Source organism: Streptosporangium sp. DT93, from assembly GCF_049844535.1.
Taxonomy (GTDB): Bacteria; Actinomycetota; Actinomycetes; order Streptosporangiales; family Streptosporangiaceae; genus Streptosporangium.
Window position 1 is genome coordinate 58,409 of sequence record NZ_JBNCLF010000012.1, and the last position, 114,698, is coordinate 173,106.

General features: G+C 72.9%; 101 protein-coding genes, 2 pseudogenes and 1 riboswitch (1 of these 104 cut by a window edge). Of the genes and pseudogenes, 64 read left to right on the top strand and 39 right to left on the bottom strand.

Features of this window, described 5'->3' with window-relative positions:
- Nucleotides 1–97: 97 nt before the first annotated feature.
- A complete protein-coding gene (locus ACLQ2R_RS24355; RefSeq protein WP_425962834.1) occupies nt 98–2,506 on the bottom strand; it encodes a VIT domain-containing protein in 2,409 nt (802 codons plus the stop codon).
- Complete coding sequence (locus tag ACLQ2R_RS24360; RefSeq protein ID WP_425962836.1) at nt 2,503–3,384, bottom strand: MerR family transcriptional regulator; 882 nt, start codon at nt 3,382–3,384, stop codon at nt 2,503–2,505. Before ACLQ2R_RS24360 ends, ACLQ2R_RS24355 begins: the two co-directional genes overlap by 4 nt.
- Before the next feature lie 112 nt (nt 3,385–3,496).
- On the opposite strand from ACLQ2R_RS24360, the gene ACLQ2R_RS24365 reads away from it, so the two are divergent.
- Both ACLQ2R_RS24365 and ACLQ2R_RS24370 read left to right on the top strand, forming a co-directional pair.
- Complete coding sequence (locus ACLQ2R_RS24365; protein ID WP_425962838.1) at nt 3,497–3,964, top strand: Dps family protein; 468 nt, start codon at nt 3,497–3,499, stop codon at nt 3,962–3,964.
- A gap of 738 nt (nt 3,965–4,702) precedes the next feature.
- On the top strand, nt 4,703–5,476 hold the full coding sequence (locus tag ACLQ2R_RS24370) for a GntR family transcriptional regulator (protein WP_425962839.1): 774 nt from the start codon (nt 4,703–4,705) through the stop codon (nt 5,474–5,476).
- 230 nt (nt 5,477–5,706) lie between these two features.
- Here the strand turns inward: ACLQ2R_RS24370 and ACLQ2R_RS24375 are convergent, their stop codons facing one another.
- Nucleotides 5,707–6,096 carry a YybH family protein gene (locus tag ACLQ2R_RS24375; protein ID WP_425962840.1) on the bottom strand — a complete coding sequence of 130 codons (390 nt, stop codon included), beginning with the start codon at nt 6,094–6,096 and terminating at the stop codon, nt 5,707–5,709.
- A 65-nt stretch (nt 6,097–6,161) separates the two neighbouring features.
- On the opposite strand from ACLQ2R_RS24375, the gene ACLQ2R_RS24380 reads away from it, so the two are divergent.
- Complete coding sequence (locus ACLQ2R_RS24380; RefSeq protein ID WP_425962842.1) at nt 6,162–6,695, top strand: winged helix-turn-helix transcriptional regulator; 534 nt, start codon at nt 6,162–6,164, stop codon at nt 6,693–6,695.
- 91 nt (nt 6,696–6,786) lie between these two features.
- Here the strand turns inward: ACLQ2R_RS24380 and ACLQ2R_RS24385 are convergent, their stop codons facing one another.
- Nucleotides 6,787–10,032, bottom strand: a complete 3,246-nt coding sequence (locus ACLQ2R_RS24385; protein WP_425962843.1) for a P-loop NTPase fold protein — start codon at nt 10,030–10,032, stop codon at nt 6,787–6,789.
- 196 nt (nt 10,033–10,228) lie between these two features.
- Here ACLQ2R_RS24385 and ACLQ2R_RS24390 point away from each other — a divergent pair, with 196 nt between their 5' ends.
- Entirely contained in the window at nt 10,229–11,431 is a 1,203-nt protein-coding gene (locus tag ACLQ2R_RS24390; protein ID WP_425962844.1) for an alkaline phosphatase PhoX, read from the top strand.
- A 115-nt stretch (nt 11,432–11,546) separates the two neighbouring features.
- Here the strand turns inward: ACLQ2R_RS24390 and ACLQ2R_RS24395 are convergent, their stop codons facing one another.
- From ACLQ2R_RS24395 to ACLQ2R_RS24410, 4 genes are all read right to left on the bottom strand, one after another.
- The gene (locus ACLQ2R_RS24395; RefSeq protein ID WP_425962845.1) at nt 11,547–12,092 is read right to left on the bottom strand and encodes a helix-turn-helix domain-containing protein; all 546 of its coding nucleotides are present in this window, start codon (nt 12,090–12,092) and stop codon (nt 11,547–11,549) included.
- Nucleotides 12,093–12,305: 213 nt separating this feature from the next.
- Nucleotides 12,306–13,136: a helix-turn-helix domain-containing protein gene (locus ACLQ2R_RS24400; protein ID WP_425962846.1), complete on the bottom strand. Its 831-nt coding sequence runs from the start codon at nt 13,134–13,136 to the stop codon at nt 12,306–12,308.
- A gap of 314 nt (nt 13,137–13,450) precedes the next feature.
- Complete coding sequence (locus ACLQ2R_RS24405) at nt 13,451–14,533, bottom strand: LLM class flavin-dependent oxidoreductase (RefSeq protein WP_425962847.1); 1,083 nt, start codon at nt 14,531–14,533, stop codon at nt 13,451–13,453.
- A 196-nt stretch (nt 14,534–14,729) separates the two neighbouring features.
- On the bottom strand, nt 14,730–15,632 hold the full coding sequence (locus ACLQ2R_RS24410) for a bifunctional helix-turn-helix transcriptional regulator/GNAT family N-acetyltransferase (protein WP_425962848.1): 903 nt from the start codon (nt 15,630–15,632) through the stop codon (nt 14,730–14,732).
- A gap of 157 nt (nt 15,633–15,789) precedes the next feature.
- On the opposite strand from ACLQ2R_RS24410, the gene ACLQ2R_RS24415 reads away from it, so the two are divergent.
- From ACLQ2R_RS24415 to ACLQ2R_RS24455, 9 genes and pseudogenes are all read left to right on the top strand, one after another.
- A complete protein-coding gene (locus ACLQ2R_RS24415) occupies nt 15,790–16,743 on the top strand; it encodes a lactonase family protein (RefSeq protein ID WP_425962850.1) in 954 nt (317 codons plus the stop codon).
- A gap of 340 nt (nt 16,744–17,083) precedes the next feature.
- Nucleotides 17,084–18,109 (top strand): 6-phosphofructokinase, encoded by a 1,026-nt coding sequence (locus ACLQ2R_RS24420; RefSeq protein ID WP_425962851.1) that lies wholly within the window; start codon nt 17,084–17,086, stop codon nt 18,107–18,109.
- 117 nt (nt 18,110–18,226) lie between these two features.
- A complete protein-coding gene (macS, locus tag ACLQ2R_RS24425; RefSeq protein WP_425962852.1) occupies nt 18,227–19,333 on the top strand; it encodes a MacS family sensor histidine kinase in 1,107 nt (368 codons plus the stop codon).
- Nucleotides 19,334–19,494: 161 nt separating this feature from the next.
- A complete protein-coding gene (locus ACLQ2R_RS24430; protein ID WP_386233171.1) occupies nt 19,495–20,124 on the top strand; it encodes a response regulator in 630 nt (209 codons plus the stop codon).
- 263 nt (nt 20,125–20,387) lie between these two features.
- Complete coding sequence (thiI, locus tag ACLQ2R_RS24435) at nt 20,388–21,590, top strand: tRNA uracil 4-sulfurtransferase ThiI (protein WP_425962853.1); 1,203 nt, start codon at nt 20,388–20,390, stop codon at nt 21,588–21,590.
- Between the two features lie 138 nt (nt 21,591–21,728).
- Nucleotides 21,729–22,346 carry a molybdopterin-dependent oxidoreductase gene (locus ACLQ2R_RS24440; RefSeq protein ID WP_425962854.1) on the top strand — a complete coding sequence of 206 codons (618 nt, stop codon included), beginning with the start codon at nt 21,729–21,731 and terminating at the stop codon, nt 22,344–22,346.
- Nucleotides 22,347–22,394: 48 nt separating this feature from the next.
- Nucleotides 22,395–23,606: a sensor histidine kinase gene (locus tag ACLQ2R_RS24445; RefSeq protein ID WP_425962855.1), complete on the top strand. Its 1,212-nt coding sequence runs from the start codon at nt 22,395–22,397 to the stop codon at nt 23,604–23,606.
- Between the two features lie 50 nt (nt 23,607–23,656).
- Nucleotides 23,657–24,385, top strand: a pseudogene (locus ACLQ2R_RS24450) (LytR/AlgR family response regulator transcription factor); the annotation flags it as partial.
- A 534-nt stretch (nt 24,386–24,919) separates the two neighbouring features.
- Complete coding sequence (locus ACLQ2R_RS24455; protein ID WP_425962856.1) at nt 24,920–25,246, top strand: DMT family transporter; 327 nt, start codon at nt 24,920–24,922, stop codon at nt 25,244–25,246.
- Nucleotides 25,247–26,343: 1,097 nt separating this feature from the next.
- Here ACLQ2R_RS24455 and ACLQ2R_RS24460 read toward each other — a convergent pair.
- Nucleotides 26,344–27,177: pseudogene (locus ACLQ2R_RS24460) on the bottom strand (deoxyribonuclease IV); the annotation flags it as partial.
- A gap of 241 nt (nt 27,178–27,418) precedes the next feature.
- On the bottom strand, nt 27,419–29,074 hold the full coding sequence (locus ACLQ2R_RS24465; protein WP_425962857.1) for a PucR family transcriptional regulator: 1,656 nt from the start codon (nt 29,072–29,074) through the stop codon (nt 27,419–27,421).
- Nucleotides 29,075–29,206: 132 nt separating this feature from the next.
- On the opposite strand from ACLQ2R_RS24465, the gene ACLQ2R_RS24470 reads away from it, so the two are divergent.
- The 11 genes from ACLQ2R_RS24470 (at nt 29,207) to alc (ending at nt 40,911) form a co-directional block, all read left to right on the top strand.
- On the top strand, nt 29,207–30,034 hold the full coding sequence (locus tag ACLQ2R_RS24470) for a 2-oxo-4-hydroxy-4-carboxy-5-ureidoimidazoline decarboxylase (protein ID WP_425962858.1): 828 nt from the start codon (nt 29,207–29,209) through the stop codon (nt 30,032–30,034).
- A gap of 118 nt (nt 30,035–30,152) precedes the next feature.
- The gene (uraH, locus tag ACLQ2R_RS24475) at nt 30,153–30,464 is read left to right on the top strand and encodes a hydroxyisourate hydrolase (protein WP_425962859.1); all 312 of its coding nucleotides are present in this window, start codon (nt 30,153–30,155) and stop codon (nt 30,462–30,464) included.
- 1 nt (nt 30,465) lies between these two features.
- Nucleotides 30,466–31,386: a factor-independent urate hydroxylase gene (gene pucL, locus ACLQ2R_RS24480; RefSeq protein ID WP_425962860.1), complete on the top strand. Its 921-nt coding sequence runs from the start codon at nt 30,466–30,468 to the stop codon at nt 31,384–31,386.
- Nucleotides 31,387–31,391: 5 nt separating this feature from the next.
- Nucleotides 31,392–32,267: an FAD binding domain-containing protein gene (locus tag ACLQ2R_RS24485; RefSeq protein ID WP_425962862.1), complete on the top strand. Its 876-nt coding sequence runs from the start codon at nt 31,392–31,394 to the stop codon at nt 32,265–32,267.
- The gene (locus tag ACLQ2R_RS24490) at nt 32,267–32,764 is read left to right on the top strand and encodes a (2Fe-2S)-binding protein (protein ID WP_425962864.1); all 498 of its coding nucleotides are present in this window, start codon (nt 32,267–32,269) and stop codon (nt 32,762–32,764) included. Before ACLQ2R_RS24485 ends, ACLQ2R_RS24490 begins: the two co-directional genes overlap by 1 nt.
- Nucleotides 32,761–34,146, top strand: a complete 1,386-nt coding sequence (locus ACLQ2R_RS24495) for an 8-oxoguanine deaminase (RefSeq protein ID WP_425962865.1) — start codon at nt 32,761–32,763, stop codon at nt 34,144–34,146. Before ACLQ2R_RS24490 ends, ACLQ2R_RS24495 begins: the two co-directional genes overlap by 4 nt.
- Nucleotides 34,147–34,286: 140 nt before the next feature.
- A complete protein-coding gene (gene pucD / locus ACLQ2R_RS24500; RefSeq protein ID WP_425962866.1) occupies nt 34,287–36,605 on the top strand; it encodes a xanthine dehydrogenase subunit D in 2,319 nt (772 codons plus the stop codon).
- Nucleotides 36,606–36,790: 185 nt separating this feature from the next.
- Nucleotides 36,791–38,155, top strand: coding sequence for a glycerate kinase (locus ACLQ2R_RS24505; RefSeq protein ID WP_425962867.1), 1,365 nt, complete (start codon nt 36,791–36,793; stop codon nt 38,153–38,155).
- Nucleotides 38,152–38,289: a hypothetical protein gene (locus ACLQ2R_RS24510; protein ID WP_425962869.1), complete on the top strand. Its 138-nt coding sequence runs from the start codon at nt 38,152–38,154 to the stop codon at nt 38,287–38,289. The genes ACLQ2R_RS24505 and ACLQ2R_RS24510 overlap by 4 nt, the downstream gene beginning before the upstream one ends.
- A complete protein-coding gene (gene allB, locus ACLQ2R_RS24515; RefSeq protein ID WP_425962870.1) occupies nt 38,286–39,716 on the top strand; it encodes an allantoinase AllB in 1,431 nt (476 codons plus the stop codon). Before ACLQ2R_RS24510 ends, allB begins: the two co-directional genes overlap by 4 nt.
- Before the next feature lie 241 nt (nt 39,717–39,957).
- Nucleotides 39,958–40,911, top strand: a complete 954-nt coding sequence (gene alc, locus ACLQ2R_RS24520; protein WP_425962871.1) for an allantoicase — start codon at nt 39,958–39,960, stop codon at nt 40,909–40,911.
- Between the two features lie 5 nt (nt 40,912–40,916).
- Here the strand turns inward: alc and pknB are convergent, their stop codons facing one another.
- The 4 genes from pknB to thiO form a co-directional block, all read right to left on the bottom strand.
- The gene (gene pknB / locus ACLQ2R_RS24525; RefSeq protein ID WP_425962872.1) at nt 40,917–42,869 is read right to left on the bottom strand and encodes a Stk1 family PASTA domain-containing Ser/Thr kinase; all 1,953 of its coding nucleotides are present in this window, start codon (nt 42,867–42,869) and stop codon (nt 40,917–40,919) included.
- 75 nt (nt 42,870–42,944) lie between these two features.
- Nucleotides 42,945–43,712, bottom strand: a complete 768-nt coding sequence (locus tag ACLQ2R_RS24530) for a thiazole synthase (protein WP_425962873.1) — start codon at nt 43,710–43,712, stop codon at nt 42,945–42,947.
- Between the two features lie 2 nt (nt 43,713–43,714).
- Nucleotides 43,715–43,915 carry a sulfur carrier protein ThiS gene (thiS, locus tag ACLQ2R_RS24535; RefSeq protein ID WP_425963044.1) on the bottom strand — a complete coding sequence of 67 codons (201 nt, stop codon included), beginning with the start codon at nt 43,913–43,915 and terminating at the stop codon, nt 43,715–43,717.
- A gap of 8 nt (nt 43,916–43,923) precedes the next feature.
- The gene (gene thiO / locus ACLQ2R_RS24540; RefSeq protein WP_425962875.1) at nt 43,924–45,123 is read right to left on the bottom strand and encodes a glycine oxidase ThiO; all 1,200 of its coding nucleotides are present in this window, start codon (nt 45,121–45,123) and stop codon (nt 43,924–43,926) included.
- Nucleotides 45,124–45,470: 347 nt separating this feature from the next.
- On the opposite strand from thiO, the gene ACLQ2R_RS24545 reads away from it, so the two are divergent.
- Genes ACLQ2R_RS24545 through thiE form a run of 3 tightly spaced genes read left to right on the top strand, consistent with a single transcriptional unit; the run spans nt 45,471 to nt 47,681 of the window.
- Nucleotides 45,471–46,637: an NAD(P)/FAD-dependent oxidoreductase gene (locus ACLQ2R_RS24545; RefSeq protein ID WP_425963045.1), complete on the top strand. Its 1,167-nt coding sequence runs from the start codon at nt 45,471–45,473 to the stop codon at nt 46,635–46,637.
- 50 nt (nt 46,638–46,687) lie between these two features.
- Complete coding sequence (locus ACLQ2R_RS24550; protein ID WP_344896565.1) at nt 46,688–47,062, top strand: Rv2175c family DNA-binding protein; 375 nt, start codon at nt 46,688–46,690, stop codon at nt 47,060–47,062.
- A complete protein-coding gene (gene thiE, locus ACLQ2R_RS24555; RefSeq protein WP_425962876.1) occupies nt 47,040–47,681 on the top strand; it encodes a thiamine phosphate synthase in 642 nt (213 codons plus the stop codon). The genes ACLQ2R_RS24550 and thiE overlap by 23 nt, the downstream gene beginning before the upstream one ends.
- A 214-nt stretch (nt 47,682–47,895) precedes the next feature.
- On the opposite strand, the gene ACLQ2R_RS24560 is transcribed toward thiE, so the two are convergent.
- Nucleotides 47,896–48,963, bottom strand: a complete 1,068-nt coding sequence (locus ACLQ2R_RS24560; RefSeq protein WP_425962877.1) for a polyprenyl synthetase family protein — start codon at nt 48,961–48,963, stop codon at nt 47,896–47,898.
- Nucleotides 48,964–49,359: 396 nt separating this feature from the next.
- Between ACLQ2R_RS24560 and metF the strand changes: the two genes are divergently transcribed.
- A complete protein-coding gene (metF, locus tag ACLQ2R_RS24565) occupies nt 49,360–50,292 on the top strand; it encodes a methylenetetrahydrofolate reductase [NAD(P)H] (protein ID WP_425962878.1) in 933 nt (310 codons plus the stop codon).
- A 167-nt stretch (nt 50,293–50,459) separates the two neighbouring features.
- On the opposite strand, the gene ACLQ2R_RS24570 is transcribed toward metF, so the two are convergent.
- Complete coding sequence (locus ACLQ2R_RS24570) at nt 50,460–51,008, bottom strand: GNAT family N-acetyltransferase (RefSeq protein ID WP_425962880.1); 549 nt, start codon at nt 51,006–51,008, stop codon at nt 50,460–50,462.
- Nucleotides 51,009–51,081: 73 nt separating this feature from the next.
- On the bottom strand, nt 51,082–51,558 hold the full coding sequence (locus ACLQ2R_RS24575; RefSeq protein WP_425962881.1) for a YbaK/EbsC family protein: 477 nt from the start codon (nt 51,556–51,558) through the stop codon (nt 51,082–51,084).
- Nucleotides 51,559–51,677: 119 nt separating this feature from the next.
- Here ACLQ2R_RS24575 and ACLQ2R_RS24580 point away from each other — a divergent pair, with 119 nt between their 5' ends.
- Together ACLQ2R_RS24580 and ACLQ2R_RS24585 are read left to right on the top strand one after the other, a co-directional pair.
- Entirely contained in the window at nt 51,678–52,589 is a 912-nt protein-coding gene (locus tag ACLQ2R_RS24580) for a L,D-transpeptidase family protein (protein WP_425962882.1), read from the top strand.
- Between the two features lie 379 nt (nt 52,590–52,968).
- Nucleotides 52,969–53,415 (top strand): SAV_6107 family HEPN domain-containing protein, encoded by a 447-nt coding sequence (locus tag ACLQ2R_RS24585; protein ID WP_425962883.1) that lies wholly within the window; start codon nt 52,969–52,971, stop codon nt 53,413–53,415.
- A 34-nt stretch (nt 53,416–53,449) separates the two neighbouring features.
- On the opposite strand, the gene ACLQ2R_RS24590 is transcribed toward ACLQ2R_RS24585, so the two are convergent.
- The 5 genes from ACLQ2R_RS24590 to ACLQ2R_RS24610 form a co-directional block, all read right to left on the bottom strand.
- Complete coding sequence (locus tag ACLQ2R_RS24590) at nt 53,450–54,646, bottom strand: PP2C family protein-serine/threonine phosphatase (protein WP_425962884.1); 1,197 nt, start codon at nt 54,644–54,646, stop codon at nt 53,450–53,452.
- Between the two features lie 225 nt (nt 54,647–54,871).
- Nucleotides 54,872–55,366 carry a transcriptional regulator gene (locus tag ACLQ2R_RS24595; protein WP_425962885.1) on the bottom strand — a complete coding sequence of 165 codons (495 nt, stop codon included), beginning with the start codon at nt 55,364–55,366 and terminating at the stop codon, nt 54,872–54,874.
- A gap of 271 nt (nt 55,367–55,637) precedes the next feature.
- Complete coding sequence (locus tag ACLQ2R_RS24600) at nt 55,638–56,597, bottom strand: universal stress protein (protein ID WP_425962886.1); 960 nt, start codon at nt 56,595–56,597, stop codon at nt 55,638–55,640.
- A complete protein-coding gene (locus ACLQ2R_RS24605; RefSeq protein WP_425962888.1) occupies nt 56,594–58,018 on the bottom strand; it encodes an amino acid permease in 1,425 nt (474 codons plus the stop codon). Before ACLQ2R_RS24605 ends, ACLQ2R_RS24600 begins: the two co-directional genes overlap by 4 nt.
- 142 nt (nt 58,019–58,160) lie before the next feature.
- Nucleotides 58,161–59,405, bottom strand: a complete 1,245-nt coding sequence (locus ACLQ2R_RS24610) for an arginine deiminase (RefSeq protein ID WP_425962889.1) — start codon at nt 59,403–59,405, stop codon at nt 58,161–58,163.
- A gap of 282 nt (nt 59,406–59,687) precedes the next feature.
- Here ACLQ2R_RS24610 and pyrR point away from each other — a divergent pair, with 282 nt between their 5' ends.
- The 14 genes from pyrR to metK all read left to right on the top strand — a co-directional run bounded on the left by pyrR (nt 59,688) and on the right by metK (nt 74,661).
- Nucleotides 59,688–60,257 carry a bifunctional pyr operon transcriptional regulator/uracil phosphoribosyltransferase PyrR gene (pyrR, locus tag ACLQ2R_RS24615; RefSeq protein ID WP_425962891.1) on the top strand — a complete coding sequence of 190 codons (570 nt, stop codon included), beginning with the start codon at nt 59,688–59,690 and terminating at the stop codon, nt 60,255–60,257.
- Nucleotides 60,254–61,195, top strand: a complete 942-nt coding sequence (locus ACLQ2R_RS24620; protein WP_425962893.1) for an aspartate carbamoyltransferase catalytic subunit — start codon at nt 60,254–60,256, stop codon at nt 61,193–61,195. Before pyrR ends, ACLQ2R_RS24620 begins: the two co-directional genes overlap by 4 nt.
- A complete protein-coding gene (locus tag ACLQ2R_RS24625; RefSeq protein ID WP_425962895.1) occupies nt 61,182–62,519 on the top strand; it encodes a dihydroorotase in 1,338 nt (445 codons plus the stop codon). The genes ACLQ2R_RS24620 and ACLQ2R_RS24625 overlap by 14 nt, the downstream gene beginning before the upstream one ends.
- Nucleotides 62,520–62,679: 160 nt before the next feature.
- Nucleotides 62,680–63,846, top strand: coding sequence for a glutamine-hydrolyzing carbamoyl-phosphate synthase small subunit (carA, locus tag ACLQ2R_RS24630; RefSeq protein ID WP_425962897.1), 1,167 nt, complete (start codon nt 62,680–62,682; stop codon nt 63,844–63,846).
- Nucleotides 63,839–67,135 (top strand): carbamoyl-phosphate synthase large subunit, encoded by a 3,297-nt coding sequence (gene carB, locus ACLQ2R_RS24635; protein WP_425962898.1) that lies wholly within the window; start codon nt 63,839–63,841, stop codon nt 67,133–67,135. The genes carA and carB overlap by 8 nt, the downstream gene beginning before the upstream one ends.
- A gap of 52 nt (nt 67,136–67,187) precedes the next feature.
- On the top strand, nt 67,188–68,063 hold the full coding sequence (locus ACLQ2R_RS24640) for a dihydroorotate dehydrogenase electron transfer subunit (protein ID WP_425962900.1): 876 nt from the start codon (nt 67,188–67,190) through the stop codon (nt 68,061–68,063).
- Nucleotides 68,053–69,027 carry a dihydroorotate dehydrogenase gene (locus tag ACLQ2R_RS24645; protein WP_425962901.1) on the top strand — a complete coding sequence of 325 codons (975 nt, stop codon included), beginning with the start codon at nt 68,053–68,055 and terminating at the stop codon, nt 69,025–69,027. Before ACLQ2R_RS24640 ends, ACLQ2R_RS24645 begins: the two co-directional genes overlap by 11 nt.
- Nucleotides 69,024–69,737 (top strand): orotidine-5'-phosphate decarboxylase, encoded by a 714-nt coding sequence (pyrF, locus tag ACLQ2R_RS24650; RefSeq protein ID WP_425962902.1) that lies wholly within the window; start codon nt 69,024–69,026, stop codon nt 69,735–69,737. Before ACLQ2R_RS24645 ends, pyrF begins: the two co-directional genes overlap by 4 nt.
- Nucleotides 69,738–69,979: 242 nt before the next feature.
- The gene (gene mihF / locus ACLQ2R_RS24655; protein WP_344896626.1) at nt 69,980–70,303 is read left to right on the top strand and encodes an integration host factor, actinobacterial type; all 324 of its coding nucleotides are present in this window, start codon (nt 69,980–69,982) and stop codon (nt 70,301–70,303) included.
- A gap of 173 nt (nt 70,304–70,476) precedes the next feature.
- Entirely contained in the window at nt 70,477–71,067 is a 591-nt protein-coding gene (gene gmk, locus ACLQ2R_RS24660; protein WP_425963046.1) for a guanylate kinase, read from the top strand.
- 11 nt (nt 71,068–71,078) lie between these two features.
- Nucleotides 71,079–71,342, top strand: coding sequence for a DNA-directed RNA polymerase subunit omega (gene rpoZ / locus ACLQ2R_RS24665; RefSeq protein WP_344896629.1), 264 nt, complete (start codon nt 71,079–71,081; stop codon nt 71,340–71,342).
- Nucleotides 71,343–71,482: 140 nt separating this feature from the next.
- Entirely contained in the window at nt 71,483–72,691 is a 1,209-nt protein-coding gene (gene coaBC / locus ACLQ2R_RS24670) for a bifunctional phosphopantothenoylcysteine decarboxylase/phosphopantothenate--cysteine ligase CoaBC (RefSeq protein WP_425963047.1), read from the top strand.
- Nucleotides 72,692–72,780: 89 nt separating this feature from the next.
- Nucleotides 72,781–73,149 carry a hypothetical protein gene (locus ACLQ2R_RS24675; RefSeq protein ID WP_425962903.1) on the top strand — a complete coding sequence of 123 codons (369 nt, stop codon included), beginning with the start codon at nt 72,781–72,783 and terminating at the stop codon, nt 73,147–73,149.
- 324 nt (nt 73,150–73,473) lie between these two features.
- Nucleotides 73,474–74,661, top strand: a complete 1,188-nt coding sequence (metK, locus tag ACLQ2R_RS24680; protein WP_425962905.1) for a methionine adenosyltransferase — start codon at nt 73,474–73,476, stop codon at nt 74,659–74,661.
- A 172-nt stretch (nt 74,662–74,833) separates the two neighbouring features.
- On the opposite strand, the gene ACLQ2R_RS24685 is transcribed toward metK, so the two are convergent.
- Genes ACLQ2R_RS24685 through ACLQ2R_RS24695 form a run of 3 tightly spaced genes read right to left on the bottom strand, consistent with a single transcriptional unit; the run spans nt 74,834 to nt 77,593 of the window.
- Nucleotides 74,834–76,321, bottom strand: coding sequence for an FAD-dependent oxidoreductase (locus ACLQ2R_RS24685; RefSeq protein WP_425962907.1), 1,488 nt, complete (start codon nt 76,319–76,321; stop codon nt 74,834–74,836).
- Nucleotide 76,322: 1 nt separating this feature from the next.
- Complete coding sequence (locus tag ACLQ2R_RS24690) at nt 76,323–77,072, bottom strand: PadR family transcriptional regulator (protein WP_425962909.1); 750 nt, start codon at nt 77,070–77,072, stop codon at nt 76,323–76,325.
- A gap of 56 nt (nt 77,073–77,128) precedes the next feature.
- Nucleotides 77,129–77,593, bottom strand: coding sequence for an ATP-binding protein (locus tag ACLQ2R_RS24695; protein ID WP_425962910.1), 465 nt, complete (start codon nt 77,591–77,593; stop codon nt 77,129–77,131).
- 226 nt (nt 77,594–77,819) lie between these two features.
- Here ACLQ2R_RS24695 and ACLQ2R_RS24700 point away from each other — a divergent pair, with 226 nt between their 5' ends.
- Both ACLQ2R_RS24700 and ACLQ2R_RS24705 read left to right on the top strand, forming a co-directional pair.
- A complete protein-coding gene (locus tag ACLQ2R_RS24700) occupies nt 77,820–79,385 on the top strand; it encodes a hypothetical protein (protein ID WP_425962912.1) in 1,566 nt (521 codons plus the stop codon).
- 123 nt (nt 79,386–79,508) lie between these two features.
- On the top strand, nt 79,509–79,931 hold the full coding sequence (locus ACLQ2R_RS24705) for a hypothetical protein (RefSeq protein WP_425962914.1): 423 nt from the start codon (nt 79,509–79,511) through the stop codon (nt 79,929–79,931).
- An 8-nt stretch (nt 79,932–79,939) separates the two neighbouring features.
- On the opposite strand, the gene ACLQ2R_RS24710 is transcribed toward ACLQ2R_RS24705, so the two are convergent.
- The 6 genes from ACLQ2R_RS24710 to ACLQ2R_RS24735 form a co-directional block, all read right to left on the bottom strand.
- Nucleotides 79,940–81,940, bottom strand: coding sequence for a hypothetical protein (locus tag ACLQ2R_RS24710; protein ID WP_425962916.1), 2,001 nt, complete (start codon nt 81,938–81,940; stop codon nt 79,940–79,942).
- A gap of 237 nt (nt 81,941–82,177) precedes the next feature.
- The gene (locus ACLQ2R_RS24715; protein WP_425962917.1) at nt 82,178–82,735 is read right to left on the bottom strand and encodes a dihydrofolate reductase family protein; all 558 of its coding nucleotides are present in this window, start codon (nt 82,733–82,735) and stop codon (nt 82,178–82,180) included.
- Nucleotides 82,732–83,385, bottom strand: coding sequence for a TetR/AcrR family transcriptional regulator (locus tag ACLQ2R_RS24720; protein ID WP_425962918.1), 654 nt, complete (start codon nt 83,383–83,385; stop codon nt 82,732–82,734). Before ACLQ2R_RS24720 ends, ACLQ2R_RS24715 begins: the two co-directional genes overlap by 4 nt.
- A 188-nt stretch (nt 83,386–83,573) precedes the next feature.
- Nucleotides 83,574–84,527 (bottom strand): ABC transporter permease subunit, encoded by a 954-nt coding sequence (locus ACLQ2R_RS24725; protein WP_425962919.1) that lies wholly within the window; start codon nt 84,525–84,527, stop codon nt 83,574–83,576.
- The gene (locus ACLQ2R_RS24730) at nt 84,524–85,396 is read right to left on the bottom strand and encodes an ABC transporter ATP-binding protein (protein WP_425962920.1); all 873 of its coding nucleotides are present in this window, start codon (nt 85,394–85,396) and stop codon (nt 84,524–84,526) included. Before ACLQ2R_RS24730 ends, ACLQ2R_RS24725 begins: the two co-directional genes overlap by 4 nt.
- Complete coding sequence (locus tag ACLQ2R_RS24735; protein ID WP_425962921.1) at nt 85,393–85,785, bottom strand: GntR family transcriptional regulator; 393 nt, start codon at nt 85,783–85,785, stop codon at nt 85,393–85,395. The genes ACLQ2R_RS24730 and ACLQ2R_RS24735 overlap by 4 nt, the downstream gene beginning before the upstream one ends.
- Before the next feature lie 240 nt (nt 85,786–86,025).
- Between ACLQ2R_RS24735 and ACLQ2R_RS24740 the strand changes: the two genes are divergently transcribed.
- The 7 genes from ACLQ2R_RS24740 to rpe all read left to right on the top strand — a co-directional run bounded on the left by ACLQ2R_RS24740 (nt 86,026) and on the right by rpe (nt 95,773).
- Nucleotides 86,026–88,341: a primosomal protein N' gene (locus ACLQ2R_RS24740; RefSeq protein ID WP_425962922.1), complete on the top strand. Its 2,316-nt coding sequence runs from the start codon at nt 86,026–86,028 to the stop codon at nt 88,339–88,341.
- A 64-nt stretch (nt 88,342–88,405) separates the two neighbouring features.
- On the top strand, nt 88,406–90,046 hold the full coding sequence (locus ACLQ2R_RS24745; protein ID WP_425962923.1) for a hypothetical protein: 1,641 nt from the start codon (nt 88,406–88,408) through the stop codon (nt 90,044–90,046).
- Between the two features lie 40 nt (nt 90,047–90,086).
- Nucleotides 90,087–91,463 (top strand): hypothetical protein, encoded by a 1,377-nt coding sequence (locus ACLQ2R_RS24750; RefSeq protein WP_425962924.1) that lies wholly within the window; start codon nt 90,087–90,089, stop codon nt 91,461–91,463.
- A 202-nt stretch (nt 91,464–91,665) separates the two neighbouring features.
- The gene (gene def / locus ACLQ2R_RS24755) at nt 91,666–92,214 is read left to right on the top strand and encodes a peptide deformylase (protein ID WP_425962925.1); all 549 of its coding nucleotides are present in this window, start codon (nt 91,666–91,668) and stop codon (nt 92,212–92,214) included.
- A 5-nt stretch (nt 92,215–92,219) separates the two neighbouring features.
- A complete protein-coding gene (gene fmt, locus ACLQ2R_RS24760; RefSeq protein ID WP_425962926.1) occupies nt 92,220–93,149 on the top strand; it encodes a methionyl-tRNA formyltransferase in 930 nt (309 codons plus the stop codon).
- Between the two features lie 5 nt (nt 93,150–93,154).
- Complete coding sequence (locus ACLQ2R_RS24765; protein ID WP_425962928.1) at nt 93,155–94,930, top strand: RsmB/NOP family class I SAM-dependent RNA methyltransferase; 1,776 nt, start codon at nt 93,155–93,157, stop codon at nt 94,928–94,930.
- A 186-nt stretch (nt 94,931–95,116) separates the two neighbouring features.
- The gene (gene rpe, locus ACLQ2R_RS24770) at nt 95,117–95,773 is read left to right on the top strand and encodes a ribulose-phosphate 3-epimerase (protein ID WP_425962929.1); all 657 of its coding nucleotides are present in this window, start codon (nt 95,117–95,119) and stop codon (nt 95,771–95,773) included.
- 88 nt (nt 95,774–95,861) lie between these two features.
- On the opposite strand, the gene ACLQ2R_RS24775 is transcribed toward rpe, so the two are convergent.
- The 5 genes from ACLQ2R_RS24775 to ACLQ2R_RS24795 all read right to left on the bottom strand — a co-directional run bounded on the left by ACLQ2R_RS24775 (nt 95,862) and on the right by ACLQ2R_RS24795 (nt 101,844).
- The gene (locus ACLQ2R_RS24775; RefSeq protein ID WP_425963048.1) at nt 95,862–96,911 is read right to left on the bottom strand and encodes an ABC transporter ATP-binding protein; all 1,050 of its coding nucleotides are present in this window, start codon (nt 96,909–96,911) and stop codon (nt 95,862–95,864) included.
- A gap of 5 nt (nt 96,912–96,916) precedes the next feature.
- Nucleotides 96,917–97,918 carry an ABC transporter ATP-binding protein gene (locus tag ACLQ2R_RS24780; protein ID WP_425962930.1) on the bottom strand — a complete coding sequence of 334 codons (1,002 nt, stop codon included), beginning with the start codon at nt 97,916–97,918 and terminating at the stop codon, nt 96,917–96,919.
- A 14-nt stretch (nt 97,919–97,932) separates the two neighbouring features.
- Nucleotides 97,933–98,913, bottom strand: coding sequence for an ABC transporter permease (locus ACLQ2R_RS24785; RefSeq protein WP_425962931.1), 981 nt, complete (start codon nt 98,911–98,913; stop codon nt 97,933–97,935).
- A gap of 127 nt (nt 98,914–99,040) precedes the next feature.
- Complete coding sequence (locus ACLQ2R_RS24790; RefSeq protein WP_425962932.1) at nt 99,041–100,825, bottom strand: ABC transporter substrate-binding protein; 1,785 nt, start codon at nt 100,823–100,825, stop codon at nt 99,041–99,043.
- A gap of 17 nt (nt 100,826–100,842) precedes the next feature.
- Nucleotides 100,843–101,844, bottom strand: coding sequence for an ABC transporter permease (locus tag ACLQ2R_RS24795; protein WP_425962933.1), 1,002 nt, complete (start codon nt 101,842–101,844; stop codon nt 100,843–100,845).
- 349 nt (nt 101,845–102,193) lie between these two features.
- Between ACLQ2R_RS24795 and ACLQ2R_RS24800 the strand changes: the two genes are divergently transcribed.
- From ACLQ2R_RS24800 to ACLQ2R_RS24825, 6 genes are all read left to right on the top strand, one after another.
- Nucleotides 102,194–103,009, top strand: a complete 816-nt coding sequence (locus ACLQ2R_RS24800; protein WP_425962935.1) for an oxygenase MpaB family protein — start codon at nt 102,194–102,196, stop codon at nt 103,007–103,009.
- A 138-nt stretch (nt 103,010–103,147) separates the two neighbouring features.
- A riboswitch (FMN riboswitch) is annotated at nt 103,148–103,278 on the top strand.
- A 283-nt stretch (nt 103,279–103,561) separates the two neighbouring features.
- Nucleotides 103,562–104,182: a riboflavin synthase gene (locus ACLQ2R_RS24805; RefSeq protein ID WP_425962937.1), complete on the top strand. Its 621-nt coding sequence runs from the start codon at nt 103,562–103,564 to the stop codon at nt 104,180–104,182.
- A complete protein-coding gene (gene pnuC / locus ACLQ2R_RS24810; RefSeq protein ID WP_425962939.1) occupies nt 104,179–104,841 on the top strand; it encodes a nicotinamide riboside transporter PnuC in 663 nt (220 codons plus the stop codon). The genes ACLQ2R_RS24805 and pnuC overlap by 4 nt, the downstream gene beginning before the upstream one ends.
- Nucleotides 104,838–106,052 (top strand): bifunctional 3,4-dihydroxy-2-butanone-4-phosphate synthase/GTP cyclohydrolase II, encoded by a 1,215-nt coding sequence (locus tag ACLQ2R_RS24815; protein WP_425962940.1) that lies wholly within the window; start codon nt 104,838–104,840, stop codon nt 106,050–106,052. The genes pnuC and ACLQ2R_RS24815 overlap by 4 nt, the downstream gene beginning before the upstream one ends.
- Nucleotides 106,049–106,543, top strand: a complete 495-nt coding sequence (ribH, locus tag ACLQ2R_RS24820; RefSeq protein ID WP_425962942.1) for a 6,7-dimethyl-8-ribityllumazine synthase — start codon at nt 106,049–106,051, stop codon at nt 106,541–106,543. Before ACLQ2R_RS24815 ends, ribH begins: the two co-directional genes overlap by 4 nt.
- Nucleotides 106,544–106,842: 299 nt before the next feature.
- A complete protein-coding gene (locus ACLQ2R_RS24825) occupies nt 106,843–107,301 on the top strand; it encodes a PH domain-containing protein (RefSeq protein WP_425962943.1) in 459 nt (152 codons plus the stop codon).
- Between the two features lie 11 nt (nt 107,302–107,312).
- On the opposite strand, the gene ACLQ2R_RS24830 is transcribed toward ACLQ2R_RS24825, so the two are convergent.
- A complete protein-coding gene (locus ACLQ2R_RS24830; protein ID WP_425962944.1) occupies nt 107,313–107,981 on the bottom strand; it encodes a potassium channel family protein in 669 nt (222 codons plus the stop codon).
- On the bottom strand, nt 107,974–109,314 hold the full coding sequence (locus ACLQ2R_RS24835) for a TrkH family potassium uptake protein (RefSeq protein ID WP_425962945.1): 1,341 nt from the start codon (nt 109,312–109,314) through the stop codon (nt 107,974–107,976). Before ACLQ2R_RS24835 ends, ACLQ2R_RS24830 begins: the two co-directional genes overlap by 8 nt.
- Before the next feature lie 328 nt (nt 109,315–109,642).
- Between ACLQ2R_RS24835 and ACLQ2R_RS24840 the strand changes: the two genes are divergently transcribed.
- The 4 genes from ACLQ2R_RS24840 (at nt 109,643) to ACLQ2R_RS24855 (ending at nt 113,390) form a co-directional block, all read left to right on the top strand.
- Nucleotides 109,643–110,509 (top strand): AAA family ATPase, encoded by an 867-nt coding sequence (locus ACLQ2R_RS24840; protein ID WP_425962946.1) that lies wholly within the window; start codon nt 109,643–109,645, stop codon nt 110,507–110,509.
- On the top strand, nt 110,493–111,623 hold the full coding sequence (locus tag ACLQ2R_RS24845; RefSeq protein WP_425962947.1) for a vWA domain-containing protein: 1,131 nt from the start codon (nt 110,493–110,495) through the stop codon (nt 111,621–111,623). The genes ACLQ2R_RS24840 and ACLQ2R_RS24845 overlap by 17 nt, the downstream gene beginning before the upstream one ends.
- Complete coding sequence (locus ACLQ2R_RS24850) at nt 111,616–112,722, top strand: XdhC family protein (protein ID WP_425962948.1); 1,107 nt, start codon at nt 111,616–111,618, stop codon at nt 112,720–112,722. Before ACLQ2R_RS24845 ends, ACLQ2R_RS24850 begins: the two co-directional genes overlap by 8 nt.
- A gap of 68 nt (nt 112,723–112,790) precedes the next feature.
- Nucleotides 112,791–113,390 (top strand): nucleotidyltransferase family protein, encoded by a 600-nt coding sequence (locus tag ACLQ2R_RS24855; protein ID WP_425962949.1) that lies wholly within the window; start codon nt 112,791–112,793, stop codon nt 113,388–113,390.
- 5 nt (nt 113,391–113,395) lie between these two features.
- Here the strand turns inward: ACLQ2R_RS24855 and ACLQ2R_RS24860 are convergent, their stop codons facing one another.
- Nucleotides 113,396–114,289, bottom strand: a complete 894-nt coding sequence (locus ACLQ2R_RS24860) for an endonuclease/exonuclease/phosphatase family protein (protein WP_425962950.1) — start codon at nt 114,287–114,289, stop codon at nt 113,396–113,398.
- A gap of 260 nt (nt 114,290–114,549) precedes the next feature.
- Between ACLQ2R_RS24860 and ACLQ2R_RS24865 the strand changes: the two genes are divergently transcribed.
- Nucleotides 114,550–114,698: the start of an LLM class F420-dependent oxidoreductase gene (locus ACLQ2R_RS24865; RefSeq protein WP_425962951.1), read on the top strand. Its footprint extends 892 nt past the window's final position; the window shows 149 of its 1,041 coding nt (coding positions 1–149); the start codon lies at nt 114,550–114,552; the stop codon falls past the right edge of the window.

Genomic DNA, 114,698 nt, shown 5'->3' on the forward strand with positions numbered 1-114,698 from the left:
CCCCCCCCCCCCCCCCCCCCCCCCCCCGGGCCCCCCCCCCCCGGGGGGGCCCCCCCCCCCCCCCCCGCGCCCCCCCCCCCCCCCCGGGGGAGGAGGGTCAGCGCTTCCAGAACGGCCGGCGCCTGGCCGGTCCGGCCAGTGCCTCCAAACCCTCCACCGCCCGGCGCCAGAGGGTGTCCAGGTCCCCGCCCGCCCGCAGGTCCTCGGCCAGGGCGGTCAGCTCCGGGTGGCCGCCGAGGTAGACGGCCAGGGCCGCGAGCCGGCTGCCCAGGTCCTCCAGGACGCGCAGCCGCTCGGCCTCCGGCAGGGACTCCGCGGCGCGCAGCAGCTTCAGCTCCTGCGCGAGCTGCTCGCGCGGCGGCTCCTGGACCGCGCCCCCGCGCGGGGCGGCCGGCTTCGGGGCGGAGCGGGGCAGTATCCGGGCGCGGTCGTCGAAACCACCCGCGGCCGCCTCCTGCGACAGGCCGGCGACGGGCATGCTCGCCCCGAACGCCGGCGGGGCGCCGGGAGCGGCCATTCCGGGCGGGCCCATCGGAGGCGGCGGGGCGGGGGCCGGGGCCGCGCCCGCGCCCGCGTAGGACGCCGAGGTCATCGACATCGGCGCCATCGGCGCCGCCGCGACCGGGCTCGCCCAGCCGCGCGGCAGCTCCACCGGCTGGATCACCCGGTGCCCGGGACCGCCCTCGGCGACCACCTGGCTGTCGACCGCGACGAAGGCGGTGAACCGGCAGAGCACCCCGTACCGGAGCGAGGTCTCGACGATCTCGGTCTCCAGCGATCGGTCACCGGCCGCGTACCGGTCCTCCAGCGAGCGCAGCCGCGCCCGCGCCCAGATCGACCGCATCGCCGGGTTGTCCACCGTCGTCGCGCCGACCCGGCGCTCCCACGGCCGGCCCGCGGCGTCCAGGCCCCTCACGGTGAGCGCTCCGCCCGCCGCGCCGTGGTAGCGGCCGAACACGGTGAGCGGGACACCCGGGTAGATCGAGCCGATGTGGCTGACGCTCTCGGCGACCAGGTCGAGCCCGTCGGCCTCCAGGGAGAGGTCGGTGACCAGGGGGGAGCCGATCCGCCGGTGGATGTGCTCCATCGCCTCGTCCAGCCGGTCCTCGGACTCGACCAGCTCGCACCGGCCGCCCCCCAGCCCGGCCAGCCTGCCCAGGAAACCGGCGTTGACCGCCTGGTCGATGCCGACCGTGTGCACCCGTACCCCGGTGAGCCGCGCGCCGATCCGCTCCAGGATCTGGTCCTCGTTGCCGACCTGCCCGTCGGTGACGAGCACCAGCACCCGGTCCCCGGCCGAGTCGCCGAGCAGCGTGACGGCCCGCTCCAGCGGGGTCAGCATCTCGGTGCCGCCGCGCGCCTCCAGCCGGGCCAGGTGTTCCACGGCCCGGTAGCGGTTGCGGTCGGAGGCCGCCGACAGGCCCTTGCCGAGCCCGTCGGGGTACTCCACCTCGGTGTCGAAGGACAGCACCGCGAACCGGTCGCGCGAGGTGAGCGTGTCGACGATACGGGCGGCGGCGCGCCGGGCGGCCACCATCTTCCAGCCGGTCATGCTGCCCGAGCGGTCGAGGACCAGCACCACGTCCCTGCTCCTGGGGGCCTCGGCGCCGTCCGCCCCGGCTCCGGGGACGACGGTCAGCGTGAACGTGCCCTCCCGCCCGCCGCCCTTCCGCCCGCCGCTCGACGCGGCGTCAGGGGTGGCGTCGGGGGCCAGTGCCAGGGAGGTGGAGGTGTCGAAGGCCAGCCTCAGGATGAAGTCGCGGTCCAGCCGCTCGCCCGGCTGGAGGCGGACCGTGCTCCCCTCCTCCCGGACCACGTGCAGGCTGGAGCGCAGCTCGCGCAGCTCCAGGCCCGCCGGGTCGACGGAGACCGCCAGCGAGAGCCGCACCGGGTTGGGGAAGCCGGGCAGCAGCACCGGCGGGGTGATCCGGGAGGCGTCGGGGACCGCGTCGGTGTCCGGCGCCCATCCCTCCCCGGCCGACTCGCCGTCCAGCGGCGTGCCGGGAACGTAGCGGGGGGCCACGACCAGCGGGAACCGGAAGGTCGCCGCGCCGTCCTCGTACGGGAGCGGCTGGTCCAGCGTCAGGTGCACGGTGACCCGCTCGCCCGGCACGATGTTGCCGACCCTCATGGTGAAGACGTCCGGCCGGTCCTCCTCGGCGATCGCGGCCCGCTTTCCCTGGGAGATCGCCTGGTCGTAGTCGGCCCTGGCCTGGCCGCGCTCCTTGAGCACACCCTCGATGACCCGGCCGTCGGCCTCCATCCGGAACGCGGTCACGGCGGCCCGGTCGGGCAGCGGGAAGACGTAGGTCGCCTCCAGGGCCACGTCGTGCGGGTTGCGGAAGCCCTGGACGACCTCGACCCCGGCCGTCAGGCCGGACACGGCGGCGGTCACGTCCACGCTCTCCAGCGGCAGGTTGCCGCGTTCGGTGCTCAGCGCCCCCAGGCCGGCGTCGGGGACGGGCGGGCACTCCTCCGGTCGCAGCGTGGTGATGGAAACGGTCATGGGTGCAGTCCTTCCGGAGGTGTGAGGCCGCGTTCGCGCAGGAGCGACAGGAGCTCCCGGGAGGCGGCGGCGATCTCGGCGAGTTCGTCGGGCGACGGGGCGTGACCGCCGTCGTGGCCGCCGTCGAGCAGCAGCGTCACGCCGTCCGCCAGCCGCACACCGTGTACGGCCACGTTCACGGCTACGGCCTTCGGGGCGGGCGGAGCGAAACCGCCGGGGCGGGCGGGTGGGCGGGCGGTGACGTCCGGTCCGCCCGGTTCATCCGGTCGATTCGAGCCGTTCGGTTCGGTGATCCGTCCGGCCTGTCCGGCCTGTCCGGCCCGACCGGAGGTGGCGGCGGGCGCGGGGGGAGCCGGTCGCATGACCGGGTCGGGAGCAGGGTGGGGAGCCGGGTGGGGGGCGGCCTGTGCCGGGGCGCCGGTCCAGAAGCGCGGGCGCGGCGCCGCGGGGGAGGGGGCCTCGGCCACGGGTTGCCGCCGTCCCGGTGCCGGTCCATGCCCTGATCCCGGTGCCTGTTCGGGCCTGTGCTCCGGCCTGTGCTCCGGCCTGTGGTCCGGCTGGTGGTCCGGTCGCTGCCCGGGAAGGCGGGCGATCGACTCCAGGGTCCGGTCGGTGGCACCGGCCAGCTCGGCCTGGATCTCGGCGATGGTCCGCCCCTCCGCCTGACGTCGCTTGACGGCGACGAGCTGGAGCAGGTGGCGCCTGCCGTACACGGCGACGCGTCCCCGGCGGGCCGAGGGCGGGTCGAGGAGGCCGATCGTGGAGTACCACCGGATCACGCGCTCGTTGGGCACGTCCCTGCCCCGCCCGCCCTGCCGGGCGGCGGGGGCCAGCGCCGCCGACGCCTGCTCGGCCAGTTCACCGATGGTCCATTCCATACGGCGATAGTGACACTGCAATCGTGACAGTGTCAACATAAGAAACCGAATAGATGGGTACGGACATTCCGTACGAAACCGGAGATTAAGGCGAAAACAGGGGGGACGCTCTATGTCCGCGATCACCAGCCCGCTCAATCCGGAAGACAAGAAGGTCATCGCCACCGCGCTCCAGGGTGCGCTCGTCGACCTGCTCGACCTGTCGCTGCTGACCAAGCAGGCCCACTGGAACGTGATCGGTCACAACTTCCGCTCCCTGCACCTGCAGCTCGACAAGATCGTCTCGGCTGCCAGGAAGCACGCGGACACCGTCGCCGAGCGAGCGGTGGCCATGGGGTGCAACCCCGACGGCCGGGGCTCCACGCTCGCGAAGAGCACCGAGGTGCCGCAGCTGGAGCCGGGCTACCTCAACGACGGCAAGGTCGTCGCCGCGATGACGGACATCCTCGGCTCCATCACCCGCAGGATGCGCGAACGCGTCATGGCCACCGAGAAGGCCGACCCGATGACCCAGGACGTGCTCATCGAGATCACCCAGGACCTGGAGAAGTACCACTGGATGATCGAGGCCCAGCGCTAGCCCGTCCTTCAGGGCGCCCCGCTCGTCACGAGCCGGGGCGCCTTCCATGTCACCGGCGACCCCGAGAGACCGGACGGTCTCGAAGGCTTCGAGAGGTCCCGGGACGACGGGAAGGCCGCCTGTCGTGCCTCCGGCTCTACGGGACGGGCCTTCTCGTGTCGTCGTTCCCGAGCCAGACGAGATCCGAGTGAAACCGCCGTGCGGCACTGTGTGCGCTCGTCCACCGGCCGAATCCGTGGCCGTCCACCCCGACGGTCGCCGCCGTCCCGCCCGGCAATGTCAGCCCGTAGGCCACCACCTTCGCGACGGGTCCTTCGCCGTCCTCGGCATCCCGGACCAGTGCGAACAGGTGGGGGGGCTTCCCGGCCGGGGGCCTGCCTCTTCGCGGGCACGTTCCAGGTTCGTTCCGGTTTCGAGGGCTTTGTCGTGCCCCGTACCGGGACAGGCGGACGATCGGCCGGGGTCGGGAGAATGTTCCACGGCTGGTTCTCTCTTTCTGACGCCTGTGGATGTCCGGGGACGCCCCGGCAGGTCGTTGTTGACCCGTTCGGTTCCATCGCGTGGAGGGGGGCGCGAGTTCGCGGGTCCGTTTCGTCCATGTCCAGGGGGTCGCCCGGGGTTTTCTCATCGTGAAGCGAACCGCGTGCCTGTTCTTCGGCTCGCGGCAGCTCTATAGTGTTCTAGAGCACCTTTGACGTCAACCGCTGATTCGGAACGCACGAGAACAGGGGTTTCACGATGGCCGACAACCCGCGGGCGATGGCTCCGTACAGGCGGATCGCCGCACAGATCAGGGCCGGGATCGACAGCGGGGCGATCCGGCCCGGTGACCGCATCCCGTCGGTGCGAGAGATCATGCGCGACGAGGGGGTGTCCACCGCCACGGCCACCCGGGTCGCGGCCGTGCTGAGGGCCGAGGGCTACGCGGAGTCTGTTCCGGGGATCGGAACCCTGGCCTGCCTGCCGAAGAAGATCACGGCAGGTTCCGACCGCCTGCGGATGCTGAGGGTGAACGGGAACGGCTACCGCGAGGGCGAGCGGGTCGAGATCCTGGACGCGTCGCTCGTTCCGGCATCCGAGGAGGTCGCGGACGCGCTGGAGGTCGAGGAGGGGGCGTCCGTCGTCCGGCGGCGTCGTGCCTACTACGACGACGGAGGGCTGGTGACGCTGTCCACGTCCTGGCTCTCGGGCGAGCTGGGCCGGGCGGTGCCGGAGCTGCTGATCGCGGAACCGCTCCCGAGAATGACCTTCGGGCTGATCGAGGACAGGACCGGCCGGCGTGCCGTCAGACGGCGCGACACCGTCGCGATCAGGCCGGTTCCCGGGGACGCCGGGGACCTCGGGGATTTCGGGGACATCGCCTCCGTGCTCGGCGTGGAGAGCGGCACACCGGCGCTCACCATGACCAACCTCTACTGGGACCAGCACGGCGACGTGACCGAGTACGCCGTGGACTTCCTCGGCCCCGGCCGAGAACTCTCGGCAGACCACGGCCTGGAACAGTCCTCGTAGGAGGTGTGCAGGGGTGTCCTCAGGCGGAAGGAGAGCGCCGAGATCCTCGCGTGAGCGTACGACTCCGCGCGGAGCATCCCGCTCCTCCTGGTGTATCGGCGCTCACGATCCAGGACGGCGGCCCGCCGCCCGCCGCCCCGGGCAGGTGTTCCTCGTCACCGTCGGAATCGTTCGCGGCCGGTGAGAACGGTCCCAGCAGTGACGAGGGGTGTGCGGCTGCCGGTCAGGACTCAGCCAGTCGCCTGTCGTACGCCGGAGATGTTGTCGATGGCGTACCGCCAGTGCCCGTCCCGGCCGCGCCGGGCGACGTCGGTGGCGGTGCCGTCGAGGTGCACGGGCGTGCCGTCGGGGCCGGTGCCGTCGATGACCCAGTCGACGATCAGCAGGGCGAGGTCGCCGGTGCTGTAGACCTGCCGGGGGCTCACCGTGATCGGGAGGCCGAGGGCCATGAAGGCGGCGTTGGCGTCGTACGCCTCCCGGCCGGTCAGGGGTGAGCCCGGTTCGGCGACGAACACCGCCCCGTCCTCGTAGATCTCCGCCAGCGCATCGGGGTCGCCGCTGTTGAAACGCTCGGCGAACACGGCCGGGACGTCCTCGGGGGTCTCTGCGAGCCGTCGCATCACGCACGTCCTTCCGGAAGGGAGGTAGGAATCGGGGGAACGCGGAAACGCTAGGAGGCGCCTTCGTGACTCACCAAACGGTCGGCCACCCGGTTCCGGCGCCGAAGCCGGCCTCGATCCCGACTCCGGCCCTGGTCCCGGCCCCGGTCCCGGCTTCGGTCTCGATCCCGGCTTCGGCGCCGGTCTCGATGCCCGTCCGGGGTGCGGCTCCGGTCCCGGCCCGGCCCGGGCTGCCCGACGATCCGCGCGCGGACGTCGCCGAGCCCACCCCGTCCTGCCCGGTGGAGATCACCCTCGCGGTCCTGCACGGCCGCTGGACGACGCTGGTCGTCCGGGAGTTCCTGCGGGGCGACCACACGTTCACCGAGCTGCGCCGGGCTCTTCCGGGGCTGTCGGACAAGGTGCTGTCCGACCGGCTGGCCCATCTGACCGGGGCCGGTGTGCTCGACCGTCACCGGATGCCGGGGTGGCCGCCCCGGGTGCGCTACACCCTCACCGAGCGGGGCCGCCGCCTCGGCCCTGTCCTGCAGGCGCTGTGGGACTGGGGCGAGCCGTCCCCGCCGCCCTCGCCGCCCTCGCCGCCCTCGCCGTCCGGATGACCCGGCCTGACGCCCGTTCGGACGAATCGACGCAAAGGCCCGATCCGGACGGCCCGGCCGGACGAGTCGGCAGCACGATCCACTCAGAAGGTCAGAGCAGGTAGCGGGCCAGGTCGGCGATGGGGTGGGGGCGGGAGAGCAGGTCTCGCAGGGAGTCCAGGCGGGGGGCACCGGAGGCTCCGGAGGTGCCGGGGTCGGAGGGGGTCAGGCCGGTCTCGCGCAGGGCACGGCGCCAGCTCTCGGCGTCGCCCGCCGCGCCCTCCAGCAGTCGCAGTACGCTCACCCCCTCCGACTCCCTGACCAGCAGCGACAGCAGGTGCGGCCACTGCACGGCCAGCGCCGCGAGCTTGGCGACCTCGCCGTCCGAGGCCGGGGCCGCCCCGGCGAGGGCGCGGCGGTAGGTCAGGAACGAGTAGAAGCGGAAGACGTTGACGTACCGCTTGATCTCGCGCGGGTTGAAGAACGTCAGCGCCGGCAGGACGAACTCGATGGCCCGGTAGGCGTTCTCGTCGCTGTAGAGGTCGTCGTAGACGCGGTCGGCGGCCTCGCGGGTCGCCGCGCACAGGCCGCCGACCGCGTCGGAACACTCGATGCCCAGCGCGTCCTGCGCCAGCCGGGCGGCCTCGTCGATGGTGACGGTGGTCGGGCGCAGCGCCCAGATGGCGTCCTGCAACCTGCTCACCTGTACGGGGTCCGGCGGGTCGGTCGCCCACGCGCCGGAGGAGGGCGGCACGTCCGCCGAGGTCCGTGGCCCGGGCTCGTTCGCCGGTGTGCGCGCTCCCCGCGTCTCCGCGGAGGTCCGCGCCCCCGGCACGTTCGCCCGCGTCCCCGGTGCCCACACCGGTGCCCGCAGCCCCGGCACGGCCGCTCCCCGCGGTGCGCCGGCGCCGGGCGAGCCCGGTCCGGCCACGCCGCGCGGGAAGGGCCGTGCGGGAGACAGGGGACCGCGTGAACGCGGTCCGGCCGGATCCGGTGGCGGGTCGAGCCGTTCCAGGGCGGCTGGGGGACCCGCCGGACGCGGTCCGGCCGGATTCGGTGTGACCTCGGGAACGCCCAGCAGGGCCCGTACGAAGGCGGGCAGCCGGTCGGCGTCGTCCAGCAGCGGCACGCTCAGCGGCAGCTGCACGATCTTCTCCAGGAACCGCCAGCCCAGGCCGGACCTGCCGGTGCCGGGCAGCGTCCCGGCCAGTTCGGGGTAGGCGGCCTCGATGTGCGCGACGACCACCTCCGGCTCCATGGCCAGCACGAACACGCAGTTGGGGAACTCCCCGGCGAGGAAGAGGTTGATCGCCTCGATGACCTGCGCCACCGTCCCCGGCGAGCAGCGGTCCAGGTCGTCGACGAAGACCGTCAGCGGGCGCTCGGAGGTGGCGACCAGGTCCAGGACCTGCCGCATGTCGGTCTGGACCAGGTGCAGGAAGCCGGTCCTGGACCGGTAGCCGGGGACGGTCACGGCCTCGCCGGTGGCCGAGTCGGCCAGGCCGCCGGAGCCGAGCAGGTCGGGCTGGGTCACCAGGCCGCGGAAGGCGTTGTCCGCGGCCTCGCCGAAGAACCTCGCCAGCCGCAGCGCGCCCACCCCCACCACGACGGCCGACCCGGTCGCGCCCACGGCGGCCGCGACGTTGCCCAGCAGGGTGCCGAAGGCGGGCAGCAGGGCGGTGGCGGCCAGCAGCGCGCCGGTGACGACGAGGGTCGCCACCAGCCCCAGGGCCACCGGCGCCAGGCGGGTCATCGCCAGCCGGTAGGCGCGCCTGCGGACCGCCTCCCGGTCGATCCTGGACAGGTTCAGCTCCAGCCAGAACCGCTCCCGCTCGGCGCGGGGCAGCCGCCGGGTGACCTGGCTGATGATCTCGTGGGCCAGCCCGGCCCAGACCTGCTCGCCGCTCTGGTACATCCACGGGTTGAACCAGACCGTGGGCCGCCAGTCCGCCGGCCGCAGCGGGAGCGGGTCCGGCTCGGCCTGCCCGGCGTTCTCCCGGCCCCGGCGGCCCGCCCTGGCCAGCACCTCGGCGTTGGTCGGCGCCCGCTCCGCGCGGGAGCCCGGCAGGTGGATCGGGACGGCGGCGTCCCCGGCCGCCCCCGGGTCGAGGAGGTCCTGGATCATCCGCATCAGGGAGGTCTTGCCGGTGCCCCACGGCCCCTTCAGGCCGATGGTCAGCGGGGGCCGGGTCTCGGGGTGGCGGACGAACGCGGCGATGGCCTCGGCGTAGACCCGGTGCCCGAGCTGGTCCTCGGTGGTCCACCGGTCGGCGGTGAGCCTGGCCCGGGGCCGTACGGTCCGCAGCCCGGCGCGGCGCCGGCGCAGCAGCGCCGAGGTCTGCGCTCGCTCGGCCGCCGACAGTCGCGCGTGGCCGAAGGCCCGCACGTCCGGGTGGGCGAACGTGGTCGTCTCGCCCAGCAGGCCCCACTGCCGCAGCTCGCCGGCGTCGCCGAGGATCTCGTCGATCGGCTCGTCCTCGTCGAGCAGGGCCGCCCTGCGCAGCAGCTCCCTGGCGGGCTCGCTCAGGTGCAGCTCGTAGACGCGCCGCACGATCTCCGTACCGGCGGTGGGCGGTACGGGCTCGCCGAGCCGGGCCAGGGCGACGGCGAAGGCGGCGTCCGGCTCGGCCGAGACGTCCCGCACCGGGGTCAGCGGGACGCCGGCGACGGCCCCGTAGGCGATCAGGATGGGGGTGCGGGCGGCCGAGACGGCCGCGTAGCGGGCGAGCGCGTAGGCGTGCAGGTCCCCGACGCTGACCGTGCCGTCCCCGTCGAGGTCGGCGGCCCGGGTGGCCAGGCCCTCGGCGATGACGTCGGTCAGCGTCCGCGCCGGGCCCGGCACCGCCTCGTCCAGCCGCAGCGTCAGGGTCAGCGCCGCCGCGGCGACCTTCGGCTCCCCGGCCACGGCGAGCTGCCGGACCGGGCCGGCGGACCCGCCCAGGGCGCTCCAGCCGAAGTCCACGATCAGCAGCACGGCGGCGGCGAGCGACGCGCCGACCTGCCGCCCGAACGAGCCGATCATCGCCCCGAGCTGCCCCGAGGTCCAGCCGCCGTCGGCGGGCAGCCGCACGACGAGCAGGTCGCCCTCGCGCGCCGAGCGCAGCAGCTCCCACACGCGCTCGCCGTCCGCGTCGGCCCCCTCGCTGTCGCCGGAGTCGACGGCGAACCCCTCGGCGCGCAGTGCGCTCACCAGCCGCAGGTCCGGCCGGGCCGGGGGCGGGACGGGCGTCCGGGTCGCGGGCGGGGAGGGGACGGTGAGGGGGGCCGGGGGGGAGTCGAGGAAGACCAGCGCGCGGCGGGTCTGCACCCGGGGCGCGGTCTCGGAAACCAGGTTCGCGAACGTGAGTCCCTCGGTCAACGGTCCTCCCCGGTCTGATGACGCTTGATCTCCACTGTGAACGCGAGAAACGGGGCGGATGGCGATCTTGGCGATAGGTCGACCTGTTTTGACGGATGTTTGCCCGATGGGTGACGCAAAGTTTGCGCCCGTGGTGTCGGCGTTCATGTGGGTCCGGTCGGCTTGCGGCGTACCGTGAGGACGACGAGGAGGGGCCATGCTTCGCCGGACGTTGATGCGCAGCGGGGGTCTGGTGACCGGCGCGGCCCTGGCCGGTTCGCTCTGGCAGGGCGCCGCGGGCGCCGCGGGCGCACTGACCGTGGGGGGCACGGCGCGGCCCGCGGGGCCGTACGGGCCGCTGCGCGCGCCGGACGCGGCCGGGCTCGCGCTGCCCGAGGGGTTCACCGCGAGGGTCGTCGCACGCAGCGGCAGGCGGATCGGCGGGACGCGCTGGCACCCGGCGCCGGACGGCGGCGCGTGCTTCCCGGACGGCGACGGCTGGATCTACGTGTCCAACTCCGAGGTCCCGCTGGTCGGCGGGGCGTCGGCCGTCAGGTTCGGGCCCGGGGGAGCCGTCGTCGGCGCCTACCGCGTCCTGTCGGGCACCGACCTCAACTGCGCCGGTGGCGCCACCCCCTGGAACTCCTGGTTGTCGTGCGAGGAGACCCGCCGGGGGCGGGTCTTCGAGTGCGACCCCTACGGCGCGCGGGCCGCGATGCCGCGCCTGGCCATGGGCCGGTTCCGGCACGAGGCCGCGGCCTGCGACCCGGAGCGGGGCGTGGTCTACCTGACCGAGGACGAGCCGGACGGCTGCTTCTACCGGTTCCGGCCGCTGCACTGGGGCGACCTGACCTCCGGCCGGCTGGAGGTGCTCTGCGCCGGGCGCGGCACCGGCCGGGGAGCTCAAGGGGCTCGGTGGGACGCGGGGCGGCGGGGTGGCCGGCGGGTGCTCTGGCGTCCGGTGCCCGACCCGGGGGCGGAACCGGTGGCCACCCGCCACCAGGTCGAGGGGGCGCGGCGCTTCTCCGGGGGAGAGGGGTGCCACTACGCCGAGGGGGTGTGCTTCTTCACCACCAAGGGCGACGACCGCGTGTGGGCCTACGACGCCGAGGAGGAGACCCTGCGCGTCGTCTACGACGCCGGCGCCCCGCTGAGCGGTGTCGACAACATCACCGGCACCCCCTCGGGCGACCTGTACGTCGCCGAGGACGGCGGCGACATGGAGATCAACGTGATCACCCCCGACCGGGTCGTGGCCCCGGTCGTACGGATCGAGGGACACCCGAGATCGGAGATCACCGGCCCCGCCTTCTCCCCGGCCGGCGACCGCCTGTACTTCTCCTCCCAGCGCGGACCCCGGGGTGACGCCGACGGCACCGGCGGCGTCACCTACGAGGTATCCGGTCCCTTCCGCCGCTGACCCGTGCGCCCGTCCCGGGCGGGCGGCGTCTCACCTGCGAGGTATCCGGTCCCTTCCGCCGCTGACCCGTGCGCCCGTCCCGGGCCGGCGGCGTCTCGTCGCCGGACCTACGCCGTCAGGCCTCCGACGGCGGACAGGGGGCGTACCGGTGCCGGTACTCCCGGGGGCTGAGCCCGTAGGCGGCGCGGAAGGCGCGGGTGAAGTGCGCGGCGGCGCCGAAGCCCCACCGGGCCGCGATGGCGTGGATCGGCCGGTCGCGGTTGCCGGGGTCGGCCAGGTCGTCCCTGCACCGCTCCAGCCGCCGGCGGTGGATGAGCTGCGACACGGTGACGCTCTCGTCCTGGAAGAGCCGGTACAGGGAGCGGTCGGAGATGTTGTGCGCTCTGGCGATCATGGCCGGGGAGAGCCGCGGGTCGTCCAGGTGCCGTTCGACGAAGACGTGGATCCTCGCCAGCAGCTGGTGCGGGTGAGCGGCCGGGGCCGCGTGGGCTTCCGGCGGGGAGGCGTGGACGGCGGGGCGTGCGGGATCGTTCGCCCCGCTTCGCGTGTCCGCCGGCGCTCCGGTCCCCCGGACCGGCCGCCTCCCGCGGGGTAGGTGGGAGAACCAGGACCAGAACCGCTCCGTCGCGAGCCGATCCTCCGTGCGTACCACTGTGTTCACTGACCTCTGCCTCCCGTCAGGAGGTCGCCGGTGACACCGGGCGACCGTTCCTGTGCTGGTCATCTGTTCTTCTGTGAGCGAGAACCGCCCGGGAAGGGGCGCGAAGCCTGCCGGCGCGTTCTCGGTCGTACGCTAGCCAGCCCGGCGCGGGCAGGACGCGCCGGCGGCGTCCCACATTCGTCCCGCATCCGTCCCGCACGCCCTGACCTGCGGTCACAGCCTGCCCGCTTCGGTGACGCACGGGCCCGGGGCGCGCTGGATCCAGTCCCCCTGGGTGACCCAGCCGTGGATCGTCTGCATCATCTCGTTCCGCACGGCGGGCGGCTCGGCGGCGTAGAAGACCTCCTCCGGCAGGTACGTCTTGGGGATGTGCCGGCGGTTGGCGCCCGGCCGGTCGGCGATCCGCACCGGCGCCGGGTCCCCGTCGGTCACCACGTAGCGCCACGGGCAGTACCGCCTCGTCTGCCGCTCCTCACCGGAGCCGCTCCACAGGTAGCCCCCTCCGGCCAGCCCGGCGACGCCGAGCAGCGTCACCAGGATCGGTACGACCCGCCGTCGACGGGGGTTCGCCCTGCGCCGTCCCGCCGCGCCGTCGGGGCCACCCGGTTCCACCGGCTTCCCCGCGCCCTCGGGGGCCTCGGGGGCCTCGGGGGTTTTCCCGCCTTCCGGGTGTCCCGGCTCCCGAGCGCTCCCCGGGTCCTCCCGGCCCCTGGGCTCCACGGTCTCCTGCTCGGCGGCCTCCGGAGGTCCTCCCGACGCCTTCGGATCGGCCGCCTCCTCCCGCGCCGAGGGGTAGTAGCGCTGCAGCCGCGCCCGCCGGGCGGCCTCCCACGGCTCACGCAGCTCGTCCGCGTCGCGACCGGCGGCCCGGCACAGTGCCTCGACCACCGACCAGGGAGGGCAGGCGGCCCCCGAGAAGTAGCGCGACAGCGAGGAGTCGCTCGCCGCGGTGACCCGTTCGAGCTCCTTCAGGCTCTTTCCGGTGAGGGCGCGAAGTTCCCGCAGGTGATGGGCGAGGGCGGCTCTGGCCGGTGCAACAGTCATGGTGCCTTCCGTACGGATCAGCGTGCGCGTTCGTCGACTGCCGCTCATTCTTCCCGGCGAAGGCCGCGGCCGAGAGCCCGGCCGAGCGGGTGGGATCGCCCTCAGGCGCCCCCCGTTCTCCGCCGCCCTGGTTCCGCCGGCGCCGGGGAACGGCAAAGGCGACCGCGACTTCACCTCGTCGCGATCGCCTTTGCCGTCGATGCCCCGCGTGATGTGCGAAACGGCTCAGCGGGAGCGCCCGCCGGGCCTGGTCCTCATGCCGCGCCCTGCGTACGTACCGGAAGGAAGTGTCCGTACGGCCGGGAGGAGTCCCGTCACGCGACGAGGGAGGGAACCGCGAGCCGGGGGCGGACGAAGTCGCCCACCCGCCAGGCCTCCTCCAGGTGCGGCCAGCCGGACAGGACGAACTCCGACAGGCCCAGCCCGGCGTACTCGCGGACGCGCCCGGCGACCTCGTCGTAGCTGCCGACCAGGGCGGTGCCCGCCCCCTCGCGGACCAGGCCGACCCCGGCCCACAGGTTGGGGGAGATCTCCAGCGCGTCGGCCGACCCCCCGTGCAGGCCGGCCATGCGCCGCTGTCCCACGGAGTCCATCCGGGCGAACCGGGCCTGGGCGGCGGCGATGCGGCCGGGGTCCATGCCGTCGAGCAGGCGCCGGGCGTGCGCCCACGCCTCCTCGGAGGTGTCGCGGGCGATGACGTGGAGCCGGATGCCGAACCGCAGCTCCCTGCCGGCCTCGGCGGCCAGCGCGCGCATCCGGGCGACCCGCTCGGCGATCATCGCCGGGGGCTCGCCCCACATCAGGTAGACGTCCGCGCCGGCGGCGGCCACCCGTTCTGCGGCGGGGGAGGCCCCGCCGAAGTAGATGTCGGGGGTGTCGAGGAGCGGAGCGGTCAGCCCGCCGCCGGAGACCCGGTAGTGGACGCCCCGGTGGTCGAACGGCTCGCCCGCCCAGGTGCGCCTGAGCACCTCGATGAACTCCCCGGTCCGCTCGTAGCGGGTGTCGTGGTCGAGGAAGTCGCCGTAGGCGCGCTGTTCCTCCGGGTCGCCGCCGGTGACCACGTTGAGCAGCAGGCGTCCCCCGCTGATCTCCTGGAAGGTCTGCGCCTGCTGGGCGAGGAGCGTGGGCAGGGTGAAGCCGGGCCTGAAGGCCACCAGCAGCCTCAGCCGCTCGGTCCGCGCCGCGACGGCGCCGCACACCACCAGCGGGTCGGGGCAGCCCGCCCCGACGGGGGTCAGCGCCGCCTCGAAGCCGGCCGCCTCCGCGGCGCGGGCCACCTGGGACAGGTAGTCGAGCGTCGCGGGCCTGGCCGCGTCGCCCCCCGCCGCGACGGCGGTCGTGGCGGGCCTGACGTGGTGGCCGTCGCCGGTGGTCGGCAGGAACCAGTGCAAGCGCATCTTCGGCCTCATACGGAGCTCGTACGGAACGGGGTGGCCCCCCGACGATAAACGCATAATACCTATCTGCAAATAGGGTATTTAGCCGGGGTGGCCCGCACGCGAGGTGCCCGGCGGTCCCCGTGGCCGGGGCGGTCCTCCCGTCCTTTTCCGCGGTGCCCGTCACATCGCCGGCGGTTCCCGTCGCGGGGACGGCTCACAGGTCGCGGGCCCAGACCTCCTCGACGACGTCCCCGTCGGGCCGCTCCTCGACCAGCTCGAAGCCCGTGGCCCGGTAGATGCGCCTCGCCCCCAGCAGCACGTCCCTGGTCCACAGCACCATCCGCCGGTACCCGGCGGCCCTGGCGAAGCGCACGCACTCCTCCACCAGCCTGGTGCCGATCCCCATGCCGCGCGCGGACGGCTCGACGAGCAGCATCCGCAGCTGCGCGGTCTCGTCGTCCTTGTGCACGCAGAACACGCACCCGGCCCGCTCGCCGTCCACCTCGGCGATCCAGCCCGCGTCGCGCAGGGGGTCGTGGCCGTCCACGTAGCCGGCCACGATCCGGGCCACCATCGCCTCGAAGTCCATGCCCCAGCCCTGCTCCTGGCCGTAGAGGACGCCGTGCCGGTACACCACCCAGCCGAGGTCGCCGGTGCGCGGCGGGCGCAGGACGTACGACCGGCCGGTGCGCGGCGCCCGGCCGAGGATCCCCTCGATCGCCGCCATGCTCCCGACCAGCCGCTCGCGGTCCTCCTCGCCCACCTCGGCCAGCAGCGCGCGGATCTCCTCGGCCGCGCGCTCGTCGAAGTCGGCGAAGCTCGCCTTCCCCCTCCCGGTCAGCTCGACCACCTGCCGCCGCGCGTCCGCGGCCGACCTGCCGCGCACGACCAGGCCCTCCCGCTCGAAGCCGCCGAGGATCCTGCTGAGGTACCCGGCGTCGATCCCGAGCAGCCGCCGCAGCTCGCCCGCCTCCGTCCGGCCCCGGTGGTCGAGCTCGAACAGCACCCTCATCTGGGTGAGCGAGTACGGGGTGCCCAGGACCCGCTGCTCCAGTACGCCGATGAGCCGGGTGTAGAAGCGGTTGAAGGCGCGGATCTCCGCCACGTGTCCATCCATGCTTGACATCGTCAACCAATTCCTTGACGAAGTCAAAGAATTGGGACCGTCTTCCGGGGCAGGTGCCCGACATGTCGCCGGTCCGCTGCGCTACCTTCGCACCTGGCCGAGAACGGATGACGATCCGGGGCGCGGGCGCCGCGCCCCTGGCGGGAGCATGATGGCTGAGGTCGCGTACATCGGCGGGTACACCCCGGACACGGGCGGCTCGGGGCCGGGGATCACCCTGGTCGAGCTGGACGGCCTGGTCCGGCTGGGGGAGACGGTGGCCTCCGGCCCCTCCTTCCTGGCCGTCCACCCCACGCTCCCGATCCTGTACGCGGTCGGGGAGGCCGATCGCGGCACGGTCGCGACCTTCGGCCGGGGCGAGGGCGGCGCGCTCAGCCCGCTCGCGCAGCGCTCCAGCGAGGGATCTGCCCCCTGCCACCTGGCGGTGGACCCCACCGGCACCCGGCTCGCGGTGGCCAACTACGGGGACGGCACGGTGAGCGTGCACGGCCTCGGCACCGACGGCCTGCCGGAACAGGTGTGGATCTTCCCCTACCGGGAGGGGTCCCACGCCCACCAGGCCGTCTTCGGCCCCGACGGCGTGCTGTACGTGAGCGACCTGGGCGCCTGCGAGGTCCGCCGCTACCTGGTCGGGGAGACGGTGGTGCCGCACCCGGACGGCCCGGTGCGGCTCGCCGAGGGCATGGGCCCCCGGCACATGGCCCGCGCGGGCGACCACTGGTACGTGACCGGGGAGCTGGACGGCACCGTCCGCGTCTACGACGACGGCTGGCGCGAGCTCCGGGCCGTCCCGGCCACCGGGACGGGACGGCACAACGAGCCCTCGCACCTGGAGGTCTCCGGCTCCGGCGAGCTCGTCTACGTCGCCAACCGGGGGCCCGACACGATCTCCGTCCTCGCGGGTCCCGCGCTGAACCCGGTCGCGGAGGTGGCCTGCGGCGGCGTCTGGCCCCGCCACTTCGCCGTGGCCGGCGACCGGATGTACGTGGCCAACCAGCGGTCGGGCGGCGTCGCCGTGCTGCCGCTCGACGACGGCGTCCCCGGGAGCGCGGCGGAGGTCTTCGCGGTGGGCAGCCCCTCCTGCGTGCTGCCGCTGCCCTGAGGCGGGGGCGGGGCCCGGGCCGGGATCCGGCCTCGGGCCGGGACCCGGTTCCGGGCCGGGGGTCAGGTTCCGGCCGGGGGCCGGCCTCGGGCGTACGCTCGGAGAAGGGCCCGTCCCGTCCCGGGCGCGAGGGGGTCTTCACGGGATCTTCGCAGGGTCTTCGCCCGTCGGACGCGCGAGCGGGTCCGCGAGGACTAGTACCATTTGGTCTAGACCACTGGTGCTTCTGGCGGCAGAATGCGATGCGGCGGCGACGCAGGGCCTGTCGCCGGCCGCACCATGCCGCCTGATCAGGCCACCTTTGTCTTGATCTGTCCCGCACCCCATCTCGGAGGATGTCATGCGTATCGGAGTGCTCACCGGAGGCGGCGACTGCCCCGGCCTGAACGCCGTTATCCGCGCCGTCGTGCGCAAGGGCGTCACCGTCCACGGGCACGAGTTCGTCGGTTTCCGCGACGGCTGGCGCGGGCCGCTCGAGGGCGACACCATGCCGCTGGACGTCCAGTCGGTACGCGGCATCCTGCCGCGCGGCGGAACGATCCTGGGCTCGTCGCGGACCAACCCCATCAAGATCGAGGGTGGCGTCGAGAAGATCAAGGAGAACCTCGCGGCGGGCGGGGTCGACGCGCTGATCGCGATCGGCGGCGAGGACACCCTCGGGGTGGCCAAGCAGCTCTTCGACAGGGGCGTCAAGGTCGTCGGCGTGCCCAAGACGATCGACAACGACCTCAACGCGACCGACTACACCTTCGGCTTCGACACGGCCGTCAACATCGCCGTGGAGGCGATCGACCGCCTGCACACCACCGCCGAGTCCCACCACCGCGCGCTGATCTGCGAGGTCATGGGCCGCCACGCGGGCTGGATCGCCCTGCACGCGGGCATGGCAGGCGGCGCCAACGTCATCCTGATCCCCGAGAAGCCCTTCGACATCGACCGGGTCTGCGCCTACGTCGAGTCCCGCTTCAAGACGCGCTACGCGCCGATCATCGTGGTGGCCGAGGGCGCCCACCCGCTGGAGGGCCAGATGGCGCTGCAGGCGGGCGAGCTCGACGCCTTCGGCCACGTCCGGCTGGGCGGCATCGGCGAGACCCTCGCCGGGGAGATCGAGAAGCGCACCGGCAAGGAGGCCCGCACCACCGTGCTCGGCCACATCCAGCGCGGCGGCACGCCCACGGCCTTCGACCGGGTGCTGGCCACCCGGTTCGGGCTGCAGGCCATGGACGCGGTGCAGGACGGGGACTTCGGCACGATGGTCGCCCTGCAGGGCACCGACATCGTCCGGGTCGGTCTCGACGAGGCCACCAAGGAGCTCAAGACCGTCCCGGCCAGCCGCTACGAGGAGGCCGAGGTCTTCTTCGGCTGAGCCACACCCGGCCGGGACCGTCCGGCACCGCCCGCCGCGTCCCCGCGTCCCCGGGTTCCCGCCGACGTCGACGATGTCGCCGATGTCGGTCGTTCAGGCAAAAGATAAGGTCGGCGGGTGGCGGGAATCGAGGGGCCGTTCTGGCGGGCGGTCGCGGTGTTCCGGGTCGCCTCCCTGGCGTACGCGGTGGTCCTGTTCGCCCGCGCCGGAGGCTACGCCCACCCGGCCACCGGCGGGGTGGTGATCGGCGTCATGGCGCTGTGGACCATGGCGACGATCTTCGCCTACTCCGTCGAGGAGTTCCGCGGACGGCCGCTGCTCGCCGCCGACATGCTCGTGACCGTGGGCTGCCTGCTCGCCTCCCCGGCCGTACAGGGCGTCCACCGGCCCGGTGACCTCCCGGTCACCGGCACCTGGATCGGCGGCGCGGTGCTCGCCTGGGCCGTGTACGGCGGACGGCGGGCGGGCGCCACGGCCGCGCTGATCGTCTCGGCGGCCGACCTGTGGCTGCGCGCCGGCCCCGGCGGGCTCGAGACGCTGCCGATCAACGGCATCGTCCTGCTCTTCCTGGCCGGCGCGGTCGTCGGGCACGTCGCCCGGCTGGCGAGGACGGCCGAGGAACGCATGCAGCGGGCGATCGAGATGGAGGCCGCGGGCCGCGAGCGCGAGCGGCTCGCCCGCGGCATCCACGACTCGGTGCTCCAGGTGCTCGCGCTGGTCCAGCGGCGCGGCCAGGAGATCGGCGGCGAGGCGGCCGAGCTGGGCAGGCTCGCGGGTGAGCAGGAGGCCGCCCTGCGGGAGCTGGTCAGGCTCCGGCCCGAGCCGCCCGCCGCGGGCACCGCCGACCTGGCAGCGCTGCTGCACCGGTACGGCTCGGCCACGGTCACCGTCTCGGCCCCGGCGACCCCGCTGACCCTGCCCGCGGCCGTCGCGGCGGAGGTGTCGGCCGCGGTCGGGGCCGCCCTGGACAACGTCGCCGGGCACTGCGGCCCGGGGGCGCCCGCGTGGGTCTTCGCCGAGGCCGACGACGGCCTGGTCACCGTGACCGTCAGGGACGAGGGGCCGGGCATCGCGCCCGGACGCCTGGAGGAGGCCGCCGCCGACGGCAGGCTCGGCGTCTCGCAGTCCATCCGGGGACGTATCGCCGACCTCGGCGGCACGGTCGCCGTGATCTCCGCGCCGGGGCGGGGGACCGAGATCGAGATGTCGGTCCCGGCCGGCTGACGGACGGCCCGCTCCCCGTCGCCGTCCCCGATCTCGTGCCCGTCCCCGATGCCGGGCGTGGTCCGCGTTCCGGCGCCCGGTGCGATCCCGGCGGCCCGGTACGGGAAGGACCGTGAGGAGACCCGTGCCGCCGGGCGTTCTAGGGTGGGCGGATGCGCGTGATGGTGGTGGACGACCACCCGATGTGGAGGGACGGGGTGGCCAGGGACCTGGCCGAGGCCGGGTACGAGGTCGTGGCCACGGTGGGGGAGGGGCGCCAGGCCCTCCGGGTGGCCGCGGCCGTCAGGCCCGAGCTGGTCGTGCTGGACCTGCGCCTGCCCGACCTGTCCGGGGTCGAGGTGGCCAGAGGACTGGCCGGGACCCGGCCGCCGCCCCGGGTGCTGGTGCTCTCGGCCAGCGGCGAGCAGGAGGACGTCCTGGAGGCCGTCAAGGCCGGTGCCTCCGGGTACCTGCTGAAATCGGCGAGCAAGGAGGAGTTCCTCGACGCGGTCCGGCGTACCGCCGAGGGCGACGCAGTGTTCACCCCCGGCCTGGCCGGGCTCGTGCTGGGGGAGTACCGCAGGCTGGCCGCACGGCCCGCCCCCGAGGCGACGCCGCGCCTGACCGAGCGCGAGACCGAGGTGCTCCGCCTGGTCGCCAAGGGGTTGTCGTACCGGCAGATCGCCGAGCGGCTGGTGCTCTCCCACCGGACCGTGCAGAACCACGTCCAGAACACGCTGAACAAGCTCCAGCTTCACAACCGGGTGGAACTCGTGCGATACGCGATCGAGCAGGGACTCGACGAGTCATAGGGCGACTAAGGTGACACAGTCGAGACGTTGCCTTTACGCGGACACGCGAGAGACTTGACGAAGCCCACCCGTGGTCCGCCGTTAAACTTCCAAAACTCCCTGAAAATCCTCAAACATCTGGAAGCCTCGACGGCGAGCCCCACGGAAGGCCGGGGCCGGGAAGGCCCGGGGTCGCGCCCCCGCGCGTGCCCGCGAGTCCTCTCCGGTCCCCTGTACGCCCCCGACACCCCCGTTCCCCTCGAAGCTCCACCGGAGGTCGCACCATGACCATGTCCGCCTTGGGCGAGCCCTGCGTTCTGCTCAAACTGGGCGAGGTCGTCCTCAAGGGCAACAATCGCGAGCTCTTCGAGCGCAGGTTGCAGGCCAACATCAAGGCCGCCCTGAAGGACGTCGGCGTCAAGGTCGACCTGCGGCAGCGTCACGGCGTGATCGCGCTCTTCCTGCCGGAGGGCAGCGACGCCGGGATCGCCGACGCGGTCGCCGAGCGGGTCTCCTACGTCCCCGGCCTGGTCTGGGTGCACCGCGCCTGGAAGGTGGCCAAGGACCCCTCCGCGATCACCAAGGCCGCGATCGAGCTGCTGGCCGACCGCGAGGACGTCAGGCGCGGCGTCTCCTTCGCCGTCCGCTCCCGCCGCCGCGACAAGCGCTTCCCCCTCAACTCGATGGAGCTCGACCGCTCGGTCGGCGGGGAGCTCAACGACATCTACGGCCTGCCCGTCGACCTCAGGAAGCCCGAGCTGGTGGTCTCCATCGAGGTCGACCGGGACGAGGCGTTCGTCTTCACCGACGGCCAGCCGGGCCAGGGCGGGCTGCCGGTCGGCACCAGCGGCCGGGGCCTGGTCCTGATGTCCGGCGGCATCGACTCGCCGGTGGCCGCCTACCGGATGATGCGGCGCGGCCTGCGGGTGGACTTCCTGCACTTCTCCGGCATCCCCTTCAGCACCTCCGAGTCCATCTACAAGGCGTACGCGCTGGTCAAGGCGCTCGACAGGTTCCAGGGCGGCTCCCGGCTGTGGGTCGTGCCCTTCGGCAAGGCCCAGCAGTCCATCAAGGTCTCCGGCCAGGAGCGCCTGGCGATCATCACCCAGCGCCGCCTGATGCTCAAGGCCGGGGAGGAGGTCGCCCGCCGGCTGCGCGCCGGAGCCCTGGTCACCGGCGACTCCCTGGGCCAGGTCTCCTCCCAGACCCTGCAGAACATCACCGCCCAGGACGACGCGGTCGACATGCCGATCCTGCGTCCCCTCATCGGCCTGGACAAGACCGAGATCATGGCCGAGGCGCGCCGTATCGGCACCCTGGCGATCTCCGAGCTGCCGGACGAGGACTGCTGCTCGCTGCTGGCCCCGCGCCGGACCGAGACCGCCGCGAAGGTCGCCGACCTGAGGAGGATCGAACGGCGCCTCGACGTCGAGGAGCTCGCCGTCCGGCTGGCCGGGTCCCTGCAGGAGTACCGGCTCGACGCCTGAGACGCCCCGCACCCCCGGCACCGGCCCGGACGTGCTCTTCGGCCGGGTCCGGGGGCGCTATACGACGCCCGCCGGGCCGGGGGAAAACCCGCGATGGCAGGATTACCCCGTGCCACCGGGGAAACGGCGAGGGGAGTGATGGTGGAGCAGCCCGAACCGCCCGAGGAGCCTCGCCTGCCTCCGGGCCAGTACGTCCCCCGGGGGCGACCGGTGATCCACTACGGCCGGGTGCCCACCTTCCGCCCGGCGACCTGGCGGTTGCACGTCATGGGGGCGACGGCCTCGGGCGAGCAGCACGGCTTCAGCTGGCCCGAGTTCTCCGAGCTGCCGCGCACCACGGTCCTGGCCGACTTCCACTGCGTCACCAAGTTCTCGATCATGGGCAACGAGTGGAGCGGGGTGTCCACGGCGACGCTCATGGAGCTCGCCCCGCCCGCGTCCGGCGTGCAGCACGTCATGATCTGGGGCGAGTACGGCTACAGCGCCAACGTGCGCCTGGGCGACTTCGCCCGGGCCCAGACCATGTTCGCGATGGAACTCGACGAGAAGCCCATCTCCCCGGAGCGCGGGTTCCCGGTGCGGATGATCGTCCCGCACCTGTACGCGTGGAAGAGCGTCAAGTGGGTGCGCGCCGTGGAGTACCTGCTGGAGGACAAACGCGGCTTCTGGGAGGAGCGCGGCTACCACAACATCGCCGACCCCTGGCGCGAGCAGCGGTACTCGTACCAGGAGGAAGCGGGCGAAGGCCCGCCGTGATCGGCGTTCGCCCCTGATCGGACGGGCGGGTTGACTACGGTTTCCCGCATGTCGACCACCGGCTGGGTGCTTCTCTGCGCCTTGAGCGTCCTCATCGGATTCGTCCTCCCACGCCGGCGGCGGCCCTCCTCCGGCGACGCGGGCGGGCCGACCGAGGAGGCCACCTTCGTCACCCTGCACATCGCGGCCATGGCGGCGCCCTCGCTGCGCTCGGGCCTGACCCGCGACTCCGCCCGCAAGGCCGTCGGTCACCTGCGTGCCCTGCTGGGCACCGGCGCCGTCGCGGTCACCGGCCCCGAGGGCCTGCTCGCCTGGGACGGGGCACCGGCCTGCAGGCGCGACCACGCCCGCGAGCACGCCGGTCCCGTCCTGGCCTCGGCGCGCCCGCGCCTGGTCTCCGGGGACGCCTCCGGCTGCGACACACCGGGCTGCGCCGCCGCCGGGGACGGGATCGTGGTGCCGCTCACCGTCGACGGGCGGGCGGTCGGGGCGCTGGCCGCGTACGACAGTGTGGTCGGCACCGGGCTGGTCAGGACCGTCACCGAGGTCGCCCGCTGGGCCTCGGGCCAGCTGGAGCTGGCCGAGCTGGACTCCTCGCGGCGGCGCGCCATGGAGGCGGAGATGCGCTCGCTGCGCGCCCAGATGTCCCCGCACTTCGTGTACAACGCGCTGACCACCATCGCCTCGTTCGTCCGCACCGATCCCGAGCGGGCCAGGGAACTGCTGGTGGAGTTCGCCGACTTCAACCGGTACGCGCTGCGCCGGGCCCGCGATCTGGCCACCCTGGCCGAGGAACTGCACTGCGTCGACCGCTACCTGATACTGGAACGTGCCAGGTTCGGCGACCGCCTGCGCTTCGCCGTCCGGGTGGCACCCGAGGTGCTCTCGCTGCCGGTGCCGTTCCTGTGCCTGCAGCCGCTGGTGGAGAACGCGGTCAAGCACGGCGTGGCCGCCACCGGGCGTTCCTGCGAGGTGCGGGTGACGGTCCACGACGCCGGGGCCGAGGCGCACGTGAGCGTGGAGGACGACGGCCCCGGCATGTCCGCCGAGCAGGTCGCGCTTCTCCTCGACGGCGGCTCCGTGGCGCCCGGGGCCGAGGAGGGGGCCGGGCTCGCCGGTGTCGACCTGCGGCTCCGTCAGCTCTACGGGGAGGACTACGGCCTGACGGTGGAGAGCGCGCCGGACGCCGGCACCCGGGTGCGCCTCCGTGTGCCCAAGCCCCCTCCGGTGGTAGCTATTTGTAGTCAAACTATTACCTGAAGTTGCCATGAGGGTTGCGGTGGGTGTGCTCGAAGGGACAGCGTAGGGTCATGTTGCGAGTCCTGGCCGTTGACGACGAGGTCCCCGCTCTTGAGGAGATCGCCTATCTCCTGCGCCAGGACCCCCGTATCGAGCACGTCTCCACGGCCGTGGGCGGGGTCAACGCGCTCCAGGACATGGTCCAGATGATCGGCACGGGTGAGCGGCTGGACGGGGTCTTCCTCGACATCCGCATGCCCGGCCTCGACGGCCTGGATCTGGCCCGGCTGATCGCGGGTTTTCCCAACCCGCCCAAACTGGTCTTCGTCACCGCCCACGAGGACCGCGCGGTGCAGGCGTTCGAGCTGGAGGCGGTGGACTACCTCCTCAAGCCGGTCAGGGCCGACCGGCTGGCCGAGGCCGTACGGCGCCTGGAGTACGCGGCCCCCGCCGCCGCCGTCGAGCCGGTGCCCGAGGACGTCATCCCGGTCGAACTGGCCGGGCGGACGAGGTTCGTCCCCCAGCAGGCGGTCTGGTACGCCGAGGCCCAGGGCGACTACGTCCGGCTCCACACCGACGAGGGCAGCTACCTGGTGCGCATGCCGCTGGCCGCCCTGGAGCGGCGCTGGGCCGGCTCGGGGTTCATCCGGGTGCACCGCAGCACCCTGGTCGCGGTACGGCACGTGAGCGAGCTGCGCTTCGACGGGGGCAGGGTGATGCTCCGGGTGGGCACCGAGACGCTCCCGGTCAGCCGCCGCCACACCCGTCAGGTCCGCGAACGGCTCGTCCGCCAGTTCCGCGACCGCCCGGACGTGCCGGGCGTGACCGGTGTGGCCACCGTCATCGGGGCGTCGGAGATGTCCGCCGACGAAGGCATGGGCGATGCGCCTCGGATGACGGGGGGAACAGGTGTACCCGGCACGGCCGACGGGCCCCGTACGGTCGAGGGGCCGAGAGGGGCCGACGGGCCGCGCACGGGCGACGGACCGCGCACGGTCGACGGGCCGCGCACGGTCGACGGGCCGAGGGCGATCGGCAGGCCGGGCATGCTCGACGGGCCGAGGACGGCCGGTGGGCCGGCCATGAGCGGCGGGCCGAGGACGGCCGGTGGGCCGGGTGCGGCCGACGGGCCGAGGGGAGCCGGTGCGTCGAAGGTGTCCGGAGCGCCCGGCGCGGTTCAGGGCAGGGCGGTTCCCTCCGCGGCCCTGCGGTGACCCGCCGAGACCTCCGGAACCGGTCCTGAACCTTTCCGGGCTGGTCCTGGTCATCGCCGGGGTGCTGTACGTCGAGCTCGGCGCTCAGCACGCACCCCGCCCCGGGAAAGGACAGAGCGCATGATCTGGCTGCTCCTGATCGTCGCGATCGTCACCGAGGTCGCCGCCACCCTGGCACTGCGCATGGCCTCCCAGCCCGGCGCACGCAAAGCCTGGATGGCCGCCGTGGCCGCCGGCCACCTGATCGCCTTCACCTTCCTCGCCCTCGCCCTCAGCGGCGGCATGGCGCTGGGCGTCGCCTGCGGAATCTGGGCCGCCTGCGGCGTCGCCCTCACCGCCCTGGCCTCTCGCGTCCTGTTCGGCGAACCTCTCACCAGGATCATGGTGGGCGGGATCGGGCTCATCATGACCGGCGTCCTGCTCATCGAACTCGGCGCCGCCCACTGACACGCAACCGATCAGGGGCCGGCTCGCCCGGCCCGTGTCCTGTGGGGCCCGTCGGTGCCTGTGTTCACCCGTGAGGCTCGCCCATGGCCCGGTGTCCCGCCTCGTCCGTGGTCCGGATCCCGTCCGGTGAGGCCACCCGTGGGCCGGTCGCGATTCCACACCCCCGTGGGTCTTCGCCAGCCCCAGGGGCCCCGGATCGACCACTCGTCGTCCGCCGCCCACCGTTCGTCGTGTCGCCGCACTCCGCACATCGACAACTACAAACCGTTAATCGCGCTGCCCTCCAAGCGCCGCTCCCTCGTCCGGACGCGCCCATAGTGTTCCCTCATCGGAGAGCGAGACCCGCCGCATCAGGGGGGACAGAGCCGCAAGGCTCGCAAAAGACCTGATGCGCGGGCACTGGGTGATCGCCGGTAACCGGCGAAACCCGGTCATCCGGCCGCCAGGTCCTTGACCGGGGGGAAGGGGCCGCCGATCTCCGATGAGACGGGACGCCCGCGCAGGCGGGCCTGCTCGTGATCCGGCCACACGGGGGCGGCCGGATCACGAGGACGGGCGTCCCGTCCGATCTCACGGCCTTCGCCGGGGGACGGGCACCCGCCCGGCCTCACGATTTCCGGCGAGAGGCGGGCATGCCGTCCGCCTCGCGGTTCTCGCCGGGGCCGTTCTCGCGGGACGATCGTCCCGCGGACAGGGGACAGGGGACAGGGGACAGGGGACAGGGGACACGGGTGCTCCGGGAGACTTCCGGGGCACCCGTGGGGATCTCAGCGGGCCGGTTTCGACGGCTGGGGGATCGACGCCTCGGGACGCGAGGCCGGAACCTCGACGGCACCGGTCCCGGCACCCTGAATCTCGACACCGGCGGTCTCGACTTCACCGGTCTGGACATCGCCGGTCTCGACGTCACCGGTCTCGACGTCACCGGTCTGGACATCGCCGGTCTCGACGGTGCGGATCTCGGCCGTACGAACCTCGACACCGCGAACCTCGACGTCCCCCGTCCCGGTCGTGCGAACCTCTACACCGCTGATCTCCACGCTGCGGATCTCGACGACGGTCTCCCCGTCGTCGCTCCCGCCGACGGGCATCTCGCCGTCGCGGAGCCTCTTGAGCACCTCGATGTCCTCGCGGTGCTTCTCGGCCCCTCCAGGGGTCTCGATGCAGAACGGCACCCCCGCGGCCACCGGGTGGCGCAGCATGTCCATGAAGGGCCGGACACCGATGTGACCGGCGCCGAGGTTCGCGTGCCGGTCCCTCGAGGAGCCGCACTCGTCCTTGGAGTCGTTGGCGTGGATGAGCTTGAGCCGCCCGGGAGCGATGGCCTGCAGGGCGTCGAGCGTCTCCTTGACGCCCTCGGACGTCGACAGGTCGTGACCGGCGGAGAAGGAGTGACAGGTGTCGAAGCAGACGCCCGCCTTGGGGTGCCACTCCAGGGCCTCCAGGTAGGGTTCGAGATCCTGGACGGTCCTGCAGAGCATCCCGGCCTGTCCCGCCATCGACTCCAGCAGCAGGTCGGGCCCGTCGTCGGGGATCTCCTCCAGGAGCGGCAGGAGCCGCTCGTGCAACTGGCGCATGGCGTCGTCGCGGGACTGGCTCACCGCCGATCCGGTGTGGACGACCAGCCCCTTCGCGCCGATCGCGTGGGTGCGCAGCAGGCCGTGCCGCAGTGTGGCCAGGGACTTTTCCAGGGTGTCGGCGCTGGGAGAGCCCAGGTTGACCAGGTACGGCGCGTGCACGAAGGAGAGCACGCCCGAGTCGCGCAGCTTGGCGTCCTGGGCGGGGTTGCCCGCGGCGAGTGCCCAGCCCCGGGGGTTGGTGACGAACACCTGGATCATCTCGGCGCCGATGTCGGCCGCGTACTTCAGCCCGCCCTTGGCGAGCCCGCCGGTGACGGAGACGTGTCCGCCGATGGGGGTGAGAGGAGTCATGGTGAGGCCCATTTTAGGCGCTCCCCCCGTCCGGACGCCGCTCCCGCGCCGTTCCCGCGCCGTGTCCGCCTGCCGTCCTTCCGTCCTCTCGTGGCCTCCGGCGTGTCGTCCCGGCCCCGGGCGTGGCCTCCGGCGGCCGGCCGGGCGGCGGGGCGCCAGGCCGGGACGACCACGCCCGGCGATCCCGGCCGGCCGTGACGTGCGGCGGCCGGCCGAGCGGCAGGGCATCGTCGCCGGGGGATCACCCCAGCCGCAGGGCCAGGAAGAAGTCCACCCGGTCCTCCAGGCCGGACAGGTCGCGGCCGGTCAGCTCCTCGATGCGCTGGATGCGGTAGCGCAGCGTGTTGACGTGGACGTGCAGGATCTCGGCGCACCTGGTCCACGAGCCCGAGACCCGCAGGAACGTCTCCAGCGTGCCGACCAGGTCGGCGCGGTGCGCGCGGTCGTAGTCGTGCAGCGGGTCCAGCAGCCGGGCCCGGAACACCCGCCGCACGTCGTCGGGAACGGAGGCGAGCAGCAGCAGATGGGTGGCCAGCTCGTCGTGGCCCACGACCGCGTCCGGCTGCTGGCGGCCCTCGGCCATCCGCCGGGCGTGCCGGGCCTCCTCCACGGCGCCGCGCAACCCCTCCAACGGCACGACGCCGCTCACCCCGACGGTGAGCCTGCCGGTGCCGAGCCCGGGAGCCAGAGCCCGTACGGCCTCGCGCACCTCGGCGGTGACGTCGGTCCCCCCGGCGCCTTCCCCCGCGCCGCCCGGCCCCGGGGCGGGCAGCAGCGCGATGATCTCGTCCTCCAGGCCCGCCGGAGCCCCGGTCTCCCCGGCACCTCCACCGCTTCCGGCGTGCCCGGCGTCCCTGACGCCCCCGATGTCCCTGACGCCCCCGGTGCCCCCGGCCACGCCGACCGCGGGGAAGGCGCACATCCGGTGCAGGATCTCCTTGACCGCGACGCGGAGCTCGCCCGGCCTCAGGCCCCCGTGGGCGGTCGCCGACACCGCCACGTAGCCGCGCTCCGACAGCAGGCCGGTGACCCGGAGGCGCGGCAGGAGGTCGTCCGGCCTGCCGCCGGACAGGACGAGCCCGACCAGCTCCTGGGCGGTACGCCCCTCCGGGGTCAGCCGGTCGTCCAGGCGGGCGCGCTCCAGCGCGACCACGGCGGCCAGCTCGGCGGCCAGCGCCCGCCGCTCCGGCGTCCAGTCCTGCCAGGAGCCCTCGAAGGCCAGGAACCAGTCGGCGACCCGCGGGGTGCCCTGCTCGTCCACCGCGAGCACCGAGTAGCGCTCCGCGCCGGGCGGGACGCACGGCATCCGCTTGGCCGTCAGGAAACCCCGGGCCAGCAGCGGGGCCGTACCCTCGGCGAGCGGGTGCGAGCCCGCCACCACCCGCCCGGCCGGGGTCAGCACCCAGCAGGGCATGCCCAGGTCGTGGCCGACCAGCCGGAGCACCGGGGCCAGGCCCGCGCCGGCGGTGACCCCGGCGACGAGCCTGCGGTGCCGGTCGAGGACGGCGGTGATGTCCGAGGCCCTGCCGGCCGACAGGCGCCGTACGACCTGCTCGGTCAGCTCGGCGAAGGAGAGCGCGGGCGGTACGTGCAGCAGCGGGATGCGGTGCCGCAGGCAGGCGCGCACGAGGTCGGGCGGGAGCTCGTCGCGGCCGGGGTCGCCCGCGCCCAGCGCCGAGACCCCGGCCGCCGCCAGGCATCCGACGAACGTCTCGCTGTCGGCCGGGTCCTGGCGCCAGACCAGCCCGGTCAGGACCAGCTCGCCCCCGTCGAGGTAGCGGCCGGGGTCGAGCAGGTCGGTGGTGACGACCCAGCGGAGCATCGGGTCCGGCTCGTCACGGCCCGTGAGCAGCGACAGGCCCAGCCCGGTCATCTCCAGCAGTGCGCTCAGCCGCATGTCGTGAGGGTAACCGAGCGCCGGACACAGCCGGGTTTGGAGCATGTTACGAAAACTCATGGCGGACCCTTGCCGCGATTCGGACGTCCTGCCGCTGGACCGGAGGCGCCCGCGGTGTGTGTACTGCTCACTATGTCCACGCCGCATCCCGCGAGCCCCGCTCTGCCGCTCGACGGGCTCGACAGGCTCGACGGGCTCGACGCGTTCAACGCGCTGGACCCGGCCGGGGCCGAGGCCGAGCTGCTGACCTGCTGCGCGAGCACGCTCTTCGCCCGGCGGGTGGCCGCGCTGCGCCCCTACCCCGACCCTGACCGGCTGGCCGGCACGGCGGAGGCCGTCGTACGGGAGCTGGACTGGCAGGACGTGCGCGAGGCGCTGGCGGCCCACCCCAGGATCGGAGAGGCCCCCCGCGCGCCGGAGCCCGCACCCGAGCGGCCCGGTCCCGCTGATCCTGCCGGCCCCACCGGTTCCGCCGATCCCGCCGATCCCGCCGATGCCCCTGGTTCCGTCGATGCCGCGGGTCGTGCCGATCTCGTCGGCCGTGCTGATCCCGTCGGTCGTGCTGATCCCGTCGGCCGTGCCGGTTCCGTCGGTCGTGCCGGTTCCACCGGTCGCGCCGGTTCCGCGGGAAGGGAGTCGGCCTGGTCCCGCCAGGAGCAGTCCGGGGTCGGCGCTGCCGGTCGCGAGCTCCTGGACCGCCTGGCGGAGGGCAACCGCGCCTACGAGCGGCGGTTCGGCCACGTCTACCTGGTCTGCGCCACCGGCCTGTCGGCCGCGGAGCTGCTGGAGCGCCTCACCGGGCGGCTCGGCAACGACGAGGAGACCGAGCGGGACGTGGTCAGGGCCGAGCTCGCCGCGATCACCCGCCTGCGGCTGGCCAAACTCCTCGCCCCCGCGCATCCTCCGGAGGAGACCCCGAGCCCGCCCGTCCCCGTGTCCCCTCCGGAGGATGCCGCATGAGCCCGTCCACCCCCGTGCCGTCCCGGCGGACGCCGCATGAGCGCGTCCGCGCACGTGCCTCGTCCGGAGAACGCCGTATGAGCCCGTCCGCCCTCGTTCCCCCTCCGGAGGGTGTCGCATGAGCCTGTCCACGCACGTCCTGGACGCCGCCCTCGGCAGGCCCGCGGCCGGGGTCGCGGTCCGCCTGGAGCGGGACGGCGAAATGCTCGCCGAGGGGGTCACCGACGCCGACGGCCGGATCACCGGGTGGACGTGCGGGGCGGGCGCCCACCGGCTGGTCTTCGACACCGGCGGCTACTTCGCCGCCCGCGCGGTGGACGCCTTCTACCCGCGCGTCTCGATCGACTTCACCGTGGCCGACCCGGGGGAGCACCACCACGTGCCCCTGCTGCTCAGCCCGTTCGCCTACTCGACGTACCGGGGGAGCTAGCATGCGCGTCGTTCTCGGCCCCAACCGCTACGGCAAGGCGGAGGTCCGCCTGGTCCGCGTCGCCAGGGACGGCGGGGTCCACCACCTCAAGGACGTCACCGTCTCCACGGCCCTGTCCGGCGACATGGAGGCCGTCCACCTCACCGGCGACAACGCCACGGTGCTGCCCACCGACACGCAGAAGAACACCGTGTACGCCTTCGCCGGGAAACACGGCGTGGCCGAGATCGAGGACTTCGCGATCCTGCTGGCCCGCCACTACGTGGAATCCCAGCCGGCCGTTCACCACGCCCGGGTGGAGGTCGAGGAGCACTTCTGGGACCGCATCCCGGTGCCCGCCACCGCGACGGGCCCGGGAGCGGGCGACCGGCGCCACTCCTTCGTCCGCTCCGGCCGCGAGACCCGCACCTGCCTGGTCCACCACGACTCCGACGGCACCGTGACCGTCGTCTCCGGGCTCAAGGACCTGGTGGTGCTCAACTCGACCGACTCGGAGTTCTCAGGGTTCGCCGAGGACGAGTACACCACCCTGAGACCCACCGCCGACCGCGTCCTGGCCACCGAGGTCACGGCCCGCTGGCGGCACGCGCCCGGCGGGACGGGCGGGCGGGCGGCGTACGGTGAGTCCTACGACGAGGTGCGCCGCCACCTGGTCGAGGCGTTCGCCGGAACCTACAGCCTGTCGCTGCAGCAGACGCTCTACGCGATGGGCGAGCGGGTGCTGAACGCCCGCGACGAGGTCTGTGAGGTGCGCCTGGCCATGCCGAACAAGCACCACTTCACGGTGGACCTCACCCCGTTCGGGATGGACAACCCCAACGAGGTGTTCTACGCCGCCGACCGTCCCTACGGGCTGATCGAGGGGGCCGTCCTGCGCGACGACGCCCTCGACACCCCCGGGGCCCGCTTCGCCTGGGAGTGACGACGATGGACTTCCTGCGACCCGCGACCTGGGCCGAGGCACTGGCCGCCAAGGCGGACCGGCCCGGACTGTCCCCCATCCAGGGCGGCACCGACATGATGGTCGAGCTCAACTTCGACGTGCGGCGCCCGGAGGGGCTGCTCGACCTGAACGGCGTCGCCGGCCTCGACGGCTGGAGCCAGGAGGCCGACGGCCGCCTCAGGGTCGGGGCGGGCGTGTCGTACGCGCGGCTCATCGCCGAGCTGGGCGACCGGCTGCCCGGCCTGGCGCAGGCGTCCCGCACGGTCGGCTCGCCGCAGATCCGCAACCGGGCCACCGTGGGCGGCAACCTCGGCGCGGCCTCCCCCGCCGGGGACTCCCACCCGCCGCTGCTCGCCGCCGGCGCGGTCGTCGAGGTCGAGTCCGCGGCACGCGGCACGCGGATGATCCCGGCCGACGCCTTCTACCTGGGGGCCAAGCGCAGCGCGCTGGAGGCCGACGAGCTGATCCGGGCCTTCTGGATCGCCCCGGCGAGCGGCCCGCAGTACTTCTCCAAGGTCGGCACCCGCAACGCCATGGTGATCGCGGTCTGCTCGTTCGCGATCGCGCTGCACCCCGGCGAGCGCCGGGTCGGCACCGGCATCGGCTCGGCCGCCCCGACACCGCGCCGCGCCGTCGGCGCCGAGGAGTTCCTGGCCGCCGAGCTCGACTGGGAGGCCCGGCTCGACCCCGGGGTGCTCGCGCGCTTCGGCGAGCTGGCCGCCGAGGCCGCGTCGCCGATCGACGACGTGCGCGGCACCGCCGCCTACCGGCGCCACGCCATCGCGGTGATGGCACGGCGCACCCTCACCTGGGCGTGGAACGAGCTGCGCTCCGGGCACTTCGAGAGGAGGGCCGGCTGATGCGCGTCACCTTCACCGTCAACGGCCGCAGCGAGACCGCCGACGACGTCTGGGAGGGCGAGAGCCTGCTGTACGTGCTGCGCGAGCGGGTCGGCCTGCCCGGCTCCAAGAACGCCTGCGAGCAGGGGGAGTGCGGCTCCTGCACGGTCTACCTGGACGGCCTGCCGGTCTGCGCGTGCCTGGTCGCGGCGGGGCAGGCCGAGGGCCGGACGGTCCGCACCGTCGAGGGGCTCGCCGACGGCGACCGGCTCGACCCGGTCCAGGAGGCGTTCGTCGAGTGCGGCGCCGTCCAGTGCGGCTTCTGCACCCCCGGCCTCGTCGTACAGGCCCACGACCTGATCGAACGGGTGCCCGGCCCGTCCGACGCGGAGATCCGCGAGGCCCTGGCGGGCAACCTGTGCCGCTGCACCGGCTACGAGAAGATCCTCGACGCCGTGCGCCTGGCCGCGGAACGCAAGGCCGGCGCCGCCACCCCCACGCCCGAGGAGCGCCGATGAGCACCGTCCTGATCGAGAACGTCCACATCGCCCCGGTCGTGGGCCCGGAGATCGCCTCGGGGTACCTCCACGTCGAGGGAGACAGGATCGCGGCCCTGGGCGCGGGCCCCGCGCCGGACGTGGACGGGGCCGTCCGCGTCGACGGGACCGGCTGCCTGGCCACGCCGGGCCTGGTCAACACCCACCACCACCTCTACCAGTGGGCCTCCCAGGGGCTCGCCCAGGACGCCACCCTGTTCGAGTGGCTGACCGCGCTCTACCAGGTGTGGGCCGCGATGGACGCCGAGGTGGTCCTGGGCGCGGCCGGGGCGGGGCTGGGGCATCTGGCGCTGTCGGGCTGCACGACCTCCAGCGACCACCACTACATCTTCCCCTCCGGGCGCGGCGACCTGTTCGCCGCGGAGATCGAGGCGGCCCGGCAGGTCGGCATCCGCTTCCACCCGGCCCGCGGCTCGATGGACCGGGGACGGTCGCAGGGCGGCCTGCCGCCGGACGTGGTGGTCGAGCGGCTGGACGACATCCTGGAGGCGACCGCCGAGGCCGTCGACACCTACCACGACCCGTCCTTCTCCTCCATGCTCCGCGTCGCGGTCGCCCCCTGCTCGCCGTTCTCGGTCAGCGCCGACCTGATGGTCGAGGCGGCCGCGCTGGCCAGGTCCAAGGGGGTACGCCTGCACACCCACCTCGCCGAGACCCTCGACGAGGAGGAGCACTGCCTGGAGCAGGTCGGGCAGCGCCCGGTCGACTACATGGAGAAGCTCGGCTGGCTCGGCCCGGACGTGTGGTTCGCGCACGCCGTCCACCTGAGCGACGCCGACATCGACGTCTTCGCCCAGACCGGTACGGGCTCGGCGCACTGCCCCAGCTCCAACGGCCGGCTCGGCGCCGGGATCGCCCGCGTCTCCGAGATGCTGCGGCGCGGCGCGAACGTCGGCCTGGGGGTGGACGGCAGCGCCTCGTCCGAGCTGACCTCGCTGTCCGGCGAGATGCGCCAGGCCCTGCTGTTCCAGCGGGCCCGGTACGGGCCGACCGCGCTCACCGCCCGCCAGGCTCTGGAGATCGCCACCCTGGGCGGGGCGAGGAACCTGGGCCGGCAGGAGGAGCTCGGCTCCCTGGAGGCGGGGAAGCTGGCCGACATCGCGCTGTGGCGTACCGGCGCCTTCGCCTCCGCGGTCGACGATCCGGTCTGCGCCCTGGTGTTCGGCACCCGGCAGCCGGTGCTGGCCCGGCTGCTGGTGGGCGGCAGGACCGTCGTCGAGGACGACGAGCTGCGTACCGTCGCCCAGGACGAGCTGGGCCGCGCCGGTGCCGAGGCGCACCGCCGCCTCGTCCGGCTGGCCGACGAGCGGGGCTTCACCGCGGGCCAGGAGGTCGGCCGGTGAACGGGCACCGCCGGACGGTCCCGGTCCCGGAAGTGGAGCGTGTCGTGACCCCGTTCCCGGTCCTGGAAACGGAAGCGGGAGCGGGAGCGAGAGCGGAAGCGGGCACGGAAGCGGGAGCGGGCACGAGAGCGGGAGCGCGGGTGCGTACCGCGCCCGCGCGGGCGCCGCGCGAGATCGCGGCGCCCGGCTCCGGAGGGGTGGGCGACAGCCCGCCCCGGCCCGACGGGACGCTCAAGGTCAGGGGCGAGTTCGCCTACTCCTCCGACCTGTGGATGGACGGCATGCTGTGGGGCGTCACCCTGCGCAGCCCGCACCCGCGCGCCCGGATCGTCTCGATCGACGTCTCCGAGGCCCTCACGCACCCGGGGGTGGCGGCCGTCCTCACCCACGAGGACGTACCCGGCAGCAAGCACTTCGGGCTGGACGCCATCCCCGACCAGCCGGTGCTCGCCTTCGACGAGGTGCGCCACCAGGGTGAGCCGGTCGCGCTGGTCGCGGCCGACCACCCCGAGACCGCGCGCAGGGCGATGGAGCTGATCAGGGTCGGCTACGAGGTGCTGGAGCCGCTGACCGACGCCCGCAGGGCGGCCTTCGACCCGTCCTGCCCGCCGGTCCACCCGCGCGGCAACATCACCCGCCACCAGCCCGTCAGGGTCGGCGACGTCGACGCGGCCAGGGCGCGGGCCGAGGTGACGGTCTCCGGCGAGTACCGGATCGGCATCCAGGACCAGGCGTTCCTCGGCCCGGAGTCCGGCCTGGCGGTGCCCGCCGAGGACGGCGGCATCGACCTCTACGTCGCCACCCAGTGGATGCACAACGACCTCAAGCAGATCGCCCCCTGTCTCGGCCTGCCCGAGGAGCTGATCCGGATGACGCTCTCGGGCGTCGGCGGCGCCTTCGGCGGGCGCGAGGACCTGTCGATGCAGATCCACGCCGCGATGCTCGCGCTCCGCACCGGCCGCCCCGTGAAGATCGTCTACAACCGGCAGGAGTCGTTCTTCGGGCACGTCCACCGCCACCCGGCCGAGATGCGCTACGAGTACGGCGCCACCCGCGACGGCAGGCTCCTGTACGCCGACGTGGAGATCCTCCTCGACGGCGGCGCCTACACCTCCTCGACCACGAACGTCGTCGGCAACGCGGCCTCCCTCGGCGTCGGGCCGTACGCGATCCCGAACCTGCGGATCGACGCGTACGGCGTCTACACCAACAACCCGCCGTGCGGCGCGATGCGCGGCTTCGGCGCGGTGCAGGCGTGCTTCGCCTACGAGTCGATGATGGACCGGCTGGCCCACGCCTGCGGGCTCGACCCCGTCACGGTCCGGCAGGTCAACGCCCTGTCCGAGGGAGGCGTGCTGGCGACCGGGCAGGTGGTCGCGGCCCCGCTGCCGATGGTCGAGATGCTCCAGCGGGCCCGCGAGCTGCCGATGCCCGCCCCGCTGGACGTGACCGACCCGCGCGGCCTGCCCGGCGGCGTCTCGCAGACCACCCACGGGGAGGGGGTGCGGCGCGGCGTCGGCTACGGCATCGGCCTGAAGAACATCTGCTTCTCCGAGGGCTTCGACGACTTCTCCACCGCCCGCGTCCGCCTGGAGGTGATCGGCGGGCGGGCCACCGCGCTGGTGCACACCGCCGCCGCCGAGGTCGGTCAGGGACTGGTCACCATCCAGGCGCAGGTGGTCCGCACCGAGCTGGGCGTCGAGCGGGTCGTCATCCAGCCCGCGGACAACCGCATCGGCGACGCGGGCTCCAGTTCGGCCTCCCGCCAGTCGTACATGACGGGAGGCGCGGTGATGACGGCCTGCCGGGCGGTACGGGATCGGGTGCTCGCCCTGGCCGCGGCACGGCTCGGCACGGCGCCCGGCGACCTCTTCCTGGCCGGTGGCGAGGTCGTCTCGACCGCCACCGGCGCGGGCGTCGCCGTCGAGGACGTGCTGGGCGACGCCGTGGTCGAGGAGACCCGCGAGTACCACCACGCGCCCACCGAGGAGCTGGACCCGGTGACCGGGCAGGGCGCCTCGCACACCCAGGTCGCGCTCTGCGTGCACCGCGCCGTGGTGGACGTGGACGTGGAACTGGGCCTGGTCAAGGTGGTGGAGCTGGCGGCCGTGCAGGACGTGGGGAAGATCCTCAACCGCGTCTCGCTGGAGGGGCAGATCCACGGCGGCACCGCGCAGGGGCTGGGGCTGGCACTGATGGAGGAGATCCAGGTGCGCGACGGGCTGGTGCTCAACCCGTCGTTCACCGACTACCTGATCCCCACCATCCTGGACATGCCGCCGATGCGGCTGGACATCCTGGAGAACCCCGACCCCCGTGCCCCGTACGGGCTGCGCGGCGCCGGGGAGCCGCCCACGCTCTCCTCGACACCCGCGATCGTCGCGGCCGTCCGCGACGCCACCGGCCTGGACCTGACCCGGATCCCGCTGCGCCCCGAGCACGTCACCGGACTCGCGTGAACCTTCCGTCCGCCGGAGTGGCCGGGGCGGCCGGGGCGGCTACCGAAGGGCCGGGCATCGGTGGGTGCGGGGACGGGTGTCAAGATGGTCCTCCGTTTCGTCGGGTCCCGGCACCCGTCTCCCGTCCGCCCGTACCGGGCGGGAACGCGTGCCGCCCCTCCGCCAGCAGGGAGCAGGGAGCAGGGTTGTCTGAGTCGTCGGGCCACGTCGTGATCGCCCCGGACAAGTTCAAGGGCTCGCTGACCGGGGCGGAGGTCGCCGCGCACGTCGCCGCGGGCCTGGGATCGAGCGTCGTCACGGTCGCGCTGCCGGTGGCCGACGGCGGTGACGGCACCGTGGACGCGGTGGTGGCCTGCGGGTTCACCCGCGTCGAGGTCGAGGTCACCGGCCCGGTGGGAGCGCCGGTCCTCGCCTCCTACGCCTGGCGCGACGCCCGCCCGGCAGAGGAGAAGACCGGACCGGCCGTCCCGGCCCCGGCGGACTCCGCGGTCTCCTCCACGCAGACCGGGCCGAACTCCACGGGCTCCGCGGGCTCCGCGGGCTCCGCGGGCTCCGCGGGCTCCGCGGACGGTCTCGCCGTCGCGGACGTGCCGACGGCGGTCGTCGAACTGGCCGAGGCGTCCGGCCTGCGCCGGTTGCCGCCCGCCTCCGGGCGGGCCGGCCGGGATCCGGAGTCGGCCGCGCACGAGGGCGTCGAGACGGCGCCGCTCACCGCGACCAGCCAGGGCACCGGCGAGCTGATCGCCCACGCCGTACGGCGCGGTGCCCGGCGGGTCGTGCTCGGCCTCGGAGGCAGCGCCTGCACCGACGGCGGCACGGGCATGATGCGGGCGCTCGGCGTCCGCTTCCTGGACGCCGAAGGACGTGAGCTCCCGCTCGGCGGGGCCGCCCTCACCGACCTGGAGAAGATCGACACGTCCGGGCTCATCGCGATCGACCAGGTGGAGTTCGTGGTCGCGGGCGACGTGGACAACCCGCTGCTCGGCCCGCACGGCGCCGCCGCCGTCTACGCGCCGCAGAAGGGTGCCGGCCCGGACGAGGTGAAACTGCTCGACGCCGCCCTGGCCAGGCTCGCGGCGGTCGCCGCGCACACCCACGGCCTGGTCGGAGCCGCCGAGCACGACGGCGTCGTCCGTTCGATGGGCGTGGCAGGGCAGCCGGGAGCCGGCGCCGCGGGCGGGGTCGGCTTCGCCGCCCTGGCCTTCCTGGGCGCCGAGTTCCGGCCCGGCATCGGCTACCTCCTCGACCTGCTGGGCTTCCGCGACCGGCTCGACGGCGCCCGTCTCGTCATCACCGGCGAGGGGTCGCTCGACGAGCAGACGCTGCGCGGCAAGGCGCCGGTGGGGGTCGCGGACGCCGCGGCCGAGGCCGGGGTGCCGGTCGTCGCGGTCTGCGGCCGCCGTACCCTCACCGACGAGGAGCTGAGGAAGGCGGGCATCACGGCCGCGTACGCGCTCACCGACCTCGAACCGGACCCGGCCGTCTGCATGGCCCAGGCGGGACCGCTGCTGGAGCGGCTGGCCGGCACGGTCGCGGAGCGCCACCTGTGACCGCCGCCGGCACCTCCATGACCGTCGTCGTGACCGCCGTGACCACCGCGGCCTTCGTGACCACCGCGGCCTTCGTGACCGCCGTGCCGATGGCCGTCCGCGCGCCCGGAGGACTCACGGGGGAGTCGCGATGAGCGCCGCTCCCCGCGAACGGGCGGATCTGGTCATCCGGTCCCGCCGGGTCGTGCTGCCCGGCGGCGAGGGACCGGCGACGGTCGCCGTACGCGACGGGAGGATCGTCGGGGTGTACGCCCACGACGCCGGCCCCGGCGGCGAGGCCACCACCGATGCGGCCACCGGCCCGGCCACCGACCTCGTCACCGACCTCACCACCGGCTTCGACACCGGTTTCGACGCCGGTTTCGACGCCGGTTTCGACGCCGCCGAGCGGGTCGACCTCGGGGACGTCGCCCTGTTGCCCGGCCTCGTCGACACCCACGTGCACGTCAACGAGCCGGGCCGTACCCACTGGGAGGGTTTCGCCACGGCGACCAGGGCCGCCGCTGCGGGCGGGGTGACCACGATCGTGGACATGCCGCTCAACTCGCTGCCGCCGACCGTGAACGTCGCCACGCTGGCCGTCAAACGGGAGGCCGCGGCCGGGCAGTGCTCGGTGGACGTCGCCTTCTGGGGCGGGGCGATCCCCGGCAACGCGGGCGACCTGCGGGCCCTGCACGAGGCGGGTGTACGCGGTTTCAAGTGCTTCCTGTCCCCGTCGGGCGTGGAGGAGTTCCCGCCGTTGGACACCGGCGGGCTGCGGGCGGCCATGGAGGAGATCGCCTCGTTCGACGGCCTGCTGGTCGTGCACGCCGAGGACCCCGCGCTGCTCGCCGACCCCTCGGGGCCCGGGTACCGGGAGTTCCTCGACTCGCGGCCGGGGGAGTCCGAGCGCCGCGCGGTCGAGCGGGTCGCGGAGCTGGCCGGGGAGACCGGGGTGCGCGCGCACATCCTGCACGTCTCGTCCGCGCTCTGCCTGGAGGTGCTGGCCGCGGCCCGGCGCGAGGGCGTCAGGCTCAGTGCCGAGACCTGTCCCCACTACCTCACGCTGACGGCCGAGGAGGTGCCCGAGGGCGCGACCCAGTTCAAGTGCTGCCCGCCGATCAGGTCCGAGGCCAACCGCGACGAGCTCTGGCGCGGCCTCGCCGACGGCGTGCTCGGCTGCGTGGTCTCCGACCACTCGCCCTCCACCCCCGACCTGAAGGTCCCCGACTTCGCCGAGGCCTGGGGCGGGATCTCCTCCCTCCAGCTCGGCCTGACCGCCGTCTGGACCGAGGCGGCGCGGCGCGGGCACGGTCTGGGCGACGTCGTCCGCTGGATGGCAGGGAACCCGGCAGAACTGGCCGGGCTGGCCGGGCCGCGCGGCAAGGGCGCCATCGTCGTGGGGGGCGACGCCGACCTGGTCGCCTTCGACGCCGACGCCGTCCACACCGTGGACGTCTCCACCCTGCACCACAGGAACCCGGTCACCCCCTATCACGGCAGGACGTTGAGGGGGGAGGTCCGCACCACCTGGCTACGCGGCCGGGTGGTGGGGAAGGAGCGCCGAGGGGTCCTTCTGTAACGCTTCCTCGAAACCTGACCTCGCGCCCCGTTCGCCCGTTCGCCCGGTCCGTCCCGCCGACCACTCATCCACCCGGCCCCCGTCCACCTGTTCGCCCGCCCGCCCGGCCACCCGTCCATCCGGTTGCTCGTTCACCCGGCCGTCCGGCCGCCTGGCCTCTTCGGCCGTCCGGCACGCCGGGGCGTCCGGTCGTCCACCCCGTCCGATCACCTGACCGCCCGACGTGAGAAAGGCCCGCTCCTTGACCGAGTTCACCGCCCTTCCCGACCTCGCCCTGCGCAGTCTCGGGGGCTCGGTCGTCGCGGCCAACGACGAGTCCTTCGCCGAACGGGAGAACCTGATCCGGCCGGGCCGTCCCGCCTTCCGGCCGCACACGTTCGGCGCCAAGGGGCAGGTCTACGACGGCTGGGAGACCCGCAGGCGGCGCGAGCCCGGCCACGACTGGGCCCTGGTGCGGCTCGGCATGCCCGGCGTGATCCGGGGCGTCGTGATCGACACCGCCTGGTTCACGGGCAACTACCCGCCGCGCGCGTCGGTGGAGGCCGCCGAGGTCGAGGGCTACCCGACGCCCGCCGAGCTGGAGGGCGCCGACTGGACGGAGGTGGTGCCCGTGAGCGCCCTCGGCGGGGACGCCGAGCACTTCTTCGAGGTCTCCGACGAGCGCCGGTACACGCACGTGCGGCTGAACACGTTCCCCGACGGGGGCATCGCCCGGCTCCGGGTGCACGGCGAGGTCAGATGCGACCTGTCGGTGTACGGGGGACTCGGCCTGGACCTGGCCGCGCTGGAGAACGGCGCGCTCGTCACCGCCTGCTCCGACGAGTTCTACTCCTCGCCGAACAACGTGATCTCCCCGGGCCTCGCCCGCCACCAGGCCGAGGGGTGGGAGACCGCCCGGCGGCGCGACGGCGGCAACGACTGGATGGTGATCCGCCTGGCCGGTCCCGGGATCGTCAGGCTCGCCGAGATCGACACCGCCAACCTGGTCTTCAACGCCCCGGCCGAGGTCGAGATCACCGGCACCTCGGACGGCGAGACCTGGTTCCCGCTGCTGCCCAGGACCCGCCTGCTGCCGGACACCCGGCACCGCTTCCGCGTCGAGGACGCGCCCGTGGCCGCGTACGCCCGGGTGGACATCCACCCCGACGGCGGCCTGGCCAGACTCCGCCTGCACGGCTTCCTCACCGGCGGCTGACGGGGTCAGTACCAGATGGTGACCTCGGTGCCGGGAGGGACCGACTGCCCGCCCGGCGGGAGCTGGGCCACCACCCTGCCCCGGCCCAGCGTGCGCCTCATCTTCACCTTCATCCCGGCGGCGCGCAGCTCGTCCCGCGCCGCCCGGAAGTCCTTGAACACGATGTTCGGGATCACCACGACCTCCTGGCCCCCGCCGCCGTCCGGCGGGACGCCGTCGCGGTCCCGCTCCCACGGCCAGTGCCACTCGCTGTTGCACTGCGACAGCGTCAGCCGGACCACGGCGCCCTTGTCGATCTCCGCCTTGGGCAGCGGGTCCTGGGCGATGACGGTGCACGGCTGGGCGCTGTCGGTCTGCTCGACGAACTCGGGCGTGAACCCCGCCCCGCGCAGCACGCCGTCGGCCTGGTCGCGGGGCATGCCCCTGACGTCCGGCATGAGCAGGCCGGCGCTCACCACGAGGTCGACCTTGCTGTTCTCCTTGACCAGGTTGCCCACGGCGGGGATCGTCCGCATCACCTGGCCGCGCGGCACGGTCTCGCTCTGCTGCTTCCTGACGTCGTCCACGGTGAGCAGGACCTCGGCGAGCTTGCTCCTGGCGTCCGGCTCGCTCATGCCGATGACGTTGGGCAGCGCGACCCTCTTGGGCCCGGCCGAGGCGATGAGGATCAGCCTGCTGCCCGGCTCGGCCTCGGTGCCCGCCACCGGGTCGGTGCGCAGCACGGTGCCCTTGGGGACCTTCTCGTCGTGCTCGGCCTTGCCGCGGTCGACCGTGAAGCCGAGTTGCGTGGCCTCGGCGCTGGCCGCCGTGATGTTCTTGCCGACCAGGGTGGTGGGCACCACGATGTCGCTGTTCTGCGAGAACAGCCAGCCGGTCACCCCCACCGCGATCACCAGGACCACGGCCAGCCCGGCGAGGAGCCAGCGGGAGCCCTTCGACCGGCGGGGCCTGGCGGCGGGAGCGGGCTGGGACGTCCCGGCCGCCGGGCCGGTGAGCAGGTCGGCGCGCGGCTGGATCAGCGTGTGGTTGACCGGGGCGGGAGGCTCGGGCGCCGCCGCGGCGTGGGCGTGCGGCGCGCCGATCGGGACGGACGGGTGCGGGACGCTGTCGCGGGGCAGCATCCGGTGGGCCTCGACCGCGGCGACCAGCAGGGCGGTGGCGTCCGCCGGCCGGTGGGCGGGGTCGCGGGCGGTCGCCGCGGCCACCAGGCTGTCGAGCAGCGGGGGAGAGCCGGGCAGCACCGCCGAGGGCGCCGGCACGGTGTCGTGCACGTGCCGGTAGGCCACCGACATGGGCGTCTCGCCCTCGTAGGGCTGGCGGCCCGTCAGCAGCTCGAACAGCATGATGCCGGCCGCGTAGACGTCGCTGCGGGCGTCGGTCGCGCCGGCGGTCACCTGCTCGGGCGACATGTAGCCGATGGTGCCGATCATGACGCCGGTCCGCGTCTGGTTGGTCGCCTCGATCGCGCGGGCCAGGCCGAAGTCCACGACCTTGACCCTGCCGTCGTCGGCGAGCAGCACGTTCTCCGGCTTGACGTCCCGGTGGACCAGCCCCGACTGGTGGGCGGCGCCCAGCGCGGCCAGGACCGGGATCATGACCTCCAGCGCCTCGCGGGCGGGCAGCCTGCCCCGGGCGCGCAGCACGTCGCGCAGCGTGCGCCCCGGCACGTACTCCATCGAGAGGTAGACGTTGTCGCCGTCGGTGCCCTGGTCGAAGACGTGCACCACGTTGGGGTGCGACAGGCTCGCCACCGACTTGGCCTCGCCGATGAAGCGCCGCACGAACGCGGGGTCCTCGGCGAGCGAGCGGTGCATCACCTTCACGGCGACCGTGCGGTCGAGCCGGACGTCCAGGGCCAGATAGACGGTCGCCATGCCTCCCCGGGCGATCCGGGACTCGACGCGGTACCGACCGTCGAGGAGTTTCCCGACCAGGGGATCCGTAAGCGTCGTGTCCACGAGGCCGAGTTTACGGGCGATTTGGCGCCGACAGGGTCCTCGAATCCCAAACCGATGCCGAGACGTGGTCGTTTTCTAGCGATGAAGAGGGGAGGATGCCTCGGCGTAGCGACGCCGGGGTATCCGCCCGGCAAGGCGCGCCGCGTGGCCCGCCTCCACGGCCGAGCGCATCGCCCGCGCCATCAGCTCCGGGCGCCGCGCGCGGGTGACCGCGGTGGCCAGCAGCACCGCGTCGCAGCCCAGTTCCATGGCCAGCGCCGCGTCGCTGGCGGTGCCGATCCCGGCGTCCAGGATCACCGGCACGTTCGCGAACTCCACGATCAGCTCGATGTTGTGCGGGTTGCGGATGCCCAGCCCGGAGCCGATCGGCGCGCCCAGCGGCATCACCGCGGCGCAGCCGGCCTGCTCCAGGCGGCGGGCCAGCACCGGGTCGTCGCCGATGTAGGGCAGCACGACGAACCCGTCGGCGACCAGCCGCTCGGCCGCGTCGAAGGTCTCGATGGGGTCGGGCAGCAGGGTGCGCTCGTCGGCGATGACCTCCAGCTTGACCCAGTCCGTCTCCAGCGCCTCCCGGGCCAGCCGGGCGGTCAGCACGGCCTCCCCGGCGGTGAAGCAGCCCGCGGTGTTCGGCAGCACCCTGATGTCGCGCCGGCGCAGCACGTCGAGCACCGACCCCCGGGCGGCGGGGTCGAGGCGCCGCATCGCGACCGTGGTCAGCTCGGTCCCCGAGGCGGCGAGCGCCCGGTCGAGGACCTCCAGGGACGGGGCGCCCCCGGTGCCCATGATGAGACGGGAGGAGAACGTCGTGTCCCCGATGATCAGGTCGTCCGTCGTGTCGTTCACGTTCACCCTCCCTGGACCGCGGTGAGCACCTCGACGCGGTCGGCCTCGCCGAGCGCGGTGGACTCCCAGGCGCCGCGCGGGACGACCTCGTCGTTCACCGCGACGGCCACCCCGCTCGGCGCCTCGGTCAGCCGCCGTACGGCCTGCGCCACGGTCGTCCCCGCGGGCAGCTCGCCGGCGGTCCCGTTGATGGTCACGTTGATGGTCACGCTCATCGCTGCTCCCTCGGTGTGTTCTCGACGGGACCCGTCCCCGGGGGACGCGGCGGGGCGGCTCCCGCGAAGCGGAGCGGGGAGCAGAGCCCCGCCAGGTCCGCGAGCACCGGATCGGCCCCGTCCCCGTTCGCGCACAGGTCGGCGGTGAGCGGGGCGAGCAGCACCCCGCCGCGGTGGTGGCCGGTGGCGAGATCGAGGCCGGGCATGATCGTGGGGCCGACCAGCGGCAGGTTGTCCGGGGAGCCGGGACGCAGCCCGGCGATCGTCTCGGTCACCTCCAGCTCGGTCACGCCGGGGACGAGCTCGCGCGCGTCGCGCAGCAGCTCCCACAGGCCGCCGGCGGTGACGCGGGTGTCGAAGCCGAGCTCCTCCTGGGTGGCGCCGAGCACCAGCCCGCCGTCGCCGCGCGGCACCAGGTAGACGTGCGAGCCGTGCACGGCGCCGCGCACGCAGCGGCCCAGGACCGGTTCGGGGGAGCGCAGCCGCATGATCTGGCCCTTGACCGGCCGCACCGGGGGGAGCACCTCGGGCGGCATCCCCTCCAGGGACCCCGACCAGGCTCCCGCGGCCAGCACCACCCGGCCCGCGCTGAGTCCCCCGCCGCCCGCCAGCCGCACCCCGCGCGCCGCGCCCGAGTCCGTGAGCAGCCCGGTCACCCGGTCCGGCACCAGGGTGGCGCCCGCCCGTCCCAGGGCCGCCAGCAGGGCCGCGGTGACCCTCCTGGGGTCCACCCAGGAGTCCCCGCCGGCCAGCATGCCGCCGCGGACGGAGGGCGCCAGCATGGGCTCCAGGCGGCGGCACTCCCGCCCGGTGAGGCGCTCGGCGGGCAGCCCCAGCGAGGCCGTGAAGGCGGCGAGATCGTCCAGCGCGGCCAGGTCGTCGGAGCCGAAGGCCACGTCGAGGGTGCCGTCGGCGCGCAGGTCGAGGTCGTGTCCGCTCGCGCGGGTCAGCTCGGCGGCGAAGGCGGGCCAGCGCTCCAGGGAGGCCAGGCCCAGCCGCAGCAGCGGCTCCTCGGTGTAGGTGACCTCGCTGACCGGGGCCAGCATGCCCGCGGCCGCGTACGAGGCGGCCGTGCGCGAGGTGGCGGGCGCGGGGTCGACCACGGCCACCCGCAGTCCTCGTCCGGCGGCGCGCCAGGCCACCGACAGGCCGATGACACCGCCGCCGACGACGACGAGATCGAAAAGGTCGGGCATACGTGCTCCGCTCCCTTCGCCGGCATGACCCGGATCAGGTTCGTGGCGGTCGAGGGCCCGCTCGCGGTCGCCCGGTGGGACCCCGCCGCCCCGCGCGTGCCGGGCCGCGCCGCCGCCGGCGGCGCCCTGCCTCACACGTCACGTGGCTCGCAGAAGTCCTGCCCAGCCCCGCGGCCCTCCTCTCAGCCCGGTGCGTTCCGGGCTCCCGCGCGTCTTCTCCGACCACCCTAAGGGCTGCGGCAACATCCTTAGAGCGTCAGATGTGAGGTAAATCCCTCTTTCGTTACCAACGACCGTTGGTAGGAGGGCGGTGCTGACGCTTAGGGTCAGGAAGTGTGAATCATGTCGTGGTGGTTGGCGCCGGCCTGGCCGGTGTGCGCAGCGTCGAGGCGTTACGGGCCCGCGGGTTCGGCGGCACGATCACACTGATCGGGGAGGAGCGGCACCGGCCCTACGACCGGCCGCCCCTGTCCAAGGCGGTCCTGCTCGGCGGGACCGACTCCACCGTGGTCGACGCCGACCTCGACGCCCTCGAGGTCGACTTCCGCGCAGGGGTGGCCGCCAAGGGGCTGCATCCGGGCGTGGTCGAGACCACCGAGGGCGAGATGGCCTACGACGGGCTGGTCGTGGCCACCGGGGCCCACCCGATCCGGCTGCGCGGCGACGGTCCCCAGCACGTGCTGCGCACCATCGACGACGCGCTCGGGCTGCGCGCCCTGCTCGGCCCCGGCAAACGGGTCGCCGTCGTCGGCGCGGGCTGGATCGGGGCCGAGGTGGCCACCGCCGCCCGCCGGGCCGGCTGCGAGGTCACCGTGGTCGAGGCCGCCTCCACCCCGCTGGCCGCCGCCCTCGGCGAGATCGGCCTGCACACCACCGCCTGGTACGCCGAGCACGGGGTGGACCTCCGCCTGAACACCATGGTCGCCTCCGTCGACCACGGCGGGCTCACCCTGGCCGACGGCTCGGCGGTCGAGGCCGACGTCGTGGTCACCGGCGTGGGCGTACGGCCCGCCGTCGAGTGGCTGGCCGGCTCGGGGATCGCGCTCGACGACGGCGTGGTCACCGACGAGCACCTGAGCACCTCGCTGCCCGGCGTGGTCGCCGCAGGCGACTGCGCGGCCTGGTGGTCGCGCCGCTACGGCCTGCGGCTGCGCGTCGAGCACTGGGACACCGCCCTGGGCGCCCCGGACGTGGCCGCGGCCACCCTCGTCGGCGACGACGCCGTCTACGACCCGGTGCCCTACTTCTGGTCCGAGCAGTTCGGCCACATGGTCCAGTACGCCGGCCACCACGACGGGGCCAGGGCGATCCGGCGCGGCGACCCCTCCGTCCCGGGAAAGCCCCGGTGGGGGATGTGCTGGGTGAACGGCGACGACCGGCTCGTGGCGGTCCTGGCGGTCAACCGCCCCCGCGACCTCGTCCAGGGGCGCCGCCTCATCGAGGGCGGCCGGCGCCTGGACGTCGAACGCCTCTCCGACCCTGCGATAGCGTTGCGCGACTGTACGGCGGCGTAACCTCGCCGCGGGGTGTTTGGCGAAGGGCTCGATGTGGTAGTGGTGGATTCGTGACGCTTTCTGTTGCGCAGATCGACCGGGAGACCGACCAGCTGGTGGGCGAGTGGCTCACCCTGACCGAGGTCGCCAGAAGGCTCAACCTGAGCGCCGGTCGCGCCAAGCAACTTCTCAAGGACCGCAAGCTCATCGGGGTGCGCAGGGGAGGCGGCGAGCCGCAGGTCCCTGCCGCCTTCCTCGCCGGCACGGAGGTCGTCAAGGGCCTCTCGGGCACCCTCACCGTGCTCCTCGACGCCGGGTACGACGACGTGGAGTCCCTCCGCTGGCTCTTCACGCCCGACGACACCCTGCCGGGGTCGCCGGTCGACGCGATCGTGGCCGGCCGCCACACCGAAGTGAAGAGACGTGCCCAGGCCCTCGGTTTCTGACGCCCGGCTCTACCTGTGCACCGACGGGCGGCGTGACCGGGGAGACCTCGCGGACTTCCTCGACGCCGCCCTCGCGGGCGGGGTCGACATCGTGCAACTGCGCGAGAAGGGCCTGGAGGCGCGCGAGGAGCTCGACCTCCTGGCCGTCTTCCGCGAGGCCTGCGACCGGCACGGGACGCTCCTGGCCGTGAACGACAGGGCCGACATCGCCTACGCGTGCCGCCCCGACGTGCTCCACCTCGGCCAGGGCGACCTGCCGGTGCCGGTCGCCCGCGAGCTGCTCGGCGACGACATCCTCATCGGGCGTTCCACTCACGCCCCCGAGGAGGCCGCCGCCGCGGCCGTCGAGCCCGGCGTCGACTACTTCTGCTGCGGCCCGATCTGGCCGACGCCCACCAAGCCCGGCAGGCACGCCCCGGGCCCCGGCCTGCTCACCCGGGCCGCGGCCCTGGAGACCGACCGGCCCTGGTTCGGCATCGGCGGCATCGACCTGGCCAACCTGGACGAGGTCATGTCGTACGGTGTACGCCGTGTGGTGGTCGTGCGGGCCATCACCGAGGCCGACGACCCCAAGGCGGCGGCCGGGGAGTTCAGGCGGAGGCTGGCCGCCCCCGCCTGAACGCCCTCTCCGCCCCGAGCGGCCCGGCATCGGAAACCTGCGCGGGATCGGCCGGAACCCGCTCGGGCCCGGCCGGAACCCGTCCGCGACCTTCGGAAAGCCTGTGCGCGATCCTCCGGAGGCCGTCCGCGACCTTCCGGAGCCCCTACGTGATCCTCAGGAGCCCGTCCATGACCGGACGGGCTCTCGGGGCGGGTCCTTCGCGGCCGGGTGCTCAGGTGCGCCTGGAGGTGGCGGCCACCGCCAGGTCGGCCAGGGCCGTACGGGCCTCCGGGCGGATCGGCGCGCCCTCCAGCGAGCCGAGCGCGTTCTCCAGGTAGCCCTTGATCAGGTCCTCGCAGGCCACGAGGGCCCCGGTCTCCTCGATGACGCCGCGCAGCAGGTCGATCCCGGCCGCGTCCAGCTCCGGGTCGCCGAGCGTGTCGCGCACCACCCGGGCCTGGGACTCGGAGGCGGCGGCGAGCGTACGGGCCACCAGCATCGTCCGCTTGCCCTCGCGAAGATCGTCACCGGCCGGCTTGCCGGTCTCGTCCGGGTCGCCGAAGACGCCGAGGATGTCGTCGCGCAGCTGGAAGGCGATGCCCACCGACTGCCCGTACTCCTCGCAGAGCCGGTCGATCCAGGGCTGCCTGCCCTGCGCCGCCAGCACCAGGCCGAGCCGGAGCGGCTGCTCCACGGAGTACTTGCCGCTCTTGAACAGGGCCACCCGCAGCGCGCTCTCGAAGGTGCCCTCGCCCTGCGCCTGCTCCAGCAGGTCGAAGTACTGGCCGCACATCAGCTCGGTGCGCATGTCGTCGTGGACCTTCTGGGCGGCGGCCAGCGAGGCGGCCGGCAGGCCGCTGTTGCGCCACATCTCACCGGACCAGACGAGCATCAGGTTGCCCAGCAGGATGGCGGCGCCCTCGCCGAACTGCTCCGCCGAGCCGTGCCAGCCCGCCTCCCGGTGCAGCCTCTCGAACCTGCGGTGCGCCGAGGGCATGCCCCGGCGCAGGTCGCTGGCGTCCATCACGTCGTCGTGCACAAGGGCGCTGGCCTGCAGCAACTCCAGCGAGGCGGCCGCGGTGAAGAGCGCCGGGTCCTCACCCCCGCCCGCGCCGCGCCAGCCCCAGTAGCAGAACGCGGGCCGCAGCCGCTTGCCGCCGGCCAGGAAGTCCTCCGCCGCGGAGACCAGGGGGACCAGTTCCGGAGCGCCGACCTGCGGGCGCTGTTGGTCCACGAACCGCCGGAGGGAGCGATCCACTTCGGAGCGGATGGTGTCCAGCGCGGCTACGGAAGTGGTCATCGAATACCTCCAGTGTGGAGACCCTTGGCTTCAGCTCCGGGGGGAAGGCGCGGCGCGGTGCCGCCCGCCGTGACGACGTGCCGGGCGACGGTGACACCACGACCACCGTACGCATGATCGACAAGATTGTTCCCACCGGGTCGGCGGGGAGCCGGAACGACCAAGGAACCGCTACATGGCATAACATTTCGGAATTTCTGCAACCGAGTCATGTGGAGACCGATCTGTGATATTCGGATCCACCGGCTCGGGCCGCGGGAGGAGCTCGAATAAAAGACTAACTGCCCGGTAGTGCATTTCGATCTATCAATGTGTCCGTTTCCGAACCATCTTCTCAAGTGCGACGTGGGCCCTCTGATCGGGCGCCGGAGGGGGCCGGGCACGTATCCTTGCCCCATGGCTCTGGGTCGCCCGTCCTTCCTTCCCGATCGCGTCGCCACCGTCCGCGAGCTCCTCGCCGCCGGTGCCCGGTCGTTCTCCTTCGAGTTCTCCCCCCCGAAGACCGACGAGGGAGAGCGACAGCTCTGGCGCGCCGTCCGCGAGCTGGAGTCGCTGCACCCGACCTTCGTCTCCGTCACCTACGGCGCCGGCGGCAGCACCCGCGACCGCACCGTCGACATCGTCGAGCGGATCGCGCACGAGACCACGCTCACCCCGGTCGCCCACTTCACCGCGGTCAACCACTCCCTCCGTGAGCTTCGTCACCTGGTCGGCCGGTTCGCCGGGGCCGGGGTGCGCAACATCCTCGCCGTCCGGGGCGACCCGCCCGGCGACGTCACGGGCGAGTGGGTGCGCCACCCCGAGGGCGTCCTGTACGCCGAGGAGCTGGTCCGTCTCATCCGCCAGTCCGGCGACTTCTGCGTGGGCGTGGCGGCCTTCCCCTACAAGCACCCCCGGTCGGCGTCGATCGAGGCCGACACCGAGCACTTCGTGCGCAAGTGCCGGGCGGGCGCCGACTACGCGATCACCCAGATGTTCTTCCGCGCGGAGGACTACCTGCGGCTGCGCGACCGGGTGGCGGCGGCCGGCTGCGACACGCCGATCATCCCCGGCATCATGCCCGTCACCCAGATCAGCACCATCGCCAGGTCCGAGCAGCTCTCCGGGGCGCCGTTCCCGCCCGAGGTGGCCGAGCGGTTCGCGGCCGTCGCCCACGACCCGGCCGCCGTGCGGAGCCTGGGCATCGAGCACGCCGCCGAGCTCTGCCAGACCCTGCTCGACGAGGGCGCGCCCGGCATCCACTTCATCACCTTCAACCGCTCCAGTGCGACCCGCGAGGTCTTCCAGGCCCTCGACCACACGTCGCGGCCCGCCTCCGTGCGGGTCTGAGCGGGCGCCGACGGGCGCCGACGGGCTCCGGGCGCGGGCGGGACCGGCGCCCGGGGCGACCCGGCCGACGTGACTCAGGCGGCGTGGCCAGGCGGTACTCAGGCGGTGTGGCCAGGCGGTACGACCAGGTGGTGCGACCGGCCGGGGCGGTGTCCCGGCCGGGTCTCTCAGCCGCCCAGCGGGAGGGGCGCGCCGAGGATCGCGTACCGCTCGTGCCCGCCGGGGAAGACGAACCGGGTGAGCAGGTCCACGAAACCCACGCTGCGGTACAGGTGCCGGGCGGTCGTGTGCCCGTCGCGGGTGGAGAGCACGGCGGTGCGCTCCAGGCGGCCCGCGCACAGGCCGGCCACCAGCGCCCGGCCGATGCCCCTGCCCTGGTGGTCGGGGTGGACGTGGATCTCGGCGAGCTCCAGCGCGTCCCCCAGCCAGTGCCGGGCGTCGTCCTCGCCGTACCGCTCGACGAGGGCCCGGCGGACCACGTCGTGCCACCACTGCCCGGGGACCCCGTGGAAGCCGTACGCCACGCCCACCGGGGTGCCGGCCTCGTCCTCGGCGAACAGGCAGGTGAAGGCGGGATGGGCGGCGTGGTTCCGCATGATCGCCCTGCGGCCCGAGAGCTGGTCGGCCGGCGGCTCCATCGCCCGGGTGTAGACGTCGAGGACCGCGTCCAGCCGGAGCGTGAACTCGTCGGGGCCGATCCGTCGCAGTCCGATCACGCGTCGCACATTAGCAGGGCCGTGCGGGCACGGAGCCGGCCTGCCGGCCGGGTGCGGCCGGACGCGGGAACCCTCACTCGACCTGGACGGGAACGCCGCCGGTGATGCGGACGAGCTCGTCGAAGGAGGTCGGGAAGACGGTGTGCGGATGGCCCGCGGCGGCCCAGACGACCTCGTGCCCGCCCAGCCAGACGTCGACCAGCGTCCTGATCGGAGCCGGATGGCCGATCGGGGCGACCCCGCCGATGGCCTGACCGGTGGCCGCCCGGACGAAGGCGGCGTCGGCGCGCCGGACCCTCGCCGCGCCGATCCTCTCCGCGACCAGGCCGGTGTCCACCCGGTGGGCGCCGCTGGTGAGCACGAGGAGCGGATCGCCGTCGGCCTCGAAGATGAGGCTGTTGGCGATGGCCCCGACCTCGCAGCCGAGCTGCGCCGCCGCGGTGGCGGCGGTCGGGGTGGCCTCGGCGAAGGTGACGATCTCGCCCGGGACGCCGTGCTCGCGCAGCGCCGCGGCGACCTTCTCGACGTTCGGATGCAACTTTTCTGGCACGCGGACACTCTAAACAGATCGGCGGCCGATTGCCGCCTCACAACCGTTCGCTTGCGCGCGAGAGACGTGCGCTATGGTCCCTTGACCCGATCAATAGTGATATGAGGAGTTGGTTGAAAATGGGGGTTGGACGGCGGCCGGGAGCGGCCGCGCTGGCGACGGCGGGTGCCGTGCTCTTCTCCTCGGTCTCGGTGTTCCCGGCCTCCCCGGCGCTCTCGGCGTCCCGGACGGCCGCCGCGGCACCGGCCGCGGTCGCCCCGGCGACGGCCACGGCCGCGAGCGGGACGGCGTTCCCCGGTACGGGGTCGTCCGGCGCGGTGTCGCCCGGGGCGGCGTTCCCGGGTACGGGGTCGTCCGGTGGGGCGGCGTACGGGGGGTCCGGGTTCGCCGCGCCCGGCAAGACGCTCAAGCTCGGCGCCAAGGGCGCCGCGGTGAAGGTGCTGCAGGGCAGGCTGGCCGCCCTCGGCTACGCGCCGGGCAGGATCGACGGCCGCTACGGCGGGGCCACCCTGGCCGCGGTCTGGGCCTTCCAGAAGGTGAACGGCATCCGGCCGACCAGCACGGTGGCGCGCAGGACCTGGACCGCCCTGGACGCGCCGCGGGCGCCCAGGGTGCTGGTCGGCAACGGCAAGCCGACCCGGGTGGAGGTCGACCTCGCCAGGCAGGTGATGGTCCTCTACGTCGGCGGGACGGTGAAGCTGATCAGCCACACCTCCTCGGGCAGCGGGATCGCCTACTGCGAGACGGCCACCTGGCAGGGCAGGACCCAGCGGTTCTGCGGGAACGCCCGCACGCCCACCGGCGACTACAAGACCACCTGGCGCCGGGACGGCTGGCACGTCTCCTACCTGGGACAGCTCTACAACCCGATCTTCTTCAACGGCGGCATCGCCTTCCACGGCGCGCTGTCGGTGCCGCTGGCGCCCGCCTCCCACGGCTGCGTCCGGCTGCCGATGCACGTGGCCGAGGTCCTTCCCGGCCTGCTCGGCACGGGGGTGCCGGTCCACGTACGAGGCAGGTTCGTCCGCTAGCGGACGCCACGGCCGGCGTCGGCCGATCGATCTCGGTGCGCCGGTCCGAGTCCCGTCGAAAGCCTCGGGAGGTTCTCCTCCCGGGGCTTTCGCGTGCGTGAACGGATGCCGAAGATCGAACTTTTGTTCGCCGTTTCCCTTGACAGTGCGAGTGGTCGAATTTATGTTCGATGGTAATGACGCGGGGCTCGCGGCCCGCGTCCAGGGCGGTCGAGCGGCCCGGCGTCGTCGGCGGAGACGACCAGGTCCGTTCGGGACGGGCGGGGAGAGGGGAAGCTCCTCGTCCGGCCGTCCGGCGGATTTGTCGGTGGGGTCTGCGAGTGTGGTAACCACCGGCGAGAACGCCGGGAGCCGCTTGCGACCTAGGAGGCTGAAGCGCATGAACCCTCGGCTCAGCGATTCCGGCGGGCCCCGGTTGTCCCCCACGGTGCGGGCGCACCTCACAGACGCGCGTGACTGCCTCGAAGAGGCCGCCGCCGCAAGGACGTCCGCCACACGTTACGTCGCGGCGCACCTCGCGGCGCTGAGGGCGGCGGCAGCCGTCCTGGCCGCGCGCCCCCGTCCCATGCAGGGCCGCAGGCGCCGGCTCCGCAGCGCCTGGGAGCTGCTGCCCGAGGCCGAGCCCCGGCTGGCCGACTGGGCGCCCTACTTCGAGATGAGCGCCGCCAAGCGTGCCTCGGCCGAGGCGGGGATGACCCGCGTCGTGTCGTCGAGGGACGCCGAGGAGCTCATCTCCGAGGCCGAGCGCTTCGTCACCGCGGTGGAGGACCTGCTCGGCGTGCCGACCCAGCCCATGCTCCCCGGCCGCGTCCCCCTGGCCGGATAGCCCGTCCCGGCCTCCCTCAGGCGCCTTCTCGGTCTCAGGCGGCCGAGGAGGTGCGATGGGCGGCGCGGTGGCGGAGCAGCAGCATGGCGGCGTCGTCGCCCAGGGGCCTGCCCACGTGGCGCAGCAGGTCGGCGCGGAGTTCGTCCAGCGACCCCTGCGGGTCGGCGCCGTCCAGCAGGTGCGCCCGCTCGGCCAGCGGGTAGAACTCGCCGGCCTCGTCGCGGGCCTCGATGACCCCGTCGGTGTAGAAGAGCACCTGGTCGCCCGGCTGGAACGGGACGCGGTAGGGCTGCGGACGGCTGACCTGCAGCGAGCTCATGCCCAGCGGGAGCGCCTCGTCCGGCGGGTCGGCGAACCAGATGCCGCCGTCGCCGCCGAGCACCATGGGCGGCGGGTGGCCGCAGTTGACGACCGTTATGGCGGACCCGCCGCCGATCTCGGCCAGCACGGCGGTCACGAACTGCTCGCCGGAGAGCTCCCTGGTCAGGGCGTTCTCCAGGCGGGTCACCACGCCCTGGAGCGTTCCCTCGTCGTGGGCCGCCTCCCGGAAGGCGCCGAGGACCACGGCCGCGGTCTCCACGGCCTCCAGGCCCTTGCCCTGGACGTCTCCCACGATGATCCGGACCCCGTGCGGGGTGCTGACGACCTCGTACAGGTCGCCGCCGATCCTGGCCTCGGCGGTGGCCGAGGTGTAGGAGACGGCCACGCCGATGCCGGGCCCGGCCCGGCGCGGCACCGGCCGCAGCAGGACCCGCTGGGCGGCCTCGGCCACCGAGCGCACGTCGGCGAGCTGGTTCTCGTGGCGCAGCCGCCCGGCGCTGGCCAGCACGCTGGCCACGGTGACGCCCAGGATGGCGACCATGGTGATGTTGGTGCGGGGCATCCACAGGATGTCGTTGTAGAGGCCGAGCGCGACGCACAGGGCCAGGGCGACGACCCCGACCACGGTGGTGCGGGTCAGCCCGCACGCCACGCTGGCGAAGGCCGGGCCGAGGGCGAGCAGCGGCAGCAGGCCGGAGGTGGGGCCCGAGCCGAAGTCGATCAGGGCCACCACGCCCATCACGATGAACGGCAGGAGCTTGAGGGTGTCCTGCGTCCTGGTGGTGCCGATCGAGGTCAGCAGGCGGAGGAAGGCCTTCGTCCGGGTGGAGCCCAGCGAGGTCGCCAGGGCACGAAGGCGGTTCTCAGGGCGCGATCGAGAGCGATCGGGCCGATCGTCTCCCGGAGCCATCTCCACCACATCTCGCCGAGGGCATGTCTGCCTTTTCCTACCACAGTGGCAAGCGCCCAAGCGGGAGGAACGGCTTTCAGCGTAATCGGGCGTGGAAGCCCCGGCGGTCACGCCCGAGGGGAAACGACGGTGCCGGAGGGCCTCCAGGTCCTGGCGGTGCCGTGAGAGCAGGATCGTCGGCGGGTGGGCACGCCGGGGCCGGCGCACCCACGACCGGTCGGCCGGTCAGAAGGATTCGACGGCCCGGCGAGCCTCGGGGTCCAGGACGCCCCAGCCGATGAGCTCCTCGGTGAGCTCGCCGGGGGACTTGTCGTATATGACGGCGAGGGAGCGCAGGTCCTCCTGGCGGATGGACAGCACCTTGCCGTTGTAGTCGCCGCGCTGGCTCTGGATGGTGGCCGCGTAGCGGGCGAGCGCGCCGGCCTTCTCCTTGGGGAGCTGGGCGAGGCGCTCAAGGTCGATGACAAGCTTCGGTGTCGGGCCGAGGGGGCTGGGAGCGGCCCCTCCGGGCAGCAGCTCCGAGACGGGCACCCCGTAGAAATCAGCAAGCTCGGCAAGCTTCTGCACCGTGACGGCGCGGTCGCCACGCTCGTAGGATCCGACGACCACCGCCTTCCAGCGCCCACGGGACTTCTCCTCGACCCCGTGCAGGGACAGGCCCTGCTGGGTGCGGATGGCACGAAGTCTTCCACCCAGTGACTTGGCGTACTCAGACGGCATGGTGTGGCCCCCCGGCTCTCTTATGTACTGCTCTCAACTTGATTGTGCTACCTCGCAACTTATGCCCCAATCACCGGGTTGTGCCCGGGGCAGGCACCCGTGGTGACCGGTGCGTCAGGGTTCATCCGATAACGCTCCGAGGTACGGTTACGGACAGTGACGGTAAAGCGGTGGGCGCCTAAGGTCAAGCTGATTGGAAAAAAGATGCCGAATCCCGTCCGGTGGGATCCGCCTCAAACGCCGAGATCGTCCCATGAAGGTGGGCGAAACATCAGGTTTTTCCGGGGTTTTCGGCCGTCTCCCGCGTCGTCCGCGGAATCCGGGTCAACATGATCACCGGACTCGGCGAGGCGCGTATGATCTTCAGGGAGGTGTCGCCGAGGAATACCCGGCGCAACGGTCCCGTCCGGCTGGAGGCACAGATCAGCAGCGCGTCCTCGTGCCAGCCGGAGCTCGCCAGCGCCGCCCCCACGTCCCCGCCCTCCAGCACCTCCATCTCCACCGTCACCCCGGCGCCGCCCCCGGTCACGGACGAGGCCCCGGGCGAGGCCCCGGCGCTCCCGTGGGCCAGGGACGCGGCCTCCAGGTCGGCCGCGGCCCGCTCGCGCACCCGTCCGAGCATCTCCCGGTCGACCCCGCCGCGCCGCCCGCCGCCCACCACCAGGGTGATCAGGCGCAGCGGCACGCCCATCCCGGCCGCGACCGTGGCGGCCTGGCGGACGGTCTCGGCGCAGGCGGGGCCGCGCCGGTAGGCCACCGCCAGGCGGGCCAGCCTGTCCGGGGCCGTGACGGCGTACCCCTGGGGCGCCAGGGCCACCGGCACCGGCGAGCCGTGCAGGAGCTGGTCGGCGGTGCTGCCCACGGAGATGCGCCCGCGCGCGCCGCGCGGCGCCGGGCCGATCGCCACCACGTCGGCCCCGATCCGGCCCGCGAGGGCGGCCAGGCCGCGCCCGCTGCCGCGGTCCCCGTGCGAGAGGAGATCGATCTCCACGTCCCGTACGCCCGACAGCCGCTCGCGCGCCGCCGAGAGCGTCCGGGCCGCCTGCCGGTCGACGTGGGCCCGCCACTCGGCGTCGACCTTGCCGGGCCCCGGCGTGGTCCAGGCGGGCACGTGCACGTGGGCGACGGTCAGCCTGGCGCCCGCCTGCCTGGCCAGCAGCAGGGCCAGCGCCAGCCCGTCCCGGCCGCCCGAGCCCGGGACGAACCCGGCGAGCACATGTTCGATCTTCATCGGTCGCTCCGGTTCAGACGCGAGTGGCGGTAGCCGTAGAGGAAGTAGGCGAGCAGGCCGACCGCCATCCAGATCCCGAAGGCCAGCCAGGTGACACCGGCAAGACCGGCCATCACCACGATGCAGAAGATCACCCCGAGGATCGGGGTGAGGGGGAAGAGCGGCGTCCTGAAGCTCCGCGGCAGGTCCGGGCGGGTACGGCGCAGCACGAGCACGCCCAGGTTCACGATCGCGAAGGCGAACAGGGTGCCGATGCTGGTGGCCTCGGCGAGCTGCCCCAGCGGGATGAACCCGGCCAGCACCGAGACGAACGCGGCCACGATGAGGGTGTTGGCGACCGGCACCTGGCGGCGCGCGCTGACCTTCGCGAAGACCTTCGGGATCAGCCCGTCGCGCGACATGGCGAACAGGATGCGGGTCTGGCCGTACAGCACGGTCAGCACCACGCTGGCGATGGCGATGGCCGCGCCGAAGGAGATGACCAGCCCCGGCCAGGTGGCGCCGGACGCCTGCTTGGCGATCAGGGACAGGCCGGCCTCGGTGCTCTCGGGGTCGAACTCCTGCCAGGGCATGGCGCCGACGGCGGCCAGCGCCACCAGGACGTAGACGAGCGTGACGACGCCCAGCGAGAGCATGATCGCCAGGGGGAGGTCGCGCTTGGGGTTCTTGGCCTCCTCGCCGGCCGTCGAGGCCGCGTCGAAGCCGATGTAGGAGAAGAACACCTGCGAGGCGGCCGCGGTGATGCCCGCGACGCCCAGCGGCGCGAACGGCGTCAGGTTGCCCGCCTCGAACGCGGTGAACGCCACCACGCAGAAGAACACCAGCACCACGATCTTGATGAGCACGAAGACCGCGTTGGCGCCGGCGCTCTCCGAGGCGCCGCGCAGCAGCAGCCAGGTGGCCAGCACGACGATCAGGATCGCGGTGAGGTTGATCACGCCGCCCTGCTGGCCGGGGGAGTTGGTCAGGGCCGCGGGCAGCGTCCAGCCGAACAGGTCGCCCAGGAAGGAGTTGAGGTACTCCCCCCAGCCGACCGCCACCGCCGCCACCGAGACGGCGTACTCCAGCATCAGGCACCAGCCGCACACCCACGCCACCAGCTCGCCCAGGGTCGCGTAGGCGTAGGAGTACGACGACCCGGCCACCGGGATCGTGCCCGCCAGCTCGGCGTAGGAGAGCGCGGAGAACAGGGCGGTGACCGCGGCCAGCAGGAAGGCGACGACCACCGCCGGGCCCGCCTTGGGCACGGCCTGGCCGAGGATCACGAAGATGCCGGTCCCCAGCGTGGCGCCGACGCTGAACAGGGTGAGCTGCCACAGCGTCATGGTCCTGCGCAGCTCGCCGCCCTCGCCGTGGCCGCCCTCCGCGACGATCTCCTCGGTCGGCTTGGTACGCGACAGCCGACGGATCATCGAAGTCATCCGTCCCCCTCTCCTGCGCCGTGCCTCCTACGGTGATGATCCGTCGTGCCCGGGGGAGAGACCAGGCCCTTTCGTGCCGCTCGGACGTCCTTCGCGCTCGGGCGGGCGGCTCGTGCGGCGCGGGCCTCCGCGGCCCGGCCGCTCAGACGCCCTCGCGCTCCAGCGGGCAGCTCATGCAGCGCGGGCCTCCGCGGCCCCGGCCGAGCTCGCTGCCCCGGATCGTGATCACCTCGATCCCGTTCGCGGTCAGGTGGTTGTTGGTGGTGGTGTTGCGCTCGTAGGCCACGACCACGCCCGGCCGCAGGGCCAGCACGTTGCAGCCGTCGTCCCACTGCTCGCGGGCGGAGGCGTACACGTCCTGGGTGGCGGTCAGGACCTTGATGTCGTCCAGCCCGAGCGCCCGCGCGACGGCCCGGTGCATGTCCTCGGCGGGATGGTCGGTGATCTTGAGTTCCTTCTCGTTGTCCCCGGGCTCGACCGTGTAGGAGGGCAGCATGCCCAGCCCGGCGAACTTGGTGAACACGCCGACGTCCACGTTGGTCATGACCGTGTCCAGGTGCATGAACGCCCGCGCCTTCGGCATGTTCAGCGCGACGATCTTCGTGGCCGCGCCCCGGGCGAACAGGCTCCGCGCGAGCATCTCCACCGCCTGCGGCTGGGTGCGCTCGCTGATCCCCACCAGCACCACGCCCCCGCCCAGGACGAGGACGTCGCCGCCCTCGATGGTGGCGGGCGCCGAGGGCGTGCCGGCCATCCAGACGTTGTAGCCGCCCTCGTCCGGCCGGTCGTAGCCGGGGGCGAAGATCGGGTGGTACCGGTAGATCGCCTCCATGTTGACGGTCTCGCGACGGCGCGCCTTCTTCTTCATCGCGTTGATCGAGACGCCGTCGTAGATCCAGCAGGAGGTGTCGCGGGTGAACAGGTGGTTGGGCAGCGGGGGCAGGACGAAGTCGTCCGGCCCGAGGGTGTGGAAGGCCAGGCTCTTGGGGTCGGTGCCCATCTCGACCATCTCGCGCTTGGTGATGCCGCCGGTGAGGTAGCGCGGGAGCGTCGTCGAGTCCATCGAGTCCAGCGCGTTGCGGACGGCGTCGACGGCCATCGGGCCGAAGAAGCGCTCGTCGGCGACCCCGTCCAGGATGTGCTTGCGCGCCTCGGGGATCTCCACGGTCTCGCGGAGCAGGTCGGAGAGCATGTGGACGACGACGCCCTGGTCGAGGAGGAGCTTCTGCCACTCCTCGTGCTCCTCCACGGCGCGCTGCACCCAGAGCACGTCGTCGAAGAGGAAGTCGTCCTTGTTCGACGGCGTGAGCCGTTTCAGGGCGAGCTCGGGCCTGTGCAGCAGGACCTGGTGGAGCCGGCCGACCTCGGAGTCGACGTGAAAGGTCATAGGGGTTCCTTCTCGGCTGGTGGCGAGAGCGGCGGGCGGACGGTGCCGGGGGTCCCCCGGGCGCCCGGACATGCTCCGCCATGAGGCGGATGTAAGCCGCATACCCACCATAAGCACCGGAAGTCTGAAGAGATTTGGATATTTGTTCGCTCTTGAAGCGACCTCGCCCCGTCCGGGGCGGTCCCGCCCCCGCCCCGGGCGAATCGGGGCCCGGCTGGTAGCGTGAGGCCATCGACTTCCTTTAAGACCCGTCCCGTGAGGCGGGAAAGGTGGTGTTACTCCTTGGCCGAGGCCGTTTCGCGCGCGCCGGCAGGTGCCCGCGCCGTGCTGGAGGAACCCGACATCAACCGGGCCCTCATCCGCATCTCCCACGAGATCCTCGAACGCACCAAGGGCGGCGAGAACGTCGTCCTGCTGGGCATCCCCACCCGTGGCGTCCATCTGGCCCGCCGCCTGGCCGCCCACATCAGGCAGTTCGAGGGCCGTGAGGTCCCCGTCGGCTCCCTCGACGTCACCATGTACCGCGACGACCTGCGGCTGCGGCCGGCCCGTGCGCTGGGCCGCACCGAGCTGCCCGCGGACGGCATCGACGGCCGCCTCGTGGTCCTGGTCGACGACGTCCTGTACTCGGGCCGCACCGTCCGCGCCGCGCTCGACGCCCTCAACGACCTGGGCCGCCCGCAGGCCGTGCAGCTCGCCGCCCTGGTCGACCGGGGGCACCGCGAGCTGCCCATCCGCCCCGACTACGTGGGCAAGAACCTGCCGACCTCCAAGTCCGAGAGCGTCAAGGTCTACCTGGAGGAGAACGACGGCCGCGACGCGGTCCTGCTGCTGAAGGGGGACAAGGCGTGAAGCGGCACCTGCTCTCCGCGGCCGACCTGACCCGCGAGGACGCCCTGCTCGTCCTGGACACCGCCGACGAGCTGGCGAAGATCTCGGAACGTTCCATCAAGAAGCTCCCCACCCTGCGGGGACGCACCGTGGTGAACCTCTTCTTCGAGGACTCCACCCGCACCCGGATCTCCTTCGAGGCCGCGGCCAAGCGCCTGTCGGCCGACGTGATCAACTTCTCCGCCAAGGGCTCCAGCGTCTCCAAGGGGGAGTCGCTCAAGGACACCGCCCTCACCCTGGAGGCGATGGGCGCCGACGCCGTCGTCATCCGCCACGGGGCCTCCGGCGCGCCGCACCGGCTGGCCGGCTGGGTGCGCGGCAGCGTCGTCAACGCCGGCGACGGCACCCACGAGCACCCCACCCAGGCCCTGCTGGACGCCTTCACCATGCGCCGCCGCCTCGGCCCGCTGGAAGGGCGCAGGGTCACCATCGTCGGGGACGTGCTGCACAGCCGGGTCGCGCGCTCCAACGTGCTGCTGCTGGCCACGCTCGGCGCCCAGGTGACGCTGGTCGCCCCGCCGACCCTGTTCCCGGTCAACGTGGACACCTGGCCGTGCGAGGTCTCCTACGACCTGGACGGGGTGCTGCCCAAGTCCGACGTGGTGATGATGCTGCGCGTGCAGCGCGAGCGGATGAACGCGGCGTTCTTCCCCACCGAGCGGGAGTACAGCCGCCGCTACGGGCTCGACCGCGACCGCGTCGCCAAGATGCCCGACCACGCCATCGTGATGCACCCCGGGCCGATGAACCGGGGGATGGAGATCGCGGCCGAGGTGGCCGACTCGGCGCGCTCGACGATCGTCGAGCAGGTCGCCAACGGCGTGACCGCGCGCATGGCCGTCCTGTACCTGCTGCTCAGCGGCGCCGACCTCGGGGGAGACGTAGATGGACGAGCGTAAGGACCTCACCGGAGGGGCCCTGATCATCAGGGGCGCCGGGATCCTCGGCGGCGACAGCGCCGACATCCTGATCCGCGACGGGCTGGTGGCGGAGATCGGCCAGGGCCTCAGGGAGCGCACGGGCGCCGGGGACGTCGAGGTCGTGGAGGCCGCGGGCCTGATCGCCCTGCCCGGCCTGGTGGACCTGCACACCCACCTGCGCGAGCCCGGCCGCGAGGACGCCGAGACCGTGGAGACCGGCACCCGGGCCGCGGCCAGGGGCGGCTACACCGCCGTGCACGCCATGGCCAACACCGACCCGGTCGCCGACACCGCGGGCGTCGTCGAGCAGGTCTGGCGCCTGGGCCAGGAGTCGGGCCGCTGCGACGTGCGTCCCGTCGGGGCCGTCACCGTCGGCCTGCGGGGCGAGCGCCTCGCCGAGCTCGGCGCCATGGCCGACTCCGCAGCCCAGGTGCGGGTCTTCTCCGACGACGGCAAGTGCGTCTGGGACGCGGTGCTCATGCGCCGCGCGCTGGAGTACGTCAAGGCCTTCGACGGCGTCGTCGCCCAGCACGCCCAGGAGCCCAGGCTGACCGCCGGGGCGCAGATGAACGAGGGCGCGGTCTCCGGCAGGCTCGGCCTGACCGGGTGGCCCGCGGTCGCCGAGGAGGCGATCATCTCCCGCGACTGCCTGCTGGCCGCCCACGTCGGCTCGCGCCTGCACATCTGCCACGTCTCCACCGCCGGCTCCGTGGAGATCATCCGCTGGGCCAAGTCCAAGGGCTGGGACGTCACCGCCGAGGTGACCCCCCACCACCTGCTGCTGACCGACGACCTGGTCGAGGACTCCCCGCTGGGCTCCTACAACCCGATCTACAAGGTGAACCCGCCGCTGCGCACCCGCGCGGACGTCGAGGCGCTGCGCGAGGCCCTGGCCGACGGCACGATCGACTGCGTGGCCACCGACCACGCCCCCCACCCGGTCGAGGACAAGGAGACCGAGTGGGCCGCCGCCGCCATGGGCATGATCGGCCTGGAGACGGCGCTGGCGGTGGTCCAGGAGGCGATGGTGGAGACCGGGCTGCTGGACTGGGCCGGCGTCGCCGAGCGCATGTCCGCGGCCCCCGCCAGGATCGGCAGGGTCGCCGGGCACGGCAGGCCGATCGCGGCCGGGGAGCCGGCCAACATCACCCTGTACGACCCGGCGGCGCGCGCCGCGGTCGACCCGGCGGGATACGCCTCCAAGAGCCGCAACACGCCGTACGAGGGGCTGACCCTGCCCGGGCGGGTGGTGGCGACCTTCCTGCGCGGCAGGCCCACCGTCCTGGACGGGAAGCTCACATGACGCCCGTGACCGGGTCCCTGAGCGGGCCCGTGGCGCGCCGGAGGACCCTGCCCTCCCCGCCGGGAGGCGGCCGCGTCCCGCATGGCGGACGGACGACACCCCGACGTGCCGGATATTTCATACTTTGTGGTGTTGTTACCGAGACGATCGGGGTGGGTGAATGACCGCGGTATTGGTGCTGGAGGACGGACGTGTCTTCCACGGGACCTCCTACGGGGCCGAGGGGGAGACCTTCGGCGAGATGGTCTTCAACACGGGCATGACCGGCTACCAGGAGACGCTGACCGACCCGTCGTACCACCGCCAGATCGTCGCGATGACCGCCCCGCACATCGGCAACACCGGCGTCAACGAGGAGGACCCGGAGTCGGAGCGGGTCTGGGTGGCCGGGTACGTGGTGCGCGAGCCGTCCCGGGTGGCCTCGAACTGGCGCTCGAGGGGGTCACTGGAGGACTACCTCGCCGACCAGGGCGTCGTCGGCATCGCGATGCCGGGCACGCGGGCGCTGACGCGCCACCTGCGCGAGCGCGGCGCGATGCGCGCCGGGGTGTTCTCTGGTCCCGCGCTGGCGCCGGTGGAGGAGCTGCTGGAGCGGGTCCGGGCCGGAGCCGCGATGGAGGGCGCCGACCTGGCCGGGGAGGTCACCACCACCCGGCCGTACGTGGTGCCCGCCATCGGCGAGCGGCGCTTCACGGTGGCCGCGGTCGACCTGGGGATCAAGGCGATGACGCCGCACCGGCTGGCCGAGCGCGGCTGCGAGGTGCACGTGCTGCCGGCCTCGGTCACGGCCGCGGAGATCCTCGAGAGCGCCCCGGACGGGGTGTTCTTCTCCAACGGCCCCGGCGACCCGGCCACCGCCGACGGGCCGGTGGAGGCGTTGCGCGGCGTGCTGGAGGCCGGGGTGCCGTTCTTCGGGATCTGCTTCGGCAACCAGGTGTTCGGGCGGGCGCTGGGCCTGGGCACCTACAAGCTGCGCTACGGCCACCGCGGGGTCAACCAGCCGGTGCGCCACCAGGGGACCGGCAAGGTGGAGATCTCCTCGCACAACCACGGCTTCGCGGTGCGGGCGCCCCTGCGGGGGACGTTCGACACGCCGTTCGGGCCGGGCGAGGTGACCCACGTCAACCTCAACGACGACTGCGTGGAGGGACTGCGCCTGCTGGAGCGCCCGGCGTTCAGCGTGCAGTACCACCCCGAGGCCGCGGCCGGCCCGCACGACTCGGCCGGGCTGTTCGACGACTTCTGCGCGCTCATGGAGCGCGGGCGGGCCGCGACCGACGCGGGCACGAGCACGGCCACGAGCACGGAGGGACGTAACAGTGCCTAAGCGCACCGACATCCGGTCGATCATGGTGATCGGCTCCGGGCCGATCGTGATCGGCCAGGCGTGCGAGTTCGACTACTCCGGCACCCAGGCCTGCCGCGTGCTGCGCGCCGAGGGCTTCCGGGTGATCCTGGTCAACAGCAACCCGGCCACGATCATGACGGACCCGGAGTTCGCCGACGCCACCTACGTCGAGCCGATCACCCCCGACATCGTCGAGAAGATCATCGCCCGGGAGCGGCCCGACGCGCTGCTGCCCACCCTGGGCGGGCAGACCGCCCTCAACACCGCCATCTCCCTGTACGAGGCCGGCGTGCTGGAGCGCTACGACGTCGAGCTGATCGGCGCCGACGTGGACGCCATCCAGGCCGGGGAGAACCGGGAGCTGTTCAAGAACATCGTGGCCAAGGTCGCCGCCGAGCGCGGCCTGAACGCCGAGTCGGCGCGCTCGGTGGTCTGCCACACCATGGACGAGTGCCTGGCCGCCGCCGGCGAGCTGGGCTACCCGCTCGTGGTGCGGCCCTCCTTCACCATGGGCGGCGTCGGCTCGGGCTTCGCCCACGACGACGACGGCCTGCGGCGCATCGCCGGCGCCGGCCTGGACGCCTCCCCCACCACCGAGGTGCTGCTGGAGGAGTCGATCCTGGGCTGGAAGGAGTACGAGCTGGAGGTGATGCGCGACCGGGCCGACAACGTCGTCATCGTCTGCTCGATCGAGAACATCGACCCGATGGGCGTGCACACCGGCGACAGCGTCACCGTCGCCCCCGCCCTGACGCTCACCGACCGCGAGTACCAGAACATGCGCGACGTGGCGATCGCGGTGATCCGCGAGGTCGGCGTCGACACCGGCGGCTGCAACATCCAGTTCGCCGTCGACCCGGCCACCGGCCGCATGGTCGTGATCGAGATGAACCCGCGGGTGTCGCGCTCCTCGGCGCTGGCCTCCAAGGCGACCGGCTTCCCGATCGCGAAGATCGCCGCCAAGCTCGCCATCGGCTACACGCTGGACGAGATCCCCAACGACATCACCGCCGAGACCCCGGCCTCGTTCGAGCCCTCCCTGGACTACATCGTGGTCAAGGTGCCGCGGTTCGCGTTCGAGAAGTTCGCCGGCGCCGACGCCACGCTGACCACGCACATGAAGTCCGTGGGCGAGGCCATGGCGATCGGCCGCTCCTTCCCCGAGGCGCTGCAGAAGGCGCTGCGGTCGCTGGAGAAGAAGGGCTCCTCCTTCACCTGGGCCGGCGAGCCCGGCTCCAGGGACGAGCTGCTGGCCTCCTGCCGCACCCCGCACGACGGGCGGCTGGTCACCATGCACCAGGCCATCCGGGCCGGCGCCACGACGGAGGAGCTGTTCGAGGCCACCTCCGTCGACCCGTGGTTCCTGGACCAGCTCTTCGCGATCGAGGAGACGGCCGCCGAGCTGCGCGAGGCGCCGCAGCTGACCGCCGAGATCCTCACCCGGGTCAAGCGCTCGGGGTTCAGTGACGCCCAGATCGCCGAGCTGCGCGACATGGACGAGGCGCGCGTGCGCGACCTGCGCCACGCCCTGGGCGTGCGGCCGGTCTACAACACCGTCGACACCTGCGCCGCCGAGTTCGCCGCCCAGACGCCGTACCTGTACTCCACCTACGACGAGGAGACCGAGGTCCCCACCGGGGAGCGGCCCAAGGTGCTCATCCTCGGCTCGGGGCCCAACAGGATCGGCCAGGGCATCGAGTTCGACTACGCCTGCGTGCACGCCTCCTTCGAGCTGTCGAAGGCCGGCTACGAGACCGTCATGGTCAACTGCAACCCCGAGACCGTCTCCACCGACTACGACACCTCCGACCGCCTCTACTTCGAGCCCCTCACGCTGGAGGACGTCCTGGAGGTCGTCCACGCCGAGCAGCAGACCGGCCCGGTCGTCGGCGTGATCGTCCAGCTCGGCGGCCAGACCCCCCTGGGCCTGGCCCAGTCGCTCAAGGACGCGGGCGTGCCGATCGTGGGCACCTCGCCCGAGTCGATCCACCTGGCCGAGGAGCGCGGCGCCTTCGGCCGCGTGCTCGCCGAGGCAGGCCTGCCCGCGCCCAGGCACGGCACCGCCGTCACCGCCGACGAGGCCCTGACCATCGCCGCCGAGATCGGCTACCCCGTCCTGGTGCGGCCCTCCTACGTGCTGGGCGGCGCCGGCATGGCCATCGTCTACGACGACGCCACGCTGGTGACGTACATGAACCAGGCGGGCGCGGCGAGCACCCACCCGGTGCTGGTGGACAAGTTCCTCGACGAGGCCGTCGAGATCGACGTCGACGCCCTGTTCGACGGCGAGGAGCTCTACCTCGGCGGGGTGATGGAGCACATCGAGGAGGCCGGCATCCACTCGGGCGACTCGGCCTGCTCGCTGCCGCCGATGACCCTGGGCGGGCACGACATCAAGCGCATCCGCGCCGCCACCGAGGCCATCGCCCGCGGCGTCGGCGTGCGCGGCCTGCTGAACGTCCAGTACGCCATGTCGGCCAACATCCTGTACGTGCTGGAGGCCAACCCGCGCGCCAGCCGTACCGTGCCGTTCGTCTCCAAGGCCACGGCCGTGCCGCTGGCCAAGGCCGCCGCCCGCGTCATGCTGGGCGCCACCGTCGCCGAGCTGCGCGCCGAGGGGCTGCTGCCGGCCACCGGCGACGGCGGCACCCTGCCGCTGGACGCCCCCATCGCGGTCAAGGAGGCGGTGCTGCCCTTCAACCGCTTCCGCGGGGTGGACATCGTGCTGGGCCCCGAGATGCGCTCCACCGGCGAGGTGATGGGCATCGACGCCTTCTTCGGCACCGCCTACGCCAAGTCGCAGGCCGCCGCCTACGGGTCGCTGCCCGTCAAGGGGCGGGCGTTCGTCTCGGTGGCCAACCGCGACAAACGCGCCATGATCTTCCCGGTCAAGGCCCTGGCCGACCTGGGTTTCGAGATCCTGGCCACCGAAGGCACCGCCGAGGTACTGCGCCGCAACGGCGTCCATGCCAAGATCGTGCGAAAGCACAGCGAAGGCATCGGCCCCGGAGGCGAGGCGACCATCGTGGGACAGATCCTCGGCGGGGAGGTCGACCTCATCGTCAACACCCCCTTCGGCAGTCCCGGGCAGGCGGGCCCCCGCCTGGACGGGTACGAGATCCGCACCGCCGCGGTGCTGCGGGGCATCCCCTGCATCACCACCGTCCAGGGCCTGGCCGCCGCCGTCCAGGGGATCCAGGCGATCGTCCGCGGGGACATCGGCGTACGGTCCCTGCAGGAGCACGCCAGGGGGCTGAGAGGCGCCTGAGCGAGGGGGCCGCGAGATCGTCCGAGGAGTGGGGCCGGTGCCGTAGTCGGAGGTGAGAAAGACGCCTGTTACCCCGGTACAGGTGACGGGCACGGTGCTGACGACGCGCCGCGTCGACGCCTACCATGCGCTGACCGTGGTGGCGCCCGGCATCGCCGAGCGCTTCCGCCCCGGCCACTTCGTCGCGGTGGCCGTGGGAGGGCCGACGACGTCGATGCTGACGCGCCGTGTCTTCTCCGTCCACGACGTCAAGCCCGACTACGGCGGCACGGTCGAGTTCGTCTTCGCGGTGCGCGGCCCCGGCACGGCCTGGCTGGCCGAGCGCCGCGCCCGCGACCCGCTGGACCTGGTGGGCCCGCTCGGCCGCCCGTTCCCGCTGCCCCGCGACCCGGTGACGTGCGTGCTGGTCGGCGCCGGGCACGGCTCGGCGACGCTGTTCACGGTGGCCGACGCCCTGCAGGGGCGCGGCTGCCGCGTCGACTTCGTCCTCGGCGGCGACTCCGCCGACCGGGTCTTCGGCGCGCTGCGCGCCCGCAGGATGGGGGAGACCACCACGCTGACCACCGAGGACGGCTCCCTGGGCATGCGCGGCCGGGTGACCGACGTGCTGCCCGGCGTGATCGCCGACGTGCGGGCCGACGCGGTCTACGCGTGCGGCCCGCTGGAGACGCTGCGCGGCGTCACCGCGGTGGCGGTCGAGTTCGACATCCCGGTCCAGGTGGCCGTCGAGGAGCGCATGGCGTGCGGCATCGGCGTCTGCATGACGTGCGTGCTGCCGGTCATCGGCGACGACGGTGTCACCCGGATGGTGCGCTCGTGCGTCGAAGGACCGGTCTTCCGGGGCGAGCGCGTCCGCTTCGACGACGTCGGCACGATCCCGTTCGACGCGCTGGGAGCACCCGGTGGGGGAACGCGCAATGTCGGTTGACATGCGGACGTACCTGGGGCACGTGGAACTGGCCAACCCGGTCGTCACGGCCGCGGGGTGCGCCGCGTCCGGCTCGGAGCTGGCCCAGTTCTTCGACCTGGCCCGGATCGGCGCGCTGACCACGCGGTCGATCACCATGGCCCCCAGGGCGGGCCGTCCGACGCCCAGGATGGCCGAGACGCCCTCGGGCATGCTCAACGCCGTCGGGCTGCAGGGGCCGGGCGTGGACGCCTTCCTGGAGCGCGAGCTGCCCTGGCTGGCCCAGCGGGGCGTGCGGACCGTGGTCTCCATCGGCGGCGGCACCGTGGCCGAGTACACCGCGCTGGCGCGCAGGCTCACCGACGCCCCCGGCGTCACCGCCGTCGAGGTCAACCTGTCCTGCCCCAACATCGAGGACCGCGGCCGGGTCTTCGCCCGCGACGGCGCGGCCAGCGCCGAGGTGATCGCCTCGGTGCGCTCGGTGATGCGCTACGACGTGCCGGTGGTGGCCAAGCTCTCCCCGGACGTGATGGACTTCGTGGCCGTCGCCCGCGCGTGCGTGGACGGCGGCGCCGACGCCCTGTCGATGATCAACAACCCGCTGGGCATGAGCATCGACACCGAGGCCATGCGGCCCGCGCTCGCGGCCGTCACCGGCGGCCTGTCGGGACCCGCCATCCGGCCGCTGGCCGTACGCTGCGTCTGGCAGGTCCACGCGGCCCTGCCCAGCGTGCCCGTCATCGGGATGGGCGGCGTGCTGACCGGCAGGGACGCCTTCGAGCTCATCCTGGCCGGGGCCTGTGTCGTCGCCGTGGGCACCGCGCTGTTCCACGACCCCTACGCCTGCCTGCGCATCCTGCGGGAGCTGGAGGAGCTCCTGGCGGCCCGGGGGTTCCACCGGCTGGCCGACGCGGTCGGGCTGGCCCACCGCCCGCCGGGGGCGTCCACCCGGCACCGTACAGATCTTGAGGAGAGTTCCCTGTGAGGCCCGCACCCATCGCCGTCGCCCTGGACGCGCCCGACCTCGAGACCGCGGCGCGCTGGGCGAGCCTGGTGACCCCGCACGTCACCACCGTCAAGGTCGGGCTGGAGCTCTACCTGCGCTACGGCCCCGATGTGATCGCCTCGGTCCGCGGCGCCAGCGGGGTGCGGGTCTTCCTCGACCTGAAGCTGCACGACATCCCCAACACCGTCGCGGGCGCCGCCAGGGCCGTGGCCCGGCTCAAGCCGGCCATCCTGACCGTCCACGCGGGCGGCGGCCCGGCGATGATCCGGGCGGCGGTGGAGGCCATGCCGCACACCCAGATCGCCGCGGTCACGCTGCTCACCTCGCTGTCCGAGGCCGACCTGGAGCGGATGGGCGTCAACGGCCCGCCCGAGGACGCCGTACGGCGCCTGGCGACCCTGGCCGTGGGCGCCGGCGCGCAGGCCCTGGTCTGCTCGCCGCGCGAGGTCGCCGCGGTCCGCGCCGAGGTCGGCCCTGACATCACGCTCATCACCCCCGGCGTCCGGCCCGCGGGCACCGCGAGCCAGGACCAGGCGAGGGTGGCCACCCCCGAGCAGGCCTTCGCCGACGGCGCCGACCTGCTCGTGATCGGGCGGCCGATCACCGGCTCGGCCGACCCCGGCGCGACCGCCGCGGGCATCGCCGCGGCCCTTCGCAGGACGTCCGTCGCCACCGGCCGCGGCGCCTGAGCGCGAGCCCGTTCGGGGCCGGGGACCCGACCCCGAACGTGGTTCGGGGCGAACGCGCGCAACCCCGGAAAACTCGGCCCTGAGCGTAGTTTCGTCCACACAGCGCAAGGTCGGGAGTACGGAAAGTCACGAAGTAGATTTTCTCGGGGGATAAAGTGGCCTTGACGTTGCTTGAAGCGCCATGACCAGCTAGTTTCCCATCCCGTCCGAGTACATCGACAGGAAATTCGAGGTGACCCGGCGTGGCTCTTCCTCCCCTTACCCCTGAGCAGCGCGCCGCAGCCCTAGAGAAGGCTGCCAAGGCCCGCAAAGAGCGTGCCGAGGTGAAGAACCGCCTGAAGCACGGGGCGGTCTCTCTGGCTGAGGTGCTCAAAGACGGGCAGGCCGACGACGTCATCGGCAAGATGAAGGTTTCGGCTCTCCTTGAGTCGCTCCCCGGCGTGGGCAAGGTCCGCGCCAAGCAGCTCATGGAGCGGCTCGGCATCGCAGAGTCCCGCCGCGTGCGGGGCCTGGGTACGAACCAGCGGGCCTCGCTCGAGCGCGAGTTCGGTGGAGCCGAGAGCTAGTCTCGGTTCGTACGAGCACGCTGACCCCGCAGGGGGCGCATCATGGGGGGTTTGGAGTGACCGGAACGTCGTGGTCCGACAGGAGTCGGGCTCCGGAGGCACCCGCCGAGGGCGGGGCCGGTCGCTCCACATCCCCGGCCGGGAGTCCGAGGGGGGCGTCAGCCCTCACCGGCCTGCCGGGAGGCAGGCGCCTGACGGTCCTTTCCGGGCCGTCGGGCGTCGGCAAGTCCACGGTCGTCGCCGAGCTTCGGCGGGCACACCCCGAGGTGTGGCTGTCGGTCTCGGTGACCACCAGGAAGCCCCGCCCGGGGGAGACCCACGGCGTGGAGTACTTCTTCGCCGGCGACGAGGAGTTCGACCGCCTCGCCGCCTCGGGCGAGCTGCTGGAGTGGGCCGAGTTCGCCGGCAACCGCTACGGGACGCCACGCGGCCCGGTGCTGGAGCGGCTCGCGTCCGGGGTTCCCACCCTGCTGGAGATCGACCTGCAGGGCGCCCGTCAGGTCCGCGCGAGCATGCCGGAGGCGCTGCTGGTCTTCCTGGCCCCGCCGAGCTGGGCGGAGCTGGAGAAGCGGCTGCGCGGCCGGGGCACCGAGCCGGAGGACGTCATCGCCCGCCGGCTGGCGGCCGGCCGGATCGAGATGGCGGCCGAGCAGGAGTTCGACGTGACGCTCGTCAACACGTCCGTCCGGGAGGTGTGCCACCGGCTGATAGCCTTGTTGGCTGATGCTCCCGAGGGTTCACGCCTCGGACGTTCACCTAGCTAGGGGAAATCCACGTGGCAAGCAGCGCCGCCTACTCCGAAGGCATCACCAATCCGTCGATCGACGCCCTGCTCGACATCGTCGACAGCAAGTACAGTCTCGTGATCTTCGGCTCCAAGCGGGCGCGTCAGATCAACGCCTACTACTCCCAGCTCGGCGAGGGCCTGCTGGAGTACGTCGGCCCGCTCGTCGAGACCCACGCGCAGGAGAAGCCGCTCTCCATCGCGCTCCGCGAGGTCAGCGAGGGCCTGCTCACCTCCGAGCCGATCGAGGGCTGACCCCCTCCGTGCGGACCCCCGACCAGGACGGCACGGCCGGCCGGGACGCCAGGACCGACGAGGACGGTGAGACCACCGTGGCCCCCGTCGCCACAGAGGCTCCCGTGGCTCCCGTGGCTCTCACGGCTCCCGCGGCTTCCGTGCCCGGCAGGCCGAGCGTCGTCCTCGGTGTGAGCGCGGGCATCGCCGCCTACAAGGCGTGCGAACTGCTGCGCCTGTTCACCGAGTCTGGCCACGATGTACGGGTCGTCCCGACCAGGGAGGCGCTCCGCTTCGTCGGCGAGCCCACCTGGGCCGCGCTGTCGGGCAACCCGGTCACCGCCGACGTGTGGGAGTCCGTGCACGAGGTGCCGCACGTCCGCATCGGGCAGGGCGCCGACCTCGTGGTCGTCGCGCCGGCCACCGCCGACGTGCTCGCCAGGGCCGCCCACGGGCTGGCCGGCGACCTGCTGACCAACACCCTGCTCACCGCGCGCTGCCCGGTGGTGTTCGCCCCGGCCATGCACACCGAGATGTGGGAGCACCCCGCCACCCGGGCGAACGTGGCCACGCTCCGGACGCGCGGCTCGATCGTCCTGGACCCGGCGGTGGGCCGCCTGACCGGCGCCGACACCGGCCGGGGCCGGCTGCCCGACCCCAAAGAGATCTTCGAGGTCTGCCGGCGCGTCCTGGGCGGGCGTCCCGCCGACCTGGCCGGCCGCCGCGTGGTGATCTCCGCCGGGGGGACGCGCGAGGCGATCGACCCGGTCCGCTTCATCGGGAACCGCTCCTCGGGCCTGCAGGGGTACGCCCTGGCCCGCACGGCGCTGGCCCGCGGCGCCGAGGTCACCCTGGTGGCCGCCAACGTCGCCCTGCCCGACCCGGCGGGGGCCGAGGTGATCCGGGTCGAGTCGGCCCTGGAGCTGCGCGCCGCCGTGCTGGAGGCGGTGAAGGGGGCCGACGTCGTGGTCATGGCCGCCGCCGTCGCCGACTTCCGGCCCGCCGCCCGGAGCGGATCGAAGATCAAGAAGACCGGCGCCGACCCCGACGCCATCCATCTGGTGAAAAATCCGGACATCTTGGCGGAGCTGGGGGAGCGGCGGCGCGAGGGCGTCACGCCGTACCCGGCGGTGATCGCGGGGTTCGCGGCCGAGACCGACGACGTCCTCGCCAACGGGCGGGCCAAGCTGGCCCGCAAGGGCTGCGACCTGCTCGTCGTCAACCAGGTCGGCGAGAACCTCGCCTTCGGCACCCCCGACAACGCGGCCGTGGTCCTGGACTCCGGCGGCGGGCGGACCGACATCCCGCGCGGCCCCAAGGAGACGCTGGCCGACACGGTCTGGGACCTCGTCGTCGCGCGCCTGGCCTGACCTCCCCCTCACCCCTTGCCGCGGCCCATCCGCCGACGGATACTTCGTCCGAGATGACCTGCGCCGTCGCAGTCGGAGGGGTCCCGATCATGCCGGTCACCGCCGCGGTCAGAGCACGATGCCGAGCGCTGCTCCCCCCGGGGGAGCAGATCCACTACGTCCTGCCGGCGCTCTCCGTGGGCGCGCCGGGCATGGCGACCTTCCTCATCGTGGTCACCGACCGCACCATCCGGGTGCTCGCCACCCGCTTCTTCGACCGCGACGCGCCGGTCTCGGTGTACGCCACCCACGCGCGGCGCACCCGCCTGGGCCCGCCGGAGTTCTCCGCGGGGGCGGCCATCGAGCTCGGCGGGATGGTGTTCGAGATCGAGGAGGAGTACGCCGCCGTGGTCTGCGCCGCCGACGCGGAGATCTTCGCCCCCGAGACGCTGCCTCCCGACCCGCTGCCCGATCTATGACGTCCCCGCTCCTGCCGGCGTACGAGATCTCCCGTGAGACGATCCGGGTCTCCCGCGACGTGCTCAGGCCCGGTTTCCCGCGACGCGGGGCGATCCGGTTTTCCCGCGGTGCGATCCGGTCGGGTTCCCCGCGAGGCGACCCGGGTCTCCCGCGGTGCGATCCGGCCGGGTCCCCCGCGACACGCTCCGGGTTCCCCGCGACACGATCCGAGACGGTTTCGCGACGCCGACACCGGTGAGGCTAGACTTCGCGAAGCGCTACTGGTGTCGTGCGGACGCCAGAGCCCCCAGACGCCAGCAGCCGCTGCATGAGGAGCCACTGACTTGTCCCGTCGTCTTTTCACCTCCGAGTCGGTCACAGAGGGCCACCCCGACAAGATCGCCGACCAGATCAGCGACGCGATCCTCGACGCCATGCTCAAGGGTGACCCCAGGAGCCGGGTCGCCGTCGAGACGATGATCACCACCGGTCAGGTTCACGTCGCCGGAGAGGTGACGACGGAGACCTACGTCGACATCCCCGGCCTCATCCGGGAGAAGATCCTCGAGATCGGCTACGACGCCTCGCACAAGGGCTTCGACGGTGCCTCCTGCGGCGTGTCGGTCTCCATCGGCGCGCAGTCGCCCGACATCGCCCAGGGCGTCGACGACGCCTACGAGAACCGCGAGGGCGAGGCCGGCGACGAGCTCGACCGTCAGGGCGCGGGCGACCAGGGCCTGATGTTCGGCTACGCCTGCCGCGAGACCCCCGAGCTGATGCCGCTGCCGATCCAGCTCGCCCACCGCCTGGCCGAGCGCCTGTCGCAGGTCCGCAAGGACGGCACGGTTCCCTACCTGCGCCCCGACGGCAAGACCCAGGTCACCGTGGAGTACGACGGCGACCGCCCGGTCCGGCTGGACACCGTGGTCGTCTCCACCCAGCACGCGGCCGAGATCGACCTCAAGGAGATGCTCGCTCCCGACATTAAGGAGCACGTGGTCGACCCGATCCTGGCCGGCCTGGAGATCGACACCGAGGGCTACCGCCTGCTGGTCAACCCGACCGGCCGCTTCGAGATCGGCGGCCCCATGGGCGACGCCGGCCTGACCGGCCGCAAGATCATCGTCGACACCTACGGCGGCATGTCCCGCCACGGCGGCGGCGCCTTCTCCGGCAAGGACCCGTCCAAGGTGGACCGCTCGGCCGCCTACGCCATGCGCTGGGTCGCCAAGAACATCGTCGCCGCCGGCCTGGCCGACCGCGCCGAGGTCCAGGTCGCCTACGCCATCGGCAAGGCCCACCCGGTCGGCGTGTTCGTCGAGACCTTCGGCACCGAGAAGACCGAGGTCGACAAGATCCAGGAAGCCGTGCTGAAGGTCTTCGACCTGCGCCCGGCCGCGATCATCCGTGACCTCGACCTGCTGCGCCCGATCTACTCGGGCACCTCCGCCTACGGCCACTTCGGCCGGGAGGGCTTCTCCTGGGAGGCCACCGACCGCGCCGACGCCCTGCGCGCCGCCGCCGAGCTCTGACCCCCGCCCGGACGGCCTCCTCCCCGGAGGATGCCCGCCCGGCGTGACGGGATCCGGCCCGCACCCGCCCTCCGGTAAAGGGGTCCCGGGGGCGGAACCGGTTCCCGTCCGTGCCTGACGACGGCCCCCGTGAGACCTCTCACGGGGGCCGTCGCGCGTTCGCGGGGACCCTCTACCGCGAGGCGGACGGCTCCGTCTCGTGCGGCGTGGTGTCGGTCCACGTGCCGCCGAAGGTCATCCGCTTGACCGGTGGCAGGGTGTCGCACAGGCGGAACCAGGCCCTGGCGCCGCGCCGGAGCAGCGGCCTGTCGGAGATCATGAAGTTCGCCAGTCGCGCCGAGGTGCGGACGGCACGGAAGCCGTACCGGCGCATCCGGGTCTCGTAGCCGCCGACGGCGTCGGTCAGGGTGCCCTCGCCCCGGTGGAAGGCCGCCAGCCTGGCGGCCAGCAGGGCGGCGTCGCGCAGCGCCACGTTGGCGCCGAAACCCATCGCGGGCGTCATGTTGTGAATGGCGTCCCCGAGCAGCGTCACCGTCGTGGCGGGCCAGGCGCTCACCGGGACCGAGGTCCTGAACGGCATGAGCCGGACGGTCGACGGGTCGGCCTCGGCGACCAGGCGGCGCAGGGCCGGGTGCCAGCCGGAGGTCATCGTCCGGGCCAGGTCCCTCAGCCCGTGGCCGTCGAGGTCGGCTGCTCCGGCGGGGTAGGCGCCGCGCCGGGCGATGAAGGCCCACAGCACGTAGTCCTGGAGGTCGTCGGCCAGCGATCGCAGGTCGAGCCCGAAGCCGGCCAGGTCCGCTTCCGACGGGGCGGGTCCGGCATCCCGCCCGGCGGGACCCGCGTTCGGTGCGGGGGCTCCGGCGTCCCGCCCGGCGGGACCCGTACCCGGGGAATCGGGCCCGGACGGCCGGACACCGGGCCCGGCCGGTGCGGCGGCGCCGGGTCCGGCGGACAGCAGGCCCTCCACCCGCCGCCTGCCGGTGAAGACGGCGGTGAACATGGCCGACCCGCCGGGAGGCAGGACGAGGTTGAGCCCGTCGGCGAGGTGTCCGGGCAGCCACGCCCGGGTGCGGTCGTCCAGCGGTGTACGGCCGCCGATCGCCAGCGCCCCGGTGTCGACGCGGCGGGCCCGGGGCAGGTACTGCCCGCGTACGCGGGAGGCGGCGCCGTCGGCGCCGACCAGCACGTCGCCGACGGCGTGCGTCCCGTCGTCGAAGAAGGCGACGACCTTGCCGTCCGGCCTCACCTCGTAGCGCCGGAACGTCCTGCCGTGGTGGACGACCCCCTCCAGCCCGGCCAGCAGGAGCCTGCGCAGGACGGCACGGCTGACCGCGTACTGGCCCCCGGGGGTCCCGCCGGTCATCAGGCTCTCCTCCACGAACACGAGCTCCCGCAGCAGGTGGGTGCGGAAGCTGAAGCCGGGCCCCGGGTGGCCGGACGTGGCGAGGAACGCCTCCCACAGCGGGGGCGGCAGGCAGCGGTGCAACGCGCGGGCTCCGGCCTGGTTCAGGTGGATGCGGTAGCCCCGCACCCAGCCGGAGGCCTCGTGCTCGCGCTCGTAGACCTGGACGTTCACCCCGGAGGGCAGCAGCGCCTGGGCCAGTGCCAGGCCACCGATCCCGCCTCCGATGACGAGGACGTCGAGCGCTTCGGCGGGCATGTCAGGTCTCTTTCCGGTCGTCCGGTTCTCTGCGGTCCGGTTCCTCGTCGTCCGGTTTTCCGTCGCTCCGTTTTTCGTCGTTCGGTTTTCCGTCGTTCGGGGACGACCGGGGGGAGCCGTGAGGCGGTTCGGGGGCGTCGCCGGAAGGCGTCCGGGACGTCCCGGATGTCCCGGATGTCCCGGATGTCCCGGATGTCCCGGATGCTCCGCAGGGGCCGAGGAGGGCGGGCAGTTCCTCCAGCAGCGAGTCGTGCCAGGAGATCTCCGCCCGCAGGCGGACCAGGGTGTGGTCGAAGCCGAGAGGTTCGAGACCTCTGAGGTGCGGGGCCGCCCTCTCCCGCAGGCGCTGCCAGCTCTCCAGTTCGGCGGCGAGCCTGCGGCGGCGTTCCTCGACGACGGCCCGGAGCCGCTCCTCGCCCAGGTCGGCGCTGAGCTGCAGGGCGAGGTCCACCGGATCGGGCCGCAGGCGGGTGTCGTGCAGTGCCGCCTCCCGCAGCGACTCCAGCTCCAGCGCGCCGTCCTCGGTGATCGCGTAGACCGTCCGCGCCGGGAGGTTGCCCTGCTGCTCGGTGCGGACGGTCTCGATCACGCCCTCGGCCTCCAGGCGGTGCAGTGCCCCGTAGAGGGACCCGACCTTGATGTCGGTCCACAGCTCGGTCCGGTCCTGCTGGGCGCTCTGCCGGATCTGGTAGCCGTGCATCGGCCCACGGCGGGCCAGGGCTCCCAGGATGAAAAGTCGTGTACTGCTCATGCGAGTACTCAAACACGACTACTTCACCGCAGTCAAATACGACTACTCGTATACGATTAGCCTGTCGGGTGTCTCACGGCGAGGAAACGGGCCCACACGCTGTGGCCGTGGGAGGGGCTGCCCTGGCTGCCGACCTGGGAGGCGAGGGCGGCGACCAGGGCGAGCCCCCGGCCGCTCTCGCCGAGAAGGGCGGGGTGGGCGAGGGCCGGGACGGGGCCGAGGCCCGAGTCGTGGACCGTGACGCCGGTGACCTCGGGGCGTCGGACGACCTCGACAATGAACGTGCCGTACGGGCGCCCGCTGGCGGTGTGACGGACGGCGTTGGCGGCGAGCTCGGCGACGACCTGCTCGGCGTCCTGGCGGAACGGGGAGTCGGTCAGCAGGAACCGGACGAAACGCCGGGCCTCGGACACCTGGTCGGGACGGCCGGGGAAGGTGCGCCGCCAGGTCATGCCCCCGGGGCGGAGCCGTACCATCGCGTCGATCAACTCCGGAGCCACGTCCTCGTGGGCTGCGGTCATGGGCTCTCCCGGGCTTCTGGGCGGGGAAACGTCGTCGGCCCCACGGTGGCGCGCCCCGGCCGCGCGGTAACCCCCGCCCGGCGACCGGCGAACCACCCCATCGCCGTGCCCTCCCACCTGGGCGAACGCGTCCCGGAACGATCGATGATCCGCGGTTGCGCATCGGGCCGTCATTCTGCGTGACCGTCGTCGTACGATCCGTGGTGTCCGAGGAAGGGGGGCGAGGATGCCCGCGGAGGGATACCGGATCCTGCTGGGGTGCAGGCGGCGCAGCGAGGCGCTGCGGGCCTGCTCGCTGACGTTCGACCAGATCGCCGGTGTGTTCGCCCTCGACCACGAGGTCAGCCCGCTGCGCCTGTACCGCTACGCCCACGGCCGCACCGCGAGCGACGTGGTGGCCGCCTACAACGACCTCGACCCGGCGGGCACCGCCTGCCTGCGCACGGCACGCCTGTACGACCACGAGTCCTGGCCGCAGGCCGGGCGGCGCCCCGGCGCGGGGGCGGTCGCCATCCTCGCCCGCGTCTACCTGACCACCGCCCGCCACCTGGTCACCGACGAGGTCTACGCCTCCTACGGGGCACGCGACCGCGACCTGCTCGACCGCGAGGACCACCGCCACCTCGATCCGCACCACCGCCGGCAGGTGTCCGCTCCGGCCGTTCCGGGAACCAAGGGGACGGAGGCACTTCCCCCACTCGTTCCCGCGCCCGCCCGCTGCGCCGACCTGCTGCGCGCGGTCGGCGCAGAGGAGGCCGACGTGAAACGCCGCGAGCTGCTCTTCGAACTGGCCCTGATCCTGGGCGGGACGCCTTCGCTGGGCCTGCTGCGCCACCTCACCCCGCCGGAACGGGAGCGCCTGGCAGCCGCCGCCCGGCACCGCGTCCCGATCGACGCGGCCACCATCGACGTCCTGGAACGGCTCACCGACCGCCTCTGGGCCATGGACGAGGCATCGGGCCCCCGGCGGGTCCTGCCGGTCGCCGAGGCCAAGCGCGCCCTGGTGGACGACATCCTCAGACGGGGGTCCCTCACCCCGGCCGCACGCGAGCGCCTGCTCCGGGTGTACTGGAGCCTGAGCCACATGACGGGCTGGTGCCACTACGACCTGCTGGACTACACGAACGCCGCTCGCCGCTACACGGAAGGGCTGGCGGCGGCGCACGAGCTGGGAAATCCCGTGCTTCTCGCCCATCTGCACGGTCTGATGGCCGACATGGCGATTCACCAGGGCAAGCCCACCGTGGCGATGGACCATGCCTTCGCGGCCGAGGGGTGGGCCAAGAGCAGCGGTAGTGGCCCTCAGCAGGCGGCGACGTACTCCATCGTCGCCAGGGCGCTGTCGAACACCCGTCGCGACGAGGAAGGACTGAGGATGCTCGACCGCGCCGTCAGGCTGGCGGACGGGCACCGGAACGGGACGGAACTGCGTCACCTCTTCTGGCTCGAACCGGATCGCATCGCTCGCCACGCCGTGTTCTGCCATATCAAGGCAGGACGTCTCGACCGGGCGATGGCCGAGGCGGAACGGAAGCTCGCGAAGACGGGCTCCGGTTCCGCCAGGACCGAATGCATCCTCCGGCTCGAATACGCGACCGCGTTGATCGGGAAGCAGGAGGTTCCGGCAGCCGCAGCCATGATCGGCAGAGCCGCGAGGATTGTCACAGGGCACAGTTCCGTCCGCTTGGTTCACTCCATCCGGCAGACCCGCGCTCGGCTCGCCCCCTGGGAGGACAACAGACACGTCCGGGACCTGGACGAACGGTTACGCTCGCTGTCCATCCCGGTCTGACCTGTTCGGGGACTCCTTCTGAAAATCACCTGATTGTCAGACATCATTGGAGCCGGATGACATCGACCGGTATGGATGGAGAAGCCTGTGACGCCCCGTGCTTTCACCTGTATCGGGCCGGTCGTGATCGCTGCCGTGGGGGTGCTGATTCTGGGGGCGTGTTCTTCGGAACCCTCGGGTCCGACAGCGGCCCAAGCGGAGGCGACGTTGAAGGCGGACATCGACTGGTTGATGAAACTGCTCAGTGTGAAGGACGTCGATGTGACGGATGCAGGTGGAAGGGACATCTCCTGCGGAGAAGGGAAGGCGAAGAGAACGTATGTTGTCGCCGGGGTCAACGCCACCGGGGTTGACGGTTCCGTGAACACCCTCAACATGCTGGCCGGTGGCCTAGGCAGACGAGGTTACGAGGTTTCTTCCGTTGACTGGGGCACGCCGAAGGACGAGCTGGTGAAGAAGGACTCGCACGTCAAAATAGTTGCCACGTCCTCCCGTGAAAAGAATTTCGTTCTGTCCGGGGAGACGGAATGTCTGAGAGCCGACTGACGTCAGCTTCACCCGAATGGGACAGGATTGTGTTGGGTCTTGTCCTTGGCCCCTCCGAAGAAAACATCGAGCTGGGTGGCGGCTCCTCCGGCCGTTCTCAGGTCGCCACTTCCCGAGCCGTTCCGGATCAACCAGTCCGCCAGGTTCTTCAACGCCTTCGGATTCTTGGCGAGGTCCTTGAACGGGAGGAGGTTCCCGTCCTTCCCGGTGATGGGAGGCCGGCCGAACGCCGGATCGTCCGGGGGCACCGTGTAGGAGAACCCGTGGTGCCTCAGCAGGTGGAAGATCCAGTACTCGCGTCCGAGGGTGGCCAGTCTGTCGCTCTCCTTGAGTCTGTCCAGGCGGGTCGTGTCGATGTCCTTGAACGAGTCGATGGTCTCGCTCGTGGGTTTGCTGAGCATCAACCAGACCGCGTCGTCGAACGAGGTCACGACCAGGCCCAGGGCCGTGGCCCCGAAACCCGCGAAGTCGACCCCCAGGCCGAGCAGGAAGAAGAGCCTGTCCCTCTGCTCCTGGTCGAATTCGTCCATCTTTCCCCGGACCTCGTTCGCCGCGGCGAGCTGCATGCCGGATACGTAACCCAGGCTCGCGAAGGTGTTTCCAAGGTGCTTGATGCCCGACCCGCGGTCCTTGGCGCCGGCCTCGTTCATGAGGTGCACGGCGAGCCTGCCCATTCCCGCCTCGAACGGCTTCATACGCTCGGCGGAGTCGGCGAAGATCTTGAGGAAGCGGTAGGTGTCGCCTGGGCTGAGGCGGAACTTCGGATGCAGTCCGGCGGTGAGGGAGGTGGTCTTCTCCAGGGCGCTGCCCATGGTGCGGTTGGCGTCCCCGGCGTTGGCGCCCTCGGTGATCTCGGCGGCGTAGGCGCCCGCGAGCATCGACATGAAGATCCTCGCGCCCGGCGCCACCTCCGTCGGCTCTCCCTCCGGACGGCGGAAGTCGCCGCGCGTCCGCAGGTCTCCCACGGTCGTCATGACGTTGAAGGCGAACCTCACCGCCTCGGGACCGGGGGAGCGCTTCTCGAACACCCCGGCCCCGGCGGCGAGCATCCGGCCGAACTCCGCCTCCAGGTCGAACGCGATCTCGGAATGGTCGTTCGGGTAGAGCGAGACCTGCGCGTTGAGCTCGGAGAACAGTGTGCGCAGGTCCTCGGGCCGCATGTCGTTGAACAGGGTCCTGGCCGTTTCGGGGTTGTCGGCCAGGGCGGGAAGAAGGTGCTTCAACTCGTCGGCCCCGCCCTTCGAGCCGCCGTTCCCGGTGGACTTCCCGGCCCCGCCCTTCGAGTCGTCCTTCCCGGCGGACTTGCCGATCCGGGGGCCGACGACCGCGGCGAGCCAGCCGGTCGGGAACCTGCCGTGGCCCAGCAGCAGACCCAGGTCGTCCGAGGGGACCTTGCGGAGGCTCTCGGGCTCCCAGGCCGTGCCGAGCACCCCCGGTTGCCGCGTCACCGCGCCCGCGAGGGCCGTCCCGAGGGTCTTCGCGTTCTCCCTGAGGGACTCGACGTCACGGTTGTTCAGTTCGCGAAGAACGCGCACGGTGTTTCCCGGGCCGACGACGGAGAAGAACGCCGAGGTGAAGGCGGCGTCGTCCCGCCGTTCGGTGAGTTCGCCGAAGACCCGGCCGTAGTCGTCCTCGCTGAAGCGCGTGGTCGTGTGCGGCAGACGGAGAAAGGACTCGGCCAGCTTCCCTCCCTCGGCCCTGGCGGTGCTGTACGTCGCGAAGCGCTTCTCGTCGAAGGCCACGAGCCCGCCGCCCCCGGGCGAGGGGACACCCCAGGAGCCCGGACCGTTCGCGCCGATGTCCCAGCGAGCCGCCAGCTCGGCCGCCCGGATCATCTCGTTGCGCCCGCGCAGCCGGGGGATCTCCTCCTCCAGCCAGTTCTCGATCTCCCTGAGGTGCGGGATCCGGGAACGGTCGACGTCCGCCGCGGACAGCGCCCGCGAGACTGCCGGGATCTGCTCGCGCAGGATTCTCCGCGCCTGCTCCATCGACGCGATGAACGTCTCCATCGCCTCCGGGTCGATTCCGGAGAAATCATCCGGATGCGGTCCGTTTCCCGCTGGGGTCGGGGATGTCGCTGTCACAGGTGAGTCCTCCCGGCAGGTGGTCCGCGCCTCCCACTGTAGGAACTCCGATCGCAGGCGGATACGCGTTCGCTTGCTCCCCCTGCCCTCTCGGCCCGCCCGCCTGCCCTCTCGGCCCGGCCGCCCGTTCTCTCGGCCCGGCCGTCACCGTCGCCCTTCGGGTCAGGTGTCCTGGTCCTCGCGCTCCACGGCGTAGGTGGTCTGGACGAAACCGGCGGCGTGGACCGTGGTCGAGCGGTGGGCGAGCGCGATGTCCGCGTCCAGGGGGCCGAAGAGGGGCAGGCCGCTTCCCAGGAGCACGGGGGCCGTGGTGACGGTCAGCTCGTCCACCAGCCCGGCGCGCAGGAACGACCGCACGACCTGGCCGCCGTCGGCGTAGACGCTCTTCGTGCCGCGTTCGGTCAGGGCCCGCACCAGCCCGTCGAGGTCGCGGTGGACGGTGACGCGGGGGTCGGCGCCGGTGTCCAGGCGGGTGCTCAGGACCGCCACGTGCATGCCGTCGTACGGCCAGTGCCCGACGCCGAAGGCGAGGGCGGTCTCGTAGGTGACGCGGCCCATCACGACGGTGTCGATCCCGGCGACGAACTCCTCGTACCCCATGTCTCCGGCCTGTTCTCCCCGGCTGGTGAGCCAGTGGATGTCGCCGTCGAGGCGGGCGATGAAGCCGTCCAGGCTGGTGCCGATGAACACCGACACGGTGAACGGTGGCCGGGACGTCATGGTGTGAATCTCCTTGGTGAGTCGTCGGGGTCGTCGGGGGTGCCGGTGTCGAGGGTGTCGGTGTGGTCGGGGCGGTGGGGGCGCAGCAGGTGGTCGAGGTCGGCGCGCAGGTCGCGGGCGAGGTCGCCCTCGCCGGTCAGGGCCCACAGGATGAGCGCGCCGTTGTAGGCGACCTGGACCGTGCGGGCCAGCCGTACGGGATCGGCGTCCCCCTTCAGCCCGCCCCCGGAGGCGGCCTCGGCGAGCAGGCCGGTGATCTCCTCCCGCATCCGGCGGGCCTGGGTGACGGCGTGCTCGCGGAACTCCGGGTCGGTCAGGTCGAGTTGCAGGAAGGCCAGGCCGTTGGCCGCCTCCTCGGGCGTCCGCATGGTCGAGGCCAGCTCGGTCAGGGCCTCGTACAGGGCCGCGACAGGGGAGGCGTGCCGCCCCCGTGCCCGCCGGAAGACCTCCCCGGTGCCGGAGGTGGACCGCTCGGCGAAGGCCAGCAGCAGGCCGCGCTTGGATCCGAACCGCTGCACGAGCGCGGCCGGGGACAGCCCCGCCTCGGCCGCCACGGCGGCCAGCGTCAGGCCGGACGGCCCGTGAGCGCCGATCGCCCGTCCGGCGGCCCGCAGGATCGCCTCGTCGCTGGTGGTACGCGGCCGTGCCATGGCTCTCCTCCCCGGGGGAACGTGTGACCGGAGCGCGTCAGAGGGACCGCCGGTGGTGCGCGGTCTCCTCGGCTCCTTCCGCTCCCGCCCGTTACTGAACGAACGTTCACAAACGGTGTCCCGGGAAGGCTACCGTCCCGGAACAGGTTTGTAAAAGAACGTTCATTTACTAATGCGGCGGGGAAGACTCACCCCTTGCGCCGGAGTGTGCGGTGGACGGTCACGCCCGCGAGGACCAGCGATCCGGCGGTCAGGAGGGCGGCCTCGGTCCACTGGAAGCGCCAGAACCGCGACGGCGGATGGTGGTAGACCGCGTAGCGGTAGCCCTTGCCGAACAGGCACCGTTCGTGGGCCTCCTGGTTGCGGTTGCTCCGCCCGGCGTCCGGCGGGCGGGAACAGACCCCCGCGGGGGCGGCCGCCGTCTCCCTCCCGGAGGGATCGACCCAGGCGCCGCTCACCAGCCGCGCGTCGGGGTCGGCGAGAACGGTGGTGTCCCGCAGCACGGTCCGCACCGGTTCGGCGTAGTGCTCGCTCAGGCCGAACAGGGTGAACGTCGTCACCGAGACCACGGCCACGACCACCGCCATCGCCGGCAGCGTGCGCCGCAGCAACGCCCCGGCCGCCGTGCCCAGCATGAAGGCGTACAGCCACCACGCCGCCGGGGCGACGCCCACCATGTTGAAGACGCCGACGTTGCCGAACACGTCCTGCCGGAAGACCGGCCGCCACAGGCTGATCATCAACGAGGTGAGCAGCCCGGCGACGACCACCAGGGTGCCCAGTACGGCGAGCTTGACGGTCAGCCAGCGGCGCGGGGAGATCGACTGGGTCCAGGCCAGCCGGTACGTGCCGCGCTCGTACTCGCGGCCCAGCAGCGGCGCGCCCCAGAACGCGCCGATCAGCGCGGGGGCGACGATCGGCAGCCAGCCGAAGATCGTGTAGATCGCGTCGTAGCGGTCACCGAGGGCTCTGGCCAGGTCCCAGCAGGAGGGGGCCGTTCCCGGGCAGCCGGGCGGCGCGTGCTCGGAGATGTGGAGCCTGGCCTCCACCGCCGACCCCAGCAGGAGAAGGCCGAGGGCGGCGAGCAGGCCGCCGGTGACGACGATCTGCGCCCGGTGCTGGCGCCAGGTCAGCCAGATCACGTCCTCACCCCCGCGGGGGCGGGAAGCGCGGCCGCGTCGGGGCTGCGGAGGTAGGCCATCACCAGCTCCTCCAGGTCCGCGGGACGGGCGCTCCAGCGCGGGTCGGGCACGGACGCGCCCCGCACCAGCAGCCGGGCCTGCCTGCCGGTGCGGCCGGCCTCGACCACCCGGCTCCCGGCCGGCGGGGTGCCGGCGAGATCGGCCGGTCCGGTCAGCACCAGGTGCCCGGCGAGCAGGTCGTCGATGTCGCCGCTGACCTGTACCCGGCCACCGTTGATCACGATGAGCCAGTCACAGGTGTCGCGCAGGTCGGCGACGACGTGGGAGGAGAGCAGGACCGTCAGCGGCCGCCCGGCGGCCTCGGGGGCCTCGGCGACCGCGATCATGAGGGCGCGCATGACGTCGTGCCGGGCCAGCGGGTCGAGACTGGCCAGCGGCTCGTCCAGGACCAGCAGGCCGGGGCGCCTGGCCAGCGCGACGGTGAGCGCGACCTGGGCCTGCTGCCCGCCCGAGAGGCCGGTGACCCTGCGTTCCAGCGGGATGCCCAGCCCTTCCAGGCGGGTGACGGCGTAGGCGTCGTCCCAGGTGGGGTTGAGCCTCCGTCCGAAGGTGAGCGTCTCGGCGACCGTGAAGGTGTCGTACAGCGGCTTGTCCTGGGCCATGAAGGCCACCTGGCCCGCGACGCCGATCGTCCCGGCGTCCGGGGTCAGCAACCCGACGATCGCGTGCAGCAGCGTGGTCTTGCCCGCCCCGTTGGGACCCACCAGGGCGGCGACCCGGCCGGAGGGGACGGCCAGCGAGCAGTCGCGCAGCGCCCAGGTGCGGCGGTAGCGCACCCCCAGGCCGGTCGTCCGCAGCGCGTCGCTCATGCCGTCCCCTCCCGCAGGTGGCCGGCCGTCGCCGTGGAGAACAGCGCCTCCATGTCGTCACGGTCGAGACCGGCCGCGCGCGCCCGCCCCACCCATTCCTCCAGATCCCGGAGCAGCGCGGTGTGGCCGGCGAGCCGGGCGCCGCCGACGGAGCGCTGGACGAAGGTGCCCAGCCCCGGCCTGCCCGTCACCAGGCCCTCGCGCTCCAGCTCGCGGTAGGCCTTGAGCACGGTGTTGGGGTTGATCGCCAGTGCCTCGACGACCTCCCGGGCGGTGGGCAGCCGGTCGCCGGGCCGCAGCGCGCCCAGGCGGAGGGCCTGCCTGACCTGGTGGACGAGCTGGAGGTACGTCGACACCCCCGACCCGCGGTCCAGACGGAACTCGATCACACAAAGCACCCTTTCACTAAATGAATAGTTGAATGGTGTTAGCGCTGATCTTCTTTGTCAACACCTCCGGCGCTCCGCGGCCGGGGCGTCCCCGGTCCTCGCCCTGCGGCGGTGACGGCGGGGCGTGCGAGGTGACCTGACCGGCGCGGCCGGAGACTAGGATTCGGGATCGTCCCGCGTTCCCCTCCCCACCCCGAAGGACCCGTAGGTGCCCCACCCCGAAGGACCTGTAGGCGCTCGGTGACCTACACCGGCCCGGCAGAGGACGACGGCGCGCTGCTGCCGCTCGACGCCGTACGCGAGCGCGTGCCGCCCGTGACGTCCGTGACGTCGAAGGCGTTCGCGGCGTTCGCGGCGCGTACGGTGCGCACCGGGGCCGCCGAGCTCGCGGAGCTCGACGCGGCGCGGGCCGGCAGGGGCGTGCCGGAGCTCGCCGCGGCCTCGCCGGTCGCGCGGGTCCTCGTCGACACCCCGCTGCCGCACCTCGACCGGCCGTTCGACTACCTGGTCCCGGAGACGCTGGACGCCTCCGCGGTGCCGGGCTGCCGGGTCCGGGTCCGGTTCGCCGGAAAGCTGGTCGACGGGTTCCTGCTGGAACGGGCGGAGAGCACCGGGCACCAGGGCAGGCTGGCCCGCCTGGAGCGGGTCGTCTCGGCCGAGCCGGTGCTCACCCCGGAGATCGTCGCGCTGGCCCGCGCGGTGGCCGACCGCTACGCCGGGACCATGGCCGACGTGCTGCGCCTGGCCGTCCCGCCCCGGCACGCCCGGGTGGAGGCCGAGGATCGCGACACGCCCGGAGTGCGCGACGAGGAGAAATCCGCGCCGGAGTCCGGCCCCGGAGCCGATCGTATGGCCGATCTCGAGCCCGGCCCCGGAGCCGATCCTGAATCCGATCCCGGGATCCGCCCTGGAACGGATCCCGAGGCCGATGTCGGGACCGGCCCTCGAACCGACCCCGCCCCCCCGGCCGACCCCGCCCCCCCGGCCGACCCCGGGCCCTGGGCCGACTACCGCGAGGGCGAGGCGTTCCTGGCGGCGCTGGCCCGGGGGGACTCGCCCCGGGCCGTGTGGACCGCCCTGCCCGGGACCACCGAGCGCGGCCCGCAGTGGCCCGAGGCGGTCGCGGTGGCCGTACGGGAGGTCCTGCGAGGGGGCAGGGGAGCGCTGGTGGTCCTGCCCGACGGCAAGGACGTCACCCTGGCCGACGCGGCGCTGAGCGAGGCCCTGGGGCCCGGCGCGCACGTGGCGCTGACCGCCGATCTCGGGCCCGCCGAGCGCTACCGGCGGTGGCTGCGGGTGCTGCGGGGCACGGTGAGGGTCGTCGTGGGCACCAGGGGAGCGGCGTTCGCCCCGGTCGCCGACCTGGGGCTGGCCGTCGTCTGGGACGACGGCGACGACCTGCACTCCGAGCGGCTGGCCCCCTACCCGCACACCAGGGAGGTCCTGGCGCTGCGCGCGCACCAGGCGCGCGCCGGCCTGCTCATCGGGGGCCACGCCCGCACCGCGGAGGCCACCCGGCTCATCGCGGCCGGCTGGGCCGGTCCCGTCGTCGCGGCCCGCGCCACCGTCAGGGCCAGGGCGCCCAAGGTCCGGCCGGCCGGGGAGGACGCGGAGCTGGCCAGGGACGAGGCGGCCAGGGCCGCGCGGCTGCCCAGCCTGGCCTGGCGGACCCTGCGCGCCGGGCTGGAGAGCGGGCCGGTGCTGGTGCAGGTCCCCCGGCGGGGGTACATGCCCGCCCTGGCCTGCCAGAGCTGCCGGGCACCCGCGCGCTGCGGGCACTGCGGCGGCCCGTTCGCGCTGCGCGCCGGTCACGTCTCGCCCTACTGCCGCTGGTGCGGCCGGATCGCGGCCGACTGGCGCTGCCCCTCCTGCGGCGGGGCCCGGGTGCGGGCCCAGGTGGTCGGCGCCCGCCGCACGGCCGAGGAGCTGGGACGGGCCTTCCCCTCGGTGCCGGTGAGGACGTCGGGCAGGGACGGGGTGCTCGCCACGGTCGGCCCGGGCCGGGCCCTGGTGGTCGCCACCCCGGGGGCCGAGCCGGTGCCCCGGGACGGCTACGCCGCCGCGGTGCTGCTGGACGGCTGGGCGCTGCTGGGACGGCCCGACCTGCGGGCCGGCGAGGAGACGCTGCGGCGGTGGATGAACGCGGCGGCGCTGCTGCGGCCCTCGGCCGAGCTGGTCGTGCTGGCCGACTCCTCGCTGCCCTCGGTGCAGGCGCTGCTGCGCTGGGACCCGGTCACCCATGCCGAGCGGGAACTGGCCGACAGGACAGAACTCGGTTTCCCCCCGGCGGTGAAGATGGCGACGCTCACCGGCTCTCCCGGGGCGGTGAGGGAAATGCTCGCGGAGCTCGCCCTGCCCCCCGGGGCACAGGTGCTCGGTCCCGTCCCCGTGATCTCCTCCAGGGGCGATCAGGTGCGGGAACGCGCCATGGTGCGGATCGCGCCGGACTTCGGGCCGGCGCTGGCGGCGGCGCTGAAAGGGGCCGTGGGAGTGCGTTCCGCGCGCAAGGCTCCGGAGGTGGTCAAGGTATGCATTGACCCCCTGGATGTGATTTGAGGCGTTTCCCCGATTCGCGGTGCTGGCAGTAAGCCGTTAATTTTCCCCTGTGTCGATCGAATGGGTGAATCGGGCCGTAGACGACCTGCGCGCGTGGGGGCGTGCGCACGGCCTCGACGTTGACGTCGACGAGGTGCGGCTGCTCTGCGACTACGCCAGCGACTATCTGGACGTGAACGAACTGGGTGACTTCACGCCCGTCGCCTTCGAGGAACTGCTGCTCAACATCTACCCGCGCAAGGTCATCGCCCCTCCGGAGAGCGCCGCCGAGACGGTCGCCGCCGCCCGCACCCTGGTCGACTTCCTCCTCGCGACCGAGGAGATCGGCGGCAAGATGGCCGTCCGGATGCGCGGCGTGCTGGACCGGATCGAGCCCGAGATGCCCATCGCCCTGGCCGACACCTCCCGGTTCGGCATGGCCAAGAGCCTCTTCAGCGCGATGGGCGCCGACTCCCTGGAGCAGGACGCGGTCCTGTCGGTCTCGGCGGTGCAGGAGGAGCCCGCCGTCGAGCACTGCGAGTGCCCCGGCTGCTCGCCCCTGCCGCCGGTGCGGCTGGCGCCCCGCGAGACGCTCGCCGTGGGCGTGCCGCGCGTGCCGCTGCTGACCGACGCGCGCAGGCTGGTGCAGTGGATGCTCGCCGGGGGCCGTACCCCGACCGTCAAGGGGCGCCTGCGGGTCCGCGACGCCGCCGAGGCGGTCACCCAGCTCGCCGTGGCCGACCCGGCCCTGCTGTGGGACCTGGCGGTCCACACCGGCCTGGTCGAGGTCGAGGGCACCGCGATCTTCGACGGCGAGGACCTCGACCCGCTGGAGGTGTGGGCCGCGACGATCGAGTTCGTCGTGGACACCGACACCGGCGGCGCGGTGACCGGCCACGCCTCGCTCGACGAGGAGCTCTACGGCCTGTGCGACATGCTCTACCGCCTCCAGGCGCCCGTGCCGGTGCCCCTCGTCGAGGACTACCTGGAGGAGATCGGCCTGGCCCAGGAGGGCGACGGCGAGATCGACCTCGCCGAGGCCGTGCGGAGGCTGGCCTACTGCGGGATCGCCGAGCCCGCCACCGAGACCCTGCGGCTCACCCCGCTGGCCCTGTGGGGGCTGCGCGAGCTCTACACCGACCTGGGCATCGAGGCGCCCGAGGCGGCCGACCTGACCGCCGCCGACGCGCCCGAGCTCATCGAGGGACTGCTGTCGGGAATGCCCGTCGAGGCGGCCGAGGCCGACATCGCGGGCTGGCTGGAGGGCAGGGACCCGGCCAGGGCCGCCACCGAGCTGCTGGGCTCGGTCTCCGGCGCGCCCGCCGCCGCCCGGGGCGTCGCGGTGACGATCGTCGACCGTCTCGGCCCCGAGGCCGAGGAGGCCGTACGCGCCTTCATGGAGGACGCCGAGCTGCGCCCGCACGTCATCAACTGGCTGAGCACGCGCGAGCTGTCCGCGCCCGCCCTGAGCCGTCAGGAGGCGCTCTGGGTGAGCGTGGACATGCTGGCCCTGGCGATGCCCGCGGCCGAGGACGACCCCGACACGTTCGCCGAGAACATGTCGGCCTCGGGCCCGGCGTCACAGGTGATCGAGGAGATGTGGCGGGTCGACCACCCCGACGTCGTCGAGGTCCTTGAGCTGCTCGGACGCTCGCTGAGGGACCGCGACGCGGCCAAGGCGGCACGCAAGGCGGCGTTCAAGGCACGTTCCCGCGCCATCGGCTGAGCCGTGTATGCGTGAGGCGCGAGTGCAGTAAGTTTCACGGGTGGCAAAGAGCGGGAACAGTGGGAACGTCTTCGACATCGGCGAGCTCCGCAGGCTGGTCGACGAGCTGGGAGCGGCGCCCCGCGAGCTGCGCGCGGCCGTCCTGGAGGAGTCCGTCACCGCCCCACGCTGCGACTGCGCCTCGCGCGGCGACGCGCTGAGCTTCCCGCCCGTCGACCTCGCCCCGGACGCCGAGCTGGCCGCGGCCGTGCTCCGGGTGCCGCTGGTGGCCGACGCCCGCCGGGTGGCCGCCTGGACCGGCGCCCGCCCGGTGACCCCCGAGGGCCTGCTGCCCGACCCGTTCGCGCCGTGCGAGGAGCTCGGCCTGCCGGGCCCGGCGCGGCTGCACCTGCTCTGGGTCGTCGCGGTCAACACCGGCATGCTCCGCATCGTCCGCGGCCAGGTGATCCCCGGCCCGCTGGAGCTCACGGCCGGTCTGCCGGCCGGGGCGCTGCTGGAGTTCTGGGACGGCGTCGTGATGGACGTCCTGGACCGCGCCGACGACGACCTGACCGGCTCCGAGCTGATCGACGACCACCTGGCCGAGATGCTCGCCACCCTGTACGCGGTGCGCGAGGGCCTGTCCGCCGCGACCCTGGTCAAGGGCATCCTGCAGTCCCACCAGGTCGCCTGCGGGGCCCGTCCCGCCCAGATGCGGGGGCTGGCGGCGGCGCTCCCGGCGCAGCTGGGGTCGGCGCTGGAGCTGCTGGGCTACTGCGGGCTGGTCGAGACCTCGCGGGCCGGCTGGCCCCGGCTGACCCCGCTCGGCATGTGGGCCGTCCGCCAGGACCTGATGCGCGAGGGCCACGACGCGCCGACGGGCGCCGAGGCCGCGGTCTTCGCCGACCTCGGCGCGGCCGAGCTGGTCGAGGCGATCATGAAGGGGGCCGCCGCCCCCAGCGCCGTGACCGTCTGGCTGGAGTCGCGTCACCCCGAGGCCGCCGCCCGTGAGCTCGTCAAGGTCGCCGCCTCCGGCACGGCCGGGCGGCGCGGCGCGGTCGGCACGATCCTGGAGGAGCTCGGCCCCGAGGCGGAGGCCCCGCTGCGGGAGGCGCTGTCGGAGCCGGCGATGTGGCGCTACGCCGCCTCCTGGCTGCACATCCGGGACCTGCCCGCGCCCGCGCTCACGCCCGCCGACAACACCTGGCTCGCCGTCGACTCGCTGGCCTCGCTGCTGGAGAGCGGCGACGCCTCCGAGGCGATCTGCGAGTTCGACGCGCTCGAACCCGGCGAGGACCTGCTGCGCGTGGTCGAGGAGATGGCCCTGGTGGACCACCCCGACACGATCGCCGTCCTGGACCTGCTGGGCTCCCGGCACACCGACGCCGCGGTGGCCAAGTCCGCCCGCAAGGCCGCCATGAAGGCCCGCTCCCGCTGACCCCGGCCTCCGGCCTCCGTTCCTGCCCGTCCCCGGTCCGCGTTCCCACCCCTCCTCGGCCGCCTCCGGTCCGGCGTTCCCCGCCGGGAAGTCCGGCGTTCCCCGCCGGGAAGTCCGGCGGGACGGCCCGGCACGGTGGCCCGGGCAGGGCGGCCGGCGCCCTTAGACTGGGGTGATCCCCTGAAGCGTGAGGAGACCCCTGTTGGCCATCCAGGCGATCCGCCTTTTCGGCGACCCGGTGTTACGCACTCCGGCCGAGCCGGTCAAGGACTTCGACAAGGAGCTGCGCAAGCTCGTCAAGGACCTCACCGACACGATGATGGACGCCCCCGGGGCCGGTCTCGCCGCACCGCAGATCGGGGTGGGGCTGCGGGTCTTCACCTACCACGTGGACGACCAGCTCGGACACCTGATCAACCCCGATCTCGACCTGTCTGCCGAGTGCGACGAGGAGGGCGAGGAGGGCTGCCTGTCCTTCCCCGGCCTGTCCTTCCCCACCCCCCGGTCGATCCGGGCCGTGGCGACCGGTTTCAACATGCACGGCGAGCCGGTGACCCTGGAGGGCACCGACCTGATGGCCCGCTGCTTCCAGCACGAGACCGACCACCTGGACGGCGTGCTGTTCATCGACCGGATGGACGCGGCACAGCGCAAGCTCGCCATGAAGGCGATCCGCGAGGCGTCCTGGAGCGGCCTGTCGGCCCCGGCGTTCAAGTTCTCCCCGCACCCCACACAAGGGAAGGCTCTGTAGGAACCTTGCGCCTGGTCTTCGCCGGAACCCCGGACACCGCACTGCCCGCGCTGCGGGCCCTGATCGACTCGCCCCGGCACGACGTCGTGGCCGTCGTCACCCGCCCGGACGCCCCGTCGGGCAGGGGCCGCACGCTGCACCCGAGCCCTGTCGCCGAGCTCGCCGAACAGGCGGGCATCGAGGTGCTCAGGCCGCCCAAGGCGGGCGACCCCGCCTTCCTGGACCGGCTGCGCGAGCTCGCCCCCGACTGCTGCCCGGTGGTCGCCTACGGCGCGCTGCTGCCCCAGTCCGCGCTGGACATCCCCGCGCACGGCTGGGTCAACCTGCACTTCTCGCTACTGCCCGCCTGGCGCGGCGCGGCGCCCGTGCAGCACGCCGTGCTGCACGGCGACGCCATCACCGGCGCGACCACCTTCCGGATCGTCAAGGAGCTGGACGCGGGACCGGTCTACGGCGTGGTCACCGAGGAGATCCGCCCCGCCGACACGAGCGGCGAGCTGCTGGCCAGGCTCGCCGGGTCCGGCGCGGGGCTGCTGGTGGCGACCCTCGACGGCGTCGAGGACGGCAAGCTGGAGGCCGTGCCGCAGCCCGCCGAGGGGGTGAGTCTCGCCCCGAAGATCAACGTGGACGACGCCAGGGTCGACTGGTCGGCCCCGGCCATGCGGGTCGACCGGCTGATCCGGGCCTGCACGCCCGCGCCGGGCGCGTGGACGGAGTTCCGCGACCTGAGGATCAAGCTCGGTCCGGTACGACCGGCCCCCGACGCCCCCGGTCTGGCCCCCGGCCGGATCGCGGCGTCCAAGAACTCCGTCGTGGTCGGCACCGCGACCTACCCGGTCGAGCTGGGCGAGGTGCGGCCGCAGGGCAAGCGCCCGATGGGGGCGGGGGAGTGGGCCCGCGGCGTGCGGCTCACCGACGAGGATCGGCTGGCCTGAAGATCATGAACAGTGGTGGCAACGGCCGTAACGCGTCGCGCGGTCACGGCCCGGGCGCCGACCGGGGCCAGGGACAGAACCAGGGACAGAGCCGGGGGCAGAGCCGGGGCCAGGGCCAGAAGCAGGGCCAAGGTCAGAAACAGGGCCTGGGACAGGCGCAGGGCCGTGGCGGGAGTGGCGGCAAGGGCGGCGGCCGGGGCGCCAGACCGCCGAAGCCGGTCCGCGACGAGGCGCGCAACACCGCCTACGACCTGATGCGCGCGGTCGACGAGCGGGACGCCTACGCGAACCTGCTGATGCCCGCGCTGCTGCGCGAGCGACGCCTGTCCGGGCGTGACGCCGGTCTGGCAACCGAGCTGGCCTACGGCACCCTGCGCGGCCTGGGCACCTACGACGAGATCATCGCCGCGTGCAGCGACCGGGCGCCGGAGAAGGTGGACCCGCCGTTGCTCGACGCCGTCCGCCTGGGGGTGCACCAGCTCCTGCGGACCCGGATCCCCCCGCACGCCGCCGTCGGCACCACCGTCGACCTGGTCCGGCTGCGGGTCGGCATCGGCGCCTCCAAGTACGCCAACGCCGTGCTGCGCAAGGTCTCCACCCGCTCGCTGGAGCAGTGGATCCCGATCGTGGCGCCCGATCCCGCCGACGACCCGGTCGGCCACCTGGCGGTCGCCCACAGCCACCCCCGGTGGATCGTGGACGCGCTCCGCGACGCGGTGGGCGGCGACTTCGACGAGACGGCCGCCCTGCTCGCCGCGGACAACGAGCGCCCCCGGGTGACCCTGGTCGCCCGTCCCGGCCGCTCCTCGACCGCGGAACTGCTCGACGCGGGCGCCGAGCCCGCCAGGTACTCCCGCTACGCCGCCTACCTGCCCGAGGGCGACCCCGGGGCGATCCTCGCGGTGGCCGAGTCCCGCGCCGCCGTGCAGGACGAGGCCAGCCAGCTCGTCGCGCTGGCCCTGACCCGGGTCCCGGTGCGGGGCGCCGACTCCCGGTGGCTCGACCTGTGCGCGGGTCCCGGCGGCAAGGCCGGGCTGCTCGACGCCATCGCGGCCGACGGCGACGAGGCGGGCCTGCCCGCCCCCGCCCTCGGTGTGAACGGCGACGGCACGGGTCAAGACGGCGCGCATCGGGACGGCACGAACGGCGACGGCACCGGTAAGGACGGCACGGCTCAAGACGGCGCGCATCAGGACGGCGCGGGTCGTGACGGCATAGGGGGCAACGGCGCGGGTCGTGACGGCGCCGGTGACGTCAGGCCGGGCGACGGGCCGGTGGCCTTCGGCGGCGGGGCGCACCTGCTCGCCGCCGAGCTGCAGTACCACCGGGCTCGGCTGGTGCGGCAGACGACCCGGCGGGCCGCGGTGATCACCGCGGACGGCACCGAGCCCGCCTGGCGGCCCGGGGTCTTCGACCGGGTCATGCTGGACGCCCCCTGCACCGGCCTGGGCGCGCTGCGCCGCCGCCCCGAGGCCCGCTGGCGCCGCGACCCGCGGAGCCTGCCCGAGCTGAGCGCTCTCCAGCGCGGCCTGCTGACCTCCGCGCTGGAGGCCGTCCGTCCCGGCGGCGTCGTCGCGTACGTGACGTGCTCGCCGCACCTGGCCGAGACCGTCGCCGTGGTCGACGACGTGCTGCGCCACCGCGACGACGTGGAGACGCTGGACGCCCGCGCCTACCTCCCCGAGATCGCCGACGGGCTGGGCGAGGGGCCGTACGCGCGGTTCTGGCCGCACCGGCACGGCACCGACGCGATGTTCCTCGCCCTGCTGCGCCGTCACTGACCCGCCCGGTCCCATCCGGGAACGGGACGGGGGAGAGGCAGGACGCCCCGGACGAGGAGCGGGACGGGTCCGGACCGGGAAGAGAGGCGGGGCGTCCGGGCGGGGGAGGGGCCGGGCGTCCCGGGTGAGGAGCGGGACGGGTCCAGGGCGGGGACGGGGGCGGGAGACCCATAGAATCGGCCCATCATGGCCGTACAGATCTCGCCCAGCATCCTGTCCGCCGACTTCGCCCGCCTCGCAGAGGCGGCCGCGGCGGTTCCCAACGCCGACTGGCTGCACGTGGACGTCATGGACAACCACTTCGTGCCCAACCTGACCCTCGGGCTGCCGGTCGTCGAGTCCCTGCTCAAGGCGACCTCGACGCCGCTCGACTGCCACCTCATGATCGAGGACCCTGACCGCTGGGCCCCCTCCTACGCCGAGGCCGGGGCCGGGAGCGTCACGATCCACGCGGAGGCGGCCAAGGCCCCGGTGCGCACGCTGCGCCAGATCCGCGCCGCCGGCGCCCGCGCCGGCCTGGCGCTCAACCCGGCCACCCCCGTCGAGCCGTACGAGGACCTGCTCGGCGAGCTCGACATGCTGCTGCTGATGACCGTCGATCCCGGTTTCGGCGGGCAGCGGTTCCTCGACGTGGTGCTGCCCAAGATCCGCCGTACCCGGGAGCTCCTCGACCGGCACGGCGGGCAGGTCTGGCTCCAGGTGGACGGCGGCGTCTCCGACGCGACGATCGAGCGCTGCGCCGAGGCGGGCGCCGACGTCTTCGTGGCGGGCAACGCCGTCTACGGCGCCGAGGACCCGGCCCGCGCGATCGACGCCCTGCGGGCCCTGGCCGAGGGCCGCTGACCCCTCCCGTCGCCCACCCGCCGTCGTAGGTGACGCCGGTGACGCGAAGAGGCCGCCTCCCGGAAGGGAGGCGGCCTCAGTAAAACGGTCACTGCTGCAGGGCCGGGTCCAGCACCACGTCCTCGCCGTGCACGGTCGGCTCCTCGGGGAAGTGACAGGCGGTGAGATGGCCGTTCCTGTTGCCCTCCAGCCTGACCAGCGGCGGCTCCTCGGTCGCGCACTTCTCCTGGGCCTTCCAGCAGCGGGTGCGGAAGTGGCAGCCGGACGGCGGGTTGATCGGGGAGGGCACGTCCCCGGCGAGCCGGATGCGCTCGCGCGGCGCCCCGTCCTCCAGCACCTCGGGCACCGCCGACAGCAGCGCGTGCGTGTAGGGGTGGCGGGGACGCTCGTACAGGGAGGCGCGGTCGGCGACCTCCACGATCTTGCCGAGGTACATGACCGCGACCCGCTGGGAGAAGTGCCGCACGATCGCCAGGTCGTGCGCGATGAACAGGAACGCGATCCCCATGTCCCGCTGGAGCTGCTGGAGCAGGTTGACGACCTGGGCCTGGATGGAGACGTCCAGGGCCGAGACCGGCTCGTCCGCGATGATCAGCTTGGGGTTGAGGGCGAGCGCGCGGGCCACCCCGATGCGCTGGCGCTGGCCGCCGGAGAACTCGTGCGGGAAGCGGTTGTAGTGCTCGGGGTTGAGCCCGACGATCTCCAGGAGCTCCTGGATCCGCTTGGTCCTGCCGCCCGGCGGGTCGATGCCGTTGACCTCCATCGGGCCGCCGACGATGGTGCCCACGGTGTGGCGGGGGTTGAGCGACGAGTACGGGTCCTGGAAGATCATCTGGATCTCGGACCGGATGGGCTTCAGCTCCCTGCGGCTGGCGTGCCCGATCTCGCGCCCGGCGTAGCGGATGCTGCCGCCGGTGGGCTCCAGCAGGCGGGCGGCCAGCCGTCCGGCCGTGGACTTGCCGCAGCCGGACTCGCCGACCAGGCCGAGCGTCTCCCCGGTGTGCACGGTCAGGTCGATGCCGTCGACCGCGTGGACGTTGCCGACCTGCCGTTTGAGGACGAGGCCGCCCATCACCGGGAAGTACTTCTTCAGGCCGGACAGCTCCAGCAGCGCCTCGCCGCGGGGTTCGCCGGTGATCTCGGTCACTTGAGGATCTCCCGCTTCTGGGCAAGGGTCAGGTAGCACGCGTCGCCGTGGCCGCGGTGCGGGGACAGTTCCGGCCGTTCGGAGCGGCACAGCTCGGGACCGGCCAGCTCCTTGTAGTCGCACCGGGGGTGGAAGGGACAGCCCGGCGGGACGTTGATCAGGCTGGGCGGGGTGCCGCGGACCGGTCGCAGCGGGACGTCCACCGGGCCGGTCAGCCGGGGCATGGAGGCCATCAGGCCCCAGGTGTAGGGGTGGCGGGGCTCGTGCAGGACCTCCCGCACGGTCCCGCGCTCCACCGCGCGCCCGGCGTACATCACCAGCACGTCGTGCGCGGTGTTGGCGACCACGCCGAGGTCGTGCGTGATGAGGATGATCGAGGTGCCCATCTGGTCCTGGAGGTCCTTGAGCAGGTCCAGGATCTGGGCCTGCACGGTCACGTCCAGCGCCGTGGTGGGCTCGTCGGCGATCAGCAGGTCGGGGTCGCAGACCAGCGCCATCGCGATCATCACGCGCTGCCGCATGCCGCCGGAGAACTGGTGGGGGTAGTCGTCCACCCGTACCTTCGGCTGCGAGATGCCGACCCGTGTCAGCATCTCGATCGCGCGGGACCTGGCCTCGCCGCGGCTCGCGCCGGTGTGCTTGCGGTAGACCTCGGAGATCTGCTTGCCGACGGTGTGGTACGGCGAGAGCGAGGTCAGCGGGTCCTGGAAGATCATCGCGGCCTTGTTGCCGCGCAGTCTCTCCATGGTGGAGCGGGAGGCGCCGATCAGCTCCTCGCCGTCCAGCCGGATCTCCCCGCCGACCCTGGTGGTCTCCGGGTTGTGCAGGCCGAGCACGGTCAGGTTGGTCACCGACTTGCCGGACCCGGACTCGCCGACGATGCCCAGCGTGCGGCCCTTCTCCACGTCGAAGGAGAGCCCGTCCACCGCGTGGACGACGCCGTCCTCGGTGTGGAAGTCGACGGTCAGGTCACGGACCGAGAGGAACGGGTTCGACACTTTCTTCAGAACTCCTAACCCAGCCGCACGCGGGGGTCGATGAAGGCGTACAGGACGTCGACGATGATGTTGAAGAAGACGATCGCCCCGGCCGCCACGAGCACCGTTCCCATCAGCATGGGCAGGTCCGAGGTGTCCACGGCCTTGAGCGAGAGCCGCCCGAGCCCCTGCAGGCCGAAGGTGGTCTCGGTGATGATGGCGCCGCCGATCAGTGTGCCGAGGTCCACGCCGAAGATGGTGATGATGGGGGTGAGGGTACCTCGCAGGGCGAACCGCATCACCACGCTCCGGCCGGACATGCCCTTGGCCCGCGCGGTGCGGACGTAGTCCTCGCCGAGCTGCTCGACCATGGTCGAGCGCGTCATGCGGGTGTAGTTGGCGGTGAAGATGATCGCCAGCACCACCCAGGGCAGCATCATGCCGCCGGCCCAGGCGATCGGGTTCTCGGTGAACGGCAGGTACTTGGGCTGGGCGAGGATCTGGCCCTTGTAGACGAAGAAGTACAGCGCGAGCGTGCCGATGAAGTAGATCTGCACGGAGGCGCCGACCAGGGACGCCACACTGGCGATCTTGTCGAGCGGCTTGCCCTGGCGCAGCGCGGCGACGATGCCGGTCGCGAGACCGAAGATCAGGAAGATGACCGCGGCGCCGACGGTGAGGGAGACGGTGACCGGGAGCCGGTCCAGGATCGTCTCGAACACCGGCTCGCGGTTGACGAACGAGTAGCCGAGGCAGGGGGCCGGGCAGTTGCCCAGGTTCTCGTACTCGCGACCGACGAAGATGCCGGCCAGCCAGGCCACGAACTGGGCGAACAGCGGCTGGTCCAGTCCCAGGTTGTGCCGCGCCTGCTCCAGCAGCTCGGGCGGGCAGACCTTGCCGCAGGCGAGCCGCGCGGGGTCGGCGGGCACGGCGAAGAAGAGGAAGAAGGTCACCGCGGAGATGATCACGAGGGTGACCACGGCGCCGAGCGTACGGCGAGTGATGAATGGAAGCATTGCCTGTTTTCCCGAGATGACTGGGACCGCTGCCGGGGGCCGGGCGGCCCCTGGCCGCGGCCCCGCGGGAAGGTCTCCCTGTCCCGCGGGGCCGCGGCCGCCGGTGTCTCCTACGGCTTCGTGAGCGTCACTGCTTCACGAAGATCTGGTTCGGCGGGACGACCCAGCTCTGCGGGTCGATCTCCACGCCGCCCACCTTGGAGCCGTGGAGGGTGTTGGCGATCCGGTTCTCGGCGACGACCAGCGGGGTGATCGTCTCCTGGACCTTCTTGTCGAGCGCCATCCACGCCTTGTTCTGGGCGTCGATGTCGGTCATCGCCATGATCTCGTCCATCTCCTTGGTGAGCGCCTCGTCCTTCAGGTGCGAGTAGTTGGGCGCTCCGTCGGCGATGGGGCCGAAGATGACGGGCATCACGGTCGAGCCGGAGGGCCAGTCGGCACCCCAGCCGCCCCAGTAGAGGTCGAACTCGTTCCCGATCTTGCCGATCGAGTCGTAGTACGTCTTGCGGTCGAGCGGCTTGGCGACGACCTTGATTCCGGCCTTCTCCAGGGCGTTCTTGATGACCACGGTGACCTGCTCCTGGACCGGGGTCTGGTTGTAGGCGTAGACGATGGTCGGCGTCGGGGTGCCCGACTCGGCCAGCAGCTGCTTGGCCTTCTCGACGTCACCCTCGGGCTTGGTGGTCTTGCCGAACAGGTCGTAGGCCTCGTAGCCGACGGTGGTGTTCTCGTTGAGGATCGTCGTCGGCAGCGCGGCGGCCTGCGGGCCACCCATGACCTGCTGGATCTGCTTGGACGGCCACGCGTGGTTGATCGCCTGACGGACCTTGATGTCCTTCATGCGGTCGAGGTTGAAGTAGTAGTAGTTGCCGTACGGCGAGGGGCTCTTCAGCAGGCGGTTCGCCAGGGCCTGGTCGCCGAGCACCTGCTGCAGCCGCTCCGGGGGAACGGTCGCGTAGAAGGTGAAGGCGGTCTGGTCGGCGCCCGCGTCCGCCATCAGGCGGTCGGTGATCTGCAGGGCCTCCTGGCCGAACTCCAGGTGCCACTTGTCGGGGTAGGCGCCGCGGATCGGGTCGGTCGCCGCGTCCCAGTTCGGGTTCCGCTCAAGGTCGATGGTCTTGTCGACCACGTGGCTCTTGATGAGGTACGGACCGCTGGAGACGGGCTCCTTGTCGTACTTCTCCTTGGTGTCCTTGGCCTTGGGCACGATGCCGTAGCCGCCCATCGCGAAGGCGTAGTTGGCGTCGGCGTGCGGCGTCTTGAACTTGTAGACGATCGTCTTGTCGTCCGGCGTCTCGATGTTCTCGAGGCGCTTGCCGTCGTAGGGGCCCTGGTAGGACTTCTTGTGGTCGACCTCGGTCAGCCACTGCTGGATGTAGGTGGGGCCCTGGGTGACGAACGGGGCGAACGTCCGCTCCATGCTCCACTTGACGTCCTCGGACGTGATGGGCGTGCCGTCCTGCCACTTCACGCCGTCCTTGAGGGTGAAGGTCCAGGTCTTGCCGCCGTCGGAGGCGGTGCCCGTGTCGGTGGCCAGGTCGCCGACCAGCTTGTAGTCGCCCTTGGCGACCCGCTTGTAGCCGGTCAGGCCACGGTTGATCAACAGGGAGAAGTTGGTCTCGGTGTTGACGTAGAGCTGGGCGGGGTCCATGTGGGAGAAGTCGTCCCGGTCCATCATCGTGACGGTGCCGCCCTTGACGACGCCCTCCGGCTCGATGGCGGGGCCCTTGGAGTCGTCCGCCGTGCCGACCGTGATCGTCGGCGGCTTGAACGGCTCGGCCGAGGGGGCGGCCGCGCCGGAGGAGCCGCTGGGGGCGGCGGGGGCTCCCTGGTTGCCCTCGGCGCACGCACTGGTGAAGGCGAGCGCGCCTATGGCGAGTACGGCCATCGCTGACCGCGTACGGACTGTCATCTTTCTCCTATTCGGATCTAACGCTTGAGTTTGGGGTCGAAGGCGTCGCGGACCGAGTCACCCAGAAGGTTGAACGCGATCACGAAGATCAGCAGAGCTGCGCCCGGGAAGATGAGGTAGGTGATGTCGTTCCGGTAGACCTCGGTGCCGCGCAGGAACATCCGGCCCCAGTCGGGGATGGGCTCGATCATGCCGACCCCGAGGAAGGAGAGCGCCGCCTCGGACGTCACCAGTGCCGGCAGCAGCAGCGTCGACTGGATCAGGATGGGCGTCCACAGGTTCGGCAGCAGCTCCTTGAAGATGATCCGGAACGGCGAGGCGCCGGTGACCCGGGCTGCCTCGACGAACTCCCGCTCGCGCAGCGAGAGCACCTGGCCGCGCAGCAGCCGCGCCAGACCGGCCCACCCGAAGACGGTGAGCACGATCACGAGCGTGACGGCGCGCAGCCAGACCGGCGTCTCCTCGTTGGAGGCGACGAAGAGGTTCTCCACCACCGGCATGAACGCGATGATGAACAGCACCGAGGGGAACGACAGCAGGATGTCGATCAGGCGGCCGATCAGGTAGTCGGTCCTGCCGCCGATGTATCCGGAGACGATGCCCATCACGATGCCGATGCAGGTCGTGATGATCGTCGCGGCCACCGCGATCGACAGCGAGGTCCTGATGCCGTAGACGAGCTGCATGAACACGTCCCGGCCCAGGTTCGGCTCGATGCCGAACCAGAACTCCGAGCTGATGCCGCCGTTCGGCAGGATCGGGTAGCCGAACTCGTTCAGCAGTCCCGGGGTGTCCTGGCCGTACAGGGCGTAGGGGTCCTTGCCGTAGAGCCAGGAGATCACCGGCGCGAGAAGCGCGACGAGGAAGAAGAAGATCACCACGCCGGCCGAGATGAGCCCGGTGCGGTCGCGGCGGAAGCGCAGCCACATCAGCTGGCCCGGGGAGCGGCCCACCATCTCCGGTGGCTTCACCGCTTTGGGGTCCCCGATCGGGGTGACGACGGGTGCAGGGGTGGTCATCGTGCGGGCGCTCCCAACGAGCCTGGCCGAGCGGGATCTCTGGAACCATCGCAAAACAGTCGAGGTCAAATCAATGGTCTGCTCCTTACTCATTTTATCGTTGTGTAATTTCCACCTGTTTGTGGCTTTGATTCCGTTGACGTGCACGGGGGGCGAGATGCAACAATTGAGGCACCTAAGAAGGCCTTTTCACGGATCTGTGACACACCCATGACGTGGCGGTGACACGCAGGTCCGGATCGCGTTCCGCTCGTGTCACGGACCCGGGACAAACTCGTACCGGGGGGTTCGGGGCGGAGGTGTCCTTCCTCCCGGGTAGGGTAACTACCCGCTCACGAGGAGGTGGCGTATGGATCACGGACTGTTCGGGCCGGATTCGGTGACCTGGAAGGTGATGGGGGAGCCGATCCTGCTCGTCGGAGGATTCAGGGCACTGCTCATGCAGGGGTTGCACCCCCGAGCCATGCGCGGGGTCGCCCAGAACTCCGCCCTGATGGACCCCGCCGAGGCGTGGTCCCGCTTCCTGCGCACCACCGAGTTCGTCAGGGTGCGCACCTACGGTACGACCGATGAGGTCGCCCGCGCAGGAGCCAGGGTCAGAAAGATCCATGCCTCCCTCACCGCCCTCGACCTCGACACCGGCGAGCGGTTCCGGCTCGACGACCCCGCCGCGCTGCTGTGGGTGCACGTCGGGGAGGTCGACTCCTACCTGTCGGTGGCCCGCCGGGCGGGGGTGCGGCTGAGCGACTCCGAGGCCGACCGGTTCGTGGCCGAGTGGCGCCGCGCCGCCGAGGTCGTCGGGCTGCGTCCCGAGGACGTGCCCGGTTCGGTCGGCGAGATGGACGACTACATCCGGGCCTGCCGGCCGGGCCTGTACTTCGCCCCCGAGGTGCCCCACCCGCTGCGCCAGTCGCTCAACGCCCCGCTCCCGGCCAAGCTGACCGCGCTCAAGCCGATGTTCCCCGCGATCACCCTGCTCGCCTTCGCGACGCTGCCGCGCTGGGCCCGCAGGCTGTACGGGCTGCCGGGCAGCCCGCTGGGCGACCTGTGGGCGACGGCCTCGCTGCGGGCGCTGCACACCGGGATCGGCCTGGTGCCCGCCCCGGTGCGCTACTCCCCGGACGCGCGCAGGGCGCGCAGGGTGGTCTCCGGGCACGCCGCCTGATCGCTTCACCGTGCTTGACCAAGCGCTCGCTTGTTTCATATCCTGGGAACCGTGTGCGGCGTGGTTTGCCGCACATGGCACACTGGTGTACGGAAAGGCCGTGCCGTCACGCGGCACGCCTTCCGTGACAGTGCAGAGCAGCGTGCTCCGGGGTCGGTGAAATTCCGAGCCGGCGGTTACAGTCCGCGACCCGGTCGAAGCCATCGACCGGTTGACCTGGTGAAACTCCAGGACCGACGGTCAAAGTCCGGATGGGAGGAAGCGCGCGAGCGGAGAGTGTCCTTGGGCACCCTCCGCTGAACGGGTGTACCCACCCGCAGATCCCCCGGGGCCCGCCGTGGCAGAGAGCTACTGGCGAGTAGGAGACCTCGGGTGACTGATCCGGCGCTGAAGCGCCGGGCGGCCGGGCGCGTCCCTCACGGACACGCCGCCGCCCCCCACCGTCCGGCCGGCCGTACCGGCCCCGGCGCCCCCCGTTCGTGTTCCCCGGTGCCCTCCTCGGGCGTCCGGACACCCTCGCGTGCCCCGGCGTCCCCTCCGAAGGAGACGTGAATGTTCACCGGAATCGTCGAGGAGCTCGGCGAGATCGCCGGGATCGAGCCGCTGACCGACGCGGCCCGGCTGTCGATCCGCGGCGGCACGGTCACCGCCGACGCCGGGCACGGTGACTCGATCGCCGTCAACGGCGTCTGCCTGACCGTGGTGGACGTGGACGGCGACGTGTTCACCGCCGACGTGATGAAGGAGACCCTGGACCGCAGCTGCCTCGGCGCGCTGGAGGCGGGCTCCCCGGTCAACCTGGAGCGCGCCGTCCGCGCCGACCAGCGGCTGGGCGGCCACATCGTGCAGGGCCACGTGGACGGCACCGGGACGCTGCTCTCCCGCGAGCCCGGGGAGCACTGGGAGATCGTCCGCATCTCCCTGCCGCCCGAGCTGGACCGCTACGTGGTCGAGAAGGGCTCGATCGCCGTCGACGGCATCAGCCTGACCGTCATGGAGGTCGGCTCCGGCGGCTTCGCCGTCAGCCTCATCCCCACCACGCTGCGCCTGACCACCCTGGGCGCCAAGCGGGCCGGCGATCCGGTGAACCTGGAGGTCGACGTGATCGCCAAGCACGTGGAGAAGCTGGTCGGCGCCTACGGCGGGACCGCCGGCCGGGAGGGCGCGTCGTGAACTGGGCGCACGCGGGGTTCACGGTCTTCGGTGTCGACGTGCTCTGGACCGACCTGGTCGGGAACATCGCCGCGCTGGCCACGGTGCTGCTGGCGATCCGCAAGTCCCTGTGGACCTGGCCGGTCCAGCTCGTCGGCTCGGTGCTGCTGCTGGCCGCCTCCGTCAACGCCGGCCTCACCGGCAACGCCCTCAAGCAGGTCATGTTCGGCGCGCTGGCCGTGTACGGCTGGTGGCGCTGGTCGCGCGGCACCCAGGACGGCCAGGCCCTGCCGGTACGCCCCGCCACCGGCCGCGAGCGGCTCGTCCTGGCCGCGGTCATGGTCGCGGGCACCGCCGCGGTCGCCGTGTTCTTCTTCCGCACCGGCCTGTCCTGGGGCGCGCACGCCCCGCTGCCCGAGGGCTACTTCCTCGTCGCCGCGGACGCCTACATCTTCGTCGGCAGCGCCGTCGCCACCTGGGCCCAGGGCCGCGCCCTGGTCGACTTCTGGATCATCTGGGTCGCCGTCGACCTGGTGGGCGTGCCGCTGGCCTTCAGGTCCGGTCTCGTCGTCTCGGGCACCGTCTACGCGCTGTTCTTCGTGCTCGTCATGATCGGATTCGTCAACTGGCTCAAGGAGTACCGGTCCCAGGCCGTGCTCGTCCCCGAGGAGGCCGTGTGACCACCCTGGACCCGATCGAGCGCGCGATCGCCGACATCCGCGACGGCAAGGCCGTCGTGGTCGTCGACGACGAGAACCGCGAGAACGAGGGCGACATCATCTTCGCCGCGTCCGCGGCCACGCCGGAACTGCTGGCCTTCACCGTCCGGCACAGCAGCGGGGTGGTCTGCGTGCCCATGCGCGGCGAGGACCTCGACCGGCTGGGCCTGCCGCTGATGGTGCACGACAACAGGGAACGCCTGCGCACCGCGTACACGATCAGCGTGGACGCGCGCGACGGGGTGAGCACCGGCATCTCCGCGGCCGACCGGGCCCTGACGATCCGCGCCCTGGCCGACCCGGAGACCGAACCGGACCGCCTGGTACGGCCGGGGCACGTCTTCCCGCTGCGCTACCGGGAGGGCGGCGTGCTGGCCAGGCGCGGCCACACCGAGGCGGCCGTGGACCTGGCCAGGCTCGCCGGGCTGAGCGAGTCCGGTGTCCTCGCCGAGGTCGTCAACGACGACGGGACCATGATGCGCCTGCCGGAGCTGCGCGTCTTCTGCGACGAGCACGACCTGGCGCTGGTCTCGATCGAGCAGCTCGTGGAGTTCAGGCGCCGCGGCGAGCGGATGGTGACCCGCGTCGCCGAGACGCGGCTGCCCAACAGGTTCGGCGTCTGGCGCGCCTACGGCTTCGCCAGCTCGCTGGACGGCGGCGAGCACCTGGCCCTGGTCCTGGGCGACATCGAGGACGGCGAGAACGTCATGGTCCGCGCCCACTCCGAGTGCCTGACCGGGGACGTGTTCGGATCGCTGCGCTGCGACTGCGGGGTCCAGCTCGACCACGCGATGGAGCGGATCGCCGCCGAGGGCCGGGGCGTGATCGTCTACCTGCGCGGCCACGAGGGACGCGGGATCGGGCTGCTGGCCAAGCTGCGGGCCTACGGCCTGCAGGACGGCGGGAGCGACACCGTCGACGCCAACCTGGAGCTCGGGCTGCCGGTGGACGCGCGGGAGTTCTCCAACGCCGGGCAGATCCTCGCCGACCTGGGCGTGCGATCGGTCCGGCTGCTGACCAACAACCCGGCCAAGCTGCGCGGCATGGACGGCTACGGCGTCAAGGTGCTCGGCCGCGAGCCCATGCCGGTGGCGATGACCCCCCACAACGAGAAGTACCTGTCGGCCAAGCGCGACCGCCTCGGCCACGACATTCCCCGGGAGGACACATGAGCGGGACCGGACGACCGGCGGCGTCCGCCGTCGACGCGGGCGGGCTGACCCTGGGCGTGGTCGCGGCCCGCTGGCACGGGCGGATCACCGATCAGCTCGTGGCGCGGGCCGAGCAGGCCGGGCGCGACAGCGGCGCGGAGGTGACGGTGGTGCGGGTGGCCGGATCGCTGGAGATCCCCGTCGTGGTCCAGGCCCTGGCCCGCAGGTGCGACGCGGTCGTGGCGCTGGGCGCGGTGATCCGCGGTGAGACCGCCCACTTCGAGTACGTCTGCGACTCGGTCACCTCGGGCCTGACCCGCATCTCCCTGGACGAGGAGGTGCCGATCGGCAACGGCGTGCTGACCTGCGAGTCGCTGGAGCAGGCCGTCGACCGGTCGGGGGTGCCCGGCAGCCACGAGGACAAGGGGTACGAGGCGACCGTCGCGGCGCTGGAGACGGCCGTGCTGCTGAGGGAGCTGCGCTCCCGCACCTCCGTCACGGCGGGCTTCTGACACGACGGACACACGCCGGGGCCGGTACGCCGGTCCCGGGCCGGTCCCGTGTCGGTGCCGCGTCGGTCGCGAGCCGGTCCCGGCCGCTTCCGCGTTGCCTCCCGGTCTCTCGCGCCCGTCGCGGGTGATCGGCGCCGGTCCCGCCGTGCCGTGTGAGGGGGGCGGCGGGACCGTGCGGTAGGTTTCCATCGGCGCCCTGACCGGCCGTCCCGGCCGCCGGTCTCCCGCCGGGGGCGCAGGCCTGCCGGGGGCGCCGGTTCCGCGAAGGCACCGGTACGTCGAAGGATCGTGATCTGACAGTGAGCCCGGAGAGCGTCTCCCCGCCCCCGCTGCCCGTCGTGTGGCGGCCGAGGAACGGGCGGATCGCGGCCTACGGCTTCGCGGGCGTGGTCGTCGCCGGCGCCGTGCTGATGGCGGTCTTCCTGCCCGATCCGTTCGCCCTGGCCGACAGGATCGCGATGTCCGTGCTCGGCCTCATGATCGGCGGGGTGCTCCACCTGCTGGGACGGTGCCGGGTGGAGGCCGACGAGCAGGGGATCACCGTCGTCAACCCGCTGCGGGTGCGCCGCTACGAGTGGTCACAGGTGCTGGGGGTCAGCCTGGTCGAGAGCGAGCCGTGGGCGAAGATCGACTTCGCCGACGGGGTCACGGTCGGGGCCATGGGCATGCAGGGCTCGGAGAAGGAGCGCACCGCCCGCCAGGTCCGGGAGCTGTCCGCGCTCATCAGGGAGCGCGGGGAGGCGCCGGAGACCCCCTGAGCCGCCACGGCTCAGGTCTCCTCGGCGAACCGTTCGGCGCTGGCGGTCTCACCCGCCACGAGCAGGGTGTCGCCGTTCTGGATCAGGGTGTCGGAGGCGGCGTAGGTGAACCTGCCGTCGGGCCTTTTGATCCCGACCACCGTGACCCCGTACGTGCTGCGGATCCCCAGCGCGCCCAGGGTCTTGCCGTCCGCCCAGCGCGGCGCCATGGTCTTGATCAGGGCGTATCCCTCGTCGATCTCCACGTAGTCGAGCATCCGCCCGGTGACCAGGTGCGCGACCCGCTCGCCCATGTCGTGCTCGGGCTGCACCACGTGGTGCGCGCCGACCCGCCGCAGGATGCGGCTGTGCTGCAGGCTGATCGACTTGGCCCAGATGGAGGTCACCTCCAGGTCGGCCAGGATCGAGGTGGTCAGGATGCTCGCCTCGATGTCGGTGCCGATGCCGACCACGGCCCTGCCGAACTCGCCGATGCCGAGCTGGGCGAGGGCGTCGGGATCGGTGGAGTCGGCGCTCACCACGTGGGTCAGGCGGCCCGAGAAGTGCTGCACGTTCTTGGGGTCGTTGTCCACGCCGAGCACCTCGACGTCCCGCCCCACCAGCTCCATCGCCAGGGCGCCGCCGAACCGGCCGAGGCCGATCACCGCGACCGCTTCGTGGCGGTTTCTCTTGTCAACCAACGAGGGGACCCTCCTCCGGGTATCGGAACCGACGGGTCTGCACGCGCAGTGCCAGCGCGGCGCCCAGTGTCACGGGCCCGAGCCGCCCCACGAACATCAGGACGGTCAGGACCAGGTGTCCCTCGGTGCCCACGTCGGCGGTGATCCCCGTCGACAACCCGACCGTGCCGAAGGCGGAGACCACCTCGAACAGTACGCGGTCGAGGTTGAACGGTGTGACCGCCATCATGACGAGGGTGCCGACGGTGACCGAGGCCACGCTCAGCAGGGCGATCGTCAGGGCCTGGCGCTGGAGCTGCTCGGGGATGCGGCGGCGGCCCGCCGTGACGTCCGGCTCGCCGCGCAGCTCGGCGAGGATCACGAACCCCAGGAGCGCGAACGTGGTCACCTTGATGCCACCCCCGGTGCTGGCGCTGCCCGCGCCGATGAACATCAGCACGTCGCTGATCAGCCAGGAGCTCTCGTTCATCTGCGAGGTGTCCACCGAGTTCAGCCCGCCGCTCCGGGTCATCACGCTGTGGAAGAACCCGGCCATGACCCGCAGGGCCGGGGGGAGGCCGCCCATCGTCTCGGGGTTGTTCCACTCGGTGGCGGTGATGGCCAGCGTGCCGCCGAACAGCAGGAGGGCGGTCATCCCCAGCGTGATCTTGGCGTGCAGCGTCCAGCGCGCCGGGCGGCGCCAGTTGTTCCGCAGCACCGCGTAGACGGGGAAGCCGAGACCGCCGGCGATCACCGACAGCGTCAGCGGGATACAGATCCACGGGTCCTGGACGAATCGCATCATGCTGTCCGGCCAGAGCGCGAACCCGGCGTTGGTGAACGTCGAGACGGCGTGGAAGATCCCGTAGTACACGGCGCGGCCGACCGGCTCCCCGTACCCGATCACGAAGCGGGCGGCGAGCACGGTGGCGGTCAGCACCTCGGCGATCAGCGTGACCTTGGCGACCCCCACGATCACCTGGCGCACGTCGCCCGGTCCCAGGGTCTTGGTCTCGGCCTGGGTGTTGAGCCGGGCGCGCAGGCCGAGCTTGCCGGAGACGATCACCGCGAGGATCGAGGAGAGCGTCATGATCCCGAAGCCGCCGATCTGCATCAGCACCATCAGCACGACCTCGCCGAACATCGACCAGTGCGCCGCGGTGTCGTGCACGGCGAGCCCGGTCACGCACACCGCCGAGGTGGCGGTGAACAGCGCCGACGTCAACGAGGCCCTCGCCCCGTCCTCGACCGCGATCGGCAGCGCGAGCAGCCCCGCCCCGGTGAGGACCGCGGCCAGGAACGCCAGCACGACGACCCTGGACGGGGTGTTGATCTGGTCGAGCAGGTTCTTCACAGAGGGCGACAATACTTCTTCGGCGGGACCGGTAGTACGCCCGGAGCGCCCCCGCTTCCACGATCGTCCGGCCTCCGGCCGCCATCCCCGGTCGACCCGATCCCGGCCCGGCTCCTGGTCCACCTGATCCCGGCCCGGTGCGCGGCCCGGCGCTTTCTGTCGTTCGCCCCGGTCCGTGGCTCCCGCCCGGCGTCCCGGCCCTCCGGTCCCTCCCGCTCTCCCTGCCCCTCCCGCTCTCCCTGTCCGGACCGTTCGCCGTCGGGGCGGGCCGGGACGCGGCGGGCGGGCGTAGCCTGAGGGGGTGGTGAGGACGATCGAGGCATCCGATGTGGAATCGCCCTCGAGACTGGCGGAGCTGCTCGCGGAGCAGGCGTACCTGGCGGACGAGGGGCTCGCCACGGCGGCCTTCCTGGCGCTGCGGATGGGCCGCCCGCTGCTGCTCGAAGGCGAGGCGGGCGTCGGCAAGACCGAGCTGGCCAGGACCCTGGCGACGCTGCTCGGGGCCCCGCTGATCCGCCTGCAGTGCTACGAGGGCCTCGACGCCTCCCAGGCGCTCTACGACTGGGACTTCGCCCGGCAGCTCCTGCACCTCAAGGCGGCCGAGGCGGGCGGGGCGACCGACGCCGCCCGGCTGGAGGGAGAGGTCTACGACCGGCGGTTCCTGATCGCCAGGCCGCTGCTGAAGGCCATCGAGACGCAGCCCGCGGTACTGCTCATCGACGAGGTCGACCGTGCCGACGTGGAGTTCGAGGCGATCCTGCTGGAGGTGCTCTCGGATTTCGCGATCTCCGTCCCGGAACTGGGCACGATCCGCGCCGCCCGGCCCCCGGTGGTCGTGCTCACCTCCAACCGCACCCGCGAGGTGCACGACGCCCTCAAGCGGCGCTGCCTCTACCACTGGCTGGAGCACCCCTCCTTCGAACGGGAGGTCGCGATCCTGCGCAGGAGACTCCCGGAGTGCTCGCGGACCCTGGCCGAGCAGGTGGCCGCGGCGACCGGGCGGCTGCGGGAGGCCGACCTGATCAAGCCGCCGGGGATCGCCGAGACCCTCGACTGGACGGAGGCCCTGATGGCCCTCGGCGCGCGCGAGCTCGACCCCGGCCTGGCCGCCGCCTCCCTGGGCGCCCTGCTCAAACACCGCGAGGACCACGAGACGGTGCTCGGGAACGGATTCCCCGGTGTGCCCCGCCGCTGACGGCCTCGCCGGAGACCTCTCGGAGACGGACCTGGTGCGGGTCATGACCGGTTTCGCCAGGACCCTGCGGGCCGCCGGGGTGCCCGCCGACCACGAACGCACCCAGGGCCTGCTCCGCGCCCTGTCGCACCTGGACGCCTCGCGCCCCGGCGACGTCTACTGGGCGGGCCGCCTCACCCTGTGCGCCTCGGCCGACGACCTGCCCCGCTACGACCGGGTCTTCGGCGCCTACTTCGGCGGGTGGCGGGCGGGCCGCGCGAAGCCGCCGGCGGTCACCGTCACCCGGCACACCCTGGCGCGGCCCGGAGCCGCCCCCGAGCCCGGGGACGCCGGTGAGCCCCCGGCCCTGGCGGCGACCGCGAGCACGACGGAGGTGCTGCGCACCCGGGACGTGGCCGCGATGACCCGGGCGGAGCTGGCCGAGGCGCACCGCCTGCTCGCCCTGCTCCGGGCGGGCCGGGAACGGCGCGCGTCCCGGCGCTTCAGGCCCTCGCGCCGGGGGCGTCTCGACGGCAGGGCGACGGTCCGCGAGACCCTCCGCAGGGGCGGCGAGACGCCCGGGCTCCGCCACCGCGAGCACCGGACCAGGCCCCGCCGGGTCGTGCTGGTGGTCGACGTCAGCGGTTCCATGACCCCGTACGCGGACACGCTGCTCCGTCTCGCCCACGCGCTGGTCAGGTCCGAGCCCCGGGCCACCGAGGTGTTCAGCGCGGGCACCCGGCTGACGCGGCTCACCTCCGAGCTGCGCCGGCGCGACCCGGCGGCGGCGATGAACGCCGTCTTTCGCGCCGTCCCCGACTGGAGCGGCGGCACCCGGCTGGGCGAGGAGCTCCGCCTGCTCCTGGCGCGGAGCGACGCCGCGGGCGCGACGGTGGTGATCGCCTCCGACGGCTGGGAGCGCGGCGGCGCCGAACTGCTGGGGGCGCAGATGGCCCGCCTCTCCCGCGTGGCGCACCGGGTGATCTGGGTCAACCCGCACAAGGGCCGGGAGGGCTACGAGCCGCTCACGGCCGGCATGCGGGCCGCCCTGCCCCACATCGACCACTTCGTGGCCGGACATAGCCTGGCCGCCTTCGAAGAGCTGGCGGCGCTGCTGGGAGGCACCCGTGCGTGACGTGTTGTCGCAGGTCCTGAGCTGGTGGGAGGCCGGGGAGACGTTCGGCCTGGCCACCGTGGTCGACACCTTCCGCAGCGCGCCCCGCCCGCCCGGGGCGTCCATGGCGGTGCTCGGACAGGAGGCGGAGGGCAGCGTCTCGGGCGGCTGCGTCGAGGGCGCCGTCTACGAGCTTGCCCAGGAGGTGGTCTCCTCGGGGACACCCGTGCTGCAGCGGTACGGGGTGAGCGACGACGACGCCTTCTCCGTCGGACTGACCTGCGGCGGCATCCTGGACGTGTTCGTCGAGCCGGTCTCCAGGCGGACCTTTCCCGAGCTGGGTGCGGTCGCCGCGTCGGTGCTCGGGCACGAACCGGTGGCGGTGGCGACCGTCCTGTCCGGGCCGGGCGCGGCGGGCGCCCGCCGGGTGATCTGGCCGGACCGCTCGGAGGGGTCGCTGGGCGTGGCCCGGCTGGACGCCGCGGTGGACGACGACGCGCGGGGCATGCTGGCGCAGGGACTGACGGGCGTGCGCAGGTACGGGGCCCAGGGGCAGCGGCGCCTCGACGAGCTGGCGGTCTTCGTCCAGTCCTTCGCGCCGCCGCCCCGGATGCTGGTCTTCGGGGCGATCGACTTCGCCGCCGCGGTCGCCAGGGTCGGCAAGTTCCTGGGGTACCACGTGGTCGTCTGCGACGCCCGGCCGGTCTTCACCACGGCCAAGCGCTTCCCCGAGGCCGACGAGGTGATCGTCAAGTGGCCGCACGACTACCTCACCACGGCGGCGGTGGACGAGCGGACCGCGATCTGCGTGCTGACCCACGACCCGAAGTTCGACGTCCCCCTGCTGGAGGTGGCCCTGCGCACCCCGGCGGGCTACGTCGGCGCGATGGGCTCGCGCCGCACGCACGAGGACCGGCTGGCCCGGCTCGCGCTGGCGGGCCTGAGCGAGACCGAGCTCGCCAGGCTCCGCTCGCCGATCGGACTGGACCTCGGCGCGCGTACGCCCGAGGAGACCGCGATCTCCATCGCCGCGGAGCTGATCCAGCTGCGCTGGGGCGGTTCCGGCCGCCCGCTCACCGACGGCTCCGGCCGGATCCACGGGGACGGCCAGGGAACGTGAGCACGCCGGGGGAGATCGGGGAGCGGGAGCCCGGGAGGCGGGGGTCCGGGAGGCGGGGGTCCGGAGATGTGAGCGCGCCGGGGGAGCCCGGGGAGCGGGTGAGTGCGGGCCTGCTGCTGGCCGCCGGGTCCGGTTCACGGCTCGGCACGCCGAAGGCGCTGGTGGACTTCCACGGGGAGCGGCTGGTGGACCGAGGGGTCAGGATGCTGCGCGAGGGCGGCTGCCGCACCGTGGTCGTGGTGCTCGGGGCCGCCGGCACGCCGGTGGCGGGGGCGGTCGTCGTTCACAACCCGCGCTGGAGCTCCGGGATGGGGTCGTCGCTGCGGGCGGGCCTGGAGGCGGTCCCCGCCGAGGCGGCGCACGTGGTGATCGCCCTGGTGGACCAGCCGTTCGTCGGGCCGCGGGCGGTGCGGCGGCTCGTCCGCGCCGCCGGGAGGGGCGCCTCGGTCGCCGTCGCCACCTACGCGGGGGAGCGGCGCAACCCGGTGCTGATCGCCAGGGAGCACTTCGCGGAGGTCGCCCGGCTCGCGACCGGCGACACCGGCGCCCGCCCCTTCCTGAGGGCCCACGCCGGGCTGGTCGTCGCGGTGCCCTGCGACGACGTGGCCGACCCCGCCGACATCGACACCCCGGACGACCTGGACGCCCTGCGCGCCCGCCCCTCGTGAGGCGGTCAGGCGGCCAGGCGCAGTGAGGCGACGGCGGCGCGGTGGTCGCTGCCCGCGGCGGGCTCGACGCTCGCGGTGGTCGCGGTCATCCCCCGGTAGAGGATGTGGTCGGGGCGGGTGACCGGGAAGGCGGCGGGCCAGGTGAAACCGAACCCCGCGCCGGCCTCCTGCTGGGCGTCCGAGAGCGGCGGCACCAGGCCGCTCCGCTTGCGGTCGGTGGTGGCGGTGTTGAGGTCGCCGAGCAGCAGCAGGTGCGGGCTCTCGTCCTTGTCGATCATCCGGCGCGCGTAGGTCAGCGTCTCGTCGCGCAGGTCCGTCTGGCCGGGCCGGGCCGAGGCCAGGTGCATGACGTAGACGGTGACCCTGCCCCTGGGGGTGACGACCACCGCGCGCAGCGCCCGCGCCCAGTCCAGGCCGATGTCGGCCTTGCGCGCCTCGGCGATCGGGAAGCGGCTCCACAGGCCGACCGTGGCGATCCGGTAGCGGTGCGGGAACCGGTCGTTGAGGACCTCCGCCGCCGGGCCGCCCGGGGTCAGCTCCTGCACCGCGACCAGGTCGCGCCCCTCGGAGACGGACCGTACGGCGTCGGCCGAGTCGCCGTTGGTGGCGCCCACGTTGAGCGTGGCGACCGACAGGTCGCTGGGACCGCCGGGCGGGGTGCGGAGCATCGCCGGGCCGAACATCACCGCCCACACGGTCGCGGGGAGCAGCGCCGTGAAGATCACCTGCCAGGACCGGGTGGCCAGCGCGAGGACGAGCAGGACGGGGACGGCCGCGCCGAGCCAGGGCAGCAGGCTCTCCAGCACGGGGGTGAACCCGCCCAGCTCCGGCAGGAGCCGGTGCCCCCCGAGCGTCAGGGCCAGCGTCCCCGACGCCACGATGATCGATCGCCTCAGCACACCGCTCCTCGTCCGTTTCCGCCAGGTCCCGTCCGGGACCTGCCGGGTCCTACCGAGTCCTGCTGATACAGCCCGGTTCCACCGGGTTCTGTTGGGTTCTACCGGGTCGTGCCTGGGCTCCCTACCCCGGGAATGCGTAGGCTACCGGCCCGGCGACGGTGGCGGGGGGCTTGGTGCGCGGGCGGTGAGTCGATAACCTTTGTTGCCGAGACAACGGAACAACATTCGGTTTCGCCGGGCTGCGGAAGGACGATCTCACCATGCGTATCGGTATGGCCCTGAACTACTCCGGAGGGTTCAAGGAGACGGTGGCCGCGCTGGCCGACTACGAGAGCGCGGGACTCGACATCGTCTTCGTCGCCGAGGCCTACAGCTTCGACGCGGTCAGTCAGATGGGGTACATCGCCGC

Coding starts and splice junctions, on each gene's coding strand:
- ACLQ2R_RS24355 (WP_425962834.1), bottom strand. CDS start 2,506: ATGACCGTTTCCATCACCACGCTGCGACCGGAGGAGTGCCCGCCCGTC.
- ACLQ2R_RS24360 (WP_425962836.1), bottom strand. CDS start 3,384: ATGGAATGGACCATCGGTGAACTGGCCGAGCAGGCGTCGGCGGCGCTG.
- ACLQ2R_RS24365 (WP_425962838.1), top strand. CDS start 3,497: ATGTCCGCGATCACCAGCCCGCTCAATCCGGAAGACAAGAAGGTCATC.
- ACLQ2R_RS24370 (WP_425962839.1), top strand. CDS start 4,703: ATGGCCGACAACCCGCGGGCGATGGCTCCGTACAGGCGGATCGCCGCA.
- ACLQ2R_RS24375 (WP_425962840.1), bottom strand. CDS start 6,096: ATGCGACGGCTCGCAGAGACCCCCGAGGACGTCCCGGCCGTGTTCGCC.
- ACLQ2R_RS24390 (WP_425962844.1), top strand. CDS start 10,229: ATGCTTCGCCGGACGTTGATGCGCAGCGGGGGTCTGGTGACCGGCGCG.
- ACLQ2R_RS24400 (WP_425962846.1), bottom strand. CDS start 13,136: ATGACTGTTGCACCGGCCAGAGCCGCCCTCGCCCATCACCTGCGGGAA.
- ACLQ2R_RS24405 (WP_425962847.1), bottom strand. CDS start 14,533: ATGCGCTTGCACTGGTTCCTGCCGACCACCGGCGACGGCCACCACGTC.
- ACLQ2R_RS24410 (WP_425962848.1), bottom strand. CDS start 15,632: ATGGATGGACACGTGGCGGAGATCCGCGCCTTCAACCGCTTCTACACC.
- ACLQ2R_RS24415 (WP_425962850.1), top strand. CDS start 15,790: ATGATGGCTGAGGTCGCGTACATCGGCGGGTACACCCCGGACACGGGC.
- ACLQ2R_RS24420 (WP_425962851.1), top strand. CDS start 17,084: ATGCGTATCGGAGTGCTCACCGGAGGCGGCGACTGCCCCGGCCTGAAC.
- ACLQ2R_RS24430 (WP_386233171.1), top strand. CDS start 19,495: ATGGTGGTGGACGACCACCCGATGTGGAGGGACGGGGTGGCCAGGGAC.
- thiI (WP_425962853.1), top strand. CDS start 20,388: ATGACCATGTCCGCCTTGGGCGAGCCCTGCGTTCTGCTCAAACTGGGC.
- ACLQ2R_RS24440 (WP_425962854.1), top strand. CDS start 21,729: ATGGTGGAGCAGCCCGAACCGCCCGAGGAGCCTCGCCTGCCTCCGGGC.
- ACLQ2R_RS24445 (WP_425962855.1), top strand. CDS start 22,395: ATGTCGACCACCGGCTGGGTGCTTCTCTGCGCCTTGAGCGTCCTCATC.
- ACLQ2R_RS24455 (WP_425962856.1), top strand. CDS start 24,920: ATGATCTGGCTGCTCCTGATCGTCGCGATCGTCACCGAGGTCGCCGCC.
- ACLQ2R_RS24465 (WP_425962857.1), bottom strand. CDS start 29,074: ATGCGGCTGAGCGCACTGCTGGAGATGACCGGGCTGGGCCTGTCGCTG.
- ACLQ2R_RS24470 (WP_425962858.1), top strand. CDS start 29,207: ATGTCCACGCCGCATCCCGCGAGCCCCGCTCTGCCGCTCGACGGGCTC.
- uraH (WP_425962859.1), top strand. CDS start 30,153: ATGAGCCTGTCCACGCACGTCCTGGACGCCGCCCTCGGCAGGCCCGCG.
- pucL (WP_425962860.1), top strand. CDS start 30,466: ATGCGCGTCGTTCTCGGCCCCAACCGCTACGGCAAGGCGGAGGTCCGC.
- ACLQ2R_RS24485 (WP_425962862.1), top strand. CDS start 31,392: ATGGACTTCCTGCGACCCGCGACCTGGGCCGAGGCACTGGCCGCCAAG.
- ACLQ2R_RS24490 (WP_425962864.1), top strand. CDS start 32,267: ATGCGCGTCACCTTCACCGTCAACGGCCGCAGCGAGACCGCCGACGAC.
- ACLQ2R_RS24495 (WP_425962865.1), top strand. CDS start 32,761: ATGAGCACCGTCCTGATCGAGAACGTCCACATCGCCCCGGTCGTGGGC.
- allB (WP_425962870.1), top strand. CDS start 38,286: ATGAGCGCCGCTCCCCGCGAACGGGCGGATCTGGTCATCCGGTCCCGC.
- thiO (WP_425962875.1), bottom strand. CDS start 45,123: ATGCCCGACCTTTTCGATCTCGTCGTCGTCGGCGGCGGTGTCATCGGC.
- ACLQ2R_RS24560 (WP_425962877.1), bottom strand. CDS start 48,963: ATGACCACTTCCGTAGCCGCGCTGGACACCATCCGCTCCGAAGTGGAT.
- metF (WP_425962878.1), top strand. CDS start 49,360: ATGGCTCTGGGTCGCCCGTCCTTCCTTCCCGATCGCGTCGCCACCGTC.
- ACLQ2R_RS24580 (WP_425962882.1), top strand. CDS start 51,678: ATGGGGGTTGGACGGCGGCCGGGAGCGGCCGCGCTGGCGACGGCGGGT.
- ACLQ2R_RS24585 (WP_425962883.1), top strand. CDS start 52,969: ATGAACCCTCGGCTCAGCGATTCCGGCGGGCCCCGGTTGTCCCCCACG.
- ACLQ2R_RS24590 (WP_425962884.1), bottom strand. CDS start 54,646: ATGGCTCCGGGAGACGATCGGCCCGATCGCTCTCGATCGCGCCCTGAG.
- ACLQ2R_RS24595 (WP_425962885.1), bottom strand. CDS start 55,366: ATGCCGTCTGAGTACGCCAAGTCACTGGGTGGAAGACTTCGTGCCATC.
- ACLQ2R_RS24600 (WP_425962886.1), bottom strand. CDS start 56,597: ATGAAGATCGAACATGTGCTCGCCGGGTTCGTCCCGGGCTCGGGCGGC.
- ACLQ2R_RS24605 (WP_425962888.1), bottom strand. CDS start 58,018: ATGACTTCGATGATCCGTCGGCTGTCGCGTACCAAGCCGACCGAGGAG.
- ACLQ2R_RS24610 (WP_425962889.1), bottom strand. CDS start 59,405: ATGACCTTTCACGTCGACTCCGAGGTCGGCCGGCTCCACCAGGTCCTG.
- ACLQ2R_RS24625 (WP_425962895.1), top strand. CDS start 61,182: ATGGACGAGCGTAAGGACCTCACCGGAGGGGCCCTGATCATCAGGGGC.
- carA (WP_425962897.1), top strand. CDS start 62,680: ATGACCGCGGTATTGGTGCTGGAGGACGGACGTGTCTTCCACGGGACC.
- ACLQ2R_RS24645 (WP_425962901.1), top strand. CDS start 68,053: ATGTCGGTTGACATGCGGACGTACCTGGGGCACGTGGAACTGGCCAAC.
- ACLQ2R_RS24675 (WP_425962903.1), top strand. CDS start 72,781: ATGCCGGTCACCGCCGCGGTCAGAGCACGATGCCGAGCGCTGCTCCCC.
- ACLQ2R_RS24685 (WP_425962907.1), bottom strand. CDS start 76,321: ATGCCCGCCGAAGCGCTCGACGTCCTCGTCATCGGAGGCGGGATCGGT.
- ACLQ2R_RS24690 (WP_425962909.1), bottom strand. CDS start 77,072: ATGAGCAGTACACGACTTTTCATCCTGGGAGCCCTGGCCCGCCGTGGG.
- ACLQ2R_RS24695 (WP_425962910.1), bottom strand. CDS start 77,593: ATGACCGCAGCCCACGAGGACGTGGCTCCGGAGTTGATCGACGCGATG.
- ACLQ2R_RS24700 (WP_425962912.1), top strand. CDS start 77,820: ATGCCCGCGGAGGGATACCGGATCCTGCTGGGGTGCAGGCGGCGCAGC.
- ACLQ2R_RS24710 (WP_425962916.1), bottom strand. CDS start 81,940: ATGGAGACGTTCATCGCGTCGATGGAGCAGGCGCGGAGAATCCTGCGC.
- ACLQ2R_RS24715 (WP_425962917.1), bottom strand. CDS start 82,735: ATGACGTCCCGGCCACCGTTCACCGTGTCGGTGTTCATCGGCACCAGC.
- ACLQ2R_RS24720 (WP_425962918.1), bottom strand. CDS start 83,385: ATGGCACGGCCGCGTACCACCAGCGACGAGGCGATCCTGCGGGCCGCC.
- ACLQ2R_RS24730 (WP_425962920.1), bottom strand. CDS start 85,396: ATGAGCGACGCGCTGCGGACGACCGGCCTGGGGGTGCGCTACCGCCGC.
- ACLQ2R_RS24765 (WP_425962928.1), top strand. CDS start 93,155: ATGAACAGTGGTGGCAACGGCCGTAACGCGTCGCGCGGTCACGGCCCG.
- rpe (WP_425962929.1), top strand. CDS start 95,117: ATGGCCGTACAGATCTCGCCCAGCATCCTGTCCGCCGACTTCGCCCGC.
- ACLQ2R_RS24785 (WP_425962931.1), bottom strand. CDS start 98,913: ATGCTTCCATTCATCACTCGCCGTACGCTCGGCGCCGTGGTCACCCTC.
- ACLQ2R_RS24790 (WP_425962932.1), bottom strand. CDS start 100,825: ATGACAGTCCGTACGCGGTCAGCGATGGCCGTACTCGCCATAGGCGCG.
- ACLQ2R_RS24795 (WP_425962933.1), bottom strand. CDS start 101,844: ATGACCACCCCTGCACCCGTCGTCACCCCGATCGGGGACCCCAAAGCG.
- ACLQ2R_RS24800 (WP_425962935.1), top strand. CDS start 102,194: ATGGATCACGGACTGTTCGGGCCGGATTCGGTGACCTGGAAGGTGATG.
- ACLQ2R_RS24805 (WP_425962937.1), top strand. CDS start 103,562: ATGTTCACCGGAATCGTCGAGGAGCTCGGCGAGATCGCCGGGATCGAG.
- ribH (WP_425962942.1), top strand. CDS start 106,049: ATGAGCGGGACCGGACGACCGGCGGCGTCCGCCGTCGACGCGGGCGGG.